Origin of the sequence: Geobacillus zalihae, from assembly GCF_030414215.1 — a bacterium.
Lineage (GTDB): Bacteria > Bacillota > Bacilli > Bacillales > Anoxybacillaceae > Geobacillus > Geobacillus zalihae.
This window is the reverse complement of the sequence record NZ_CP129217.1, coordinates 3,320,444-3,434,818: the sequence shown is the minus strand read 5'-3', so window position 1 is coordinate 3,434,818 and position 114,375 is coordinate 3,320,444. Positions and strand designations below refer to the sequence as shown.

Annotated in this window: 113 protein-coding genes and 9 pseudogenes (2 of these 122 only partly in view); 106 read left to right on the top strand and 16 right to left on the bottom strand. The window is 53.4% G+C overall.

Annotated elements, in window-relative coordinates; translation table 11 throughout:
* On the bottom strand, positions 1–481 hold the start of the coding sequence (locus QWV57_RS17300) for a transglycosylase domain-containing protein (protein ID WP_301100159.1). It extends 1,565 nt beyond the left edge of the window; 481 of the gene's 2,046 nt are visible here — the first part of the coding sequence; its start codon is at positions 479–481; its stop codon lies off the left edge, out of view.
* Positions 482–707: 226 nt separating this feature from the next.
* Here QWV57_RS17300 and speE point away from each other — a divergent pair, with 226 nt between their 5' ends.
* The 5 genes from speE (at position 708) to QWV57_RS17275 (ending at position 5,020) form a co-directional block, all read left to right on the top strand.
* Entirely contained in the window at positions 708–1,535 is an 828-nt protein-coding gene (speE, locus tag QWV57_RS17295; protein WP_033006446.1) for a polyamine aminopropyltransferase, read from the top strand.
* 13 nt (positions 1,536–1,548) lie between these two features.
* Positions 1,549–2,424, top strand: coding sequence for an agmatinase (gene speB / locus QWV57_RS17290; protein ID WP_081132706.1), 876 nt, complete (start codon positions 1,549–1,551; stop codon positions 2,422–2,424).
* A 240-nt stretch (positions 2,425–2,664) separates the two neighbouring features.
* On the top strand, positions 2,665–3,096 hold the full coding sequence (locus tag QWV57_RS17285; RefSeq protein WP_011232869.1) for a YwiB family protein: 432 nt from the start codon (positions 2,665–2,667) through the stop codon (positions 3,094–3,096).
* Positions 3,097–3,099: 3 nt separating this feature from the next.
* Entirely contained in the window at positions 3,100–4,773 is a 1,674-nt protein-coding gene (gene argS, locus QWV57_RS17280) for an arginine--tRNA ligase (protein WP_301100158.1), read from the top strand.
* A 79-nt stretch (positions 4,774–4,852) separates the two neighbouring features.
* The gene (locus QWV57_RS17275) at positions 4,853–5,020 is read left to right on the top strand and encodes a XapX domain-containing protein (RefSeq protein ID WP_060788146.1); all 168 of its coding nucleotides are present in this window, start codon (positions 4,853–4,855) and stop codon (positions 5,018–5,020) included.
* A 128-nt stretch (positions 5,021–5,148) separates the two neighbouring features.
* Here the strand turns inward: QWV57_RS17275 and cls are convergent, their stop codons facing one another.
* Positions 5,149–6,339: a cardiolipin synthase gene (gene cls, locus QWV57_RS17270; protein WP_238980438.1), complete on the bottom strand. Its 1,191-nt coding sequence runs from the start codon at positions 6,337–6,339 to the stop codon at positions 5,149–5,151.
* A 335-nt stretch (positions 6,340–6,674) separates the two neighbouring features.
* On the opposite strand from cls, the gene QWV57_RS17265 reads away from it, so the two are divergent.
* From QWV57_RS17265 to pyrG, 9 genes are all read left to right on the top strand, one after another.
* A complete protein-coding gene (locus QWV57_RS17265; protein ID WP_301100157.1) occupies positions 6,675–8,771 on the top strand; it encodes a heterodisulfide reductase-related iron-sulfur binding cluster in 2,097 nt (698 codons plus the stop codon).
* Between the two features lie 157 nt (positions 8,772–8,928).
* Positions 8,929–10,107, top strand: a complete 1,179-nt coding sequence (locus tag QWV57_RS17260) for an acetyl-CoA C-acetyltransferase (protein ID WP_060788149.1) — start codon at positions 8,929–8,931, stop codon at positions 10,105–10,107.
* A 243-nt stretch (positions 10,108–10,350) separates the two neighbouring features.
* A complete protein-coding gene (locus QWV57_RS17255; protein ID WP_013146630.1) occupies positions 10,351–11,202 on the top strand; it encodes a 3-hydroxybutyryl-CoA dehydrogenase in 852 nt (283 codons plus the stop codon).
* Between the two features lie 233 nt (positions 11,203–11,435).
* The gene (locus QWV57_RS17250; protein ID WP_014196972.1) at positions 11,436–12,581 is read left to right on the top strand and encodes an acyl-CoA dehydrogenase; all 1,146 of its coding nucleotides are present in this window, start codon (positions 11,436–11,438) and stop codon (positions 12,579–12,581) included.
* Between the two features lie 427 nt (positions 12,582–13,008).
* Positions 13,009–14,151 (top strand): acyl-CoA dehydrogenase, encoded by a 1,143-nt coding sequence (locus QWV57_RS17245; protein WP_060788151.1) that lies wholly within the window; start codon positions 13,009–13,011, stop codon positions 14,149–14,151.
* Positions 14,152–14,319: 168 nt separating this feature from the next.
* Positions 14,320–14,952: a TetR/AcrR family transcriptional regulator gene (locus QWV57_RS17240; protein WP_013146628.1), complete on the top strand. Its 633-nt coding sequence runs from the start codon at positions 14,320–14,322 to the stop codon at positions 14,950–14,952.
* Positions 14,953–14,969: 17 nt separating this feature from the next.
* Complete coding sequence (gene icmF / locus QWV57_RS17235) at positions 14,970–18,230, top strand: fused isobutyryl-CoA mutase/GTPase IcmF (RefSeq protein WP_301100156.1); 3,261 nt, start codon at positions 14,970–14,972, stop codon at positions 18,228–18,230.
* A gap of 388 nt (positions 18,231–18,618) precedes the next feature.
* Positions 18,619–19,176, top strand: a complete 558-nt coding sequence (gene rpoE / locus QWV57_RS17230; protein WP_011232857.1) for a DNA-directed RNA polymerase subunit delta — start codon at positions 18,619–18,621, stop codon at positions 19,174–19,176.
* Between the two features lie 160 nt (positions 19,177–19,336).
* Complete coding sequence (pyrG, locus tag QWV57_RS17225; protein WP_301100155.1) at positions 19,337–20,932, top strand: CTP synthase; 1,596 nt, start codon at positions 19,337–19,339, stop codon at positions 20,930–20,932.
* Positions 20,933–21,112: 180 nt separating this feature from the next.
* Here the strand turns inward: pyrG and QWV57_RS17220 are convergent, their stop codons facing one another.
* A complete protein-coding gene (locus QWV57_RS17220; RefSeq protein ID WP_025949631.1) occupies positions 21,113–21,634 on the bottom strand; it encodes a DUF2529 domain-containing protein in 522 nt (173 codons plus the stop codon).
* Between the two features lie 123 nt (positions 21,635–21,757).
* Between QWV57_RS17220 and QWV57_RS17215 the strand changes: the two genes are divergently transcribed.
* From QWV57_RS17215 to QWV57_RS16940, 56 genes are all read left to right on the top strand, one after another.
* Positions 21,758–22,120, top strand: coding sequence for a response regulator (locus tag QWV57_RS17215; protein WP_013146624.1), 363 nt, complete (start codon positions 21,758–21,760; stop codon positions 22,118–22,120).
* Positions 22,121–22,328: 208 nt separating this feature from the next.
* Positions 22,329–23,192 (top strand): class II fructose-bisphosphate aldolase, encoded by an 864-nt coding sequence (locus QWV57_RS17210; RefSeq protein ID WP_011232853.1) that lies wholly within the window; start codon positions 22,329–22,331, stop codon positions 23,190–23,192.
* Between the two features lie 75 nt (positions 23,193–23,267).
* A complete protein-coding gene (gene fsa, locus QWV57_RS17205; RefSeq protein ID WP_011232852.1) occupies positions 23,268–23,909 on the top strand; it encodes a fructose-6-phosphate aldolase in 642 nt (213 codons plus the stop codon).
* A 132-nt stretch (positions 23,910–24,041) separates the two neighbouring features.
* Positions 24,042–25,328 carry a UDP-N-acetylglucosamine 1-carboxyvinyltransferase gene (gene murA, locus QWV57_RS17200; RefSeq protein WP_011232851.1) on the top strand — a complete coding sequence of 429 codons (1,287 nt, stop codon included), beginning with the start codon at positions 24,042–24,044 and terminating at the stop codon, positions 25,326–25,328.
* A 34-nt stretch (positions 25,329–25,362) separates the two neighbouring features.
* Positions 25,363–26,325, top strand: coding sequence for a class II fructose-bisphosphatase (gene glpX, locus QWV57_RS17195; RefSeq protein ID WP_011232850.1), 963 nt, complete (start codon positions 25,363–25,365; stop codon positions 26,323–26,325).
* A 252-nt stretch (positions 26,326–26,577) separates the two neighbouring features.
* Positions 26,578–27,852, top strand: coding sequence for a transcription termination factor Rho (gene rho, locus QWV57_RS17190; RefSeq protein ID WP_020754397.1), 1,275 nt, complete (start codon positions 26,578–26,580; stop codon positions 27,850–27,852).
* A 257-nt stretch (positions 27,853–28,109) separates the two neighbouring features.
* Positions 28,110–28,310: a 50S ribosomal protein L31 gene (gene rpmE, locus QWV57_RS17185; protein WP_011232848.1), complete on the top strand. Its 201-nt coding sequence runs from the start codon at positions 28,110–28,112 to the stop codon at positions 28,308–28,310.
* A 401-nt stretch (positions 28,311–28,711) separates the two neighbouring features.
* A complete protein-coding gene (locus tag QWV57_RS17180) occupies positions 28,712–29,335 on the top strand; it encodes a thymidine kinase (RefSeq protein ID WP_074042862.1) in 624 nt (207 codons plus the stop codon).
* Between the two features lie 17 nt (positions 29,336–29,352).
* Positions 29,353–29,535: a hypothetical protein gene (locus tag QWV57_RS17175; protein ID WP_014196961.1), complete on the top strand. Its 183-nt coding sequence runs from the start codon at positions 29,353–29,355 to the stop codon at positions 29,533–29,535.
* Between the two features lie 135 nt (positions 29,536–29,670).
* The gene (locus QWV57_RS17170; protein WP_301100154.1) at positions 29,671–30,111 is read left to right on the top strand and encodes a hypothetical protein; all 441 of its coding nucleotides are present in this window, start codon (positions 29,671–29,673) and stop codon (positions 30,109–30,111) included.
* Positions 30,112–30,206: 95 nt separating this feature from the next.
* A complete protein-coding gene (gene prfA / locus QWV57_RS17165; RefSeq protein WP_301102143.1) occupies positions 30,207–31,283 on the top strand; it encodes a peptide chain release factor 1 in 1,077 nt (358 codons plus the stop codon).
* Positions 31,273–32,154, top strand: coding sequence for a peptide chain release factor N(5)-glutamine methyltransferase (gene prmC / locus QWV57_RS17160; RefSeq protein ID WP_033005969.1), 882 nt, complete (start codon positions 31,273–31,275; stop codon positions 32,152–32,154). The genes prfA and prmC overlap by 11 nt, the downstream gene beginning before the upstream one ends.
* 59 nt (positions 32,155–32,213) lie before the next feature.
* Entirely contained in the window at positions 32,214–33,077 is an 864-nt protein-coding gene (gene spoIIR / locus QWV57_RS17155) for a stage II sporulation protein R (RefSeq protein ID WP_015376069.1), read from the top strand.
* 130 nt (positions 33,078–33,207) lie between these two features.
* Complete coding sequence (locus tag QWV57_RS17150) at positions 33,208–34,275, top strand: L-threonylcarbamoyladenylate synthase (protein WP_013146615.1); 1,068 nt, start codon at positions 33,208–33,210, stop codon at positions 34,273–34,275.
* 412 nt (positions 34,276–34,687) lie between these two features.
* Complete coding sequence (locus tag QWV57_RS17145) at positions 34,688–35,239, top strand: manganese efflux pump MntP (RefSeq protein WP_011232841.1); 552 nt, start codon at positions 34,688–34,690, stop codon at positions 35,237–35,239.
* A gap of 254 nt (positions 35,240–35,493) precedes the next feature.
* Positions 35,494–35,940 carry a low molecular weight protein arginine phosphatase gene (locus tag QWV57_RS17140; protein ID WP_011232840.1) on the top strand — a complete coding sequence of 149 codons (447 nt, stop codon included), beginning with the start codon at positions 35,494–35,496 and terminating at the stop codon, positions 35,938–35,940.
* Between the two features lie 25 nt (positions 35,941–35,965).
* Positions 35,966–37,255: a methyl-accepting chemotaxis protein gene (locus QWV57_RS17135; protein WP_015376068.1), complete on the top strand. Its 1,290-nt coding sequence runs from the start codon at positions 35,966–35,968 to the stop codon at positions 37,253–37,255.
* A 95-nt stretch (positions 37,256–37,350) separates the two neighbouring features.
* Entirely contained in the window at positions 37,351–37,797 is a 447-nt protein-coding gene (gene rpiB / locus QWV57_RS17130) for a ribose 5-phosphate isomerase B (RefSeq protein ID WP_023633289.1), read from the top strand.
* Positions 37,798–38,138: 341 nt separating this feature from the next.
* Positions 38,139–38,717, top strand: a complete 579-nt coding sequence (locus QWV57_RS17125) for a TIGR01440 family protein (protein ID WP_015376067.1) — start codon at positions 38,139–38,141, stop codon at positions 38,715–38,717.
* Between the two features lie 92 nt (positions 38,718–38,809).
* Positions 38,810–40,048, top strand: coding sequence for a serine hydroxymethyltransferase (glyA, locus tag QWV57_RS17120; protein WP_015376066.1), 1,239 nt, complete (start codon positions 38,810–38,812; stop codon positions 40,046–40,048).
* A gap of 151 nt (positions 40,049–40,199) precedes the next feature.
* A complete protein-coding gene (gene upp, locus QWV57_RS17115) occupies positions 40,200–40,829 on the top strand; it encodes a uracil phosphoribosyltransferase (protein ID WP_011232835.1) in 630 nt (209 codons plus the stop codon).
* 303 nt (positions 40,830–41,132) lie between these two features.
* Positions 41,133–41,357 carry an AtpZ/AtpI family protein gene (locus QWV57_RS17110; protein WP_015376065.1) on the top strand — a complete coding sequence of 75 codons (225 nt, stop codon included), beginning with the start codon at positions 41,133–41,135 and terminating at the stop codon, positions 41,355–41,357.
* A gap of 1 nt (position 41,358) precedes the next feature.
* Positions 41,359–41,742, top strand: coding sequence for an ATP synthase subunit I (locus QWV57_RS17105; RefSeq protein ID WP_015376064.1), 384 nt, complete (start codon positions 41,359–41,361; stop codon positions 41,740–41,742).
* A 17-nt stretch (positions 41,743–41,759) separates the two neighbouring features.
* Positions 41,760–42,473: a F0F1 ATP synthase subunit A gene (atpB, locus tag QWV57_RS17100; protein WP_015376063.1), complete on the top strand. Its 714-nt coding sequence runs from the start codon at positions 41,760–41,762 to the stop codon at positions 42,471–42,473.
* Between the two features lie 67 nt (positions 42,474–42,540).
* Positions 42,541–42,759: a F0F1 ATP synthase subunit C gene (gene atpE / locus QWV57_RS17095; RefSeq protein ID WP_011232830.1), complete on the top strand. Its 219-nt coding sequence runs from the start codon at positions 42,541–42,543 to the stop codon at positions 42,757–42,759.
* Positions 42,760–42,879: 120 nt separating this feature from the next.
* Positions 42,880–43,413: a F0F1 ATP synthase subunit B gene (locus tag QWV57_RS17090; protein ID WP_190300174.1), complete on the top strand. Its 534-nt coding sequence runs from the start codon at positions 42,880–42,882 to the stop codon at positions 43,411–43,413.
* Positions 43,410–43,946, top strand: a complete 537-nt coding sequence (locus tag QWV57_RS17085; protein WP_015376061.1) for a F0F1 ATP synthase subunit delta — start codon at positions 43,410–43,412, stop codon at positions 43,944–43,946. Before QWV57_RS17090 ends, QWV57_RS17085 begins: the two co-directional genes overlap by 4 nt.
* A gap of 24 nt (positions 43,947–43,970) precedes the next feature.
* The gene (gene atpA / locus QWV57_RS17080; protein ID WP_074042848.1) at positions 43,971–45,479 is read left to right on the top strand and encodes a F0F1 ATP synthase subunit alpha; all 1,509 of its coding nucleotides are present in this window, start codon (positions 43,971–43,973) and stop codon (positions 45,477–45,479) included.
* Positions 45,480–45,546: 67 nt separating this feature from the next.
* Positions 45,547–46,404 carry an ATP synthase F1 subunit gamma gene (atpG, locus tag QWV57_RS17075; RefSeq protein ID WP_011232826.1) on the top strand — a complete coding sequence of 286 codons (858 nt, stop codon included), beginning with the start codon at positions 45,547–45,549 and terminating at the stop codon, positions 46,402–46,404.
* Positions 46,405–46,431: 27 nt separating this feature from the next.
* The gene (gene atpD, locus QWV57_RS17070; RefSeq protein ID WP_011232825.1) at positions 46,432–47,853 is read left to right on the top strand and encodes a F0F1 ATP synthase subunit beta; all 1,422 of its coding nucleotides are present in this window, start codon (positions 46,432–46,434) and stop codon (positions 47,851–47,853) included.
* A 22-nt stretch (positions 47,854–47,875) separates the two neighbouring features.
* On the top strand, positions 47,876–48,277 hold the full coding sequence (locus tag QWV57_RS17065; protein ID WP_015376059.1) for a F0F1 ATP synthase subunit epsilon: 402 nt from the start codon (positions 47,876–47,878) through the stop codon (positions 48,275–48,277).
* Positions 48,278–48,551: 274 nt separating this feature from the next.
* Positions 48,552–48,920, top strand: a complete 369-nt coding sequence (locus QWV57_RS17060; protein ID WP_011232823.1) for an NADH-quinone oxidoreductase subunit A — start codon at positions 48,552–48,554, stop codon at positions 48,918–48,920.
* Positions 48,911–49,423 (top strand): NuoB/complex I 20 kDa subunit family protein, encoded by a 513-nt coding sequence (locus QWV57_RS17055; RefSeq protein ID WP_011232822.1) that lies wholly within the window; start codon positions 48,911–48,913, stop codon positions 49,421–49,423. The genes QWV57_RS17060 and QWV57_RS17055 overlap by 10 nt, the downstream gene beginning before the upstream one ends.
* 3 nt (positions 49,424–49,426) lie before the next feature.
* On the top strand, positions 49,427–50,926 hold the full coding sequence (locus QWV57_RS17050; protein ID WP_301100153.1) for an NADH-quinone oxidoreductase subunit C: 1,500 nt from the start codon (positions 49,427–49,429) through the stop codon (positions 50,924–50,926).
* A gap of 3 nt (positions 50,927–50,929) precedes the next feature.
* On the top strand, positions 50,930–52,030 hold the full coding sequence (locus QWV57_RS17045; protein WP_301102137.1) for an NADH-quinone oxidoreductase subunit D: 1,101 nt from the start codon (positions 50,930–50,932) through the stop codon (positions 52,028–52,030).
* Entirely contained in the window at positions 52,027–53,028 is a 1,002-nt protein-coding gene (nuoH, locus tag QWV57_RS17040; protein ID WP_015376055.1) for an NADH-quinone oxidoreductase subunit NuoH, read from the top strand. The genes QWV57_RS17045 and nuoH overlap by 4 nt, the downstream gene beginning before the upstream one ends.
* A 248-nt stretch (positions 53,029–53,276) precedes the next feature.
* Positions 53,277–53,696 carry an NADH-quinone oxidoreductase subunit NuoI gene (gene nuoI, locus QWV57_RS17035; RefSeq protein ID WP_013146600.1) on the top strand — a complete coding sequence of 140 codons (420 nt, stop codon included), beginning with the start codon at positions 53,277–53,279 and terminating at the stop codon, positions 53,694–53,696.
* Positions 53,693–54,214 (top strand): NADH-quinone oxidoreductase subunit J, encoded by a 522-nt coding sequence (locus QWV57_RS17030; RefSeq protein WP_013524804.1) that lies wholly within the window; start codon positions 53,693–53,695, stop codon positions 54,212–54,214. The genes nuoI and QWV57_RS17030 overlap by 4 nt, the downstream gene beginning before the upstream one ends.
* Positions 54,211–54,516: an NADH-quinone oxidoreductase subunit NuoK gene (gene nuoK, locus QWV57_RS17025; protein ID WP_011232815.1), complete on the top strand. Its 306-nt coding sequence runs from the start codon at positions 54,211–54,213 to the stop codon at positions 54,514–54,516. Before QWV57_RS17030 ends, nuoK begins: the two co-directional genes overlap by 4 nt.
* Positions 54,517–54,533: 17 nt before the next feature.
* On the top strand, positions 54,534–56,387 hold the full coding sequence (gene nuoL, locus QWV57_RS17020) for an NADH-quinone oxidoreductase subunit L (RefSeq protein WP_301100152.1): 1,854 nt from the start codon (positions 54,534–54,536) through the stop codon (positions 56,385–56,387).
* Positions 56,384–57,961: an NADH-quinone oxidoreductase subunit M gene (locus QWV57_RS17015; RefSeq protein ID WP_301100151.1), complete on the top strand. Its 1,578-nt coding sequence runs from the start codon at positions 56,384–56,386 to the stop codon at positions 57,959–57,961. Before nuoL ends, QWV57_RS17015 begins: the two co-directional genes overlap by 4 nt.
* Positions 57,962–57,965: 4 nt before the next feature.
* Positions 57,966–59,459: an NADH-quinone oxidoreductase subunit NuoN gene (gene nuoN, locus QWV57_RS17010; RefSeq protein ID WP_301100150.1), complete on the top strand. Its 1,494-nt coding sequence runs from the start codon at positions 57,966–57,968 to the stop codon at positions 59,457–59,459.
* Positions 59,460–59,837: 378 nt separating this feature from the next.
* Positions 59,838–60,077 (top strand): DUF1146 family protein, encoded by a 240-nt coding sequence (locus QWV57_RS17005; protein ID WP_011232810.1) that lies wholly within the window; start codon positions 59,838–59,840, stop codon positions 60,075–60,077.
* A 260-nt stretch (positions 60,078–60,337) separates the two neighbouring features.
* Positions 60,338–61,093, top strand: a complete 756-nt coding sequence (locus QWV57_RS17000) for a YwmB family TATA-box binding protein (protein ID WP_129447237.1) — start codon at positions 60,338–60,340, stop codon at positions 61,091–61,093.
* Between the two features lie 31 nt (positions 61,094–61,124).
* Positions 61,125–62,429, top strand: a complete 1,305-nt coding sequence (gene murA / locus QWV57_RS16995) for a UDP-N-acetylglucosamine 1-carboxyvinyltransferase (protein ID WP_014196941.1) — start codon at positions 61,125–61,127, stop codon at positions 62,427–62,429.
* Between the two features lie 567 nt (positions 62,430–62,996).
* A complete protein-coding gene (gene spoIID / locus QWV57_RS16990; RefSeq protein WP_011232807.1) occupies positions 62,997–64,028 on the top strand; it encodes a stage II sporulation protein D in 1,032 nt (343 codons plus the stop codon).
* 188 nt (positions 64,029–64,216) lie between these two features.
* Positions 64,217–65,104 (top strand): stage II sporulation protein SpoIIQ, encoded by an 888-nt coding sequence (gene spoIIQ, locus QWV57_RS16985; protein WP_119877743.1) that lies wholly within the window; start codon positions 64,217–64,219, stop codon positions 65,102–65,104.
* A 212-nt stretch (positions 65,105–65,316) separates the two neighbouring features.
* Complete coding sequence (locus QWV57_RS16980) at positions 65,317–65,766, top strand: Lrp/AsnC family transcriptional regulator (protein WP_015376050.1); 450 nt, start codon at positions 65,317–65,319, stop codon at positions 65,764–65,766.
* 376 nt (positions 65,767–66,142) lie between these two features.
* Positions 66,143–67,084, top strand: coding sequence for a nickel ABC transporter permease (gene nikB / locus QWV57_RS16975; RefSeq protein ID WP_129447238.1), 942 nt, complete (start codon positions 66,143–66,145; stop codon positions 67,082–67,084).
* 27 nt (positions 67,085–67,111) lie between these two features.
* Positions 67,112–68,014 (top strand): ABC transporter permease, encoded by a 903-nt coding sequence (locus QWV57_RS16970; RefSeq protein WP_015376048.1) that lies wholly within the window; start codon positions 67,112–67,114, stop codon positions 68,012–68,014.
* Positions 68,015–68,054: 40 nt separating this feature from the next.
* The gene (locus QWV57_RS16965; protein ID WP_015376047.1) at positions 68,055–69,614 is read left to right on the top strand and encodes a glutathione ABC transporter substrate-binding protein; all 1,560 of its coding nucleotides are present in this window, start codon (positions 68,055–68,057) and stop codon (positions 69,612–69,614) included.
* Positions 69,615–69,622: 8 nt separating this feature from the next.
* The gene (locus tag QWV57_RS16960) at positions 69,623–70,627 is read left to right on the top strand and encodes an ABC transporter ATP-binding protein (RefSeq protein WP_301100149.1); all 1,005 of its coding nucleotides are present in this window, start codon (positions 69,623–69,625) and stop codon (positions 70,625–70,627) included.
* A complete protein-coding gene (locus tag QWV57_RS16955) occupies positions 70,599–71,576 on the top strand; it encodes an ABC transporter ATP-binding protein (RefSeq protein WP_015376045.1) in 978 nt (325 codons plus the stop codon). The genes QWV57_RS16960 and QWV57_RS16955 overlap by 29 nt, the downstream gene beginning before the upstream one ends.
* A gap of 12 nt (positions 71,577–71,588) precedes the next feature.
* Positions 71,589–73,193 carry a gamma-glutamyltransferase family protein gene (locus QWV57_RS16950; protein WP_301100148.1) on the top strand — a complete coding sequence of 535 codons (1,605 nt, stop codon included), beginning with the start codon at positions 71,589–71,591 and terminating at the stop codon, positions 73,191–73,193.
* 24 nt (positions 73,194–73,217) lie between these two features.
* Complete coding sequence (locus tag QWV57_RS16945) at positions 73,218–73,799, top strand: chromate transporter (protein WP_060788591.1); 582 nt, start codon at positions 73,218–73,220, stop codon at positions 73,797–73,799.
* A complete protein-coding gene (locus tag QWV57_RS16940) occupies positions 73,796–74,332 on the top strand; it encodes a chromate transporter (RefSeq protein ID WP_301100147.1) in 537 nt (178 codons plus the stop codon). Before QWV57_RS16945 ends, QWV57_RS16940 begins: the two co-directional genes overlap by 4 nt.
* Positions 74,333–74,516: 184 nt before the next feature.
* On the opposite strand, the gene QWV57_RS16935 is transcribed toward QWV57_RS16940, so the two are convergent.
* On the bottom strand, positions 74,517–75,026 hold the full coding sequence (locus QWV57_RS16935; RefSeq protein WP_301100146.1) for a BsuPI-related putative proteinase inhibitor: 510 nt from the start codon (positions 75,024–75,026) through the stop codon (positions 74,517–74,519).
* 307 nt (positions 75,027–75,333) lie between these two features.
* Between QWV57_RS16935 and spoIIID the strand changes: the two genes are divergently transcribed.
* The 7 genes from spoIIID to QWV57_RS16900 all read left to right on the top strand — a co-directional run bounded on the left by spoIIID (position 75,334) and on the right by QWV57_RS16900 (position 80,223).
* Positions 75,334–75,597: a sporulation transcriptional regulator SpoIIID gene (gene spoIIID / locus QWV57_RS16930; protein ID WP_011232801.1), complete on the top strand. Its 264-nt coding sequence runs from the start codon at positions 75,334–75,336 to the stop codon at positions 75,595–75,597.
* A 106-nt stretch (positions 75,598–75,703) separates the two neighbouring features.
* Positions 75,704–76,705: a rod shape-determining protein gene (locus QWV57_RS16925; protein ID WP_301100145.1), complete on the top strand. Its 1,002-nt coding sequence runs from the start codon at positions 75,704–75,706 to the stop codon at positions 76,703–76,705.
* Between the two features lie 508 nt (positions 76,706–77,213).
* The gene (locus tag QWV57_RS16920) at positions 77,214–78,044 is read left to right on the top strand and encodes a flagellar hook-basal body protein (protein WP_301100144.1); all 831 of its coding nucleotides are present in this window, start codon (positions 77,214–77,216) and stop codon (positions 78,042–78,044) included.
* Positions 78,045–78,065: 21 nt separating this feature from the next.
* Entirely contained in the window at positions 78,066–78,887 is an 822-nt protein-coding gene (locus QWV57_RS16915; RefSeq protein ID WP_301100143.1) for a flagellar hook-basal body protein, read from the top strand.
* A gap of 11 nt (positions 78,888–78,898) precedes the next feature.
* Positions 78,899–79,240 (top strand): DNA-directed RNA polymerase subunit beta, encoded by a 342-nt coding sequence (locus QWV57_RS16910; protein WP_301100142.1) that lies wholly within the window; start codon positions 78,899–78,901, stop codon positions 79,238–79,240.
* A gap of 33 nt (positions 79,241–79,273) precedes the next feature.
* Positions 79,274–79,711 carry a 3-hydroxyacyl-ACP dehydratase FabZ gene (fabZ, locus tag QWV57_RS16905; RefSeq protein ID WP_033006707.1) on the top strand — a complete coding sequence of 146 codons (438 nt, stop codon included), beginning with the start codon at positions 79,274–79,276 and terminating at the stop codon, positions 79,709–79,711.
* 140 nt (positions 79,712–79,851) lie between these two features.
* Entirely contained in the window at positions 79,852–80,223 is a 372-nt protein-coding gene (locus tag QWV57_RS16900) for a hypothetical protein (protein ID WP_301100141.1), read from the top strand.
* Positions 80,224–80,288: 65 nt separating this feature from the next.
* On the opposite strand, the gene tagU is transcribed toward QWV57_RS16900, so the two are convergent.
* Positions 80,289–81,230: a polyisoprenyl-teichoic acid--peptidoglycan teichoic acid transferase TagU gene (gene tagU / locus QWV57_RS16895; RefSeq protein ID WP_301100140.1), complete on the bottom strand. Its 942-nt coding sequence runs from the start codon at positions 81,228–81,230 to the stop codon at positions 80,289–80,291.
* A 138-nt stretch (positions 81,231–81,368) separates the two neighbouring features.
* Here tagU and QWV57_RS16890 point away from each other — a divergent pair.
* Positions 81,369–81,787: pseudogene (locus tag QWV57_RS16890) on the top strand (phosphomannose isomerase type II C-terminal cupin domain); the annotation flags it as partial.
* A gap of 351 nt (positions 81,788–82,138) precedes the next feature.
* Here QWV57_RS16890 and QWV57_RS16885 read toward each other — a convergent pair.
* Together QWV57_RS16885 and QWV57_RS16880 are read right to left on the bottom strand one after the other, a co-directional pair.
* Positions 82,139–82,918: a hypothetical protein gene (locus QWV57_RS16885; protein ID WP_301100139.1), complete on the bottom strand. Its 780-nt coding sequence runs from the start codon at positions 82,916–82,918 to the stop codon at positions 82,139–82,141.
* Between the two features lie 360 nt (positions 82,919–83,278).
* Positions 83,279–83,731, bottom strand: coding sequence for an N-acetyltransferase (locus QWV57_RS16880; RefSeq protein WP_301100138.1), 453 nt, complete (start codon positions 83,729–83,731; stop codon positions 83,279–83,281).
* A 259-nt stretch (positions 83,732–83,990) separates the two neighbouring features.
* On the opposite strand from QWV57_RS16880, the gene QWV57_RS16875 reads away from it, so the two are divergent.
* From QWV57_RS16875 to QWV57_RS16865, 3 genes are all read left to right on the top strand, one after another.
* On the top strand, positions 83,991–85,757 hold the full coding sequence (locus QWV57_RS16875; protein WP_301100137.1) for a GmrSD restriction endonuclease domain-containing protein: 1,767 nt from the start codon (positions 83,991–83,993) through the stop codon (positions 85,755–85,757).
* 127 nt (positions 85,758–85,884) lie between these two features.
* Positions 85,885–86,193 (top strand): hypothetical protein, encoded by a 309-nt coding sequence (locus QWV57_RS16870; RefSeq protein ID WP_301100136.1) that lies wholly within the window; start codon positions 85,885–85,887, stop codon positions 86,191–86,193.
* Positions 86,194–86,246: 53 nt separating this feature from the next.
* Positions 86,247–86,414, top strand: coding sequence for a hypothetical protein (locus QWV57_RS16865; RefSeq protein ID WP_301100135.1), 168 nt, complete (start codon positions 86,247–86,249; stop codon positions 86,412–86,414).
* Between the two features lie 112 nt (positions 86,415–86,526).
* On the opposite strand, the gene QWV57_RS16855 is transcribed toward QWV57_RS16865, so the two are convergent.
* Together QWV57_RS16855 and pdxA are read right to left on the bottom strand one after the other, a co-directional pair.
* Entirely contained in the window at positions 86,527–87,798 is a 1,272-nt protein-coding gene (locus QWV57_RS16855; RefSeq protein WP_301100134.1) for an MFS transporter, read from the bottom strand.
* 112 nt (positions 87,799–87,910) lie between these two features.
* Positions 87,911–88,726: pseudogene (gene pdxA / locus QWV57_RS16850) on the bottom strand (4-hydroxythreonine-4-phosphate dehydrogenase PdxA); the annotation flags it as partial.
* Between the two features lie 231 nt (positions 88,727–88,957).
* On the opposite strand from pdxA, the gene QWV57_RS16845 reads away from it, so the two are divergent.
* From QWV57_RS16845 to QWV57_RS16825, 5 genes and pseudogenes are all read left to right on the top strand, one after another.
* Positions 88,958–89,239 carry a hypothetical protein gene (locus tag QWV57_RS16845; protein WP_035018965.1) on the top strand — a complete coding sequence of 94 codons (282 nt, stop codon included), beginning with the start codon at positions 88,958–88,960 and terminating at the stop codon, positions 89,237–89,239.
* A gap of 125 nt (positions 89,240–89,364) precedes the next feature.
* Positions 89,365–90,489, top strand: a pseudogene (tnpC, locus tag QWV57_RS16840) (IS66 family transposase); the annotation flags it as partial.
* 506 nt (positions 90,490–90,995) lie between these two features.
* Positions 90,996–91,334 carry a hypothetical protein gene (locus tag QWV57_RS16835; protein ID WP_044743696.1) on the top strand — a complete coding sequence of 113 codons (339 nt, stop codon included), beginning with the start codon at positions 90,996–90,998 and terminating at the stop codon, positions 91,332–91,334.
* Positions 91,335–91,675: 341 nt separating this feature from the next.
* Positions 91,676–92,005 (top strand): hypothetical protein, encoded by a 330-nt coding sequence (locus QWV57_RS16830; RefSeq protein ID WP_301100133.1) that lies wholly within the window; start codon positions 91,676–91,678, stop codon positions 92,003–92,005.
* 403 nt (positions 92,006–92,408) lie between these two features.
* Positions 92,409–92,681 carry a hypothetical protein gene (locus QWV57_RS16825; RefSeq protein ID WP_035018403.1) on the top strand — a complete coding sequence of 91 codons (273 nt, stop codon included), beginning with the start codon at positions 92,409–92,411 and terminating at the stop codon, positions 92,679–92,681.
* Between the two features lie 173 nt (positions 92,682–92,854).
* Here QWV57_RS16825 and QWV57_RS16820 read toward each other — a convergent pair.
* Positions 92,855–94,216, bottom strand: a pseudogene (locus QWV57_RS16820) (IS4 family transposase).
* A 537-nt stretch (positions 94,217–94,753) separates the two neighbouring features.
* Between QWV57_RS16820 and QWV57_RS16815 the strand changes: the two are divergent.
* The 3 genes from QWV57_RS16815 to QWV57_RS16805 all read left to right on the top strand — a co-directional run bounded on the left by QWV57_RS16815 (position 94,754) and on the right by QWV57_RS16805 (position 96,909).
* A complete protein-coding gene (locus QWV57_RS16815; RefSeq protein ID WP_301100132.1) occupies positions 94,754–95,500 on the top strand; it encodes a hypothetical protein in 747 nt (248 codons plus the stop codon).
* Between the two features lie 95 nt (positions 95,501–95,595).
* Positions 95,596–96,516, top strand: a complete 921-nt coding sequence (locus tag QWV57_RS16810) for an ADP-ribosylglycohydrolase family protein (protein WP_301100131.1) — start codon at positions 95,596–95,598, stop codon at positions 96,514–96,516.
* Positions 96,517–96,528: 12 nt separating this feature from the next.
* Entirely contained in the window at positions 96,529–96,909 is a 381-nt protein-coding gene (locus QWV57_RS16805) for a hypothetical protein (protein WP_301100130.1), read from the top strand.
* A 143-nt stretch (positions 96,910–97,052) separates the two neighbouring features.
* Here QWV57_RS16805 and QWV57_RS16800 read toward each other — a convergent pair.
* Positions 97,053–97,508 (bottom strand): annotated as a pseudogene (locus tag QWV57_RS16800) (RpnC/YadD family protein); the annotation flags it as partial.
* Positions 97,509–97,653: 145 nt separating this feature from the next.
* Here QWV57_RS16800 and QWV57_RS16795 point away from each other — a divergent pair.
* A complete protein-coding gene (locus tag QWV57_RS16795; RefSeq protein WP_041470774.1) occupies positions 97,654–98,772 on the top strand; it encodes an RNA-guided endonuclease InsQ/TnpB family protein in 1,119 nt (372 codons plus the stop codon).
* Between the two features lie 129 nt (positions 98,773–98,901).
* On the opposite strand, the pseudogene QWV57_RS16790 reads toward QWV57_RS16795, so the two are convergent.
* Positions 98,902–99,403: pseudogene (locus QWV57_RS16790) on the bottom strand (transcriptional regulator); the annotation flags it as partial.
* A gap of 151 nt (positions 99,404–99,554) precedes the next feature.
* Positions 99,555–100,052 carry a L,D-transpeptidase family protein gene (locus QWV57_RS16785; RefSeq protein WP_081133263.1) on the bottom strand — a complete coding sequence of 166 codons (498 nt, stop codon included), beginning with the start codon at positions 100,050–100,052 and terminating at the stop codon, positions 99,555–99,557.
* A gap of 238 nt (positions 100,053–100,290) precedes the next feature.
* Here QWV57_RS16785 and QWV57_RS16780 point away from each other — a divergent pair, with 238 nt between their 5' ends.
* Positions 100,291–100,428 carry a hypothetical protein gene (locus tag QWV57_RS16780; RefSeq protein WP_233434091.1) on the top strand — a complete coding sequence of 46 codons (138 nt, stop codon included), beginning with the start codon at positions 100,291–100,293 and terminating at the stop codon, positions 100,426–100,428.
* A gap of 110 nt (positions 100,429–100,538) precedes the next feature.
* Here QWV57_RS16780 and QWV57_RS16775 read toward each other — a convergent pair whose 3' ends face one another.
* Entirely contained in the window at positions 100,539–101,012 is a 474-nt protein-coding gene (locus tag QWV57_RS16775) for a hypothetical protein (protein ID WP_129447621.1), read from the bottom strand.
* 261 nt (positions 101,013–101,273) lie between these two features.
* Between QWV57_RS16775 and QWV57_RS16770 the strand changes: the two genes are divergently transcribed.
* Together QWV57_RS16770 and QWV57_RS16765 are read left to right on the top strand one after the other, a co-directional pair.
* Positions 101,274–102,206: a DMT family transporter gene (locus QWV57_RS16770; protein WP_129447622.1), complete on the top strand. Its 933-nt coding sequence runs from the start codon at positions 101,274–101,276 to the stop codon at positions 102,204–102,206.
* Positions 102,207–102,407: 201 nt separating this feature from the next.
* The gene (locus QWV57_RS16765; protein WP_013524772.1) at positions 102,408–103,301 is read left to right on the top strand and encodes an Rpn family recombination-promoting nuclease/putative transposase; all 894 of its coding nucleotides are present in this window, start codon (positions 102,408–102,410) and stop codon (positions 103,299–103,301) included.
* A gap of 39 nt (positions 103,302–103,340) precedes the next feature.
* Here the strand turns inward: QWV57_RS16765 and QWV57_RS16760 are convergent.
* Positions 103,341–103,757: pseudogene (locus tag QWV57_RS16760) on the bottom strand (substrate-binding domain-containing protein); the annotation flags it as partial.
* Positions 103,758–103,910: 153 nt separating this feature from the next.
* Between QWV57_RS16760 and QWV57_RS16755 the strand changes: the two are divergent.
* On the top strand, positions 103,911–105,191 hold the full coding sequence (locus QWV57_RS16755) for an RNA-guided endonuclease InsQ/TnpB family protein (protein WP_301100129.1): 1,281 nt from the start codon (positions 103,911–103,913) through the stop codon (positions 105,189–105,191).
* Here the strand turns inward: QWV57_RS16755 and QWV57_RS16750 are convergent.
* A pseudogene (locus QWV57_RS16750) lies at positions 105,163–105,294 on the bottom strand (LacI family transcriptional regulator); the annotation flags it as partial. The gene QWV57_RS16755 and the pseudogene QWV57_RS16750 overlap by 29 nt on opposite strands.
* Here QWV57_RS16750 and QWV57_RS16745 point away from each other — a divergent pair.
* The 12 genes and pseudogenes from QWV57_RS16745 to QWV57_RS16695 all read left to right on the top strand — a co-directional run.
* Positions 105,283–105,741 (top strand): annotated as a pseudogene (locus tag QWV57_RS16745) (carbohydrate ABC transporter permease); the annotation flags it as partial. The pseudogenes QWV57_RS16750 and QWV57_RS16745 sit on opposite strands and share 12 nt — an antisense overlap.
* A complete protein-coding gene (locus QWV57_RS16740) occupies positions 105,728–106,558 on the top strand; it encodes a carbohydrate ABC transporter permease (protein ID WP_129447600.1) in 831 nt (276 codons plus the stop codon). The pseudogene QWV57_RS16745 and the gene QWV57_RS16740, both read left to right, overlap by 14 nt.
* A gap of 41 nt (positions 106,559–106,599) precedes the next feature.
* The gene (locus QWV57_RS16735) at positions 106,600–107,547 is read left to right on the top strand and encodes an MTP-1 family protein (protein ID WP_129447601.1); all 948 of its coding nucleotides are present in this window, start codon (positions 106,600–106,602) and stop codon (positions 107,545–107,547) included.
* Positions 107,548–107,549: 2 nt separating this feature from the next.
* A complete protein-coding gene (locus tag QWV57_RS16730; protein ID WP_129447602.1) occupies positions 107,550–108,608 on the top strand; it encodes a BtaManbiosPhlase in 1,059 nt (352 codons plus the stop codon).
* 219 nt (positions 108,609–108,827) lie between these two features.
* Positions 108,828–110,180: a TrkH family potassium uptake protein gene (locus tag QWV57_RS16725; RefSeq protein WP_015375963.1), complete on the top strand. Its 1,353-nt coding sequence runs from the start codon at positions 108,828–108,830 to the stop codon at positions 110,178–110,180.
* A 17-nt stretch (positions 110,181–110,197) separates the two neighbouring features.
* Entirely contained in the window at positions 110,198–111,085 is an 888-nt protein-coding gene (gene galU, locus QWV57_RS16720; RefSeq protein WP_129447603.1) for a UTP--glucose-1-phosphate uridylyltransferase GalU, read from the top strand.
* A 42-nt stretch (positions 111,086–111,127) separates the two neighbouring features.
* The gene (locus QWV57_RS16715; RefSeq protein WP_129447604.1) at positions 111,128–112,441 is read left to right on the top strand and encodes an AAA family ATPase; all 1,314 of its coding nucleotides are present in this window, start codon (positions 111,128–111,130) and stop codon (positions 112,439–112,441) included.
* Between the two features lie 2 nt (positions 112,442–112,443).
* Positions 112,444–112,875, top strand: a complete 432-nt coding sequence (locus QWV57_RS16710; RefSeq protein WP_129447605.1) for a hypothetical protein — start codon at positions 112,444–112,446, stop codon at positions 112,873–112,875.
* A 22-nt stretch (positions 112,876–112,897) separates the two neighbouring features.
* Positions 112,898–113,083: a DUF488 family protein, N3 subclade gene (locus QWV57_RS17975; RefSeq protein ID WP_331436735.1), complete on the top strand. Its 186-nt coding sequence runs from the start codon at positions 112,898–112,900 to the stop codon at positions 113,081–113,083.
* On the top strand, positions 113,068–113,241 hold the full coding sequence (locus QWV57_RS16705; protein ID WP_235048625.1) for a DUF488 family protein, N3 subclade: 174 nt from the start codon (positions 113,068–113,070) through the stop codon (positions 113,239–113,241). Before QWV57_RS17975 ends, QWV57_RS16705 begins: the two co-directional genes overlap by 16 nt.
* Entirely contained in the window at positions 113,238–113,726 is a 489-nt protein-coding gene (locus QWV57_RS16700) for a macro domain-containing protein (protein WP_020755180.1), read from the top strand. Before QWV57_RS16705 ends, QWV57_RS16700 begins: the two co-directional genes overlap by 4 nt.
* A gap of 274 nt (positions 113,727–114,000) precedes the next feature.
* A protein-coding gene (locus QWV57_RS16695; RefSeq protein WP_129447606.1) for an MTP-1 family protein crosses the window boundary here: on the top strand, positions 114,001–114,375 show its beginning. 597 nt of this gene lie beyond the right edge of the window; 375 of the gene's 972 nt are visible here — the first part of the coding sequence; it begins with the start codon at positions 114,001–114,003; the stop codon falls past the right edge of the window.

Genomic DNA, 114,375 nt, shown 5'->3' with positions numbered 1-114,375 from the left:
TGGCTTCAAGCCGGATGGTGTACAACGCTTCCTGGATTTTCCGCGACCACGTTTTTTCATGCGTCAAAAACAAGTTGCGTGCATATTGCTGGGTGATCGTGCTCGCTCCTTGCACTTTGTCCATGGCCTCGAGATTGGCGAGCACCGCGCCAGCGATCCGTTTCAAGTCAAACCCGTGATGTTCGTAAAACTTCCGGTCTTCAACGGCGATCGTCGCTTCGATGACGTGCGGGGACATGTCTTTGAGCCGAACCCAATAGCGTTTTTGCCCATGGTCGCTTTCCCCGATTTTGCGGCCGTCGTCCGCATAAAAAATCGTCGTCTGCGGCACGGCGACCGGCGGGGCGCCTTCGATTTTCGCGAACAACACAAAGCTCCCGAGAGCGGCGAAGGCAAAGATGGCGAGAAAAAAGCCGATAAAGACGGCGGCGCGCACATATTTCCACGTGCCGCGAAAACGGCTGCCCGGGATCGGTTCCATTGCGCATCACCTCGGCGATGTTGGCGGAAAAGCGCATCGTTTGGCCCTCTGGCAAAATGCGGTTGGCGCTTTCCGCTTTTCTTACCAGTATGAAAAAAAATTTTTTATTTTAAACTTGTTCCTCTTGCATTTTTGCTAGATTGCTCTATACTTTTTCATGTTTAGTTTTTCGTTGGCTAAGGAAAACTTGTATAGTAAGCAACGCTCGGAGAAAGGATGTTACCGAATGGAACTTTGGTTTACCGAAAAGCAAACGGAGCATTTTGGCATCACCGCACGCATCATCCGCACTTTACATACAGAACAGACGCCGTTCCAAAAACTTGATATGGTCGAAACGGCGGAGTTTGGCAACATGCTCATTCTAGACGGCATGGTCATGACAACGCAAAAAGACGAATTCGTCTACCATGAAATGGTCGCCCACGTGCCGTTGTTCACCCACCCCAATCCGGAAAACGTGCTTGTCGTCGGCGGCGGCGACGGCGGCGTCATTCGTGAAGTGCTGAAGCACCCAAGCGTCAAAAAAGCGACGCTTGTGGAAATTGACGGCAAAGTGATCGAGTGCTCGAAAAAATACTTGCCGGAAATCGCTGGCCAACTTGACGATCCGCGCGTCGAAGTGAAAGTCGATGACGGGTTTATGCATATCGCCAAAAGCGAAAACGAGTATGACGTCATTATGGTTGACTCAACCGAACCGGTCGGCCCAGCGGTCAACTTGTTCACAAAAGGGTTTTACGCCGGCATCGCCAACGCGTTGAAGGAAGACGGCATTTTCGTCGCCCAAACGGACAATCCGTGGTTTAAGGCCGATTTGATTCGCAACGTATACCGCGATGTGAAAGAAATTTTCCCGATCACCCGTTTGTATACGGCGAACATTCCGACGTATCCGAGCGGGCTCTGGACGTTTACGCTCGGCTCGAAACAATACGACCCGCTCGCTGTGAGCGACGACCGGTTCCATGACATTGAGACGAAATATTACACGAAAGAATTGCACAAAGCGTGTTTCGTCTTGCCGAAATTTGTCGCGGATTTAACGAAGTAAGGGGGCGCAGGCAATGCGATTTGATGAAGCCTATTCGGGCAACGTGTTTATCGGCAGCCATCCGAATTTTGAAGAAAGCGAAGCGGTCATTTACGGGATGCCGATGGACTGGACGGTCAGCTACCGGCCTGGCTCGCGGTTTGGCCCGGCCCGCATCCGCGAAGTGTCAATCGGGCTTGAGGAGTACAGCCCATATTTGGACCGCGAACTCAAAGACATCCGCTACTTTGACGCTGGGGACATTCCGCTCCCGTTTGGCAACGCGTCCCGCAGTTTGGAGCTGATTGAACAGTTCGTGAAAAAGGTGCTTGACGCCGGCAAATTTCCGCTCGGCCTTGGCGGAGAGCATCTTGTCTCCTGGCCGGTCATGAAAGCGGTGTATGAATACTACCCGGATTTGGCCGTCATTCATATGGATGCGCACACGGACTTGCGCGAACATTACGAAGGCGAGCCGCTGTCGCATGCGACGCCGATCCGCAAAGTCGCTGACTTGATCGGCCCGACGAATGTCTTTTCGTTCGGCATCCGCTCCGGCATGAAGGAAGAGTTCGAATGGGCGAAAGAAAACGGCATGTACATCGCCAAGTTTGAAGTGCTTGAACCGCTCCGCTCCGTGTTGCCGAAGCTCGCTGGCCGTCCGGTGTATGTGACGATTGACATCGATGTGCTTGATCCCGCTCATGCCCCAGGCACTGGGACGGTCGATGCCGGCGGCATTACGTCAAAAGAGCTGCTTTCGGCCATTCACGAGATCGCCCGCTCCGACGTGCGAGTCGTTGGCGCCGATCTGGTGGAAGTTGCACCGATTTATGACCATTCCGAACAAACGGCCAATACGGCGAGCAAGCTTGTGAGAGAAATGCTGCTTGGCTGGGTGGCGAAGTGAAAAATGAGAAAAAGCGCCTAAATCGCAAGTTTGCGAGGGCGCTTTTTTCTTTGGTGGGACAAAAGATGCAGGAATATGAGCGTACGTTTTATTTAAGGAAAAACAACCTTTTGGGTCAGTCCCTTTTTTTGCCCACTGGAGCGGAAATCTGCCATCGGGTTTGTCCCCTCTTGAATGGAGCGAAACAGTTCATTATACTATGAATTATGACTGTTTGTTCGCAAAGGTGTGTTCATCGATATGAAGGAAACAAACGGCATCCCGGCGCGCCTCCGCCAAGTGGCTGTCATTCGCGACGGTCCGCGCCAAGAGACGGTTGTGCTTGAGGCGGATGGCACGTATTACATAAAAGGGGAAACCGTTTATTTGCAGTTTGCCGAAGAAAACGAACTCGGGCGGGTGAACAACATTGTGAAAATCGCGCCTGACGAGGTGACCGTCCTTCGTTCCGGAGCGGTCGAGATGCGGCAAACGTTCCGCCGCCGCCAAGAAACATCGGGCCATTATGGGACAGCGTTTGGACGATGGGCGCTGGCGGCCAAAACGAGCTCCATGGAGTTTCACTATGATGAGCAGCGGAAAAAGGGGCGGCTCTTTCTTTCCTATGAACTGATGCTAGGCGATGAGCGAAGCGGGCGCCATACGTTGACGTTGACATTTAAGGGGGTATAAGCGGTGAACATTGTCGGACAAATCAAGGAAAAGATGAAAGAAGAAATCCGCCAGGCGGCGGTAAGAGCAGGGCTGGCTTCGGCCGACGAGCTGCCGGATGTGCTGCTTGAGGTGCCGCGCGACAAGGCGCATGGCGACTACTCGACGAACATCGCCATGCAGCTCGCCCGCATCGCGAAAAAACCGCCGCGGGCGATCGCCGAAGCCATCGTCGGGCAGCTTGACCGCGAACGCATGTCGGTCGCCCGCATCGAGATCGCCGGGCCAGGGTTTATTAACTTTTACATGGACAACCGCTATTTGACGGCGGTCGTGCCGGCGATTTTGCAGGCGGGACAAGCGTATGGCGAATCGAACGTCGGCAACGGGGAAAAAGTGCAAGTCGAGTTCGTCTCGGCCAATCCAACCGGAGACCTGCATTTAGGTCATGCCCGCGGCGCGGCGGTCGGCGATTCGCTTTGCAACATTTTGGCGAAAGCCGGGTTTGACGTGACGCGTGAATACTATATTAATGACGCCGGCAAGCAAATTTACAATTTAGCGAAATCGGTCGAAGCCCGTTATTTTCAGGCGCTCGGTGTCGATATGCCGTTGCCGGAGGACGGCTATTACGGCGACGATATCGTCGAAATCGGCAAAAAGCTTGCCGAAGAGTACGGCGACCGGTTTGTCGAAATGGAGGAAGAAGAAAGGCTTGCCTTTTTCCGCGACTATGGGCTCCGCTATGAGCTTGAAAAAATCAAAAAAGACTTGGCCGACTTCCGTGTGCCGTTTGACGTCTGGTATTCGGAAACATCGCTCTATGAAAGCGGAAAAATCGACGAAGCGCTTTCCACTTTGCGCGAGCGCGGCTATATTTACGAGCAGGACGGGGCGACATGGTTCCGTTCGACGGCGTTTGGGGACGACAAAGACCGCGTCTTAATTAAGCAGGACGGCACATATACGTACTTGCTTCCGGACATCGCCTACCATCAAGACAAGCTGCGGCGCGGGTTCAAAAAGCTCATCAACATTTGGGGGGCGGACCACCACGGCTACATTCCGCGCATGAAGGCGGCGATCGCTGCGCTCGGTTATGATCCGGAGGCGCTTGAAGTGGAAATCATTCAAATGGTGAACCTATACCAAAACGGTGAGCGCGTCAAAATGAGCAAGCGCACCGGCAAGGCGGTGACGATGCGCGAGCTCATGGAAGAAGTCGGCGTCGATGCCGTCCGCTATTTCTTTGCGATGCGCTCGGGCGATACGCATTTGGATTTTGACATGGACTTGGCCGTGTCGCAGTCGAATGAAAACCCGGTTTACTACGTCCAATACGCGCACGCCCGCGTCTCAAGCATTCTCCGCCAGGCGGAAGAGCAAAATGTGTCGTACGAAGGCGACCTCGCTTTGCATCATTTAGCGGAGACGGAAAAAGAAATCGAGCTGCTCAAAGTGCTCGGCGATTTCCCTGACGTCGTCGCCGAGGCGGCGCTCAAGCGGATGCCGCATCGCGTCACCGCCTATGCATTCGATTTGGCTTCCGCGCTCCATAGCTTTTATAACGCGGAAAAAGTGCTTGATCTGGACAACATCGAAAAAACAAAAGCCCGCCTCGCGCTTGTCAAGGCGGTGCAAATTACGCTGCAAAATGCGTTAGCGCTCATTGGCGTTTCAGCGCCGGAACAAATGTAAAGGAATGAGGGGGAGAGCGGAGAGCGCCCCCTCTTTTTTGGGCATTCTAAAGAAAAACAAACAGTGGAGGACGAATCTCATGAAAGAAATCGTGCTGTCGCTTCTGACAGGCATGATCGTCGGCTTTTTGTTTACGCTGCTTCGCTTGCCGATTCCCGCTCCCCCGGCGTTGGCCGGCATCGCCGGCATCGTCGGGGTGTATCTCGGCATGCGGTTGTTTCAATGGTTCACGGTGTTTTGGAAGTAAGCACTTGCATGATCAAACGGGGAACAAAACCCGGTTGGCGCCATTTTGGCAGCATCAAGCCGCCGGAAGCGCTGGCCGGGTTTTTTGCTTCTTCTGTTGTTTGCGAGGGAAATGGAACTTCGGACCGGTCAAAGCCAGGCGGAGATGAGCTGGGAAATCGACTGTTTGCCGCGGTCAAGAAGCGAACGTTTTTGCCAAAAGTCGACCGTCAGCGGCTCGGCGCGCAACAAATCACGCTCGATCGCCCGTTTGACGAGACGGGTAAACGCTCGGTCAAACACATAGCAGTTGATTTCGCCGTTCAAAAACAAGCTGCGCCGATCGAAATTGGCTGTGCCGACGTTGCACCACTCCTCATCGATGACGAGCGTTTTGGCATGGTAAAATCCTTGGTAAAAGCGGTAAATGCGCGCGCCGGCTTTCAAGAGTCGATAAAAGTACGGATAGGCAGCCTCTTTGACAAATAAATGGTCCGCCTTCAGCGGCACAAGGACGGTCACACGCACCCCGCGCCGAAGCGCTTGCATCAGCTCGTTAAACAGCGGCCGGCTTGGGATGAAGTATGGGCTGCCGATCATAATTTCTTTTTTCGCCTGGCGGATGACCTCGATAAACTGTTCTTCAAGGGCAGTGCCGTTGGTGGCGACGAGCTGATGGCGAATGGCGCCGGCCGGAAGCGGCGGGAAGTAGCGATGTTTGTCAGGCACCGTCCGGTCCGTTGCTTCTTCCCAGTCGTGCAAAAACTGTTCTTGCAAGTCGTGAACCCCTTCGCCGTTCACTTTTAAGTGGTAATCACGCCATTCGCCGAAGTTGGCGTCTTTTCCGTTGTATTCGCGGCCGATGTTAAAGCCGCCGATGTAGCCGACCCGCCCGTCGATGACCGTAATTTTCCGATGGTTGCGGCGGTTGAGGCGGTAAATGAAAAACGGAAAGCGCGGCTTTCGGGCATAGGCGAACTCCACCCCGCTTTCCTCGAGCGAACGGATGAGCGCTTTCGGCAGTCCAAAGCTGCCGACCCAATCGGTCAACACTCGCACTTTCACGCCGGCAGCTGCTTTTTCCTTTAAAATCTGGAAAAATGGCGCGCTCGTTTCGTCATTTTTTATAATGTAAAACAAGACGTGAATATGATCGCGGGCGCGGCCTAGTTCAGCGAAGTAATCAGAAAATAAATGCCTGCCGTTGATATAGAGGGAAATATCGCTTCTCCGCTCCGGGTAGACGACTTTTTTGCGCCCATTGCGGAAGATGAACTGTCCAAGCTTGTCATCAAGATAAACGAGCAACAATACGATGGCAATGACGGAAATGACGACCATATCTTCTCCTCCTATGTCGATTCGGTATTTATTAATGTGCCCGAGAACGCGCAAAACGTTTCAAATTGCATCTACCGTGAACATACCCAAACTCCAAATGAATCAAATTTCCATATTGATGAATGTTTTTCGTCATGGGAGTCTATAGAGGGCTGAACAAATCGATGATTCCCCCGCGATCGCTCCGTTGCCAAGGGAAAGTTTTCACGGTTGGGATGAAAAAAGGTTATTGACTGAATGCTCATTCATTTGTACAATAGACATAAAGCGAATTCTGAAAATTTCTTTTGTTATGGCAACACATTCGCTCGAAAAACGGGGGAAGGGGAGAGAAGATGAATGCCTTGTTGGTGGTGAACTGGCTCGCGTTTTTGCTTGTAACCGCTTACGCAATTCACTTGTTTGCATATGTCGTCAAAACGCGGGCGATGTACATCAAACTCGGCAAAAAAGTCGAGTTTGACCGCAAAGTAAAAGAGCGGCTGCGAAACATCTGGGTCAACGTGTTCGGCCAGAAAAAGCTGCTCAAGGACAAAAAAAGCGGACTGATCCACGTCGTCTTTTTCTATGGCTTTATTCTCGTCCAATTTGGCGCGATTGATTTCATCATCAAAGGGCTTGCGCCGGGGGCGCATTTGCCGCTTGGGCCGCTGTATGCGGGATTTACGTTTTTCCAAGAAATCGTCACTTTGCTTATTTTGATCGCGGTGCTCGCCGCCTTTTACCGCCGTTACATTGAAAAGCTCGTCCGTTTAAAGCGCGACTTGAAAGCTGGGCTTGTCCTCATCTTCATCGCCGGGCTCATGCTGTCGGTGTTGTTCGGCAACGGGATGAGCATCATTTGGCACGGCGAAGAAGCGACGTGGAGCGAGCCGGTCGCTTCGCTCATTGCTGCCGCGTTTTCCTGGGTCGGCGAAACGGGGGCTGCGGTGCTCTTCTTTATTGCCTGGTGGGTGCATCTGTTGATTTTGCTCACGTTCCTCGTGTACGTGCCGCAATCAAAGCACGCCCATTTGATCGCGGCGCCGATCAATGTCTTTTTTAGCCGGCTGACGCGACCGAAGCTGGCGCCAATCAACTTTGAAGACGAAAGCCAAGAGTCGTTTGGCGTCGGCAAAATTGAGGATTTCACGCAAAAGCAATTGATCGACTTGTACGCCTGTGTCGAATGCGGCCGCTGCACAAGCATGTGTCCAGCGACCGGCACGGGGAAAATGTTGTCGCCGATGGATTTGATTTTAAAATTGCGCGACCATTTGACGGAAAAAGGGGCGGTCGTCACGTCGCGCACGCCGTGGGTGCCCGCGTTCGCTTTCAAACATACAAGGGGCAATCAGCTCGCGTTCGCCGCGGCGTCCGAGCAGGCGGCGACGATCGAAATGCCGAGCCTCATCGGCGATGTCATCACCGAAGAAGAGATTTGGGCCTGTACGACGTGCCGCAACTGTGAGGACCAATGCCCGGTCATGAATGAGCATGTCGATAAAATCATCGACTTGCGCCGCTATCTTGTCCTGACGGAAGGACGGATGAACCCGGACGCGCAGCGGGCGATGACGAACATCGAACGCCAAGGCAATCCGTGGGGCTTGAACCGAAAAGAGCGGGAGAACTGGCGCGAGCTGCGCGATGATGTGCATGTGCCGACCGTCAAAGAGGCGACGAAAGCGGGAGAGGAAATCGAGTACTTGTTCTGGGTCGGCTCGATGGGGTCGTATGACAGCCGGAGCCAAAAAATCGCCCTTGCTTTTGCCAAGCTGTTGAACGAAGCAGGCGTCAAGTTCGCGATTTTAGGCAACAAGGAGAAAAACTCGGGCGATACGCCGCGCCGGTTAGGAAATGAGTTTTTGTTCCAAGAATTAGCGACGAACAACATCGCAGAATTTGAAAAAGCGGGCGTCAAGAAAATCGTCACGATCGACCCGCACGCTTACAATACGTTCAAAAATGAGTACCCGGATTTTGGGTTCGAGGCCGAAGTGTATCATCATACCGAGCTGCTCGCCAAGCTCATCGAAGAAGGGCGCTTGGTGCCAAAATATCCGGTAAATGAACGCATTACGTTCCATGACTCGTGCTATTTAGGACGCTACAATGACGTCTATGACGCACCGCGGAAAATTTTGCGCGCCATCCCGGGCGTCGAGCTTGTTGAAATGGAGCGCAACCGCGAGCGAGGAATGTGCTGCGGCGCCGGCGGCGGCCTCATGTGGATGGAGGAGACGACCGGCAACCGGATCAACGTCGCCCGCACTGAGCAAGCGCTCGCTGTCAATCCGACGGTCATCAGCTCCGGCTGTCCGTACTGTTTGACGATGCTGTCGGACGGCACGAAGGCCAAGGAAGTGGAAGACCGCGTTGCGACGTACGATGTCGCTGAATTGTTGGCGAAATCGGTGTTTGGCGAGGAAAAAGAGGAAGCAGCATCGTAAAAATAGTTGCATAGACAATTTTTATTTTTTAAAATAGTGAATAAGGGTAGAGGAGAGGGTGTACCGTTGTACACCTTCTCTTTCGCACCACGACCGAGCGAGCGTTCAGTCTGTGTTTTGTAATCGCTTTCTTATCCGATGAAAAGGGGAGAGGAATATGGGAAAAACAGTGATTGTCAGCGGGGCGCGCACCCCGTTCGGAAAACTCGGCGGTTCTTTGCAAGCGCTGTCAGCGTCAGAACTCGGCGGCATTGCCGTGAAAGAAGCGCTTGCCCGCGCGGATGTGAGCGCGGAACAAGTCGATCATGTCATTTTAGGCACCGTCTTGCAAGGCGGACAAGGACAGCTCCCATCGCGGCAGGCGATGCGCCATGCCGGCATTCCGTGGCATGTTCGCACCGAGACGGTCAATAAAGTATGCGCATCGGGCATGCGCGCCGTGACGCTCGCGGATCAGCTCATCCGCTTAGGCGACGCCGATGTCGTTGTCGCGGGCGGGATGGAATCGATGAGCAACGCCCCGTACGTGCTGCCGAAAGCGCGCTGGGGGTTGCGAATGGGCGACAGCACGGTGAAGGATTTAATGGTGTATGATGGCTTGACATGCAGTTTTACCGGCGTCCATATGGGCGTTTATGGCGGGAATACAGCGCGTGAACTTGGCATTACACGCGAGGCGCAGGATGAGTGGGCGTACCGCAGCCATATGCGAGCCATTGCTGCCATCGAAGCCGGTCGGCTCGCGGAAGAGATCGTTCCGGTGACGATTCCGCAGCGCAAAGGAGAGCCGCTTGTCGTCGAACACGACGAGGCGCCGCGCAAAGACACGTCGCTTGAAGCGTTGGCGAAACTGCCGCCGGTGTTTGACCCGGAAGGAACGATCACGGCCGGCAACGCCCCGGGCGTCAACGACGGCGCCGCGGCGCTCGTCTTGATGAGCGAGGAGCGCGCCGCCCGCGAGGGGCTTGAGCCGCTCGCGACTGTTGTCGCCCACACCGCCATCGCCGTTGAGGCGAAAGATTTCCCAAAAACGCCGGGACTTGTCATCAACGAGTTGCTCCGCAAAACGGGAAAAACGGTCGACGACATTGCCTTGTTCGAAATAAACGAAGCGTTTGCCGCTGTTGCTCTTGCTGCTATCCAAATCGCTGGCCTTGACCCGGAAAAAGTGAACGTCAACGGCGGCGCTGTCGCCCTCGGCCACCCGATCGGCGCGAGCGGCGCACGCATCATCCTCACGCTCATTTATGAGCTGAAACGCCGCGGCGGCGGCCTCGGCATCGCCGCCATCTGCAGCGGCGGCGGCCAAGGCGACGCCATCTTAATCGAAGTATAAGGAATGGCCTGCCACGTCATCGCGGCCGCCGCCGTCGAGGCGTGACGCGTCATGCCGCCCGACGGCGTTGTCGCCATACAGGAGGCGGTTCGCCTGGCGGTGGGGCGGCCGCGGTTTGGGGATATGGATGGCCCGCCGCGCCCTTGGGCGCTGCGGCCGCTGGCTTGCGATCTGCGTTGTCCCAGGATGGAGCCAATAAACGAACAAGAGCGTTTGCGAATTTTGCTATAGGGGGATGGAACGATGGACGTCAAAACGATTATGGTCGTCGGCGCCGGACAGATGGGGTCAGGCATCGCCCAAGTATGCGCTGTCGCCGGCTATCAAGTGTTTTTGTACGACATTAGCGAGGCGCAGTTAGACAAAGGAATCGCCAACATCGAAAAAGGGCTCGCCCGCCAAGTGGAAAAAGGGAAAATGACAGCGGCGGACAAAGACGCAGCGCTCGCGCGGCTTGCCCGCTCGACCGACTTGCATGCCGCCGCCAAAGCGGATCTTGTCATTGAAGCGGTCGTCGAAAACATGGACGTGAAAACAAAGCTGTTCGCCGAGCTCGATGCGCTCGCCCGCCCGGAGACGATTTTAGCGTCGAACACGTCGTCGCTGCCGATTACGGAAATTGCCGCCGCGACGAAACGGCCAGAGAAAGTGATCGGCATGCACTTTATGAACCCGGTGCCGGTGATGAAGCTCGTCGAAATTATCCGCGGATTGGCGACGGCTGATGACGTGTATGAAACGATCGAAGCCGTTGCCCGCAAGCTCGGCAAAGTGCCGGTCGAAGTGAACGACTTTCCGGGCTTTATTTCGAACCGCGTCCTCATGCCGATGATCAACGAAGCGATTTACGCCTTGTACGAAGGGGTGGCGACCAAAGAAGCCATCGATGAAGTGATGAAGCTCGGCATGAACCATCCGATGGGTCCGCTGACGCTCGCTGATTTTATCGGGCTCGATACGTGCTTATACATTATGGAAACGCTTCATGAGGGGTTCGGCGATGACAAATACCGCCCATGCCCGCTCTTGCGCAAATATGTGAAAGCCGGCTGGCTCGGCCGCAAGACGGGCCGCGGATTTTACACGTATGAATAAACCGCTTGGCGTCGCTCTAGGACAACGCCGAAGCGTGCCGCAATGTGCGTGGGGCGGCGCCCGCTATGCTGTCTGCCGACCGTAACGCCGCACGTTAGGTGCATGCGGGAACGCTGTTTTACAGCCTATAAGGCAAATCTATAGAATCGTTCAGCTGCCTGCTGGCTACCCCATGGAGCGGAGGAGCGCCTGAAAACACCATTGTGTCAGCGACATCGGAAGGAGGCCATTTCATGGAATTTCGCTTCACCGAAGAGCAGGAAATGATGCGGCAAATGGTGCGCGAGTTCGCCGCGGCGGAGATCGCCCCATTTGTCGAGCGCATGGAACAAGGGGAGTTTCCGCGCCCGATTTTAGCGAAAATGGCCGAACTCGGCCTAATGGGCATCACTGTCCCGGAGCAATATGGCGGCGCGGGTATGGACTTTGTGTCGTACATCATCGCCATTCATGAAATTTCGAAAGTGAGCCCGACCGTCGGTGTCATCTTATCCGTGCACACGTCGGTCGGCACGAATCCGATCTTGTATTTCGGCACCGAAGAGCAGAAACAAAAATACGTGACAAAGCTCGCCCGAGGTGAGTACTTGGGGGCGTTTTGCCTTACTGAACCGAGCGCCGGCTCGGATGCGAAAAGCTTGAAGACGAAAGCGGTGCGCCGTGGAGATCGTTATGTGCTAAACGGCTCAAAAATATTCATCACCAACGGCGGGGAGGCAGATACGTACATCGTCTTCGCCCGCACGAATCCGGAAGAAGCCGGAAGCCGCGGCATTTCCGCGTTCATTGTGGAAAAAGGGACGCCAGGGATGTCGATTGGTAAAGATGAGAAGAAGATGGGGCTGCACGGGTCGCGGACGGTGACCATTACGTTTGAAGACGCCGAAGTGCCGGCGGAAAACTTGCTCGGTCAGGAAGGGGAAGGATTTAAAATCGCGATGGCCAACCTTGACGTCGGTCGGATCGGCATCGCCGCCCAAGCGCTCGGCATCGCGGAGGCGGCAGTCGAACATGCCGTCGCCTACGCGAAAGAGCGGGTGCAGTTTGGCAAACCGATCATCGAGCAGCAAGGCGTCGCTTTCAAGCTTGCCGATATGGCGACGGCGGCGGAAGCGGCGAAATGGCTCGTCTATCGCGCCGCTTGGCTGCGCGCGCAAGGGCTGCCGTGCGGAAAAGAGGCGTCGATGGCGAAGCTCTTCGCTTCACAAACAGCGATGGACAATGCCATCGAGGCGGTGCAAATTTTCGGCGGCAACGGCTACACGAAAGACTACCCGGTCGAGCGGCTGTTCCGTGACGCGAAAATTACGCAAATTTACGAAGGAACGAGCGAAATTCAGCGCATCGTCATCAGCAAACATTTGTGCCAGGCATGCTGATGAACCAATCCGAACCAGATGAGAAGGCTCTGTTCCTAGCTTTTCTGCCGTAGTCGGCAAGCCGTTCGCTTGCCGACTGGGCATGCGACAGCATGCCCTCCTCGAACAATGGACGTTTTGCGGGCAAATGGCATTTGCCCTCTGGCGTTCTTGTTCGAGGAAAGAGGCAGAAAAGCTTGTGTTCAGCCAGCTCATGATTGGCAACCGAATGAAATGGTGGAATGAGCCGCAAACCGTCGGGTCTTCGGAAGGCTGAACAACGCCGCTTTCAGGGATCGAGGCATAAACATGGGGCTCTGTCTTTTGCGGCGTTTTGTGGTGCAACGGGAACTCACCAACAAGTTTATGTCTGTATCTGGAAGATGGTGATCACGCTGGCACGGGGGACGAGGATTTCGGATATATAGGAAAACGGGGGAATGAAACGATGAACTTTCGATTGAGCGAAGAACATGAAATGCTGCGAAAAATGGTGCGCGAATTTGCCGAAAACGAAGTGGCGCCGACTGCCGCTGAGCGAGACGAAGAAGAGCGGTTTGACCGCGGCATTTTCAACAAAATGGCGGAACTCGGTTTAACAGGCATTCCGTGGCCGGAAGAATACGGCGGCATTGGCAGCGATTATTTGGCCTATGTCATTGCCGTTGAGGAGCTGTCGCGCGTCTGCGCCTCGACCGGGGTGACGCTTTCCGCGCATATATCGCTTGCCAGCTGGCCGATTTACAAGTTCGGCAACGAAGAACAAAAGCAGAAGTATTTGCGCGCCTTAGCGACTGGGGAAAAACTAGGGGCATATGCTCTGTCCGAGCCGGGGGCGGGGTCGGATGTCGCCTCGATGAAAACGCGTGCGGTAAAAGATGGGGACCACTACATTTTAAACGGCTCGAAAGTATGGATCACCAACGGCGGCGAAGCGGAAATTTACGTCGTATTTGCCGTCACCGATCCGGAAAAGCGGCATAAAGGGATCAGCGCCTTTATCGTAGAAAAAGGAACGCCGGGCTTTTCGTTCGGCAAAAAGGAAAAGAAACTCGGCATTCGTTCGTCGCCGACGACGGAGCTCATTTTTGAAGACTGCCGCATTCCGAAAGAAAACTTGCTCGGTCAAGAAGGAGAAGGGTTTAAAATCGCCATGATGACGCTCGATGGCGGCCGCAACGGCATCGCCGCCCAAGCGGTCGGCATTGCCCAGGGCGCGCTGGATGCGGCGGTGGACTATGCGAAACAGCGCGTCCAGTTCGGCAAACCGATCATCGAGCAGCAAGGGATCGCTTTCAAGCTCGCTGACATGGCGACGGCCATTGAAGCGGCGCGGCTCTTGACCTATCAAGCGGCATGGTTGGAGTCGAATGGCTTGCCGTACGGCAAAGCATCCGCCATGGCGAAACTGTTTGCCGGCGACACGGCGATGAAAGTGACGGTCGAGGCGGTGCAAATTTTCGGCGGCAACGGCTACACGAAGGACTACCCGGTCGAGCGGTTTATGCGCGACGCGAAGATTACGCAAATTTACGAAGGAACGCAAGAAATCCAACGCCTTGTCATTTCGCGCATGTTGACACGCAATTAAACATTGCGTGTCCACTCATTCGTGTTAGCGCGCGATTGAAACATTGTGCGTCATTTCAATGGTTTTGGATCTGAACGGCGGCTTGGCGCTTTGGGGAAGGGCGCACGGATCGGCATGGGGCGGGGCGGCGCCCCGCCGTCAAATGGGAATGGGGGAGAGATAACGAACATGAAAAAACGGGAAGTGATTGCATCGGTCAAAGACGAAAAGCTCGTGAAAAAACGGCGCAATGAGATGATCAAAGGCGCGATTTCCTTGTTTAAACAAAAAGGTTTCCACCAAACGACGACAAGGGAGATCGCCAAAGCGTCCGGCTTCAGCATCGGCACGTTGTACGAGTACATCCGCAAGAAAGAAGACGTCCTCTATCTCGTGTGCGACCGCATTTACGACGAAGTGCGGGAGCGGACGGAACAAGACCTCGGTGCCCACCATGGCACGATCGAAGGGCTGAGGCGCGCCATTGCCCACTATTTCCGCGTTGTTGATGAACTCGATGATGAAGTGCTTGTCATGTATCAAGAAGTGAAAGCGCTAAGCAAAGAATCGCTGCCGTATGTGTTGAATAAAGAACTCGATATGGCGGCGATTTTCGAACATATTTTGCGCGCATGCGTTGAGAACGGGGCGTTGCAGCTTTCTGAAAGCGAAATCCGCCTGTTTGCCCACAACATCGTCGTTCTTGGGCAAATGTGGGCGTTCCGCCGTTGGGTGCTGCGGAAAATGTATACACTCGATGAATATATCGAACTGCAAACCGAGTTTTTATTAAAGGGGATTATGGAGAAACAGCGAGTCTAAAAGGGGGAGAAGAAACGATGGCGCACATTTACCGTCCGAAGCATCACGTCCGCTTTGTGACTGCATCGAGCTTGTTTGACGGCCATGACGCCTCAATCAACATTATGCGCCGCATTTTGCAGGCGAGCGGCGCCGAGGTCATCCATTTAGGCCATAACCGCTCGGTGGAGGAAATCGTCAATGCCGCCATTCAGGAAGATGTGCAAGGCATTGCCGTCTCCTCGTATCAAGGCGGGCATATGGAATTTTTTAAATATATGTACGATCTTCTAAAAGAGCGGGGGGCGTCCCATATCCGCATTTACGGCGGCGGGGGCGGCGTCATCATCCCGCGGGAAATCAAAGAGCTGCACGAATATGGCATCGCCCGCATTTTCTCGCCGGAAGACGGCCGACGCCTCGGCTTGCAAGGGATGATCAACGTCATGCTTGAAGAGTGCGATTTTCCGACCGTGACGACGGTGACCGATGAACTGGAGCGGCTTCCGTCCGGCGATGTGCAGGCGATCGCCCGGCTCATCACGCTGTGCGAATACCGCGCTGAGGCGGACAACAAAGAGGCGGCCGCGGCGGCGGAAGCCGCCATTGAACAAGTGAAGGCGCTCGAGAAGCGCGTGCCGGTGCTCGGCATCACCGGCACAGGCGGGGCTGGGAAAAGCTCGCTCACCGATGAGCTCGTCCGCCGCTTTTTAAACGAAATTCCGGATATCAAAATCGCGATCTTGTCCGTCGACCCGACGAAGCAAAAAACGGGCGGGGCGCTGTTGGGCGACCGCATCCGGATGAATGCGATCAACTCGCCGCGCGTTTACATGAGAAGCTTGGCGACGCGCCATTCCCGCTCCGAGTTGTCGCCCGCGATTCGCGACGCCATTTCGGTTGTCAAGGCGGCCGGATTTGATCTTGTCATCATTGAAACGAGCGGAATCGGCCAAGGCGACGCCGCCATTACCGAAGTGTGCGACGTGTCGATGTACGTCATGACAAGCGAGTTCGGCGCGCCGACGCAGCTTGAGAAAATCGACATGATCGATTATGCCGATTTGATTGTCATTAATAAATTCGAGCGCAAAGGGTCAGAAGACGCAAAACGACAAGTGCAAAAACAATATCAGCGCAGCCATCAGCTGTTTGACCGCGATGTTTCGGAAATGCCGGTGTACGGCACGATCGCCAGCCAGTTTAACGACCCGGGCACGAATACGCTTTTTGTCGCGCTTGTGGATACGATCAATCAAAAAGCAGGAACGAATTGGAAAACAAGCTTGAAAACGGTCGCCAATGTCGAAAAGCATAATGTCATCATTCCGAACGAGCGCCGCTACTATTTGCGCGAAATCGCGGAAACGGTCCGTTCGTACCACCGCCGCGCCGAGCAGCAAGTCGGGGTGGCCCGACGCCTCTTCCAAATCGAAGGGGCCATCGAAGCGGCGAAGGAACGGGGCGAAGCTGAAGACGTGATCCGCGCGCTCGAGACGCTCAAAGCGGATTATGAGGCGAAATTGACGCCGGAATCGAAGCGCATTTTGGCGACATGGGAAGAAACGAAAGCGAAATATGCGGCAAAACAACTGGTCACGAAAGTGCGCGATAAAGAAATCGTGACCGAACTGACGACGAAAACGTTGTCCGGTTTGGACATTCCGAAAGTCGTCTTGCCGAAATTCAAAGACTACGGAGAGATTTTGCGCTGGGTGTATAAAGAAAACGTCCCTGGCTCGTTCCCGTATACGGCCGGCGTCTTCCCGTTCAAGCGCCAAGGCGAAGACCCGAAACGGCAGTTTGCCGGCGAAGGGACGCCGGAGCGCACGAACCGCCGCTTCCATTACTTGTGCAAAGAAGACAAGGCGAAGCGGCTCAGCACCGCGTTCGACTCCGTGACGCTCTATGGCGAAGACCCGGACTACCGGCCGGACATTTTCGGCAAAGTCGGGGAAAGCGGTGTCAGCGTCTGTACACTTGATGATATGAAAAAGCTGTACAAAGGGTTTGACTTGTGCGACCCGCTCACATCCGTGTCGATGACGATCAACGGTCCGGCTCCGATTTTGCTGGCGATGTTTATGAATACGGCGATTGACCAGCAAGTCGAGAAAAAGGAAGCCGAGCTTGGCCGCCCGCTCACGCCGGAAGAGTACGAACAAGTGAAGGAATGGACGCTGCAAACGGTGCGCGGCACGGTTCAAGCCGATATTTTGAAGGAAGACCAAGGGCAAAACACGTGCATTTTCTCGACCGATTTCGCCTTAAAAATGATGGGCGACATTCAAGAGTATTTCATCAAGCACCGCGTCCGCAACTACTACTCGGTGTCGATCTCCGGCTACCATATCGCCGAGGCGGGGGCGAACCCGATCACGCAGCTGGCGTTTACGCTTGCGAACGGCTTTACGTATGTCGAGTATTACTTGAGCCGCGGCATGCACATTGACGATTTTGCGCCGAACTTGTCGTTTTTCTTCAGCAACGGCCTCGATCCGGAGTATTCGGTCATCGGCCGCGTCGCCCGCCGCATTTGGGCGATCGTCATGCGCGAAAAATACGGCGCCAACGAACGGAGCCAGAAACTGAAATACCATATCCAAACGTCCGGCCGTTCATTGCACGCGCAGGAGATCGATTTCAACGACATCCGCACGACGCTGCAGGCGCTTCTGGCGATTTATGACAACTGCAACTCGCTGCATACGAATGCCTATGACGAAGCGATCACGACACCGACCGAAGAGTCGGTCCGTCGGGCGATGGCGATCCAACTCATTATCACGAAAGAGTTTGGCCTGACCAAAAACGAAAACCCGCTCCAAGGGTCGTTCATCATTGAAGAGCTGACCGATTTGGTTGAAGAAGCGGTGTTGCAAGAGTTTGAACGGCTCAACGACCGCGGCGGCGTGCTCGGGGCGATGGAGATGCAATACCAGCGCGGCAAAATTCAAGACGAATCACTTTACTATGAAACGAAAAAACATACCGGCGAACTGCCGATCATCGGCGTCAACACGTTCTTGAACCCGAATCCGCCGTCAGAGGACGAACTGAACAACATCCAGCTCGCCCGGGCGACGTATGAAGAAAAAGAGACGCAAATCCGCAACTTGCGCGAATTCCAAGAGCGGAACAAAGACAAAGCCGGCCCGGCGCTCGAACGGCTGAAGCAAGTGGCGACAAGCGGCGGCAACATTTTCGAAGAATTGATGGAAACGGTGAAAGTCGCCAGCCTTGGACAAATCACCCGCGCCTTGTACGAAGTCGGCGGACAATACCGGCGGAATATGTAATTCGAGGGAGTTTCGTTGTTTTCTGCTTTCGATGGGCGCCCTTGATCACAATGGACAACGGCCCGTTGAACTTTAGCAGATCGGTAGAATGATGGGCAGCGGCTGTTGGCGTACTGGCCCGCCGGAGGCGAAACGAACGGAACGCGGATTGGGCCAAAAGATCAAGACGAATGGGCTTCGTAAGGAAAAAGTGGAGCGGTGTGAACAAAGGTGATTGTGACAACGGATATGTCGGAATCGGAAGGAGGGCCGCCCTCGCCGCAGGGCTGCCCTCCTTTGCTTTTTTCGGCAAATGGGTAGCATAAACCCCGACAATTTGTTTATAATGAATGGTATGTATTCCACTTGCATTCATTTGTTTCATTAATATAGAAGGGGAGTGCTGAACTTGAGCCTGCAGCAGCAATACTCGCCGGAGGAATTGCAGGAGATGTCGTTCGTCGAGCTGGCGAACCTCATTTTGCTTGACAAGCGGGAGGCGCTGCCGTTTGATCAACTCGTTCGTGAAGCAGCAGCGCTGGCCGGCATATCGGAAGAAGAGATGGAGGCGCGGCTGGCCCAATATTACACCGATTTAAACATCGACGGCCGGTTTATTTGCGTTGGGGAAAACGTCTGGGGATTGCGCGCATGGTATCCGTTTGACCAGACAGAAGACGAAACGGTGACGATCGTCAAGCCGAAGAAGAAGAAAAAAGCGCTTGACGATGAATACGATGAATACGATGAGTTGCTTGAAGATGAAGATCTCGATTACGACGATTTGGATGAATATGATGGGGAAGAGCTCGAGCTTGATGAAGACGAGCTCTTGGAAGATGAAGAATTCGATCTGGACGAAGACGTCGCGTTTGACGATGACATTCTCGGCGATGAAGAGTTTGAGCTGGACGATGCGCCGCTTGATGAAGAGCTTGATCTCGAAGAGCCGGACGAAGACGAATAACCGCTTGACTTTGCCAGGGGAACCCGGTACAATGTGTGTTGGGCTCTTGAAAACGAACAAATCGATCGCTCCCTTACGTACGGTAAGCGGAGCGTTTTTTATTTGCGCCTTTCGCAAACACTGAAACTGTTACCGCAATTTCGGCAAGGGGGAAGACAAAATGACGAAATACATTTTTGTGACGGGCGGCGTTGTTTCCTCACTCGGGAAAGGGATTACGGCGGCTTCGCTTGGACGTTTGTTGAAAAACCGCGGGTTGAACGTGACGATCCAAAAGTTTGACCCGTACATTAACGTCGACCCAGGGACGATGAGCCCGTATCAGCACGGCGAGGTGTTCGTCACGGACGACGGTGCAGAGACGGATTTGGATTTAGGGCATTATGAACGGTTCATCGATATTAATTTAAACAAATACAGCAACGTGACGACAGGAAAAATTTATTCCGCCGTCATCCGCAAAGAGCGCCGCGGCGATTACCTAGGCGGCACGGTGCAAGTCATTCCGCACATTACCAACGAAATTAAAGAGCGCGTCTTCCGGGCCGGAAGAGAGACGAACGCCGATGTCGTCATTACGGAGATCGGCGGCACGGTCGGCGATATTGAATCGCTTCCGTTTTTAGAAGCGATCCGCCAAATCAAAAGCGATGTTGGACGCGAAAACGTCATGTACATCCACTGCACGCTCGTACCGTACATCAAGGCGGCTGGGGAAATGAAAACGAAGCCGACGCAGCACAGCGTGAAAGAATTGCGCAGCCTCGGCATTCAGCCAAACGTCATCGTCGTGCGCACGGAAATGCCGATGCCGCAGGAAATGAAAGAGAAAATCGCCCTCTTTTGCGACATCGATCCGAAAGCGGTCATCGAGGCGCGCGATGCCGACACGCTGTATGCGGTCCCGCTTATGCTTCAAGAACAAAAACTGGACCAAATCGTGTGCGAACATTTGCGCCTCAACTGCCGCGAAGCGGATATGACCGAATGGAAGGCGCTCGTCGAGAAAGTGCGCAACTTATCGAAAACGACGAAAATCGCTTTGGTTGGCAAATACGTCGAGCTTCCGGACGCCTATATTTCTGTTGTTGAGGCGCTCCGTCATGCGGGGTATGCGTTTGACACCGACATTGATATTCAGTGGATCAATGCGGAGCATGTGACTCGTGACAATGTAGCCGACCTGTTGAAAGATGCGGACGGCATTTTGGTTCCGGGCGGGTTCGGCGACCGCGGGGTCGAAGGGAAGATTGAGGCGATCCGCTACGCCCGCGAGCAGCGCGTGCCGTTTTTGGGCATTTGCTTAGGAATGCAGCTCGCCTCGATTGAATTTGCTCGCCATGTTGTCGGGTTGTCCGGCGCCCATTCGTCCGAGTTTGACCCGAACACGCCGCATCCGATCATCGACTTGCTTCCGGAGCAGAAGGATGTCGAAGATTTAGGCGGCACGCTCCGCCTCGGCTTGTATCCGTGCAAGCTGCAGGAAGGGACGCTCGCCTACGCTGCGTACGGCGATGAAGTCATTTACGAACGCCATCGCCATCGGTATGAATTCAACAATCAATACCGCCATCTATTAGAAGAGCATGGCTTCGTCTTCTCCGGCACGAGCCCGGATGGACGGCTTGTGGAAATCATCGAGCTGAAAGACCATCCGTGGTTCGTCGCCGCGCAATTCCATCCGGAATTCACCTCGCGCCCGACGCGGCCGCAGCCGCTGTTCCGCGAGTTTGTCAGAGCGTCGCTGAAAGAGTGACGAAAAAGGGGCTGTCCCAAAAAAGCCGTAGAACGGCCTTTTGGGTCCAGCCCCCTTTCTTTTTTGGATATTTTTCATCTTGTCAAGCACGATGCCCATTGATCAGGCGCCGTTTTTTGGGCGGTTTCTATACCTCTTTGCCTTCAGCCGGCGGGAGAGCGCTCGTTTTCATGGCGGCTGTTATTCATATTCCGCCAAAATTTCATCGAGCAAAACGCGCAGTCCGTAGTAGATGAATGAAGCGGTGATGATCGTCGGCATGCCGATGCGGCGGCCGTCTTCGGTCGGCACGAGCGGGCGGGAAAGTTTGCTGTCGATAAAGACGGTGGCCATATCGGCCAGTCCGGGTTCATCCTTGACGAGCGCCGCGACGGCCACTGCATCGACGCCGTGCGCCTGCAGCTGTTCGGCGAGGCGAATGGCCTCAGCATCATTGGAAAAGCGGGCAAATAGAAGCGCTCGGTCCGTTTCCTGCCAGTCATCGGTTGCTGTCGGCTCAAGCCGTTTGGCTTTCGGCAGCGGATCGGGGCCAAGAAGCGCGGCGGTGACGACCGCATCGAGTTCACCTATGCCATACAGCCAAATGCGTCCATCACCGATGGCGGCCTGAGCGAGCAGACGCGCACCGTCTTCGAGCGCCAGCTCTTCATCCGCGGCGATTTTTTGCAACAATCCGATCGTTTGCGTCGTTAAAATTTTCACGGTTCGGCCTCCCTTCGCCGCTATTATACAAAATCGGCAAACAACAAGAAAAGCAAGCAGGAAAAGGGTTTGCCAAATGCGAAACATTAATAGGGAGAAAACAGGGAATAGAGGTGCATAACTGTGGGAAACAAAATTTTGATTGTCGACGACCAGTATGGCATCCGCATTTTGCTCAACGAAGTGTTTCAGCGGGAGGGGTATGTAACGTATCAGGCCGCCAACGGCATGCAGGCGCTCGAAATCGCCCGCAAACATCACCCCGATCTTGTGCTTCTTGATATGAAAATTCCTGGCATGGACGGCATTGAAATTTTAAAACGGTTGAAAGAGATTGATCCGGATATTAAGGTGATCATCATGACCGCCTACGGGGAGCTCGATATGATTCAAGAAACGAAAGAGCTCGGGGCGCTGATGCATTTTGCCAAGCCGTTTGATATTGACGATTTGCGCGTTGCCGTCAAAAAATACATTACCGCCTAGACAGCGCCATCGACGAGCGGCTTTCCTTTGGCAAAGAAAGCGCATCGGTGGACATTGATGACGCTGTCGTCTTTAGGAGAATAAAGGGTGGAAATGTTGCCGTTTTGCCGGCAAGTTGGTATGCTTATAACGTAGATGGATTTTGCGCCTGTGGACCCAGTCACCGCCAGGGCGACAAAGACGACGATCAGCTAAGGAGGATGGAACCATGCCGTTAGTATCGATGAAAGAGATGCTCAACGAGGCGCTGCGCGGCAAATACGCGGTCGGTCAATTTAACATTAACAACTTGGAATGGACACAAGCCATTTTAGCGGCGGCCGAAGAGGAAAAATCGCCGGTCATTCTCGGCGTCTCCGAAGGGGCGGCCCGCTATATGAGCGGATTCAAAACGGTCGTCAATATGGTCAAAGGGTTAATGGAAGACATGAACATCACCGTTCCGGTCGCCATCCATCTCGACCATGGATCGAGCTTTGAAAAATGCAAAGCGGCGATTGACGCCGGGTTCACCTCGGTTATGATTGACGCCTCCCACCATCCATTTGAAGAAAACGTCCGCATCACCTCGCAAGTCGTTGAATATGCTCATGCGCGCGGCGTTTCGGTCGAAGCGGAGCTCGGCATCGTCGGCGGGCAGGAAGACGACGTCGTCGGAGAAGGGATCATTTACGCCGACCCGAAAGAGTGCGAAGAGCTTGTCAAACGGACAGGCGTCGACTGTCTCGCCCCGGCGCTCGGTTCTGTGCACGGCCCGTACAAAGGAGAGCCGAAGCTCGGATTTGCCGAAATGGAGCAAATCCGCGATTTAACCGGCGTTCCGCTTGTGCTCCACGGCGGCACCGGCATTCCGACCGAACAAATTCAACGCGCGATCTCCCTTGGCACATCGAAAATCAACGTCAATACCGAAAACCAAATGGCGTTTACCAAAGTCGTCCGCGAACTGCTCGCGAAAGACCCGAACGTCTATGATCCGCGCAAAATCATCGGCCCGGGCCGCGACGCCATCAAAGCGACGGTCATCGGCAAAATGCGCGAGTTTGGCTCGTCCGGAAAAGCGGCGCGATGAATCGGCTTCGCGGGCGGCGTTTGGCCGCCGCGCGGCTGCCTTTGCATGTGCAACGAATAACAAGGAGGGTTCAGCATGAAATTTTTTATCGACACTGCCAACTTGGAAGAAATCAAACACGCCCATGAACTCGGCATTTTGGCCGGCGTCACGACCAACCCAAGCCTCGTGGCGAAGGAGAACGTATCGTTCCATGATCGGTTGCGCGAAATTACATCGATCGTTTCTGGTTCGGTGAGCGCTGAAGTCATTTCGACCGACGCCGCTGGCATGATCGCGGAAGGCGAAGAGCTGGCGAAAATCGCCCCGAACATTACGATCAAAGTGCCGATGACGCCGGAAGGCTTAAAAGCAGTCAAGGCGTTCAGCGAAAAAGGGATTCAAACGAATGTGACGCTTGTGTTCACCGCCAACCAGGCGCTCTTGGCCGCACGCGCCGGCGCGACGTACGTCTCTCCGTTCCTCGGCCGCCTCGATGACATCGGCCATAACGGTTTAGAGCTCATTTCCACCATCGCTGAGATTTTCAACATTCATGGCATTGAAACGGAAATCATCGCCGCTTCGATCCGCCATCCGCACCATGTGACAGAAGCGGCGTTGCGCGGGGCGCATATTGCCACGGTTCCGTACAAGGTGCTTATGCAATTGTTCAACCATCCGCTGACTGATCAAGGAATTGAGAAGTTTCTCGCCGACTGGAATCGGCAAAAATGAAAGTAAGCCGTTTGCCTCTTGGGTGAAGCGGGCTCGCTCTGCCGCGTTCAGGCCGGACGTGATGAGCCCGCCCGGCTTTGCTTTTTCGTCCCAGGGGTGAAGCCAACTTCCGAGCAAAGAAGGGAGACGACGATGGATAAAATGAAAATTATCGGCGGAGATCGGCTGCGGGGAACGATCAAAGTGAGCGGTGCGAAAAACAGCGCGGTCGCTTTGATTCCTGCAGCGATTTTGGCCGATTCGCCGGTGACGATCGAGGGGTTGCCGGACATTTCCGACGTGCACATTTTAGGAAGCTTGATCGAAGAAATCGGCGGCTCGTTTTCGTTTGACGGCAAAGAGGCGGTCATCGACCCAACGAATATGGTGTCCATGCCGCTTCCAAATGGGAAGGTGAAAAAGCTGCGCGCCTCCTACTATTTGATGGGGGCGATGCTTGGCCGCTTCAAAAGAGCGGTTGTCGGCTTGCCGGGCGGATGTCATCTCGGTCCGCGCCCGATTGACCAGCATATCAAAGGGTTTGAGGCGCTAGGAGCCACCGTAACGAACGAGCAGGGCGCCATTTACTTGCGCGCGGAGGAACTGCGCGGAGCCCGCATTTTTTTGGACGTCGTCAGCGTCGGCGCGACGATCAACATCATGCTGGCGGCGGTGCGCGCCAAAGGGCGGACGATTATCGAAAATGCGGCGAAAGAGCCGGAAATCATCGATGTCGCGACATTGCTTTCGAATATGGGCGCGAAAATCAAAGGAGCCGGCACCGATGTGATCCGCATTGACGGCGTCGAAAAATTATCGGGCTGCCGCCATGCCATCATCCCGGATCGGATCGAAGCCGGGACGTACATGATCGCCGCCGCGGCCACCAATGGCGAAGTCGTCGTCGACAACGTCATCCCGCAGCACGTTGAATCGCTGACGGCCAAATTGCGCGAAATGGGGGTGCGCGTGGAGACGGGGGAAGATCAAATTCTCGTCTGCGGCACCGACGTTTTGAAAGCGGTTGACGTCAAGACGCTCGTCTATCCGGGCTTCCCAACTGATCTGCAGCAGCCGTTTACCGCGCTGCTGACAAAAGCCAACGGCACAAGCGTCGTCACCGACACGATTTACAGCGCCCGCTTCAAGCATGTCGATGAATTGCGGCGCATGAACGCCAATGTAAAAGTCGAAGGCCGCTCAGCCATCGTCACCGGCCCCGTCAAACTGCAAGGGGCGAAAGTGAAGGCGAGCGATTTGCGCGCCGGGGCGGCGCTTGTCATTGCCGGGCTGATGGCTGAAGGAGTGACGGAGATCACCGGCGTCGAGCATATCGACCGCGGCTACAGCAACCTCGTCGAAAAACTGTCTGACATCGGCGCCACCATTTGGCGCGAAAAAATGACCGATGAAGAAATCGAGCAAGTGAAAAACGCGTAACGTCCAGTCGACAAAGGGGAAGGGGAGAACGACGATGGAACGAAGCTTATCGATGGAACTCGTGCGCGTCACCGAAGCGGCGGCGCTTGCCGCCGCCCGCTGGATGGGGCGCGGGAAAAAGAATGAGGCTGATGACGCCGCGACGTCGGCGATGCGCGACGTGTTTGACACCGTGCCGATGAAAGGCACCGTCGTCATCGGCGAAGGGGAAATGGACGAAGCGCCGATGCTGTATATCGGGGAAAAGCTCGGCAACGGCTATGGCCCGCGCGTCGATGTCGCTGTCGACCCGCTTGAAGGGACGAACATCGTCGCTTCCGGGGGATGGAACGCCTTGGCTGTCGTCGCTGTCGCTGACCACGGCCATCTGCTTCACGCGCCGGACATGTACATGGAGAAAATCGCCGTCGGGCCGGAAGCGGTCGGGATGATTGACATTGAGGCGCCGATCATCGACAATTTAAAGGCGGTGGCGAAGGCGAAAAACAAAGATATTGAAGACGTCGTCGCGGTTGTTCTCAACCGTCCGCGCCATGAGCGTCTCATTCATGAGCTGCGTGAAGCCGGCGCCCGCATTAAGCTCATCAATGACGGCGATGTCGCCGCCGCCATTAACACGGCGTTTGACCATACCGGCGTTGACATTTTGTTCGGCTCGGGCGGCGCGCCGGAAGGAGTGCTCGCGGCGGTCGCGTTGAAATGCCTTGGCGGCGAACTGCAAGGGAAGCTGCTGCCGCAAAACGACGATGAAGTCGAGCGGTGCAAACAAATGGGCATTGACGTCAACAAAGTGCTGCGCATGGACGATTTGGTGAAAGGAGACGACGCGATTTTTGCCGCCACCGGCGTCACCGACGGCGAGCTGTTGCGCGGCGTGCGGCTGAAAGGGGCGTACGGCCTCACCCACTCCGTCGTCATGCGGGCCAAGTCCGGCACGGTCCGCTTCATCGAAGGGCGGCACAGTTTGAAGAAAAAACCGAACTTAGTCATCAAATGATATCCTACCATTCGGCCGGGCGCCGGAGCCGCGCCTGGCTCGGAAAAACAAAAAAATATTGATTAAAAAGAAGAAAAAAGGGTAAAATAGTCGTGTTGCTTATGCAAAAATAAGCTCTGCCATTCTACTTCTTTATTTCATTTCAGCCTTCATCATCTTCGAAATGAATCCCTTCGCCTGTCGAATTGATGACCAATACGTCCGAACACGAACGATGGGAGAATAGGAAAATTTGCAAAGTGTGGTGTCAAGATGGAATTAACGTTAGCAGCACTAGAAAACATGAAATTGAAGGAGCTGTATGAGCTCGCCAAGCAATACAAAATTTCATACTACAGCAAGTTGACGAAAAAGGAGCTTATTTTTGCGATTTTGAAAGCGCGTGCCGAACAAGACGGCCTCTTTTTCATGGAAGGCATCCTCGAAATCATTCCGTCGGAAGGATTCGGCTTTTTGCGCCCGATCAACTATTCCCCGAGCTCGGAAGACATTTACATTTCCGCTTCCCAAATCCGCCGTTTTGATTTGCGCAACGGGGATAAAGTATCCGGCAAAGTGCGGCCGCCGAAAGAAAATGAACGCTACTTCGGCTTGCTTCATGTCGAAGCGGTCAACGGCGAAGACCCGGAAGTCGCCAAGGAGCGCGTTCACTTTCCAGCGTTAACGCCGCTTTACCCGAATCGGCAAATGAAGCTGGAGACAACGCCGGACAAGCTGTCGACCCGCATCATCGACTTGATCGCTCCCGTCGGCTTTGGCCAGCGCGGGTTGATCGTCGCGCCGCCGAAAGCTGGCAAGACGATGCTGCTGAAGGAAATTGCCAACAGCATCACCACAAACCACCCGGATGTCGAGTTGATCGTCTTGCTCATTGACGAACGGCCGGAAGAAGTGACCGACATCGAGCGGTCGGTGCAAGGCGATGTCGTCAGCTCGACGTTTGATGAGGTGCCGGAAAACCATATTAAAGTGGCCGAGCTTGTCTTAGAACGGGCGATGCGATTAGTTGAGCATAAGCGTGACGTCGTCATTTTAATGGACAGCATCACCCGCCTCGCCCGGGCGTACAACTTGGTCATTCCGCCGAGCGGACGCACGCTCTCAGGCGGGATCGACCCAGCGGCGTTTCATCGCCCGAAGCGGTTTTTCGGCGCGGCGCGCAACATCGAAGAAGGCGGCAGCTTGACGATTTTGGCGACCGCCCTCATTGACACCGGGTCGCGCATGGATGACGTCATTTACGAGGAATTTAAAGGCACCGGCAACATGGAGCTCCATCTTGACCGCTCGCTCGCCGAGCGCCGCATTTTTCCAGCTATTGACATTCGCCGTTCGGGAACGCGCAAAGAGGAGCTGCTCATCCCAAAAGAACATTTGGAAAAGCTGTGGGCGATCCGCAAAACGATGGCCGATTCGCCCGACTTTATCGAGCGGTTTTTGAACAAATTGCGCCGGACGAAGTCAAACGAAGAGTTTTTCGCCTTGCTCGATCAGGAGTGGAAACAGGGCGGCCCGCTCCGTCTGTAGGCCGTTGGCGGAATTTGCCGCGAATCGCCCGTTGCAAACTGACAGAAAAGCTGTTATAATCTTAACATGTGTGTTTTGGCTATCGCCTTTTGGTTTGTGCGATCCGTGATTTGCACCGGCCGGGTTCGCTTCGGTGGAGTCCCGGCTGTTCCATGCGCTGCGCCTTGCCAAACGGGCGGGCGCGCATAAGCATGAAGCGTTCCATGCTACGAATCACTCTGTTTCGATAAGATACAGGGCGGAAGGAGATGAAAACGATGAAACAAGGCATCCATCCAGAGTACAAAAAAGTCATCGTCCGTTGCGCATGCGGCAACGAATTCGAAAGCGGTTCGGTCAAAGACGAGCTGCGCGTGGAGATTTGCTCGGAATGCCATCCGTTCTTCACGGGCAAACAAAAATTTGTTACGGCAGCGGGCCGCGTGGATAAATTCAATAAAAAATACGGCCTTAAGTAACAAGGACGTGACGAAAGCAGGCAAGCGAAACTTGCCTGCTTTTTCGTGAGAGCATATAGATGCAACGGAGAAGTTTACCATATCTTTGACGGAAAAGCGGTTTGCCCCTTTTCGACTGTCGGAGGAAAGCCACAGGCTTCTCCGTCACGACTTGGCGTGACGGAGGACCGAACAACCGCCTGCTTCACAGACCCATATATGGGTCTTTAAGCGGCGTTGTTCGGTCGCCCGACAGTCGATCAAATACTCGGTAAAAGTTGCAAATCGTAAAGCTTCAAATTGCATCTATACAGATGGAAGGCCGGTTGCTTACAAGGCTGATCCCGCTGATCGTCGCGATGGCAGACGGCAAGGAGCGGCCGATGGTTTGAGGACAGTGTTGTGTGAAAGGAGAGGCCCCAATGTACGTGATGACGCAGTCCGGCTGGCTTGAGGTCATTTGTGGATGCATGTTTTCCGGCAAATCAGAAGAATTGATTCGCCGCGTCCGCCGCGCTCAGTTTGCCAAGCAGGAAGTGAAAGTGTTCAAACCGACGATCGACAATCGTTATAGCGAAGACGCAGTCGTGTCGCACAACGGCAATTCGGTGATCGCCATTCCGGTCGCGACGCCGGCGGAAATGTTCCGCTACATTTCCGCCGCCACCGACGTCGTCGCCATCGATGAAGTACAGTTTTTTTCCGACGACATCATCGATGTGGTGCAAACGCTCGCTGATTGCGGCTACCGCGTCATCGCCGCGGGGCTCGACCAAGATTTTCGCGGTGAACCGTTTGGCCCCGTGCCGGCGCTGATGGCGATCGCGGAGTCGGTGACGAAGCTGCAGGCGGTTTGCACGGTATGCGGTTCCCCGGCCAGCCGGACGCAGCGGCTCATTAACGGTGCGCCCGCCTCTTATGACGATCCGGTGATTCTCGTCGGCGCCAGCGAGGCGTACGAGCCTCGCTGCCGCCATCACCATGAAGTGCCTGGCAAACCGAAAAAGCGATACAACCGCCCGCTTGCTGGACATACGGGTGAGTGATGGTGAGGCGGTCACTGATGTTGTTTGGCCGCTTTCATCGGCCAAGTGGCGAAGCGCAGCCATCGTTGATGGAAACGGTGCATATTCGTATGTTTCGCCGACCGAGAAGGGCGGAAGCGGCGCCATCATTCTCGCCCGTCTCGTGCGTCCATTCGCTATGGGAGGAAAAAGCGTTTGGCATGCGGCTCGTTCATCATTGATCGTTCGCTTGACTAGGCTGCCCCTTTTGTTCGTTCGCCGCAAAATAGACGAATGATGGCAGAAAGATTTATGGCTTGCCGTGTATCATTGACGGGCGATCATGGACATCCTAACAGCTAAGGAGGCGAAAAAGGATGAGACGCATCTGGCTGTTAGGAATGATCTTCCTGCTTTCGGCCTGTTCGCTCGCTCCGGATCATCCGTCCTACCGCCAGCAAAGCGAGGACAAAAACGGCGCGCGGCTGATGACGGACGGACGGCCGAAAATCGATGCCGACCGCGACTTGTACAACAACTTTGACGATCCGGAAAAAACGCGGCAAAATCCGAACTTCATCAGTTTGACCGAAGGAAGCGAAAATCAGCGCGCCGATACGCGCAAAGCAATGCAGCTGATCGAGCGGCACACCGACTATCGCCCCGTTTCCGTTTGGTTTCACGGCGGCAATATGTATGTGACCGTTGATGCACCGGAAGAGCTGTCTGACGAGGAGCGGCAGCGCGAGGCGCAACGCATTGACAAGTTGCTGACAAAAGCGATCCCCACATACGAGATCATCGTGCGCGTCAACTGAGAGCTCCCGCTTGCCAAAAGCGGGGGTTTTTGTTTGGCTTCATTTCATGCTATAATCTAAAAATAGACTGTGTGGGAAAAACAGAGGTGAATGATGTGTTTGATCGGTTGGAAGCTGTGGAGCAACGGTATGAAAAGCTCAATGAACTGTTGATGGACCCCGACGTCATCAACGATCCGAAAAAGCTGCGCGATTATTCGAAAGAGCAGGCGGATTTGGAAGAAACGGTGCAAACGTACCGCGAATACAAATCGGTTCGCGAGCAACTCGCGGAAGCGAAGGCGATGCTTGAGGAAAAGCTCGATCCGGAGCTGCGGGAGATGGTGAAAGAGGAAATCGGCGAACTGGAAGAACGGGAAGAGGCGCTCGTTGAAAAGCTGAAAGTGTTGCTTTTGCCGAAAGATCCGAACGATGAGAAAAACGTCATTATGGAAATCCGCGCGGCCGCCGGCGGCGAAGAGGCGGCGCTGTTTGCCGGCGACTTGTACCGGATGTATACGCGCTATGCGGAATCGCAAGGGTGGAAGACGGAAGTGATCGAAGCGAGCCCGACCGGCCTCGGCGGCTATAAAGAAATCATTTTTATGATCAACGGCAAAGGGGCGTATTCAAAGCTGAAGTTTGAAAACGGCGCGCACCGCGTCCAGCGCGTCCCAGAAACGGAGTCAGGCGGGCGCATCCATACGTCGACGGCGACGGTCGCCTGCCTGCCGGAGATGGAAGAAATCGAAGTCGAAATCAATGAAAAAGACATTCGCGTCGACACGTTCGCCTCAAGCGGACCGGGTGGGCAAAGCGTCAACACGACAATGTCGGCCGTGCGCCTCACCCATATTCCGACCGGCATTGTCGTCACGTGCCAAGACGAAAAATCGCAAATCAAAAACAAAGAAAAAGCGATGAAAGTATTGCGCGCCCGCATTTATGACAAGTACCAGCAAGAAGCGCGCGCCGAATATGACCAAACGCGCAAGCAGGCAGTCGGCACCGGCGACCGTTCCGAGCGCATCCGGACGTACAACTTCCCGCAAAACCGCGTCACGGACCACCGCATCGGATTGACGATCCAAAAGCTCGATCAAGTGCTCGATGGCCACCTCGACGAAATTATCGAGGCGCTCATTTTGGACGACCAAGCGAAAAAATTGGAGCAAGCGAACGATGCGTCGTAACGTCCACGAAGTCCTCGCCTGGGCTTCTTCTTTTTTGCGCGCCCACGGAAAAGAGGAGCGGGCGGCAGAGTGGCTATTGTGCCACCATTTAGGCGTGGACCGGGCCGGGCTGTTCGCCCGTTGGCGCGAGCCGGTCGACGAAGCGGTATATGAACGGTTTGCGGCCGATGTGCGCCGCCATGCGGTGGATCATGTGCCGATTCAATATTTGATCGGCTATGAATCGTTTTACGGCCGGCCGTTTCTTGTCAACCGCCATGTGTTGATCCCGCGCCCGGAAACGGAAGAACTGGTGCTTGGCGTCCTAAAACGGGTGCCGCGCCTATTTGCTGGTCGGAAGCGGATCGATGTCGTTGACGTCGGCACTGGCAGCGGGGCGATCGCCGTGACATTGGCGCTGGAGAACAAAGCGTTGTCGGTGACCGCAACCGATATTTCCGAAGCGGCGCTCGCGGTCGCCCGTGAAAACGCCCGGCGGCTCGGGGCGAATGTTTCATTTTTGTGCGGCGACTTGCTGCAGCCGATCATGGCCATGGGGTGGACGGTCGATGTCGTCGTTTCCAATCCACCGTACATTCCAGAGACGGACGCCGCTATGCTTTCCCCGGTCGTCAAAAACTATGAGCCGCACACGGCGCTCTTTGGCGGCCGCGATGGGCTCGATTTTTACCGCCGCTTCGCCCGCGAGTTGCCGCTTGTGCTCGGCGCGCCGGCGCTTGCCGCTTTTGAAGTCGGCGCCGGGCAAGGGGAAGCAGTGGCGGCGCTCTTGGCCGCAGCGTTTCCAGAAGCCGAAGTGGAAGTCGATTTTGACCTCAACGGCAAAGACCGGATGGTGTACATGACGCGGCCGAAAAACGGGAAAACGTGTTAGATTGATAGGTTTAAAAACGAGCGGCGCCGTCCACAATGAAAGGTGAAAGGACGGTGCCGATGATGACCATCAAAGGAAATGCCATTGCCATATGTTTATATATCATTCTATTAACGACAGGCGTACTCGTCGAGCTGTACGGCCACAAGACGGACGCCGGGGCGAACGCGGCGGTCGCCATCCCTGATGAGGCAATCCGCCTGCGCATTTTAGCCAACAGCGACGCCGATGAAGACCAACAATTGAAGCGAAAAGTGCGTGATGCGGTCAATGCGCAAATCAACGGCTGGGTGGCCGAACTCACTTCGTTTGAGGAAGCAAAGCGCGTCATCCGCTCTCACCTGCCGGACATCGAGCGGACGGTCGCCCGCGTGTTGCGCGATGAACAAAGCGATCAAACGTACAAAGTGGAGTTTGGCCCGGTTCATTTTCCGACGAAAGTGTACGGCAACTACGTATATCCGGCTGGCATCTATGATGCCGTGCTGATCACGCTTGGGGAAGGAAAAGGAGCAAACTGGTGGTGCGTTCTGTTCCCGCCGCTTTGTTTTCTCGATTTTTCCAACAGCGATGCCGTCATGATGGCGGCGAACCGATCGCCTGCCGGAACGAATGAACCGGTGTCGGCTGGGAGCGTCCGGTCAATGGAAGCCGGGTCGAAGCAGAACAGCGAGTCGGCCGAAGCGGAAGCTGAGGCGATGCGAAGCGGCGAGCAGGCCATCGAGCGGGACGAACCGAAAGAGGAGAGGGGTGCGATGGCGGAAACCGAAGATCGCGCCGCTTCGTCCATCCATGCGGATGGCGAGAAGGACAAAGGGCACACTGATGATCAAGAATCGTCCTTCGTCGTCATGGCCGAGCCGGAACAGCCGGTGGAAGTCAAATTTTTCTTCAAAGAGTGGCTCAGCCATCTCATTCCATAAGCATCTATCCACAAAGTTATCCACAAAAATAACAAGTTTATTCACAATTTGTGTATAACTGTGGAAAGGCATCGGGCGGCGATCTGACGCTTGTAAAAAAAAGCCGCCATTTTCAAGGCGAATCACGGCGATGGAGAAGGTGAAACGATTGAAAACGCGTGTTTGGGTTGTGGATAATATTGTTGATAAACAGCAAGTTTATCCACAAATACGAGAGGCGGTTGAATGGCTGCGGGCCGGGGAAGTTATCGCATTCCCGACGGAAACGGTGTACGGGTTGGGGGCTGATGCGGCCAATACAGCCGCGGTGGAAAAAATTTTCGCCGCCAAAGGGCGGCCGAGCGACAATCCGCTCATCGTTCATGTCGCCAGCATGGCCCAAGCGGAGGCGGTAGCCGCCTCGATCCCACCGATGGCGAAAACGTTGATGGAGCGGTTTTGGCCGGGGCCGCTCACGTTAGTATTGCCAAAACGGGCCAAAGCGGTGTCTGAACGGGTGACGGCCGGGCTGCCGACGGTGGCGGTGCGCATGCCGGATCACCCGCTGGCGCTGGCGTTGATCGAGGCGAGCGGCTTGGCGTTGGCCGCCCCGAGCGCGAATCGGTCAGGAAGGCCGAGTCCGACGACGGCGGCGCACGTGCTTGCCGATTTAGACGGGCGGATCGCCGGGGTGATCGACGGCGGGCCGACCGGCGTGGGCGTTGAATCGACGGTGCTCGATTGCAGTGGGGGCGTGCCGACGATTTTGCGCCCGGGAGGAGTGACGAAAGAGGCGCTTATTGAAGCGATCGGCCGCGTTGAAGAGGCCGCTGCTGTGGATGACGAGGCGGCGCCGAAAGCGCCGGGGATGAAATATACGCATTATGCGCCGAAAGCGCCGCTTTGGATCGTCGCCGGCCCGCCCGCGTTTTTGCAGCGGCTTGTCGATGAAAGCCGGGCGGAAGGGAAAACGGTCGGCGTGTTGACGACCGAGGAGAACCGGGATCAGTATGCGGCCGATGTCGTGCTGCCGTGCGGAACGCGCCAGGCGCTTGAGACGGTCGCGAGCCGGCTGTACGACACGCTGCGCCGATTTGATGAAACGAACGTCGATCTCATTTACAGCGAGGCGTTTCCGGAAGAAGGAATCGGCGCGGCGATCATGAACCGGCTCCGCAAAGCAGCCGGCGGACGCGCCATCAGCGAACAGCGGAAATGAAAGGACGGCCGTCTGTATAGATGCAGTGAACAAGTTTCACGTATCCTGGTCGAAAAAGCAGCTTGTCTATTTTTTGACGGTCGGAGGCAAGCCGCAGGCTTCTTCGTCGCGCCTTGGCGTGACGGAAGACCGAACGGAAACGCGCTTCACAGATCCATGTATGGGTTTGGAAGCGGCGTTGTTCGGTCGTGCGATAGTCGAGAAAACGGCTCTGCAAACGGTAAGGTTCAAATGGCAACTAGAGGATTTGGGGGATGCCGTTTCCAAGCGCGAAACCGGTCTGTTGTGGACCGGTTTTTTCTTTTCCGTCCGCCCGTCAATCAGGCGGCGCCCATTGGCTGCCCGCTCTGCTTCTAAACTGCCCTGGACGTGCATATGTTTAGCAATAAGGCCGGTCCGGGAGGGAAGAAACATGGGCGCATTCATCGGCGAAATCATCGCGCTGTCAATGATGGCGCTGGCGCTGGGCATGGACGCGTTTTCAGTCGCTTTAGGAATGGGGCTGTTGCGCCTCCGGCTGCGGCAAATGTTTTATATCGGGTTGACGATCGGCTTGTTTCATATTCTCATGCCGCTTGCTGGCATGGCGGTCGGCCGCCTGCTGTCGCGCGAGTTCGGAAGTGTCGCGACATACGCGGGCGGGGCGCTGCTGTTATGGCTTGGCGGGCAAATGATCATCGCCTCGTTCCGGAGGGACGATGGCTCACCGCTGTTTCCGCGTGGGGTGGGGTTGCTTTTTTTTGCGTTCAGCGTCAGCCTAGACAGCTTTTCCGTCGGGCTGAGCCTCGGCATTTTCGGAGCGCGGACGATGGTGACGATTTTGCTGTTTGGTCTGTTCAGCATGGTGCTGACATGGGTTGGGCTTTTTGTCGGCCGCCATTTTCAGCAATGGCTCGGTTCTTACAGCGAAGCGCTCGGCGGCAGCATTTTGCTGGCGTTCGGGCTCAAGCTGCTTTTTCTATAAACGGCGGCAGGCGGTTTTCCTTCAGTGGAAAAAAGCGGACTGCCTGCTTTTTTTGCGGCTCTTCACCAAAAGTTGTACTTGATTTTTTCTGAACATACCCTATTTACGCTTGTGAGGGAAAATCAGCACTTTTTGCCTATCCTTACGCAGGAAACCGCATTGCTTGTCAAGTACATGTTGTGGTGAAGAGCCTTTTTTTGCTCTTTTCCCTATGGTATATTGATGGTAAGTCATTGATGTGAAGAGGTGGTTGTATGCCATACCGCATTTTGTTCGTCTGCACGGGCAATACGTGCCGAAGCCCGATGGCCGCTGCATTGTTGGAGAATAAGCAGCTGCCAGGCGTCGAGGTGAAATCGGCCGGCGTGTTTGCGGCGGAAGGGAGCGAGGCGTCGGTTCACGCCAAGACGGTGTTGAAGGAAAAAGGAATCGAAGCGGCCCACCGCTCCTCGCAGCTGAAAAAAGAGCATATCGACTGGGCGACGCACGTGCTGGCGATGACATCCGGCCATAAAGAAATGATCGTCGAGCGTTTCCCAGAAGCGAAGGACAAAACGTTTACGTTGAAGCAGTTCGTCTCGGGAACAGACGGCGACATCGCCGATCCGTTCGGCGGGCCGATTGAAGTGTACCGGGCGGCGCGCGATGAGCTGGAGACGCTCATTGACCGCTTGGCGGAAAAGTTGCAAACAGAACAATGAGGTAAAGAAGTGAGGGGGAACACAAATGGGGGGGACAAGTCATCGGTTCGGTTTGCGCCTGAAGCTCGTCGTCTTTACGACAGCGTTGGCGCTGATCACGTATTCAACGAGCGCCTTTTTCTTGTACGTTTTGTATGATCAGTGGTTCGCCTCATGGAACAAAAGCGTGTTCACGATGATCGTGTTGCTCCTTGGCATCTTTTGGTCCGGAGTGCTTGCCTATTTGGCCGCTGGCTGGATTACAAGGCCGCTGCAACGGCTCGAGGAAGCGGCGGCAAAGGCGACGGAAGGGCATATCGATGAGGATGTTCCGCTGCCCTCTTCCCATGACGAAATTCGCTCGCTGGCTGTCGCGTTCAACCGGATGCTCGGCCATTTGCGCGCAGTCGTCGCCAATGTGGAAGAGAGCGCAGCGCGCACGACTGAAAAGACGGCGGAAATGAGGCAGGCGTCCGAAACAGCGTCAAACCGTGCACGCGATATTGCAGCGACCATTGACGACATTTCCAAAGGGGCGGCGTCTTCGGCCGAGGCGATTCAAGAGGCGGCTGCGGCGGCCGAGGATGTGCTCGCCATCGCAGTACAAGTAAAAGAAACAGCCGAGCGTGCGGAACAGTCGGTATATGGGATGGCCGAAACGCTGAAGGCAAGCCGCGATATCATCCATTCGCTTGTCAGCGGCATCGATCAGCTGGCTGACGATCAAGAACGGTCGCGGGCGGCTGTCAAGCAGCTCGAAGCACACGCCAATCAAATCGGCAACATTACGTTGCTTGTCGCGGACATCGCTGAACAGACGAACTTGCTTGCGCTCAATGCTTCCATTGAGGCAGCCCGCGCCGGCGAGCACGGCCGGGGGTTTGCCGTCGTCGCTGAGGAAGTGCGCAAGCTGGCTGATGAGAGCGCCAAGGCGGTCAAGAAAATCGCGGAACTGGTCGGCAACATTCAAAATGAAGTCGCCCGTGTGGTGGCGCAAATGGACAAGCAGGTGGCTGCTGCCAACGCTGAGGCGGCGAAAGGGGAGCGCACGAATGAGGCCATTGCGGCCATGGCGGCCTCAGCTGATGAAGTGATCCGCGCCGTCCATGACATCGCTGAGCTGGCGAAGCGTCAAATGGGGCATATGGAGCGGGCCGCGGCGCAGACGCAAGAAGTGGCGGCGATTGCTGAGCAGACGTCCGCCGGCGCGCTCGAAGTTGCGGCGGCGACCGAGGAGCAGGCCGCATCGATCAACGATGTGCATAAACTGGCTGGCGAGTTGGTTGAACAGGCCGAACAATTGCAGGCGGCTGTCGCCCGGTTCCGCACCCGTTGATGCACATGCAAATATGATTCATCGAAAGGAGGAAGGGCGATTCCTCCCTGGCTTTCGCTATCACTGCGAAGCCTAGGGCTCCCCGCCCGAACGTGATGAAAGTCGCTATTGCTTCTGACCATGGTGGAATTCGCATTCGTGAGGAAATTAAAGCACTGTTGGATGAAATGGGAATCGAGTACACCGATTTTGGCTGCGATTGTGAAACATCGGTCGATTACCCGGATTACGCGCTTCCCGTCGCTGAAAAAGTGGCGCGCGGCGAATTTGATCGCGGCATTTTGATCTGCGGCACCGGCATCGGCATGACGATCGCCGCCAACAAAGTGAAAGGGGTGCGCTGCGCCCTTTGCCACGACGTCTACAGCGCCAAGCTGACGCGCATGCATAACGACAGCAACATTCTCGCGATGGGGGAGCGCGTCATCGGCCCCGGCCTGGCGCGCGAAATCGCCAAGGCATGGCTTGAGACCGAATTTGAAGGCGGACGCCATGCGCGGCGAATCGGCAAAATCGCCGACTATGAAAACAAGCATTTGTAGGCGGAACCAGGGCCGCATCGGAGCGGATGCGGCCTGTGGGCCATAAGCGAAAGGTGTGGGCGTCTAGCTTCATGAGGGCAGCAGCGCAAAGGCTGGGAATTCGGCGATGTTCACAACAAACGCTGTTCATCTTTCGCGAATCATTGGTGAAAATACTAGAAGGCCATTGAAAAACAGCCGTTTTTTTGAAATGGATGATTCTCAAGTGAAGGAAGAGCAGCATGTATAAGGTTTCTCCATTTGAAAAGCAACGTGATGGAGCCGCATTTTTCGTTACATCACCAGACTTCTAGTGTTCGTCAAGGATCGTGTGGGGCACACCGTGCGAAGGAGGGAAGGGAATGGACGCACGATTGACCGAATGGCGGCAGCAATGGCAAGCCATCTTGCATGAGTTTCGCCAACAGGCGCCGCTTGGCCGCGGCGATGTCGTTGTGATCGGCTGCAGTACGAGCGAGGTGCTTGGCGAGCGGATCGGCACGGCTGGATCGATGGACGTTGCCGCCATGCTGTTTGCCGAGCTTGACGCGTGGCGGCGCGAAACCGGCATTGCGCTCGCGTTTCAATGTTGTGAACATTTAAACCGGGCGCTTGTTGTCGAACGGGAAACCGCCAAAACTCACGGGCTGGAGATCGTTTCGGTCGTTCCGGTGCCGAAAGCGGGTGGGGCGATGGCCGCCTACGCCTATCGAACGTTCGCTGACCCGGTCGTTGTCGAGGCGATTCGCGCCGATGCCGGCATTGACATCGGCCATACGCTCATCGGCATGCATTTGAAGCCGGTTGCCGTTCCCGTGCGCGTTTCGGTGAAGCACATTGGATCGGCGTGCGTGACGCTGGCGAAAACGCGGCCGAAGCTGATCGGCGGCGCCCGAGCGGTCTACTCGTTGGAAAATCCGAATGATTCCTGTTCTTTCTAGCGGTTTCATTCATTTTTTCTTTGAATTTGCCTAGCTGAAGCTGATAAAATAAAAACGAATATTCACTGATTTCGCATAAGGGGGAGCTATTGATGAATTACTTGCCACAACAAGATCCGCAAGTGTTCGCCGCTATTGAGCAAGAGCGGAAGCGGCAGCATGCGAAAATTGAACTGATCGCCTCGGAAAACTTTGTCAGCCGCGCGGTCATGGAAGCGCAAGGGTCGGTTTTGACGAACAAATATGCGGAAGGCTATCCGGGACGCCGCTACTACGGCGGTTGTGAATATGTCGACATCGTCGAAGAGTTGGCGCGCGAGCGGGCAAAGCAATTGTTCGGAGCGGAACATGCGAATGTCCAGCCGCACTCGGGGGCGCAGGCGAACATGGCCGTTTATTTCACTGTTTTGGAGCACGGCGACACGGTGCTTGGCATGAACTTGTCGCACGGCGGCCATTTGACGCACGGCAGCCCGGTCAATTTCAGCGGCATTCAGTACCATTTTGTCGAATACGGCGTCGATCCAAAAACGCATGTCATTGACTATGACGACGTGCGCGAAAAAGCGCGCCTTCACCGGCCGAAGTTGATCGTCGCCGGCGCGAGCGCTTATCCCCGCATCATCGACTTCGCCAAGTTCCGCGAGATTGCCGATGAAGTCGGCGCCTATTTAATGGTTGACATGGCCCATATTGCCGGTCTTGTTGCGGCAGGTGTTCATCCGAACCCGGTTCCGTACGCCCATTTCGTTACGACGACGACGCACAAAACGCTGCGCGGTCCGCGCGGCGGGATGATTTTATGCCAAGAGCAGTTCGCCAAACAGATCGACAAAGCGATTTTCCCTGGCATTCAAGGCGGCCCGCTCATGCATGTTATTGCCGCGAAAGCCGTCGCGCTCGGTGAAGCGCTGCAAGACGACTTTAAAGTCTACGCGAAGCGCGTCGTGGAGAATGCCAAACGGCTCGCAGCCGCCTTGCAAAACGAAGGATTCACCCTCATTTCCGGCGGCACGGACAACCATTTGCTGCTTGTCGATTTGCGCCCGCAGCAACTGACCGGGAAAACGGCGGAGAAAGTGCTCGATGAGGTCGGGATTACGGTCAACAAAAACACGATTCCGTACGATCCGGAAAGCCCGTTTGTCACAAGCGGCATCCGCATCGGCACGGCCGCGGTCACGACGCGCGGCTTCGGATTGGAAGAGATGGACGAAATCGCCGCCATCATCGGCCTTGTGCTGAAAAACGTCGGCAGCGAACAAGCGCTTGAGGAAGCGCGCCAACGCGTCGCCGCTTTGACAGAAAAGTTTCCGCTCTATCAAGACTAAGCGCCGCCGCTTCGTCCGAAACCGTACGGTGCACCGCCTCCGGATTTGGCGGTGCGCCTTTTTCCGTTCGTTCGGCAGTTGAATAGGCGCTCGTTTTCCAGTAGAATGTATAGAAGTGCAGCGCATACATACGGAAGAGGAGAGTTGACCCATGGGAAAAGTGTACGTCTTTGATCATCCGCTCATCCAGCATAAATTGACCTACATTCGCGACAAGAATACGGGCACGAAAGAATTTCGCGAGCTTGTCGACGAAGTGGCGACGTTGATGGCGTTTGAAATTACACGTGATCTGCCGCTTGAGGAAGTCGAGATCGAAACCCCCGTCAGTAAAGCCAGAGCGAAAGTGATCGCCGGCAAAAAACTGGGCGTCATTCCGATTTTGCGCGCCGGCATCGGCATGGTTGACGGCATCCTGAAGCTCATCCCGGCGGCGAAAGTCGGCCATATCGGCTTGTACCGCGATCCCCAAACATTAAAGCCGGTCGAATATTACGTCAAGCTGCCGAGCGATGTCGAAGAGCGCGATTTTATCATCGTCGACCCGATGCTCGCAACCGGCGGATCAGCGGTGGCGGCGATCGATGCGCTGAAAAAGCGGGGTGCGAAAAGCATTAAATTTATGTGCCTGATCGCGGCGCCGGAAGGAGTCAAAGCGGTGGAAACGGCCCACCCGGATGTGGACATTTACATCGCTGCCCTTGATGAGCGGTTGAACGACCACGGCTATATTGTCCCTGGTCTTGGCGACGCCGGCGATCGGCTGTTTGGCACAAAATAACAGCTGCAAGGCGCCCCGCGCCGCGCGGGGTTCGCATTCCATCGAGCGGTGGAGAGGGTGCCTTGCCCATGCGTCAGTTAAGCGCTTGCATCGAATCATGAAAAGGAAAATAGGCTAAAAATAAAATATATCATTATACATCATCATTGTGAGAAGAAAATGAGAAATTGTCACAAATTATTAATATTTGCCCTATGTGAATGAGGTTTTACGTGGAAACACATTGACATTGACCAGGCCGTATTGTATCCTTTACAAGGGGTAGATTGAGAAGGTTTTCATTATGTTAAAGGGTGTGTTGGCATGTCCCCAAAACAGCGCCACCCGTTTCAAGCCATGGCGTTGATGTCCGCCATCGTCTCCCAACTTGTTGGTTCGATTTTGGTCGGCGTTTTCGGCGGGAGATGGATCGATGATCGATTTGGCACCGAGCCGATCTTTTTGATCGTCGGCCTTTTGCTTGGACTGGCGGCCGGCGTGTATGCGATGTTGCGCTTGATCCGCCAATATTTCTCTGGGGAGCAATAAAATGGGAAATCTTCAAGCGATGTTTTGGCGGCAAGTTCGATACATATTGTATTTGCTCGCCATCTATACGCTCGGCTTTGGATTTACGCCGTATAAAACCGTTTTTCTCAGCTTGATTCTCGGCACATCGATCAGCCTCCTCATGGTTTGGAACTTAACCTGGAAAATCGAAAAATTCGGACAAGCGGTGGCGGCGCGCAAAAAAGTGCGCACATTAGGCACCTTATCGCGTTTGGCGCTTGCCGCATTGGCTGCTGTCATTGTTCTGACGTATCCGCAATATTTTCATATCGTGCCAACCGTTTTGGGATTAATGACATCCTACATTGTCATTATAATAGATTTCTTCTTTCACAAATGGAAAAACGACAAGCTGCAGGCATGAAAGCGAGGTGAGAGAGGATGGAGCATAAAGCGCCGCTTGTCGAATTTTTAGGCCTTACGTTTAATTTATCTGATATGTTGATGATTACGATCACCTGTTTGATCGTTTTCATCATTGCTGTTGCGGCTACTCGCTCGCTTCAGCTGCGCCCGACGGGGATGCAAAACTTTATGGAGTGGGTCTTTGACTTTGTTAGAGGCATCATTAACAGCACGATGGATTGGCAAACGGGCGGCCGCTTTTTGACGCTGGGGGTCACGCTCATCATGTATGTGTTTGTGGCCAATATGCTTGGACTGCCGTTTTCCGTCCATGTCAACGGCGAACTTTGGTGGAAATCGCCGACCGCGGATGCGACCGTTACGTTGACGCTGGCGGTGATGGTCGTCGCCCTCACCCACTACTATGGGGTGAAAATGAAAGGGGCATCCGACTATTTGCGCGATTACACCCGTCCAGTCGCCTGGTTGTTCCCGCTTAAAATCATCGAAGAGTTTGCCAACACGCTGACGCTCGGTTTGCGTCTTTTCGGGAACATTTACGCCGGGGAAATTTTGCTTGGCTTGCTCGCCAGCCTTGGCACGCATTACGGTGTGCTTGGCGCTGTTGGCGCAGCCATTCCGATGATGGTGTGGCAAGCGTTCAGTATTTTTGTCGGAACGATTCAGGCGTTCATTTTTACGATGTTAACCATGGTTTATATGGCTCATAAGGTCAGTCATGACCATTGAGCATTCCTTATCATTTCATTAAGGACTTGAAACATTACTTTAACATGGTGAAGGAGGATCTATCAACATGAGTTTGGGTGTACTTGCAGCTGCGATTGCGGTAGGTTTGGGGGCGTTAGGCGCCGGCATCGGCAACGGGTTGATCGTCAGCCGTACCATTGAAGGGATTGCTCGTCAACCAGAATTGCGTCCGGTTTTGCAAACGACGATGTTCATCGGGGTTGCGTTGGTTGAGGCGCTTCCGATCATCGGTGTCGTCTTCTCGTTCATTTACTTAGGTCGATAAGAAATCGATATGGAAAGTGATGGCGAAGTTCGTGTCAACGACCACCTTCGCCATTCCTTTATGTGCGGTTTTGCGAGACCGCATCGGTGCGATAGCTGTCGAAAGGAGTGAAACGCGGTGTTGTGGAAGGCAAACGTATGGGTGCTCGGCGAAGCGGCGCATGGCATCAGCGGCGGCACGATTATTTACCAATTGCTGATGTTCATTATTTTGCTGGCCTTGCTGCGCAAATTCGCTTGGCAGCCGTTAATGAATATCATGAAACAACGTGAAGAACATATCGCGAACGAAATCGACCAGGCGGAAAAACGCCGTCAAGAAGCAGAAAAACTTCTTGAAGAACAGCGCGAACTGATGAAGCAGTCGCGCCAAGAAGCGCAAGCGCTCATTGAAAACGCGCGCAAGCTGGCTGAAGAGCAGAAAGAACAAATTGTCGCCTCGGCCCGTGCGGAAGCGGAACGGGTGAAAGAAGCGGCGAAAAAAGAAATCGAGCGTGAAAAAGAACAGGCGATGGCCGCGCTCCGTGAACAAGTGGCCTCGTTGTCTGTCTTGATCGCCTCAAAAGTGATTGAAAAAGAGCTGACCGAGCAAGATCAACGCAAGCTGATCGAAGCGTACATCAAAGACGTTCAAGAGGTAGGAGGAGCGCGATGAACCAAGAAGTGATCGCCAAACGGTACGCGTCCGCTTTGTTCCAAATCGCGCTCGAACAAGGACAGCTTGATCGAATCGAAGAAGATGTTCGCGCCGTGCGCCAGGCGTTGGCGGAAAACGGCGAGTTTTTATCGCTTCTTTCGTATCCGAAACTTTCCTTGGATCAGAAAAAAGCGCTCATCCGCGAAGCGTTCGCCGGTGTGTCCACTCCGGTGCAAAACACGCTTCTCCTTCTTCTGGAGCGCCATCGCTTCGGCCTTGTGCCCGAGCTGGCGGAACAGTTTCTCGCCCTCGTCGACGATGCGCGCGGCATCGCCAAGGCGGTCGCCTATTCGGCGCGGCCGTTGACGGACGAAGAACTGCGGGCGCTTTCCGACGTCTTTGCCCAAAAAGTCGGCAAACAGACGCTTGAGATTGAAAACATCATTGATCCGGAACTCATCGGCGGCGTGAGGCTGCGCATCGGCAACCGCATTTACGACGGCAGCGTCAGCGGGCAGCTTGAACGGATTCGGCGGCAGCTGATCGGCTAACATTTGAAGACAGGGGTGAAAGGCATGAGCATTCGAGCGGAAGAAATCAGCGCGCTCATTAAGCAGCAGATTGAAAACTATGAATCGCAAATCCAAGTGAGCGATGTCGGAACCGTCATCCAAGTCGGCGACGGGATCGCGCGCGCTCATGGGCTCGATAACGTCATGTCCGGCGAGCTTGTTGAATTTGCCAACGGCGTGATGGGCATGGCGTTGAACTTGGAAGAAAACAACGTCGGTATCGTTATTTTAGGACCGTACACCGGCATTAAAGAAGGGGACGAAGTGCGCCGTACGGGCCGGATCATGGAAGTGCCCGTTGGGGAAGCGCTCATCGGCCGCGTCGTCAACCCACTCGGTCAGCCTGTTGACGGATTAGGGCCGGTGGAAACGACGGAAACGCGCCCGATTGAAAGCCGTGCGCCGGGCGTTATGGACCGGAGATCGGTGCATGAGCCGCTGCAAACCGGGATTAAAGCGATCGACGCGCTCGTGCCGATCGGCCGCGGCCAGCGCGAGCTCATCATCGGCGACCGGCAAACGGGGAAAACGTCCGTCGCCATTGACACGATCATCAACCAAAAAGACCAAAACATGATTTGTATTTATGTCGCCATCGGGCAAAAAGAATCGACGGTCCGCACCGTTGTCGAAACGCTCCGCAAACACGGCGCGCTCGACTATACGATCGTCGTCACCGCCTCGGCGTCGCAGCCGGCTCCGCTTTTGTTCTTGGCGCCGTATGCCGGTGTGGCGATGGGCGAGTATTTCATGTATAAAGGCCAACACGTGTTAGTGGTCTATGACGATTTATCGAAACAAGCCGCGGCATACCGCGAATTGTCGCTCTTGCTTCGCCGTCCGCCGGGCCGTGAAGCGTATCCGGGGGATATTTTCTACTTGCACTCCCGCCTGCTTGAGCGCGCAGCGAAATTGAGCGATGCCAAAGGCGGCGGTTCCTTGACCGCGCTTCCGTTCGTCGAAACGCAAGCGGGCGATATTTCCGCGTACATTCCGACGAACGTCATCTCGATTACGGACGGGCAAATTTTCTTGCAATCGGACTTGTTCTTCTCCGGCGTCCGCCCAGCGATCAACGCAGGGTTGTCCGTTTCGCGCGTCGGTGGGGCAGCGCAAATCAAAGCGATGAAAAAAGTAGCCGGGACGCTCCGTTTGGACTTGGCCGCTTACCGTGAGCTGGAGGCGTTCGCCCAATTCGGCTCCGACCTCGACAAGGCGACGCAAGCGAAGCTCGCCCGCGGGGCGCGCACGGTCGAAGTGCTGAAGCAAGATTTGCATCAGCCGATTCCGGTCGAAAAACAAGTGTTGATCATCTATGCATTGACGCGCGGCTTTTTGGACGACATTCCGGTTGAAGATGTGCGCCGTTTCGAGAAAGAGTTTTACTTGTGGCTCGACCAAAACGGCCAACACTTGCTTGAGCACATCCGCACGACGAAAGATCTTCCGAACGAAGACGATCTCAATAAAGCGATCGAAGCGTTCAAGAAAACGTTTGTCGTTTCACAATAAGGCCGGCGGGGGCATATCGCCCCCTCACGCCTGTTAGAACCCGTGCAGCAAAAAGGTGGTGAAACCTTTGGCATCGTTACGCGATATTAAAACGCGCATCAATGCGACGAAGAAGACAAGCCAAATTACAAAAGCGATGGAAATGGTCTCGACGTCGAAGCTGAACCGAGCGGAGCAAAACGCGAAATCGTTCGTTCCATATATGGAGAAAATTCAAGAAGTCGTGGCCAATGTGGCGCTTGGCGCCGGGGGGGCTTCGCATCCGATGCTCGTTTCGCGCCCGGTGAAAAAAACCGGGTATCTCGTGATCACGTCGGATCGCGGTCTGGCTGGCGCGTACAACAGCAACGTGCTGCGCCTCGTGTACCAAACGATCCAAAAACGCCATGCTTCTCCGGACGAATATGCGATCATCGTCATCGGCCGCGTCGGGTTGAGCTTTTTCCGCAAGCGGAACATGCCGGTCATTCTCGACATCACCCGCTTGCCGGACCAGCCGTCGTTTGCCGATATTAAAGAAATCGCCCGCAAAACGGTTGGGTTATTCGCCGACGGTACGTTTGACGAGCTGTATATGTATTACAACCATTACGTGAGCGCGATCCAGCAAGAGGTGACGGAACGGAAGCTTCTGCCGCTCACTGACTTGGCGGAGAATAAGCAGCGCACGGTGTACGAATTTGAACCGTCGCAAGAAGAAATTTTGGACGTCTTATTGCCGCAGTATGCGGAAAGCCTCATTTACGGCGCATTGCTCGATGCAAAAGCAAGCGAACACGCCGCCCGCATGACGGCGATGAAGAACGCAACGGACAATGCGAACGAGCTCATTCGCACATTGACGCTTTCCTACAACCGCGCTCGGCAAGCGGCGATTACGCAAGAAATTACGGAAATTGTCGCCGGAGCAAACGCCTTGCAATAGGGGACTAGCAAGTTAGGAGGGAAAACGATGACAAGAGGACGCGTTATCCAAGTCATGGGTCCGGTTGTAGACGTCAAGTTTGAGAACGGCCACTTGCCGGCGATCTACAACGCCCTGAAAATTCAACATAAAGCGCGCAACGAAAACGAAGTCGACATCGACTTGACATTGGAAGTCGCCTTGCACCTTGGCGATGATACAGTACGGACGATCGCGATGGCGTCCACAGACGGCCTCATCCGCGGCATGGAAGTCATCGATACCGGTGCACCGATTTCGGTGCCGGTCGGCGAAGTCACGCTTGGCCGCGTGTTCAACGTCTTGGGCGAGCCGATCGACTTGGAAGGCGACATTCCGGCTGACGCCCGCCGCGACCCGATTCACCGTCCGGCGCCAAAATTCGAGGAATTGGCGACGGAAGTCGAAATTTTGGAAACGGGGATTAAAGTCGTTGACTTGCTTGCCCCGTATATTAAAGGCGGAAAAATCGGTTTGTTCGGCGGCGCTGGCGTAGGAAAAACGGTCTTGATTCAAGAGCTGATCCACAACATCGCCCAAGAGCACGGCGGGATTTCCGTCTTTGCTGGCGTCGGCGAACGGACACGCGAAGGAAACGACTTGTACCATGAGATGAAAGATTCCGGCGTCATCAGCAAAACGGCCATGGTGTTCGGACAAATGAATGAGCCGCCGGGGGCGCGGATGCGCGTCGCCTTGACCGGCTTGACGATGGCCGAATACTTCCGTGATGAACAAGGCCAAGACGTGTTGCTCTTTATCGATAACATCTTCCGTTTCACGCAGGCCGGTTCGGAAGTGTCGGCGCTGTTAGGCCGCATGCCGTCGGCCGTTGGTTACCAACCGACATTGGCGACGGAGATGGGTCAATTGCAAGAGCGGATCACGTCGACGGCGAAAGGCTCGATCACCTCGATTCAAGCGATTTACGTCCCGGCCGACGACTATACGGACCCGGCTCCGGCCACGACGTTCTCGCACTTGGATGCGACGACGAACCTGGAGCGGAAGCTCGCGGAAATGGGGATTTATCCGGCCGTTGACCCGCTCGCTTCGACATCGCGTGCGCTGGCGCCGGAAATCGTCGGCGAGGAGCACTACCAAGTCGCCCGCAAAGTGCAGCAAACGCTGCAACGTTATAAAGAATTGCAAGACATCATCGCCATCTTGGGGATGGATGAACTGTCGGATGAAGACAAACTCGTCGTTCATCGCGCCCGCCGCATCCAGTTCTTCTTGTCGCAAAACTTCCACGTGGCGGAGCAGTTCACGGGCCAACCGGGCTCCTACGTGCCGGTGAAAGAAACAGTGCGCGGCTTTAAAGAAATTTTGGAAGGCAAATACGACCATCTTCCGGAAGATGCGTTCCGCTTAGTCGGCCGCATTGAAGAAGTCGTTGAAAAAGCGAAAGCGATGGGTGTCGAAGTGTGACCCGGGATAGGGGGATTGGACAATGAAAACGATCCACGTGAGCGTCGTTACTCCTGATGGCCCGGTGTACGAAGACGATGTTGAGATGGTCAGCGTCAAAGCGAAAAGCGGCGAGCTCGGCATTTTGCCGGGGCACATCCCGCTTGTCGCCCCGCTCGAGATCAGCGCGGCCCGGTTGAAAAAAGGCGGCAAAACGCAATACATTGCCGTCAGCGGCGGCTTTTTGGAAGTCCGCCCGGACAACGTGACGATTTTGGCTCAAGCTGCTGAACGGGCGGAGGACATTGACGTCCTCCGCGCCAAAGCGGCGAAAGAGCGGGCGGAGCGCCGCCTGCAAAGCCAGCAGGATGACATCGACTTCAAACGGGCCGAACTGGCGTTAAAACGCGCCATGAACCGTTTGAGCGTTGCGGAAATGAAGTAAAAAGCAGGGGAGTTTTTCCCCTGCTTTTTTTGATGAAAACGGAAGAATCGTCCGTCAAGGAGAGAGGCAAACGCTCTCTCTTTTTTCGTTCCTCGCATTCCGTCGCTTCAACAAAGATGAAGCGCTTACATGAATGGATACCGTGTTGACAGTGTTAACTTGAAGTTTTGCTGACACGGCTGGATATAAATGTTATAATGAAATCGAAGGAATTATTGAAAAATTTCATCATTAACACCATACGTATGTAGTAAACCGGAAGGGGGCGAGCTGGTTGAGCAACATCTATGCAAACAGTTATTTGATCATCTTCGTCTTCCTTTGCCTCGGTGTGTTGCTGCCGATCGGGGCGCTCACGGCCGGGCGGTGGCTGCGGCCGCACGTGCCGAGTGATGCAAAGGCGACAACGTATGAAAGCGGTAACAATCCCTTTCACGACTCGCGCGTTCAGTTCCAAGTTCGGTACTACCTATTTGCCTTGCTGTTTGTCATTTTCGATATCGAGACGGTGTTTTTGTACCCGTGGGCTGTTGTCTATGACCAACTCGGCTTGTTCGCGTTGGTGGAAATGATCATTTTCATCGTTTTGCTTGCCATTGGCCTTATCTATGCTTGGAAAAAGAAGGTGTTACGATGGATGTGAAATGGGAGGGTTTTTCTGGCGTCGAAATGGAAGAAGTGAAGCGAAACGTCTTTTTGACGACGTTGGAACAGTTGAAAGGATGGGCCCGAAGCAGTTCGCTTTGGCCGTTGACGTTCGGCCTTGCCTGTTGCGCTATCGAGATGATGGCGGTCGGCGGCGCCCATTACGACCTCGACCGGTTCGGTTCGTTTTTCCGCGCCTCGCCGCGGCAGGCGGACGTCATGATTGTCTCGGGCACGGTGACGAAAAAAATGGCGCCGCTCTTGCGCCGGTTGTATGACCAAATGCCCGAACCGAAATGGGTCATCGCCATGGGTTCGTGTGCGACAGCCGGCGGCCCGTACGTCAAATCGTACAGCGTCGTCAAAGGCGTCGACCAAATTGTCCCGGTGGACGTGTACATACCAGGCTGTCCGCCGAACCCGGCAGCGCTCATCTACGGCATTCATAAATTAAAAGAAAAAATCCGACTGGAAGCCAAAACGGGGAAGAAGGTGCTGTAACCGATGGATGAAGAAAAAGATTTGGCCCAGCGAAAAAAAGAAGCAGCCGAGCGGGCAAAACAGCTGGCGCGCGAACGGCTTGCGGCCAAGCAAGCAGCAGAACAGGCGAAGCAAGCCGCTGAAACCGGTGACGCCCGAAGCGATGATTTGAATCCTTCTTCAGATGTATCCGACGGCCCGGCAAATGAAGCGCCGGGCGGCGCGGCGCAGCCGCCATCGGCTGAAGACATCGCGTCAGCGAAAAAACGAGTTGCCGAAGAGGTGCGAGCCAAGGCCGCCGAGTTGCGGCGACAGCGCGAGGCGGCGGCGTCCGGGGACGACCTCGAGGCGGCGAAGCGGAAGGCGGCGGAGGAAGCGCGGGCGAAAGCGGCCGAACTGCGGCGACAACGCGAGGCGGCGGCGTCCGGGGACGACCTCGAGGCGGCGAAGCGGAAGGCGGCGGAGGAAGCGCGGGCGAAAGCGGCCGAACTGCGGCGACAACGCGAGGCGGCGGCGTCGGGAGCGGGGTCCGGGGACGACCTTGAGGCGGCGAAGAAGAAAGCGGCGGAAGAAGCGCGGGCGAAAGCGGCCGAACTGCGTCGTCAGCGCGAGGCGGCGTCGGGAGCGGGGGCTGGGGACGACCTCGAGGCGGCGAAGAAGAAAGCGGCGGAAGAAGCGCGGGCGAAGGCGGCCGAACTACGTCGTCAGCGCGAGGCGGCCGCGTCCGCAGGTGCGTCGGAAGAGGACCTCGAGTTAGCGAAGAAAAAGGCTGCCGCGGCGGCTAAGGCGAAGGCGGCGGCGCTGGCCAAACAGAAGGCCGCTGAAGCGGCGGGAAGCGATGACGAGCTGGCGAAGCAAAAAGCGAAAGCCGCCGCTGCAGCGAAAGCGCGGGCTGCTGCTATGGCGAAGCAGCAAGGCGATGCTGCCGACGATGAGGCGAAACAAAAGGCGATCGCGGCGGCGAAAGCGAAAGCGGCCGCGGCTGCCCGGGCGAAGGCCGCAGCCGCTGGGGAGGATGGCGGGGCGGCGAAGCCATCTGCTTCATCGCCGAACGATCCGCTGCTTGAGAAATATGTCCGCATCATTCATGAGCATCTCGGTTCGGACGTGCTCGAGGATGCATACATCAACCGGCTGGCGAAAGATGTGCCGACGCTTGTCGTGAAAAAAGAGGCGTACTACAAAGTCGCCGAGTTGTTGAAAGGCCATGAACAGCTTCGGTTTGATTATTTATCCGAGCTGCACGGCACCGATTTTCAGACGCATATGGAAGTGTACGTCCATTTGTATTCCTATCCAAACCGGCAGCCGGTGGCGCTGAAAGTCAAAATCGAGCGCGACAACCCGGAAGTCGATTCGCTCGTCCCGCTTTGGCCGGGGGCGAACTGGCCGGAGTGCGAGGCGTACGATTTGCTTGGCATCCGTTTCCGCGGCCACCCGAACTTAATCCGCATCTTTCTTGGGGAGCACTGGGTTGGGCATCCGCTGCGCAAAGATTATGAGCCGTATGATGCGGAGGTGTAGATGATGCTGCGCACAGAAGAAATGATTTTAAACGTCGGCCCTCAACACCCGAGCACGCACGGGGTGTTCCGCCTCATTTTAAAAATTGACGGCGAGATCATTCAAGAGGCGACGCCGGTCATCGGCTATTTGCATCGCGGAACGGAAAAGATCGCCGAAGGGCTGCAATATACGCAAATCATCCCGTACACCGACCGGATGGACTACTTGTCGGCGATGACGAACAACTATGTGCTTTGCCATGCGGTCGAAACGATGATGGGCATTGAAGTGCCGGAGCGGGCCGAATATTTGCGCGTTCTCGCCATGGAGCTCGGGCGGATCGCCAGCCACCTCGTCTGGTGGGGGACGTACTTGCTTGACCTTGGCGCGACGAGCCCGTTTTTGTACGCGTTCCGCGAACGCGAAATGATTATTAATCTATTAAATGAGCTGTCTGGAGCGCGGCTGACGTTCAACTATATGCGCATCGGCGGCGTCAAATGGGATGCGCCGGACGGTTGGATTGACAAAGTGAAGCAGTTCGTTCCGTACATGCGGGAGAAACTTCACGGCTATCATGAGCTTGTCACTGGCAATGAAATTTTCCGCCAGCGCGTCACCGGCGTCGGGCGGTATACGAAAGAAGAGGCGATCAGCTATTCGCTCAGCGGCGTCAACTTGCGGTCGACCGGCGTCAAATGGGATTTGCGCAAAGATGAACCGTATTCGATCTATGACCGCTTTGATTTTGACGTGCCGGTGCGCGATGGCGGCGACTGCCTTGCCCGCTATGAATGCCGGATGGCGGAAATCGAACAGTCGCTTTGCATCATCGAGCAGGCGTGCGAGCAATTTCCGCCTGAGGGGCCGATCATGGGAAAAGTGCCCCGCATCATTAAAGCGCCGCCCGGCGAGACGTTCGTCCGCATCGAGGCGCCGCGCGGCGAGATCGGCTGCTATATTGCGAGCGACGGCAAAAAGGAGCCGTACCGCCTCAAATTCCGGCGCCCGTCGTTTTACAATCTGCAAATACTCCCGAAGCTGCTCAAAGGGGAAAACTTGGCCAATGTCATCGCCATTCTTGGGTCGATTGACATTGTGCTTGGGGAGGTCGACGGATGATGGAACAATGGCTTGAATCCACGCCAAGCTGGTCGAACATCGCCCTGTTTTTCGGGCTTGGGGCGCTGCTTTTGGCGGTCGTGCTCGCCTTTGTCACATACGGCATTTTGGCTGAGCGGAAAGTGATGGGGTTTATGCAAGGGCGCATCGGGCCGAACCAAGTCGGCGGCCGCTTCGGGCTTTTGCAAACGGTCGCGGACGTATTAAAGCTGCTGCTAAAGGAAGATACGATTCCGAAAGCCGCTGACCGCCCGCTGTACGTGCTGGCGCCGATCATCGCCTTTGTGCCGTCGTTTATGGTGCTGGCGGTATTGCCGTTTACCGATTCGTTTCGGTTTGCCGATATCGGCGTCGGCCTTTTGTATTACATCGCCGTTTCCGGCTTGACAACCATCGGCGTTGTCGCCGGCGGCTGGGCGTCAAACAACAAATACGCTCTGCTTGGCGGCATGCGGGCAGCCGCGCAAATGATTTCCTATGAGATTCCGCTCGTCATGTCGGCGCTTGGCGTCGTGCTTTTGGCTGGAAGCATGAATTTAGTCGACATCGTTGCGGCGCAAAAAGACGTCTGGTTCATTTTCGCCCAGCCGTTGGCGTTTTTGATTTTCCTCATTGCCGCGGTGGCCGAGTTGAACCGGACGCCGTTTGACTTGCCGGAGGCGGAGTCCGAGCTCGTCGCCGGCTTCCATGTCGAATATTCCGGGTTCCGTTGGGCGTTCTTTATGCTCGCCGAGTATGTGTATTTGTTCGCCATGGCGGCGCTTGTGACGATTTTGTTTCTCGGCGGTTGGCATCCGGTCGCCTTTCTCGGCTGGATTCCTGGCGCGGTCTGGTTTGCGCTGAAGTTTTGTGCGGTCGTTTTCGTCCTCATTTGGTTTCGCGCCACATTTCCGCGCGTGCGCGCCGACCAGCTGATGGAGTTCGCCTGGAAAGTGCTGCTTCCGCTTTCGCTCGTCAACATTGTGCTGACGGCGGTCGTGAAAGCGTGGTTTTTCTAAAAGGCCGGTGATTTAGTGAAAAGTCGCGAAAAACGGACTCTTTTCAAATTGAGAAGTCCTGTAAAATCAACGCCTCTCTTTCACCCAAAAGCAACGGATTCGGCGAAATCGGTCGTTTTTCACCAGTCCTCTAAAGGAACAAAGCAACTTGTCTTGCCAAGAAGGGGGCAGCCGCCCATGAGCATGGCCTCCTCCTTCGGGCAGAGGTCGTGTCGGAACGCCACTTTTCCCATGAGAGGGGTAGACGGATGATTGGGTTGATGAAAGGATTGGCGTATACGTTAAAAGAGTTGACGCGCGAAAAAGTGACGTACGATTACCCGCACGAACCGCTCCCGCTCCCGGATCGGTTTCGCGGCATCCAGAAATTTTATCCCGAAAAATGCATCGTGTGCAACCAGTGTGTCAACATTTGCCCGACCGAATGCATCCAGCTGACCGGGAAAAAACATCCCGATCCGACGAAAAAAGGGAAAGTGATTGAGACGTACAACATCAACTTTGAAATTTGCATTTTATGTGATTTGTGCACGGAAGTATGCCCAACGGAAGCGATTGTCATGACGAACAACTTTGAGCTCGCGGAATACAGCCGCGACGCTCTGTATAAAGATTTGGCCTGGCTCGATGAAAACGATACGAACATCAGAAGGGAGAATAAGCCGTGAGCGGAACGGACATCGCCTTTTTCTTGCTCGCCCTCGCGGCGATTGCCGGGGGAGTGACGATGCTCCAGCTGACGAACGTCGTCCATATGGTCATCGCCCTCGTCATGACATTTGTAGGCATTGCCGGGCTGTACGTGCTGTTGTCCGCTGAATTTGTCGCTGTTGTGCAAGTGCTCATCTATTCCGGAGCCATCACGATCATCATGCTGTTTGCGATCATGCTGACGCGCCATCACACAGACGAAAGGGAGCGCCAAACCACCGGCGGCGTCTGGCATAAAGCGGTTGCCGCCCTCTCCGTCATCGCCTTCGGCCTTGCCGTCTACTTCGGCATCCGCCAGCTCGACTTCGGCGCTGACGGCAGCGCGCTTTCGGGCGACAACGCGAAGGCGATCGGCAAGTCGCTTTACTCGTATTATACGATTCCGTTTGAAATCGTGTCCGTCATTTTGCTTGTCGCCTTAATTGGCGCGATCGTGTTGGCGAAAAAAGACGGCAAGGGGGCGGAAGACGAATGACATTATCGGCCTATTTAGCGTTGGCGCTGATCTTGTTTTGCATTGGGCTGTACGGGGCGCTCACGAAGAGGAATACGGTCATTGTGCTCATCTGCATTGAGCTGATGTTAAATGCGGTCAACATCAATTTCGTCGCTTTTGCCAAATACGGCGCCCATCCCAGCGTTCACGGGCACGTGTTCGCGCTGTTTGCGATCGCCGTGGCGGCGGCGGAAGCAGCCGTCGGCTTAGCTGCGCTCATCGCTTTTTACCGCAGCCGGAAGACGGTTCAAGTCGATGAAGCCAATTCGTTGAAACATTAGAGAAGGGGATGGGAACGATGATGAACCTAGCTTGGGTCGTGCCGCTGTTCCCGCTTGGTTCGTTCATTCTGTTGCTGCTGTTCGGACGGAGATGGAAACAGCGAAGCGCCTATGTCGGCATCGCCGCGGCGTTCTTGTCGCTGCTTTTGGCGCTCGCGGTGCTTGTGGACCGCCTCGGCGGGTCGACGTATGAGGCAAACTGGACATGGATGACGATAGGCGGCGTGACGTTGACGGTCGGGATTTCCGCCACCGCCCTAAACGCTTGGATGCTCGTCGTCGTCGCACTCGTCAGCTGGCTCGTCCATGTGTATTCGCAAGGGTACATGGCTGGCGATGAACGGTTTTCCACCTTTTACGCGTATTTGGGCCTGTTTACGTTTGCGATGCTCGGTCTTGTGCTGTCGCCGAATTTGCTGCAGGCGTACATCTTTTGGGAGCTCGTCGGGCTTGGATCGTTTTTGCTGATCGGTTTTTACTTCTATAAGGAAGAAGCAAAAGCGGCGGCGAAAAAAGCGTTCATCATGACGCGCATCGGCGACGTTGGCTTTTTCATCGGCATGATGTTGCTCTTTTGGCAAACGCACAGCTTTGATTACGACGACATTTTCCGCGCCGTCGGCGACGGGACGCTGTCGCCGGGGATGACGACGCTCGCGGCGATCTTGATTTTCATCGGCGCCATCGGCAAATCGGGGCAATTTCCGCTCCATACATGGCTTCCAGACGCGATGGAAGGCCCGACGCCGGTGTCGGCGCTCATCCACGCTGCGACGATGGTGGCGGCCGGTGTGTACCTTGTGGCGGCATTGTTTCCGCTGTATGAGGCAAGCCATGCAGCCATGATGACTGTGGCGACGATCGGCGGGGTGACGGCGATTTTCGCCGCGACGATCGGCTTGGTGCAGACGGACATTAAGCGCGTCCTCGCGTATTCGACGATCAGCCAGCTCGGTTATATGATGTTGGCGCTTGGCGCCGGCAGCTATGTCGCGGCCATCTTCCATTTGACGACGCATGCGTTCTTTAAAGCGCTCCTCTTTTTGGCCGCCGGGAGCGTCATTCATGCCGTCCGTACGCAAAACATCGAGGAAATGGGCGGGCTTTGGCGGCGGCTGCCATGGACCGCGCCGCTATTCCTCATTGGGGCGCTGTCGATCAGCGGGGTTCCGCTATTCGCCGGCTTTTTCAGCAAGGACGAAATTTTGGCCGCCGCCTGGACGAACGGGCCGCGCCTCCTCTTTTGGCTCGCGGTCGCTGCCGCGCTGTTGACGTCGTTTTATATGTTCCGGCTCTTTTTCCTCGTCTTTGCCGGCAAAGCGCGGCATCATGAGGATGCTCATGAAGCGCCAGCCTCGATGGTGGCGCCAATGCTTGTGCTCGGCGTGCTGTCGATTGCATCCGGATACATGCAAACGCCATGGTTTGGCTCGTTCCTTGGCGAATGGTTGACGGATGGAGCGTATCGTCATGAAGCGGCGCCGGGATGGATCGCTGTTTTGGCGACGATCGTGTCGTTTGCAGGGATTTTTCTCGCTTGGCTGATGTACGGGGCGCAGAAAATGCCGCGCGATTGGCTGTCCGCGCGTGTTCCGTATGTTGATGAGCTGCTGCGCCGTCATTACTACATCGATGACATTTACCGTTTGACGGTCGTGTCGCTTGTGTCATGGATCAGCCGCCTGTTGACGTATGTCGACCGCTTCCTTGTTGAAGGGCTCGCCCGGCTTGCCGCCGGCATTGTCGGCGCGGCCGCCTCGGCTGGGTCGCGCGGGCAAAACGGGCAGGCGCAGACGTATGGGGCGGTGACGGTGGCCGGATTGGCGATTTTGGTCGTCATTTTCGCCTTAACAGGGGGGTACTGGCTATGATGTTTTTATCGCTGCTCGTCTTTTCGCCGCTGTTAGGCATCGTGTTGCTGATGTTTGTGCGCAAAACGGATGAACGAATGATTCAATGGCTCGGAACGGCTGCCACCGTACCGCCGCTCATTTTGGCGTTGTTTGCTTTCGTTCAGTCCGGGCGCGGGTTTCGCCTCGAGCGGCTCGACGAAGCACGGGACTGGGTGCGGCTTACGGACCTGCCATTTTTGACGGACGCGGCGTATGTGATCCGCTATGAGCTCGGCATCGATGGGCTGTCGCTTGTCTTTATCGTTCTGACCGCGGTATTGGCGACGTTGGCCGCTTTGGCGTCGATGCTTGTCACAACGGAGAAAAAAGGGTATTTTCTCTGGCTGCTGGCGCTTGAGATTGGCATGCTCGGCGTATTTTCCGCCGCCAATTTCGTTTGGTTTTTCCTCTTCTTAGAAGTGACGTTGGTCGCCATGTTTTTGCTTGTCGGCAAGTGGGGCGGGTTTGAGCGCGAGCGGGCGGCGTACAGCTACTTGTTGTACAACGGGCTCGGCTCGGCTTTGCTGCTTGTCGTGATCGCGGTGCTGCTTGCCCGAACGGGAACAGCGAACTTTGCCTTGCTTCATGAAATGTTACATAATCCAGCGGCGGAAGGGCAACTGATTGCGCCGCTGACGGAGGAAGGGCGTCGCTGGCTGCTCGGCGGGCTGCTGTTGGCATTTGCTGTCAAGCTGCCGGCTGTTCCGTTCCACCGCTGGCTCATCCGCGTCCACGTCGAAGCGCCGCCGCCGGTGGTGATGCTTCATGCCGGGGTGTTGTTGAAAATCGCAGCGTATGGGATGATTCGCTTCGGGGTCGGCTTGTTTCCGGATGAGTTCCGCTCGTTTGCCGGCGTTCTCGCTCTATTTGGCGTCATCAACGTGCTGTACGGCGCGCTGTTGGCGCTTCGCCAGCGCGAATTGAAACATGTGCTCGCCTATTCGAGCGTATCGCACATGGGAGTCGTGCTCATCGGACTCGGCGCGTTGAATGAGGCCGGCATTCAAGGAGCGGTCTTGCAATCGGTGGCTCACGGACTCATCTCGGCCTTGTCGTTTTTGCTTGTCGGCGTGCTCGCTCATCGAATGGGAACAACGGACATCAACCGGCTTGGTGGACTGACGAAAGCGATGCCGCTCTTTTCCGGGTATTTGCTCACAGCGGCGCTCGCCTTGCTCGGTCTGCCGGGGCTGGCGGGATTTGTCGGTGAATTCACGTCGTTCCTCGGGCTGTTTCAAACGAAGCCGGCCCTTGCCGCCGTGGGGGCGCTTGGCTTGATCTTCGCTGCTGTCTACTCGCTGAAAGCCGTCCTTGATATCACATTCGGCCGCCCCCGCGACCGGCGGGAAGCGGTCGTGAGTTCGCGTGAGCCGCAAGCATCTGCGGCAAGCCTCGGTGAACCGCAAGGGGGCGTCGTTGACTTGCAAGGAAAAGAAGCTGTGCCGGCGTTCATCCTCGTCGCGTTGATCGTGGCCGTCGGCGTCTATCCGCAGCTATTGGCCGCGCCGCTTACGGCCGTCGTCAAGACGATGATGAACGGGCTAGGGGGTTGATCACATGAACGATGTATGGCAATCCGATTGGAGCATGATGGCGCCCGAATGGATCGTCCTCGCGGCCGCCATAACGCTGTTGGTGATGGACTTGGCGCTGCCAAGTAGCCGAAGCCGCCGGCCGCTTGCTTGGGGCGCCGCGGCGGCGGCGGCGCTCGCCATGATCGCGACAGCGGCGATGATCCCGGTCGGGTCGGCATCGATTTTGCATGATACGTTCCGGCTCGATGCGTTCGCCAAAGCGTTCAAGCTCATTTTGCTGGCTGGCGGAGCGCTCGCTCTACTTTTAGTGGCCGAATGGGCGCCGAAAGAAGGCAGTCCGCACCGCGGCGAATTTGTCTATATGATGTTGTTTGCGCTGCTTGGGGCGATGATGATGGCGTCTAGCGGCGATTTGCTTACATTATTTGTCAGCCTTGAGCTGCTTTCGGTGTCGTCCTACATTTTGGCCGGTTTGCGCAAAACGGCGCCGGCATCGAACGAGGCGGCGCTCAAATACGTCATTAACGGCGGCATCGCCACCGCCATCATGCTGTTTGGCATGAGTTATGTGTTCGGCTTGACCGGAACGACGAATCTCGGCGGCATCGCGCGCCGCTTGCAGGAGACGAACGAGCCGTACATGCTTGCTTTGGCGTTTCTGCTTTTGCTCATCGGCGTTTCGTTTAAGCTGGCGACTGTTCCGTTTCATATGTGGGCGCCGGACGTGTACGAAGGAGCGCCCGTTCCAGCGACCGCGTTTTTTGCCGTCGTGTCGAAAACGGCCGGCTTTGCCCTTCTTCTCCGTTTGCTGGTGACGATCTTTGCCGCGGCGCCGTCTGAAGGGCGTGACCCATCATCGCTTCTTTTGTCGATGCAGCCGATCATCACCGTGTTAGCTGGATTGACGATGATCATCGGCAGCGTCGTGGCGCTTCGGCAGCGGAGTTTAAAGCGGCTGCTCGCCTACTCAGGCATCGCCCACGCCGGCTACTTGCTCGCGGGGTTTGCCGCGATGTCATGGGCGATGATCGATTCGCTCTGGATGTATTTGCTCGTCTATACGTTGATGAACATCGGGGCGTTTGCCATTATTGCCCATATTGTCAATGAAACCGGATCCGATGATTTGGATGGGCTCGCCGGCTTATATCGGCACCGCCCATTTCTGGCTGCGGCGCTCGGGCTGTTTTTGCTCTCGCTCGCCGGCATCCCAGGAACAGCTGGCTTTATCGCCAAGCTGCATATTTTCATCGGCCTTGTCGTCACAGAGCCGGGCCATTATGTGCTCGCCGCCGTGATGGCGATCACGACCGTCATCTCGTACGTGTACTATTTCAATTTGATCGTCCAGCTCTTTTTCCGCCCGACGTTCACCGCGCCGCTTGGCCGGCTGCCGGCCGGGCTGTCGACCGCCGTCGTTCTTTGCGCGCTTGGAACGTTGGCGATCGGCTGGGCGCCGGGGCTTGCTTACGATATGCTCGCCCAGTTTGGGCATTTTGGCGATTTTTTGCCGTAACGGTAGAATAAAGGGAGAGGGAGAATGCCTCTCCTCTTTTTTTGCGCCGCCGGCTTCGTTTGGAAAGGAGGGGATGCGCTGCGTGCTTTGCGCAGGAAAGCTCCATCGAGCCATGTTTGCTTTCCACCTAGCATGAAAGTTTCAAGGCCTGCGCATTTTCATCGAAAGAGGGGAATGCTCATCCCGCTGGCTTTGTTTCGGGACGAGGAGCACCTTGGATGTGCGGCCGGCTCTGTTTCGGGGGAGAAGAGCTTATCATGCGCCGCTTAATCTGTTTTCGAAACGCATGAAGTGCTTTGGCTGCTCGCCGCGTTCCGAAAAAGAGGAAATGCTTCGTATGCTTCGTTTCACATATGCTTGAGAAAGAGGTGAAATTTGATGATGCCGGTCATCGGCCAACAAGCGTTGATTTCGATTATCGTTCATTTGGCGTTTCTAGCGGTGACGTGGTGGACGCTGCAGGCGGTGCGGCTCGAGGTGCTGCTTCGGCCGAACCGCGTCGTCCAAGGGCGGCTGCTGTACATTTTATTGACGATTGCCATCGGCTCGACGGTGGCGAACTTTTTCCTTGACTATTGGGCTTGGTCAACCGATTTGCCGTATTTGTTCCGCGAATAGGGAGGCCCGGGGCGCCGTGGTGCTTCGGCTCCCCCTCCAATTGCCCGCTTGCCCCGCCCTCTGTCCGGCTGATCCGTTCTTGCCCCCGCCTCTTTGCTCCCCGTCCCGTCCCCTTCTTCCATGGATTCTCGGCTGTTTGCCCTCCGCTTTGATGTTTATTTATGAAATCGATTTCAAAAATCGCCGGTTGTCGATTTTTTTGACGTATGTTCCCTTGCCCGGTGGCAACAATAACAAGTAAGGAGAGGAAGGGAACGAAGATGAGAAAAAATCCAATCTGTTGGCTGATGGCGCTCGTCGCCGCGGTCTTGTTGTTGGCCGCAGGGCAATACCGGACGGAAGGCGCGCGGGGGAACGAATGGTCCGAACCATTGGAAATGATGGCGCACACATTGGCGCAGCACGGTGCCTCGCTCGGCCGCTGGGTCGTGTACACAAGAGAGTATGCCCACGATATTCAAAATGATGCGGACTTTTTCAAAAAAATGGCGGAGTTCAAACAAACATACCGCTCCTTTCACTGGACGTTCCACCAAACGAGCCATTGGCAAAAAGCGATCGGCACGAATGAACATTCCTTGTTTCGTGAACAAATCCAGTTCGTGATGACCGTCACAAATGGAACGCCGCAAACGTATATCCTCTATGAAGCGACCGGCCCAACGTGGAGCCAAGCTGGGTGGAAAGAAGCAGCACAGCACATTCAAAAAACGACGAACGGACTATTTGTGAATCACCCTACATTTTTTGCTTGTATTGAAGGCGAGTTCAGTGGTAATATGGAAGGTGGTTTGTTCGACCAAGCCTCTCAATTGCTTCGCGATTTTCAAGCGACGCCTGTCGAGTGGCTGCGGGAAGAGTCACTCGTTTCCCTGTCTGCATATACTGGGCAGTGGAAGAACGTTCTCCCGGCCGCCAATCATCAGCCGATCAACCTGCAACTCGCCTTGAGAGAAAGATTGGGCGGCAAGACGCGCGTCGTTGCTGGAACCCCAATCATTACCATTGAATACTAATATAGAGAAATTGGACGCGGAGGGGAATACCTTGGAAAAGATCATCGTCCGTGGCGGAAACCGGTTGAGCGGCACCGTCAAAGTGGAAGGCGCAAAAAATGCCGTTTTGCCTGTCATCGCTGCCACTTTATTGGCTACGAAAGGAACAAGTACGATTCATGATGTGCCTGCTCTTTCCGATGTATATACAATCAGTGAAGTGCTCCGCTATTTAGGCGCCGATGTGCACATTGCCGACGAGACGGTTACCGTCGATGCCACCGGTCCGTTGACGGTGGAAGCGCCGTTTGAATATGTGCGAAAAATGCGCGCGTCGGTGCTTGTCATGGGGCCGCTGTTGGCGCGCAACGGCCGAGCCCGCGTGGCGCTGCCGGGCGGCTGTGCCATTGGCTCGCGCCCGATCGATCAACATTTAAAAGGATTTGAAGCGATGGGCGCGTCTGTGAAAGTCGGCAATGGCTTTATCGATGCGGAAGTGAACGGACGGCTCCGCGGCGCCAAAATTTATTTGGACTTTCCAAGCGTCGGGGCGACGGAAAACATTATGATGGCCGCCGTGCTCGCGGAGGGCACGACTGTGATCGAAAACTGTGCGAAAGAGCCGGAAATCGTCGATTTGGCGAACTTTTTGAACGCGATGGGCGCCAAAGTGCGCGGCGCCGGCACCGGAACGATTCGAATCGAGGGAGTTGACGAGCTCGTCGGCACAACGCATACGGTCATTCCGGACCGCATCGAAGCCGGCACGTTTATGGTGGCGGCGGCAATCACCGGCGGCAATGTCCTCGTGCAAGGAGCCGTTCCGGAACATTTAGGCTCGCTGATCGCCAAACTCGAAGAAATGGGCGTGACCGTCATTGAAGAGGAAAGCGGCTTGCGTGTCATCGGTCCGGAAAAGCTGAAAGCCGTCGACATTAAAACGATGCCATATCCGGGCTTTCCGACCGACATGCAGTCGCAAATGATGGCTCTCTTGTTGAAAGCGGAAGGCACGAGCATGATCACCGAGACGGTGTTTGAAAATCGCTTTATGCATGTGGAGGAATTCCGGCGCATGAACGCCGATATTAAAATTGAAGGGCGTTCCGTCATTATCAATGGCCCGTGCCAGCTGCAAGGCGCCGAAGTGGCGGCCACCGATTTGCGCGCAGCGGCGGCGTTGATTTTGGCTGGACTCGCGGCGGACGGCTACACGCGCGTGACCGAGCTTCGTCATCTCGACCGCGGGTATGTCCGCTTCCACGAAAAGTTGGCTGCGCTTGGGGCCGACATTGAACGCGTCCGCGAAGAAACAGAACAATTCGACCAAATTCAAACGATCCAATGGAACGGATAAAGAGCGAAAAACGACCGTTCCTTGCCTTTTGGCAGGGAATGGTCGTTTTTTCTTGGAACACGGGCGACCGTCGAAGGACGGTAGAAAACAACTGTTCGTTCCTAACGGTCTGTTTTGAAGCTCAGAGAAAGACCGTCTGTATGAAGTTTCTCCATAAGCTTGATCGCATCGCGCGCGGCAAGTTGCGGCGGTGGTGAAACATGTGCTTTCGAAAACCCCCTTGTTCCATCGCCCCCTATTCCGTCACCGACTTTTTTCAACGGCTTCATGTTTAGAAGGCTGGCGATTTAAGGGGAAATGCTGTTCTCCAACAGTGTTTCTCAAATGGAAAAACCTTGCAACACCATAGCGTCATTCCTTGCGATTTCTCACAAACTGAGCGAATCCGTTGTTTTTCACCAGCCTTTTAGGCGGAGTGCGAAACGCGCTCATGAAGGTTTTGGCTGGAAAGAAAACTGTCATATATACTTGTCCGAGCCCATAACTATAGTAACGAACCGAAGCCAACGCAGGCATTCATTCGCGATGTCCGCTTGTGCTTGGAAAATGCATATTGGGGGCTCGGCTATGGTGAAACGACTGAAACCGGTGATGGCGCTCGCTCTCTCGCTGTTTGTCGCCATCCTCGTCATTCCGACGGCGCTCGTTCTTCCATTTTATGACGGGAAGGTGGCCAAATTGGCCGAACAACTGCACAAGCAAGAACAAGTCCAACGGTCGCAGGCAGCCGAAGGGCCGTCCATCGACGTGGCGGTCTATCGAAGCAAAGAACAACGCGTCGAACATATTCCCCTCGAGCAATACGTCATCGGCGTCGTTGCGGCGGAAATGCCGGCCGAATTTGAACTCGAGGCATTAAAGGCGCAAGCGTTGACGGCAAGAACGTACATCGTGAAGCAATTGCTCGCCAACCAGCCGTTTCGCCTGCCAAAAGGAGCGAATGTGACCGACACGGTGGCTCATCAAGTCTATTACAGCGATGACGAACTGCGAAAACTATGGGGCAGCGACTACGATTGGAAAATGAAAAAAGTGACAAAAGCGGTGATGGACACGCAAGGGCAAATTTTGACATACAACAATGAGCCGATCGAGGCGCTGTTTTTTTCGACAAGCAACGGCTATACGGAAAATTCGGAAGCCTATTGGCAAAGCGATTTTCCGTATTTAAAAAGTGTCGCCAGCCCATGGGACAAACAATCCCCGAAGTTTTACCAGCGAAAAACGATGCCAGTGGCGGAATTCGAGCGAAGACTGGGGGTCGAACTGCCCGCTGACGGCTCAGTCGGCGTCATTGTATCGCGCACTCCCGGCCGCCGCGTCGGCGAAGTGAAGATTGGCGGCAAGACGTTTACGGGCCGCGATGTGCGCGAACGGCTCGGATTGCCGTCGAGTGATTTCACCTGGGTGCGCAACGGAGATGACATCATCATTACGACAAAAGGCTACGGCCATGGCGTCGGCATGAGCCAATACGGCGCCAACTTTATGGCCAAAGAAGGGAAAACGTACGCCGACATCGTTAAATATTATTACCGCGGCGTCCATATTTCGTCGGCGACGGCGTTTTTAAACAAATTGACCGCGAAAAATGGATGAACCGGGGTTCTGCCGCCCCGGTTTTCTGTCAAATGTTCGGGGCAAACGGCAGGGAGACGCCCCTCGCCATGCGCCCCTCATTTTTTTGCATAAAATCTAGTCGAATGTCAAAAAATAAGTGAAAAAATTATTTTCTATGTGTATATCTTTTCCTCTTTCTGTTCAAAATGGTTGCTGAGGTGATGAACATGAGAGAGGAACAAAAACAATCGTCGCTGAAGCGTCTGTTCCGCAAACGTTGGGTATTTCCGGCGATCTATTTATCGTCTGCCGCATTAATCGTCGCTGGTGCGCTTTGGTTCCAATTGGGCAAAGAGGAGAATACGGGCAGAGACAACGTGGCGAAAAACGGCACCGCCCAGCAAGAAAATCCGGCTGTTCCGGTCAATGAAACGGTCGAAACGATTGCGATGCCGGTGCTTGATCCAAATGCGGTGCAAGTGAAAACGCCATTCTACGATGACAAAGCATCGGAAGCAGAACAGGAAGCAGCCCTCGTCTTTTATGATCATACGTACCACCCGAACCAAGGCATCGATCTTGTGCGCCAAGACGGCAAAACGTTTGATGTCACCGCTTCCTTAAGCGGCACGGTGACGAAAGCGGAAAAAGACCCGATTTTGGGCTATGTTGTCGAAATCAATCATGAACAAGGGGTCACGACCGTCTATCAATCGCTCGCTGATGTGAAAGTCGAAGCCGGCGACACGGTGAAACAAGGTGAAGTGATCGGCAAGGCAGGGCAAAGCGAATTCAACAAAGAAGCCGGCATCCACGTCCACTTTGAAATTCGCAAAGACGGCCGGGCGGTCAACCCGATCGATTATGTCGACAAACCGTTGACGGCTTTGACTGACAAAGCGGAAGACAAAACGGGAACCGATCGCGCCGCCACGAGCAAAGAAAAAGAATTGATGCCAAGTGACGAAACAGCGCCGACAGACGAAAACCCAGCGAATGAACAACCATCGGCTGACGACCATTCGACGACGCCAAGCGACAACCATCAAGACGAAAACAACGACGCTTCATCCTACAAAACGCCAGACGCCTCGATCGGCATGGCAAGAGCGTAATCGACAAGGCGTCGAGCAAGAGGAAACGAAAAACGCGACGAAAAGGCCTGTCCGTTTGCCAAGACAAGACAAGCGGGCGGGTCTTTTTTCATCGTCGTTTCACGAGACTTTTGCACCGCAGGGGGTGCGGACGGGGATTGAAAAAGCTTTTAACCTCATGCTAGAGCCGTTATAATGATAGAAAAATGGATGCTAGGCGGGGTGACAAGGCGATGAAACTAGATGACATCGATCGCAAAATTCTTGAACTGTTGATTGAAGATGGCCGCATGTCGTACGTCGACATCGGCAAAAAGCTGAACCTTTCGCGCGTCGCCGTCCGCGAGCGGGTCAATCAGCTCGTCAAGCACGGTGTGATTGAAAAGTTCACCGTTGTCATCAATTCAGAGAAATTCGGCAAGCAAGTTTCAGCGTTTTTCGAGGTCGACTGTGAACCAGCGTATTTGGTCGAAGTGGCGCAAAAGCTGGCCGAAAACCCAAACGTGGCGAGCTGCTACCAAATGACCGGTCCGAGCACGCTCCATATGCACGTTCTCGTTGAAGATTTTGCCGCCCTCGAAAAATTCATCAACAATGAGCTGTATGCGTTAGAAGGCATCACGAGAGTCGAAAGCCATATTTTGCTTCGCCGCTTCAAGAGCCGGACGGGGTTGAAGTTGTAGCGGCCGCCTCTGGCAGGGCCGTGAAACCCGGTAAAAAGCGTCCCGTAAAGGGGCGTTTTTTTATTCATAATAAAAAATTGGCTCTTCACCACAACATGTACTTGACAACGGTTTCCTGACAAGGATAGGCAAAAAGTGCTGATGTTCCCTCACAAGCGTAAATAGGGGATGTTCAGAAAAAATCAAGTACAACTTTTGGTGAAGAGCCAAAAAATTCAATTTTTTTTTTAGAGAATTATGTAGAAAAATGATTCGAATTCCTATATAATCATAAAAAACGAAATAAAAATTAACTTTGTTAAATATCAATTTGGTTTTAATTAACAAATGAATATAAAATTCTCTTTTATATAAACAACGGAAAGGAGTGAGTATGATGGCAGGGATGATTGTCAGAAGATTTTTTCAGCTTATCCTCCTATTGGTCGGCATCTCGTTCCTCGTCTTTACGAGCATGTATATCGCTCCGGGGGACCCAGCAACGATCATTGCTGGCCCGACCGCATCACAGTCAGACATCGAGGCCATCCGCGAAGATTTAGGGCTTAACGACCCATTCCTTGTCCAGTATGGCCGCTACATGAACGGGCTGTTTCATGGCGATCTCGGCTATTCGTACCAAACGAAGCAGCCGGTGTGGGACGCGATCATGACGCGGTTTCCGAACACGCTTAAGCTAGCCATCGCCAGCATTATCGTCGCGGTGATCATCGGTGTTGTCGCCGGCATTATTTCTGCCATCCGGCAAAATTCATGGTTTGACGTCTCCAGCACCGCGTTTGCTTTGGCAGGCATTTCGATCCCGAACTTTTGGCTTGGCACCGTACTCATTTTAATTTTCGCGGTCAACTTGCAGTTGCTTCCAGTCGGCGGGCTGGATCAGCCATTTTATACGGCAGAAGGGTTGAAGCAGCTGGTGCTGCCGGCCATTACGCTTGGGACCGGGTCAGCAGCAATGATTGCGAGAATGAGCCGTTCGTCGATGCTCGAGGTCATCCGAGCCGACTTTATTCGGACAGCACGGGCCAAAGGCTTAAGAGAGCGGACGGTCATTTGGGTGCATGCCTTGCGCAACGCCATGATTCCAGTCATTACTGTTATTGGTCTAAACTTTGGCTTTTTGCTCGGCGGGACGATCATCACCGAACAGGTTTTTGCCATTAACGGCGTCGGCCGCCTGATGGTGCAAGCCATTGCCGCCCGGGACTTCCCGATGGTGCAAGGCTCCGTCTTGCTTGTTGCTACGTTGTTTGTCTTAGTCAACCTGATTGTTGACATTATTTATACGTTTATCGACCCGCGTATTAGTTACGATTAAAAGAACGATAGAAAGGGGGGAAAATCGATGGAAACCGGTGCAGCGGTGAATACAGGCCATGCCACAGCCGGCCTTGGACGCAAGAAAGAAAAAATGTACATCACCACGATCAAGCGGTTGTTGAAAAACAAGTTAGCAGTTGTGGGGCTTGTCATCATCGCTATTCAAGTACTCATGGCCATCTTCGCCCCGTGGCTCGCCACCCATGATCCGATAAAGCAAAATTTGTCAGCGGCTGAGCTTCCGGTTTTTTCTGATGGACATTGGCTTGGAACCGATAACTACGGGCGGGATATTTGGAGTCGCATCGTCTATGGCGCCCGCATTTCCCTCGTTGTCGGCATCGTTTCCGTCAGCTTAGGGCTGATCGGTGGGGTGGCGCTCGGCCTGTTGGCAGGGTATTATAAAAAACTCGACGGACTGATCATGCGGATTGTCGACTTGCTGTTTGCGTTTCCGGGCATTTTGCTTGCCATGCTCATCATCGCCATTTTAGGCACTGGCTTGATGAATGTGGCGATCGCCATCAGTATTTGGTCGATCCCAACATGCGCCCGCATCGTCCGTGGCAGTGTCTTGTCAGTAAAAAATCGCGAATATATTTTAGCGATGAAAGCGCTCGGGGCAAGCAACGCCCGCATTATCATCAAGCATATTTTGCCAAACTGTTTGGCGCCGATCATTGTGTTTGCGACGATGCGCATGGCAACGGCCATTTTATCTGCTGCCTCGCTCAGCTATTTGGGGCTCGGCGCTCAGCCGCCGACGCCGGAGTGGGGCGCCATGATTGCCGCCGGACAAGCGTTTATGTGGACGTCGCCGCATATGACGATCGTCCCGGGCATCGCGATTATGCTCGTCGTTTTCGCTTTTAACGTCGTTGGCGACGGATTGCGCGATGCGCTGGATCCGAACATGGATATCAATTAATCAAACATAAATAAATAAACCGTTTTGGAGGGAAGGAACAGTGAAAAAGAAGTATTGGTCTTACGTCTTGCTTGTTCTCATGCTTGCCATTTCTGGAGCACTGGCTGGATGCGGAGGCAAATCCGCTTCTAACAACGCCTCGTCCAGTTCGCAAGGGAAAGGAACCGTCGCCCAGGAATTGACGTATGCGACGACATCTGACGTCGTTGGCCTTTCGCCGATTCTAACGAACGATTCCGTCTCGTCTGCCGTTATCGAGCAAGTGTATGAAACGTTGTTCGTCCGTGATCCGGAGACGATGGAAATCAAGCCGCATTTGGCGGAATCGTATGAAACTCCGGATGATAAGACGTGGGTCATCAAATTGAAAAAAGGAATTAAATTCCATGACGGCACCGACTTTAATGCGGAAGCGGTCAAGTATACGTTTGATAAACTAAGAGACCCGAAGACAGCGGCGCCAAGGGCATCGCTTCTTGAACCGGTCGAATCGGTGGAAGTGAAAGATGATTACACGGTAGTGATCAAAACGAAATACCCGTATGGTCCGATGTTGGCGGCCTTGTCGCATACGAACGCTTCCATTGTCAGTCCGACGGCTGATCAAAAACAAGATTTAATGAAACAGCCGGTCGGCACTGGCCCGTTTAAATTTGTTGAATGGGTGCCGGGCGACCATGTGACATTAGAGAAAAACGATGACTATTGGCAAGGGGCGCCGAAGTTGGAAAAAGTGACGTTCAAAGTTGTTCCGGAAGTGACGACGGCGATTTCGATGCTGCAAACGGGCGATGTGCAATTTATCGACAATATCCCGGCTGAACAGTTGTCCCGCGTCGAATCGATGAAAAATGTTCAGCTGATCAAAAAGGAAGGCACACCAGTCTACTATTTAGGCTTTAATATGAAAAAGAAACCGATGAACGAGCTTGCCTTCCGTCAAGCGGTTTCCTATGCGATCAACAAAGATGAGTATATCCAGCAGCTGAAAGGGCTTGGGGTGAAATCAAACAGCGTCATCGGTCCGAAAGTGTTCGGCTATGATGAAGCGTCGGAAAACGTCGCTTACAGCTACGATCCGGAAAAAGCAAAACAATTAATCGAGAAACACGGATATAAAGGCACAAAAATTACAATTCTCGTCGCCAACACAGCAAGCTATATGAAAATGGCTGAGATCGTCCAAGCGCAATTGAAAGAAGTCGGCATTAACGCTGAAATTGAATCGATGGAATGGGGAACCTTCCTTGACGCGACAAAGCAAGGAAAATACGATATCACATTCCTTGGGTGGACCAATAGTACGGCAGATGGCAGCGAGCTGTTCTATCCAAACTTCCATTCAAAAAACGCAGGTGTATCGAACCGTACATTCTACAGCAACCCAACCTTTGACAAACTTGTCGAAGAATCACGTACGACGATCGATCCAGAAGTGCGGAAACAAAAGTTGAAAAAAGCGAATGAATTCTTGTTGAAAGATGCTGCCGTTGTTGTCATGAACCATGGCGTCGTGACGGCGGCTGTTGATCAATCGGTGAAAGGATTGGAGATCGATCCGACAGGACAATGGTCGCTCTATCACGTTCATAGAGAGTAGGGGATAGCATGGCTGAAACATTGTTGCGTGTCGAGAACCTTGTCACGACCTTCAGCACGGCGGAGGGAAAAATCTCCGCCGTGCGGGGGGTTTCTTTTTCCGTCCGCAAAGGAGAAACACTCTGCATTGTCGGCGAATCAGGGTGCGGGAAAAGCATCACCTCGCTGTCGATTATGGGGTTGCTTCCCAACAACGGGAAGATTGAGAGCGGATCGATTGAGTTTGCAGGACGCGACTTGGTGAAATTGTCGAAAGAAGAGATGCGCCGCATCCGCGGCAATGAAATCTCAATGATTTTCCAAGAACCAATGACGGCGCTCAACCCTGTGTTTACAGTTGGTTATCAACTTCGTGAGCCATTGATGCTTCATCAAAAACTGTCGAAACGGGAAGCGCACGAACGAAGCATTGAACTGCTCAAGCAAGTCGGCATCCCGTTTCCGGAAAAGCGAATGAAACAATACCCGCATGAGTTGAGCGGCGGGATGAGGCAACGTGTCATGATCGCCATGGCGCTTGCCTGTCATCCGAGCTTGCTCATTGCGGATGAACCGACAACTGCTTTGGATGTGACCATTCAGGCACAAATTTTGGATTTGATCAATGAGTTGAAACAAAAATTGAATATGGCCGTCATTTTGATCACTCATGACATGGGCGTAGTCGCGGAAATGGCGGATCGAGTGATGGTCATGTATGCTGGTGAGAAAGTGGAAGAAGGCGATGTCGAAAGTATTTTCGCCAACCCGCGCCATCCGTACACAAAAGGGTTGTTGAAATCCGTGCCAAGCGTGGATGATGAGGAGTATTCGCTTGAACCGATTCCGGGGACGCTACCGAGCTTGCACGAACGAATTGACGGTTGCCGCTTCCACCCGCGCTGTCCGTTTGCGACCGACCAATGCCGCACGGCGCCGCCGCCAGAGAAAACGATCAGCGCCAGCCATTCTGTCCGTTGCTGGCTAGAGGAGGGAGCCCACAGCCATGAGCCAGTCCAAGCAGCCACTTCTTAAACTGGAAAACGTCAAAAAATATTACCCAATCAGAGGGGGACTGCTGCGGCGTATCCAAGGCTATGTCAAAGCGGTCGAAAACGTCTCTCTCGATGTGTTTGCTGGGGAAAGCGTCGGCATCGTCGGTGAATCGGGATGCGGAAAATCGACGCTCGGTCGGACGATTCTCGGCCTTGAAGAGGCGACGGGTGGCGCCATCTTCTTTCGGGGTGAGGAGATCAGCCGCTTGCCGGAACGGCAACGCAAAAAATGGAAAAAAGAGATGCAGATGGTGTTTCAAGATCCGTACGCGTCGCTCAACCCTCGCCAACGCATCGGACATGCCTTGGAGGAAGCGTTTATCATCCATACGAACATGACAAAGGCCGAACGCGAAGAGCGGGTATTGCATTTGCTTCAAGAAGTCGGGCTTCGCCCAGAACATTACGACCGATACCCGCATGAATTCAGCGGCGGGCAGCGACAGCGGATCGGCATCGCCCGAGCGATCGCCTTAAACCCGTCGCTCGTTATTTGCGATGAGGCGGTCTCTGCGTTGGACGTATCGGTTCAAGCGCAAATCATTAAACTGTTAAAAGACATCCAAGAAAAACATGAACTGACGTATTTGTTTATTTCCCACGATTTAGGGGTCGTTCGTCATTTTTGCAACCGGGTGCTTGTCATGTATTTAGGCCATGCAGTGGAGCTGGCTCCGTCGCGGGAGCTGTACGCCAATCCGCTGCACCCATATACGAAAGCGTTATTGTCTGCCATTCCGCGGCCGAAGCCGGGCGCTAGGCGGGAGCGCATTCGTCTTGAAGGGGATTTGCCGAACCCGGCCAACCCGCCAAAAGGATGCCCGTTCCATACGCGCTGCCCGGTGGCGACCGAACGATGCAAACAAGAGCGACCGGAGTGGAAAGAAGCGGCTCCAGGCCATTTCGTCGCTTGCCATGAAGTGAAGTGAGGAGGGGTTGCCATGGACTACCTATACCACCCATACCCATCGCAGCGGACGACGGTGTTTGCGAAAAACGGCGTCGTCGCAACGTCGCAGCCGCTCGCGGCGCAGGCGGGGCTTGATGTGTTGAAAAAAGGCGGCAATGCCATCGATGCCGCCATTGCCGCCGCCGCCTGTCTGACAGTCGTGGAGCCGACATCGAACGGCATCGGCGGCGATGCGTTCGCTCTCGTCTGGACGAATGGGAAACTGTACGGCCTGAATGCGAGCGGTTATGCGCCAAAAGCGATTTCGATCGAAGCGTTGAAAGAACGCGGCTATACCGAGATGCCGAAATACGGATTCGCCCCGGTGACGGTGCCGGGCGCGCCGGCGGCGTGGGCGGCGCTGTCCAAGCGCTTTGGCCGCCTGCCGCTTGCCGAAACGCTCGCTCCGGCGATCGCCTATGCGGAAAACGGCTACCCAGTATCGCCGGTGCTGGGCAAATACTGGGCGAACGCTTATCGGGTGTACAAAGAAGCGCTGAACGGGCCGGAGTTCGCCTCGTGGTTTGCGACGTTTGCGCCGGGCGGCCGCGCGCCGAAGATCGGCGAAGTGTGGGCCTCGCCGGACCATGCGGCGACGCTGCGCTCCATTGCCGAAACGGAAGCGGAAAGCTTTTACCGCGGCGAGCTGGCGGAAAAAATCGCGGCCTTCTCGAAGCAATACGGCGGCTTTTTGGCGGCGGACGACCTCGCCGAGTACGAACCGGAATGGGTCGAGCCGATCTCCGTCTCCTACCGCGGCTATGAGGTGTGGGAAATTCCGCCGAACGGTCAAGGGCTTGTGGCTTTAATGGCGTTAAACATCATGAACGGGTTTGACGTGCCGAGCGTCCCGGATGTCGAGACGCACCACCGGCAAATCGAGGCGATGAAGCTGGCCTTTGCCGATGGGAAAGCGTACATCGCCGACTGCCGCTATATGAGCTGCAGCCCAGACGAGCTGTTGTCGGAGTCGTTTGCCGCCGCGCGCCGGGCGCAAATCGGCGAGGAGGCGCTGACGCCGGAGCCGGGGACGCCGCCAAAAGGCGGAACGGTCTATTTGGCCGCCGCCGACGGCGAAGGGAATATGGTGTCCTATATTCAAAGCAACTACATGGGCTTTGGCTCGGGCCTCGTCGTCCCAGGCACCGGCATCGCCCTGCACAACCGCGGCCATAACTTTGTCTTCGATGAACGCCATCCGAACGGGCTGGCGCCGCGGAAAAAGCCGTATCATACGATCATCCCTGGCTTTTTGACCAAAGGGGGTGCGCCGGTCGGTCCGTTCGGCGTCATGGGGGGATTTATGCAGCCGCAAGGGCATCTGCAAGTGATCATGAACACGGTCGATTTTGACTTGAACCCGCAAGCGGCGCTCGATGCGCCACGTTGGCAGTGGGTGGAAGGAAAAACGGTGTTGGTGGAGCCCCACTTCCCGCGCCATATCGCCGAAGCGCTCGCCCGCAAAGGGCATGACATCCGCGTCGCACTTGATGGCGGTCCGTTCGGCCGCGGGCAAATCATTTGGCGCGATCCGCACACCGGCGTGCTCGCCGCCGGGACGGAGCCGCGCACGGACGGCGCGGTCGCCGCTTGGTAAACCAACGGTAAGGGAATGACATACATGAACCAATGGCATTTGTTTCTCGCGTTTTTCCGCGTCGGCATGCTCGGGTACGGGGGCGGGCCGTCCTCGATCCCGCTCGTGCGCGCCGAAGTGGTGACAAAATACCGGTGGATGACCGATGAAGAGTTTGCGGAAATTCTCGCCATTGCCAACGCCTTGCCCGGCCCGATCGCGACGAAGCTCGCTGGCTATATCGGCTACCGTGTCGGCGGCGCGCTCGGTTTAGTGAACGCCGTGTTGGCGACGACGGCCCCGACGGTCGTGTTGATGATCGTGCTGTTGGCCGCCTTATCCTCGTTTAAAGACACACCATGGGTCGCTGGGATGACCAAAGCGGTCGTGCCGGTCGTGGCCGTCATGCTTGCCGAGATGACGTGGCAGTTCGCCAAACAGGCGCGCGCCGCCCTCGGCTGGCGGCCGGCCGCCCTGCTCCTTCTTGCCTGCTTTTTGGCCTTGCAGTGGCTCGGCCTTCATCCGGCGCTTGTGGTCGCAGTGTTGCTTGCGGCCGCGTTTGTCGGCCGAAGCAAGCCGAAGGCGGTGGATAGAGACAAAGGCGGAGAAAGGAGGGCGTCGTCATGATCTACTGGCAGCTGTTTCTCGCCTTTTTTTGGCCCGGCATTCTCGGCTACGGCGGCGGCCCGGCTTCCATCCCACTCATCGAGCACGAGGTCGTTGACCGCTACGGCTGGATGACGGTCAACGAATTCAGCGAGGTGCTGGCGCTTGGCAACTCTCTTCCCGGCCCCATTGCGACGAAAATGGCAGGTTATATCGGATACGAACAAGCCGGCGTCCTTGGCGCTGCCATCGGAGTGTTTGCCAGCGTCGCTCCGTCGCTCGTTTTGCTGTTGGCGCTGCTTGGGCTCTTGTACAAATGGAAAGACGCGCCGCAAGTGAAGCGGCTCACCGCCTACATCCGCCCAGCGATCGCCGTGATGCTCGGGATTATGGCGATCGACCTTTTCCGCGAATCGTACGAAGGGGCCGGGCTCGGCCAAACGGCGTTTCTCACCGCCGCGAGCGCTTTTTTGCTGCTGGGCAAATGGCGCATCCACCCAGCGTACGTCATCGTCTTGGCGCTTGTGTATGGGGCGGTGTTTCTATCGCCATGAATGGTCTCTATGGCTAAAAAAGAAAGAAGGGATGCTTCCTCACAGTGACGGAAGCATCCCTCTTTTCGCCATTGTTTCCGTTGACAGGCGAATGGGCGCCCTTTCCCGACCGGGCTGTTGGCTGATGCGGCACGAGCGGCGTTTTGGCATACCCACATGCGGCGGCTCCTGTTCGCCCGAAGCCTCATTGCACCGTAAACGTCACCTTCGCCCGCGCGTTCGGCCAGTTTGGATCAGCGAGCCACCACTCAAGCGTATACGTCCCCGGCTCTAGACCGCGGAACGTTTCCTGAAACGACAGCTCTTCTCCTTGTTTTAACGTCCGTTCCTCATAAATTTGCGCAAACATCTTCCCTTCGCTGAACTGCTTCACCTTTTGTCCATCGCGGTATAAAACGTAGTCATACTTTTTCGAGCTCGTAAACGTCACTGTTTGCACGCGTTCGGTTTGGTTTTTGACCGTAAAGGTAAACACGTAAGCATCGTTTTGCCTTTCGTACGTGAGCGACGGCTCCAGCGTCCCGGCGATGATGCCTTTTCCGCCCGCGGGCGCTGGTTTGCCGGCCGGAGCGGGGCCAAGCAAATCGTCTTTCGCCTGCGGTTGATCACTGCTGTTTGTGTACATGAACAACGCACTCGCCGCTGCTGCTCCCACGAGCGCCGCAATGATGCCGATCGTCTTTCCGTTTCCCATTCTCGCTCCTCCTTTGACTTTTCTATTATAGTCGTTTCCCATTTTCTCTCCGTTACAAACCGCAAAAAAATTGTGAAAAAACCGTTGTCCGCCTTGATATTTCTGGTATATATGCCCGATTTGTCTAATAAAATGTTACAAATTGAACAGCAATGAGAGTGGTTGAGGTGGGGATCGTTCACAACCGGCAAGCGACGCGATGAAGACGCTTCTAAGACATCCAACGAAAGCGGCGCTCATCAGTGGCAAGACGAGTCTCATTTCACACTTCTCACTTCTCACATCCAACTTAGGGAGGGCGAGTGGTGTGCACGATTACATCAAAGAGCGTACGATCAAGATTGGCAAGTATATCGTGGAGACGAGGAAAACCGTTCGCGTCATTGCGAAAGAATTTGGCGTATCCAAAAGCACCGTGCATAAAGACTTGACCGAGCGGCTGCCGGAAATCAACCCGGAGCTGGCCCAAGAAGTCAAACAAATTCTCGATTACCATAAATCGATCCGCCATTTGCGCGGCGGGGAAGCAACGAAGAAAAAGTATAAAAAGCAGACGGTGAAAAACAACTGACTTTTTCCTTGCCATCTGCCGTTTGCAGTATCATTCCGGGAGGCAAATATGGTAGAATAAACAATTAGGAATGATTTTAGGGCAGAGGCAAGGAGGAGCAAGTCATATGTTTTCACGAGACATCGGCATTGACCTAGGCACGGCGAACGTCCTCATTTTCGTCAAAGGCAAAGGCATCGTGCTCAATGAGCCGTCCGTCGTGGCGATCGATAAACACACGAACAAAGTGCTGGCAGTCGGCGAAGAAGCACGACGAATGGTCGGACGTACTCCTGGGAATATTGTTGCCATTCGGCCGCTCAAAGACGGCGTCATCGCGGATTTTGACATTACCGAAGCCATGCTGAAGCATTTCTTAAGCAAGCTCGACCTAAAAGGCTTTTTCGCCAAACCGCGCATTTTGATTTGTTGCCCGACGAACACAACATCCGTGGAACGGAAAGCGATCAAAGAGGCAGCGGAAAAAAGCGGCGGCAAAAAAGTGTACTTGGAGGAAGAGCCGAAAGTCGCAGCCATTGGCGCCGGAATGGACATTTTTCAGCCGTGCGGAAACATGGTCGTTGATATTGGCGGTGGCACGACTGACGTCGCGGTTCTCTCGATGGGAGACATCGTCACCGCCTCTTCCATTAAAATGGCCGGGGACAAGTTTGATATGGAGATTTTAAACTACATCAAGCGCGAATATAAGCTGCTCATTGGGGAGCGAACGGCCGAGGAAATCAAGATTAAGGTCGCAACGGTATTCCCAGGCGCACGGTCCGAAGAAATCGACGTCCGCGGCCGCGATCTCGTCACCGGACTGCCGCGCACGATCACCGTTCGATCGGAGGAGATCGAACGGGCGCTTCGCGAGCCGGTGTCGTTGATTGTACAAGCTGCCAAAAGCGTGCTCGAGCGCACCCCGCCGGAATTGTCGGCGGATATTATCGACCGCGGCGTCATTTTAACGGGCGGCGGCGCATTGCTTCATGGCATCGATTTATTGCTGTCAGAAGAGCTGAAGCTTCCGGTGTTCGTCGCGGAGAATCCGATGGACTGCGTCGCCCTTGGCACCGGGCTGATGCTTGAGAACATCGACCGCGCGCCGAAATCGCAATTGATTTAACATCTTTCCGAAAGAAGTCTCCCACTTCTAAACGAAGTGAAAGTCGAAAGTGAATTTTAGTAAAACCGTGGGACACACGGGGATCGCTCGGTCAACTTCCCATCATGAGATGGGATTACCCGAGAAGCCCCCACCTCTAAGCGAAGCGTAGGTGGTGGGAGTATGTCACAAAGCCGTCATGCCCTTTGGCCAAGAGATGGTTCATCTGGATCAACCTTATAGAGTCAACCTTTTGCGTCATTCAGGCGCAGACCGCTTTGGAAGGACGTTTTTCTCATGGCGTGAAAAATGGATACAACCGCCGCCGGGACAAGCGAGGCGGGCAAAAAAGGAATGGCGGGGGATGCCGCGGCTGCCTTTGCCCGCTTATAATGAAAGTATGGAATGGAAAGGAGCGGAGCGGCAGGGCAACGCGCCGCCCGCTTGACCATAGGGAACACCCCATCTGCCGCTGCCCAAAGAGCGGCCGCGGCTTTTTCTGATCGATCGGACAAGCGAGGTGCTAGTCATGTTGAGAGGGTTGTACACCGCCGCGAGCGGCATGTTGGCGCAAGAGCGGCGCGTGGATTGGTTGACGAACAATTTGGCGAACGCCGAAACGCCGGGATACAAAGCCGATGCGGCCGCGATGAGAGCGTTTCCGGAACTGTTGATGAGCCGCCTCGAGGATCAACCGATCCCGACCGCCTCAAGGCGCGCCATCCCGACGCAAACCGTCATTGGGCCGCTCGTTACGGGCGTCTATATGCAAGAACTCATCCCGAACTTCCGCCAAGGGGATATTAAAGAAACCGGTCTCTCCACTGATGTAGCCTTAGTCGATGGACAAGTCCCGGTCGACCCGGCAAGCGGGCAGCGCGGGGCGCTCTTGTTTGCCGTCGAAAACGGCCAAGGCGACATCCGGTACACGCGCAACGGCCATTTCACCGTGAGCCCGGACGGCTACTTGACGACGCAAGAGGGTTGGTATGTGCTTAATGCCAATGGCGAGCGCATTCCGCTCTCAAGCGAGCGGTTCTCGGTCCGCGACGATGGAACGATCATCGATGAGAATGGGACGGCCACCCGTCTCGGCGTTGCATTCGCCGCCAATCCGCAAACGTTGGTGAAGGAAGGAAACGGCTTATTCCGCAGCACGACAGGGTCGTTGCCGCAGGCGCCCGGCAATGTGACGTATACGGTGAAACAGCGTTTTCTCGAGCGGTCGAACGTGGACGTTGAGCGGACGATGACCGATTTGCTCGCGGCTTACCGAACGTTTGAAGCAAACCAAAAAATCATCCAAGCGTACGACCGCAGCTTGGACAAGGCCGTCAATGAAGTCGGCCGCCTGAAATGATGACAAAAGGAGGACAAGCCCGTGCTTCGTTCGATGCTCACCGCCGCCAACACGATGAACGCTTTGCAAGAGCGGCTCGATACGATCAGCCATAACATCGCCAACAGCAACACCGTCGGCTTTAAACGGCGCGAAGCGAGCTTTGCCGAGCTCTTGACCCAACAAATCGACCGCCTGCCGAACGACGAAGCGCCGCGCCAAACGCCGCCTGGCGTGCGTTACGGCAACGGGGCGCGTCTCGCTTCGACGATGCTCATCACCAAGCAAGGCGCGCTGGTGGAAACCGGCCGCCGCTTGGATTTTGCCTTGACGGCCGAAAACCAATGGTTCCGCGTCCGTCTGGCCGATCAAAACGGCGCGGAAACGATCGGCTACACCCGCGCCGGCAACTTTTCGCTTGCGCCCATGAACGGCGAGCTTGCTTTGACAACAAGCGACGGCCTGTTTGTGCTTGATGAAAGGAACGCGCCGATTGTGCTTCCCGCCGATGCGCATGACGTGCAGATGTCCCCGACTGGGACGTTGACGGCAACCAATGCCGACGGCCGCGTCGTCGCCCGCGTCAATTTGGGCGTCACCGTGATCCGCCGTCCGCAGCTTCTGGAAGCCCGCGGCGGCAATGTCTATGCGCTTCCCAACGTCCCAGGCGCGGCCGAAGAACTGAACGGCAACTTGCGCGGCCAAATCGGCGTCAAGCAAGGCGTCTTGGAACAGTCGAACGTCGACCTTGGCGAAGAAATGGTCGGCCTAATGGCGACAAGCCGAGCGTATCAGCTGAACGCCCGCGCCATTTCCATCTCCGAACAAATGCTCGGGCTGATTAACGGCATGCGCTCCTCATAAGGAGGATCGCGATGAGTGACGAGAGGCATCAAGAACCTATGAGCTCGCCGTCTTCCCGGATGGCAAGGCGGAAAGGACGAGTAAGAAAGAGCCCGCCGGCTTCCGCCGAACCGGAAGCCCAAGCTCTTTCGGCTGAAGGGGAAGCGGCTGCGCCGCGCCGGTTCGCGCGCACCCGGCTCATCCCGATTTGGCTTCGGCTCATCATCGTCGCCGCGTTGATGGCCATAAGCCTCGCCGCCGGCGCGGTCGTTGGCTACAGCGCCATCGGCGATGGGAAGCCGCTCGATGTATTCCGCCCGTCCACGTGGAAGCACATCGTCGATATCGTCGAGAAAGGAACGGATCGCGGCTGATGAAGCCGCCCAAGAAGAGAAAGGAGTTTGCCCATGCTTGACATCCAGCAAATCCAGTCCATCATCCCGCACCGCTATCCGTTTTTGCTTGTTGACCGCATTCTGGAAATCGAAGAAGGCAAGCGCGCCGTCGGCATCAAAAACGTCAGCGCCAACGAATCGTTTTTCGCCGGCCACTTCCCCGAATACCCGGTCATGCCCGGCGTGTTGATCGTCGAAGCGCTCGCCCAAGTCGGCGCCGTCGTCCTCCTGCAAAGTGAGGAAAACCGCGGCCGCCTCGCCTTTTTCGCCGGCATCGACAACTGCCGTTTTAAAAAGCAAGTCAAGCCGGGCGACCAGCTCCGCTTGGAAGTCGAAATCCTCCGCGCCCGCGGCGCCATCGGCAAAGGCAAAGGCATCGCCACCGTCGCCGGCGAGCTTGTCTGCGAAACGGAGTTGATGTTCGCTCTTGGCGACAAACGAGCCGACTGAACAAAACGCGTTCCTTCGGGGAGCGCGTTTTTTTGTCGGCTGCGCTATATAGCGAACGAATGAAAAGTTTCTTTCTGGGAAAGATAAACAAGGACCGGCCTTACATAAGGTCACCACAATAACAGAAAGGAGCAGATAGGATGAAGAAAAAAGCGTTGCTGATCCGGCTGTTCAGCGCTCTTGTCGCCCTCTTTTTAGCGGCGGGATGCAATATGAACCGCGACAACAACAATCCGCCGCCGCCGAACAACAATCAAAACGATGTCAACGACCAAGACATGAACCCGGCCGATGACATCAACCAAAACGATGACGTCGACAACGACAAAGACAATGACGGCATCCCAGACAACCGCGATACCGATTTGAACGACAACCAAAACAATCAACTCCCGCCGGGAGACGACACGAACAACGGACCGGGCGACGATGAGCGCGATACGGTTCCGGACCGCGAAGACCCGATCGAAGATCCGAAAGATGCGAATGACAAAGATAATAAGGATGAATAGTGCAAAACGAGGATTCCCAAAGGGTTGGTGCAAAAAAACGCCCTTTGGGGCATCCTCGTTATTGTTTACTTCGCTGCCGTCGCCTTCAGCTCGAGATGCTCTTTCAACTCATTCGAAATCGCCAGCCGTTCGTCCTCAGGCACGATCAAGTAGTAAATGCCATTGATTTTCGTCCCTTGTCCCGTAATATGCAGTTGCTTAATGTGCTTGCGGGCGTCTTTGTAATTCGCCTGAATGTCTTTCATTTCCTCAAATGTCAAGTTTGTTTTCACGTTTTTCCCGATCGCCGTGAGCACGTCGCTGTAATTCGCAAGCGACGAGAAGCTGGCGCCTTTCTCAATAATCGCTTGAATGATCTGCTTTTGCCGGTCCTGACGCCCGAAATCGCCGCGCGGGTCCTCTTTCCGCATGCGCGAATATTTCAACGCTTCATCGCCGTTTAACGTAATCTCGCCTTTCGGAAAGTGCGTCCCTTCATACGTAAACGCGAATGGGTTGTTCACCGTCACCCCGCCGACCGCATCGACGATGTCGCGGAAGCTTTCCATGTTGACTTTAATGTAATAGTCAATTGGAATATCCAAGAAATGCTCGACCGTCGCCATTGTCATCTCCACTCCGCCAAAGGCGTACGAGTGGTTGATTTTATCTTCCGTCCCTTTTCCAACGATTTCGGTCCTTGTGTCGCGCGGCACGCTGACCATCTCGATCGACTGCTTATTCGGATTCACCGTCATCACAATCAGCGTATCCGCGCGCCCGCGATCCCCTTTGCGTTCATCGACACCGATCAACAAAATCGAAATCGGCGTCTTCCGTTCAAACGAAACGTCTTCTTTCCGCTTCTCCGACTTCCAGTTGACGTCCTCATGCATTTGGTTTGCCGTCTGTTTCACATGATGATAAATGGAGTAGGCGAATATTCCTGCTCCAGCGAATAACACGACGAGCAATCCCGTCACCCAGCGGAGCCATGTTTTCTTCTTTTTCCGACGTTTTGCTCTCATGGGCACTCTTCCTTTTTCATTTAGAAATTTTCGTGTACATCATTTAGATTATAGATCGTTTTCCAAGAGAAGACAACAGGGCCCGTTCCGTCTGCAGGCAACGTACAACGTCATCTGCAAGGAATACGAAAAGTCCAAAAATTAAAGAGGTTAGTAAATGATTTTGAGCAACATCCAATGTAATGAAGAACGCCGCTGGGGTTAGTATCGGGTATTAGATTATACAAGGTTTGAAGATGGACCAGAAGTATTAACAAAACGGATCGGCGTTGCCGCAGGGAAAAAACTTAAGCTATCAAATGCATTATCACCGAAGTGAAGTGTGGACCATTATTAAAGGGGAATTTGCCTTAAATGGGGAAATCCGCCGCGTTAAGCCAGGTGATGTGCTTGAAATCCCTGTTGGCGCAAAATATGGGATTAAAGCGATTACGGATTTAGAATTTATTGAGGAGCAAACAGGAACACAGTTAATTGAGGATGATATTGTTCGTATTTATATGACGCGGGAAGAAGTAGAAGCAAATTGCTTCTCTGTGGTAAATAGCGGATTTTGATTGCTGGGGGAATGTATTTCTTCTAGCAGTGTCTTTTTTATGGTTTTAGTTGTCTACTTCGCTTCTTCTCTACTGTCTGCCTTTGGAGAAACATAGTCGGAGTGCCTCCTGCTTATTCCTGAGTTAATTTTTACCAATTTTTTGGCAGATGAAGTACTTTGCCTGGTTTTCATTGTAAGATAGACAAAATGCGGGACGTACGGAGATGGGGTGGTTACAAGCCTTGTGGATTGGCATGTTTGAACCTCTCCCACCTCACCTGCATCTTTGTGTAGGTGGGAGAGCATTTCAAAAGGGAACGCTGGAAAAATGCAATGTACATCGTGCAGGGCTAATTGCTTAAAGGATATCTTATAATCGAGAAAGGGTAAGGCGTTTGAGCGAGATCCCTTGGCTCTGTAAAAGCTCCTGAAGCCGTTTGTTCCAAAATTTAGGGAGAAGAGCTGGTGAATTGATCATGTATTTGAGAAGCTTTTTTTGGTTTTCTAAATGGAGATTCATAAATAGAGAAGAATAGTTGGTTAAAAATTGACTTATGGAGCGGATTTGTTGTTGAGATAACGCTTTGGCGAGGGCGGCTTTGTAAAGTTCGGCGATGACGTCTTGGTTTAGCCAATGATGGGTAATGGTGAGTCTCCCAATCATGTTGAGCGTTTCCCTGCTCGTTGGATTTCCTGAGGTTTCGTTCAAATATTGCACCAGGGAGGGGATGTCATTAGAGTATTGATATTTGTTTAACGAGCTTCGTTCAAAAATTGTCTTTCTTATTATTTCATCGTCAGTTATTCCTATTGCCTTGAGGAGATCTACCATTTCTCTTTTTACAATTGGGGGTGTATATTGATTTTCAAATCTACGGGCAATTTTCAGTAATTGTTCTTTTGGGCTGGTATACTCTTCAACGAGACAAGGAACAAGTTCGTTATCATGAAAAAGTGAATGAAATCTCGGATAAGCTCCTACAAGATAGTAGACATCTTGATAGGGGTCCTTTTCAACCGGGACTAAAAAATCGTAAATTTCCAAATATGCCTTTAATTTTTGCGCTCTCACCTGATAGGTATGGGTAATCTTCTCGTTGAATACTGTTTGAATCTTGCTTTTTGGTATATAAACAATATTTCCTCCCATCTGGAAATCACCTCAAGAAATTATATGGGGAGAATCATTTGTCCTATGCTAGTTGAACTAGGTGAAAAAAACACATATGTATTAAAATGGAATCTGTTTGTTGTAATCATGATAATAATTCTAACTTTATAAACTATACCTTTCGATAGGATTGACCATTTCCTTTGTGGCAAACCGCTTAGTCAGCGAGTCTGTGAAGCATGCGGTGAAGGATGATTGAGCTTGCGTTTCGCCTCTGCACGGTGTTTGTTAGAGGGAGAAAGGTGAATTAGAAAAAAAGGACGATTAGCTGGGGATGGGAAGCAAAAAAGATTCTCCCAAAGAAAATCCCCCTTCCCCGCCATGCGGGTGGGAGGAGGGTCAAAGGTATTTCACCATCGCTGTTTCATCGCAACAGTCCAGTTTCGGGCAGTTGACGCAATCAATCCACACTTTTTCCGGCAGTGTTGATTTATCTACGATCTCAAACCCGCATTTTCGAAAAAACTCCACTTGGTACGTGAAGGAGATTAACCGCTTCACCCCGAGTCTGGCCGCTTCGTTCGAAATATGGTCGACGAGCAGGCGGCCGATTCCTTTCCCCATATGGTCGGGAGATACGACTAACGAACGGACTTCCCCGAGATCTTGCCCTAGGATATGCAGTCCAGCGGTGCCGACGATTTGGCCGTTCTCCCTGGCGACATACATGCATTGCAAGTGCTGGTAGATGGACAGCAGCGAGCGAGGCAGCACCAATCCTTTTTCCGCATAGTGTTGAATGAGTGCGTGCATGTCTTTGACATCGCTCGTGACGGCATGGTCGATTTGCATTTGGATCCCTCGCGATCAATCGTCATTGTATGTTTATAAATATACAGTATTTTGTTTTTATATTCAACTACAGATTTTCGTTGGCTAGGGGATGTTTCTGCCAAACGCTGCGCGGCGGTAGGAGGGAAAAAGAATGCCATTGTCGAAGAAATAAAGTGGCTTTTTGAAAGCAGAGGGAATATGCATTGGATGATGGAATATTGGTCGATTGAATCGTATGGAAGTGAGGGGTTTTCATGAAACGGGGGGGGGGAAGGACATGAGCACGATCACGACATTTGATAGTACGGTAGAGAGTTTGCTTGATTTGCTTGAGAGCATTCAAGAATGCCGAACACAGCTTCCTGATTTTCAGAGAGGCTGGGTTTGGGATGACGAGCGGATTCGAAATCTGTTGATCAGTGTTTCTCTCTCTTATCCGATCGGTGCGGTGATGATGCTGCAGACGGGAAATCCGAATGTCCGTTTTGCCTCAAGGCCGATCGAAGGGGTCGATAACGTGAACCAAGTTGAGCCGGAACGGCTGATTCTTGACGGTCAACAGCGGCTGACGGCGTTGTTTCAATCATTGAAATTGAAAGCGCCTGTAGCGACGAGAGACAAGAGGGACAAGGCAATCAAACGGTTCTACTATATTGACATTGACAAAATGTTAGATCCGAGCGTCGACCGGGAAGAAACGATTGTCAGCGTCCCGGAAGATCGAATCATTCGCGGGCCGGGAGGGAGAGTCGTTCTTGATTGTTCTGATTTGGATAAAGAATGCGAGGCGGGAATGCTTCCCGTGAATTTGCTTTTCGATCCTGCGGGGTTGTTGGCGTGGCAGACGCGCTATTTTTCGGATCCAGCGAGGCTTGCGGAACGGTCGTTGAAATGGCAAAAGCTCATGATGGATGTATTTCCTCGTTTTCAGCAATATCAAGTGCCTGTTATTATGCTTCGGAAGCCGACTCCGAAAGAGGCGGTTTGCCAAGTTTTTGAGAATGTAAACACGGGGGGCGTCTCTCTGACCGTCTTCGAGCTTCTTACCGCCACATTTGCGGCGGAAGATTTCAAGCTGAGGGATGATTGGGAAGAGAAGGAAGCAAAATTAAAGAGATCTGGAGAAATTTACAACAAAGTGTTGGCCGATATCAGCAGCACCGACTTCCTGCAGGCAGTTGCGTTGTTGGCCACGTACAATCGACGAAAAGCGGGGGACGGCGTGGCGGTCAGCTGCAAGCGGCGCGACATCTTGCAGTTGACGTTGGCGGATTACCAAAGATGGGCGGATCGGGTGACGGAAGGGTTTATTCAGGCGGCTCAATTTTTGCATGAGCAGCATGTGTTTTCTGCGCGAGATTTGCCGTACGGAACCCAGTTGATCCCGCTGGCAGCCATTTTTGTCGAGCTGGGAAAAGAGGCGCACAATGTTCGTGTCCGTGACCGAATCGCCCGTTGGTATTGGTGCGGGGTGTTGGGCGAGTTGTATGGAGGTGCGACGGAGACGCGGATTGCCCGTGACGTGGTGGAGGTCGTCGAATGGATTCGCGGTGGTGCGGAGCCGACGACGGTGCGGGATGCCCATTTCGCCGCTGACCGTCTCTTCACGCTGCGCACGCGGAACAGCGCCGCTTATAAAGGGTTGCACGCCTTGCTCATGAGGGAAGGGGCGCGGGATTTCTTATCTGGGGTGCCGATCGATATTCAGACGTATTACGGCGAATCGATTGATATTCACCATATTTTCCCTCGTGATTATTGTGAAAAACGAGGGATTGAGAAAGCGAAGTACGATTGCATTATAAATAAAACCCCATTGTCCTATAAAACGAATCGGATGATTGGCCGTGATGCTCCAAGTGTATATTTGAAGAAATTGGAGGAGAGGAAAGGCGTTTCGGCAACGGTGTTGGATGACATCCTGCAAACGCATGTCATTGATGTGACATCCATAAGAGCGGATGATTTTGACCAGTTTTTTGAAAAAAGAAGGCTGGCTCTGCTTGCGATGATCGAGCGGGTGATGGGCAAGAAAGTGGAGTGAGTGGGATGGGCGGATGTTGCAGGGGAGAGGTTTTGGTTTATATTTCAAGGAAAAGGACCTTTAGGCCCTTTTTTGGCAAATGCCTTGGAACGACGTATCCGCGGGGAGATCAAAGGGGGAAAGCTTGATGGAAAAACAGGAACAGATACATTGGCTGCTGGACAGCAGACAAATGGAAATAGAATATTTAAAAGAAATCATAAGAAGTTTAGGCAATACGAAGGAGAGGCTTTTAGACATCATTACTAACCCTGGGAATTATGATGAACAAACGGTTCAACGAGCATGGGATCATTTGAAAATGATCGACCTAAGATTGTTGGGGGAAAGAGACTGGGTAAAAATACATAATGAGATGATCAACGTCAAGTGGGAATTGAAAAGGATCCGGAAATGGTGCCGCCAGCGGAAACGGGATCATGGTGATGGGAAATGAGGGCACCTGTTTGTCAAATATGTATGGACAAAAGAGGGGGAAACTGTTTATGGGTGAAGGAGAAACATCCTTCTTCGACGTCTGATCGTTATGCATCTTTTGTTTTTCAAAAAGACGGCAGCCCCAAGGATAGGCTGCCGATTTTCGTGTTTACGCATTGCTTCTGGAGACAGTTCAACAGCGACGCGGATGGCCTCGAGCATGCTTTGCTCGCCGGCTAAGTTTTTTCGGCAATGTCCAAGGCAGTGCCGTGGTCGACCGAGATGCGGATGATACCGTCCTTGAGGACGACGGTGAAGTTCTTGCTCGCTAAAAATGGCAGGCGAGCGTATGTCAGTTCGAATGTACTGTTTTTTGATTGCTTGCTGAGGTAGCCGAAGCTTGCCTCTGCGGTATGGTTTTTCCTAAAAAGAAGGTGACAATGCCTGCCAAGGCGAGAGACAAGGCTAAGAAATAAAAGCCTGCATGGTAGTTCCCTGTTAGGTCTTTGAGTACACCAAAGAATTTTGGTCCGTTGTAACCACCAAGGTTGCCGATGGCGTTTTGCAAGCCCATGGCTACACCGGCTACTTCAGCAGGAATAATGGCCGTCGGGATCGCCCAGAGCGGCCCGTATGGTGCATATACGCCGATTGCTGTGATGGATAAGAGAATCATTTTTAACAGAGGTGTTTCTACAAACTGTCCCATTATCATAGCGCAAGCTGCTACAAACAACGGGATGACGACGTGTTGTGTGCGGTTCATGCGCCGATCCGACCAAGATGAGTTCACAATCATGCCAACGAGCGCGCATGTGAACGGAATGGCGGTCAACCACCCCATGACAGATGAATCGTCGGTGAACTCACTGACAACGCTAGGCACCCACATCGTATAACCGTAAAATCCAGTCATCCAGAGGAAGTACATGATGACAAGTCCCCAAACGGCTTTGTTTTTAAATGCAGCCGCATATCCTTGAGATTTGGCGGATTGGCTTTGTGCAGCAGTCAAGGCGTGCAATAATTGCTGTTTTTCGTTCTCATCCATCCATTTAGCTTCAGTTGGACGGTCTTTAATCATCGCATACCATACAAACGCCCAAACAATGGGTGGGATGCCTTCCAAAATGAGCACTGTCTTCCAGCTGAAATGCTTCAATAAAATGCCTGTGATTGGCGCCATGAGGATGGCGGAAACAGGCAAGCAAGCCATCCAAAATGCGTTAGCCCGCGCTCGTTCTTGAAGGGTAAACCAGTTGGCGAGCAATACGAGAACCGCTGGCCAAACCCCTCCTTCAGCTACGCCTAGCAAGAATCGAACGAGTTTTAGCTGTCCCTCGGTTTGAACAAAACCAGAGGCCATAGCGGCCAATCCCCAAAGGATCATCAAGATAAAAATAAACTTTTTGGCTGACCATTTTGTGGCTAAGATGCCCCCAGGGATTTGCAATAATAAATATCCAATGAAGAAGATTCCAGCGATATCTCCAGCTGCAGAAGAAGAAATATTTAAATCTTCCTGTATATAAGGCATCAACACACCTATGTTAATACGATCCATATACGCAAGCATGTACATGATAAAGGCGACAGGAATGATTCTTGCCCATTTTGATTTCATCGTACTCCCCCATTTTACATGAAGATTTTTTCGCAACCGCTTTCAAATAGCGTGTGATGGAAAGCAATACGGACAAAACTACTGCCCGATTGCTTTCGGTCAGCTGGACGGTTTATGCTGTTTGTAAGGAGCGAAACCGTCCAGCGTATTTAGCGGCCACTTTAATGCATTCTTCCATACTTATGCTGCTTGCAATGCCTTTTCCTGCGATGTCGAACGCGGTTCCGTGGTCAACGGATGTGCGTAAAAATGGAAGTCCATTGGTAATCGAAATGGTTCTTTCAAAATCGGCCATCTTTGCGGCGATATGACCTTGGTCATGATAAAGGGAAAGAACGGCATCATAGCGTCCATTTAAAGCATGATGGAATACTGAATCGGCAGGAACAGGGCCAATCGCGTTGATTCCCTTTTCTTGCGCCATTTGAATGCCTGGGAGAATCTCATCGATTTCTTCCCTTCCAAACAGCCCATTTTCTCCACCATGTGGGTTTAATGCGGCAACGGCGATTTTCCGATTTTCTACTCCCAAGCGTTGTAGGGCTTGATCACAACGAATGAGATAGTCGCAAACTCTTTTTTTTGTCATGGCAGCGATGGCATCTTTCAAGGACAGATGTCTCGTTAAGAAGAAAATGCGCATATTTCTTACTTCAAACATCGTCAGCGGATCATCGGTGTTGGTCAAAGCAGCTAAAATCTCTGTATGGCCGATAAAAGGAACATTGGCAGCTTTCAGCGACTCTTTATTGATCGGTGTGGTTGCTAAAGCTGATACGCTTCCATTCAATGCCAAACGAACAGCCGTTTCAATATATTCATAGGCTGCCTTGCCACATTGTGCTTGGACTTTTCCCATTTCAAGGGTGTCCACATTTACATTGTTCAGTGAAATAACATCAATCGTTCCGTGTTCATACTTCCCTTCGATCTTCTGTGTCGAAGGAAGCGAAGATCGACGGAGATGGGAAACATTGACCAATCGATTGCACGAACATTGAAATGGGCAAGAAAATTAGTGATTGATATATTGCTGAAAAGAGAAAATGCCATTGCGTTTGACCCACCTTAATAAAGAGAAATGTTTAAGCAGCAATTTGCTAAATCAGGCTGCTGTTTTTTGTGATAATATTCTAAATAAAGAAGGGAGGAGTGTAGAATGAGAGAAGAAGAGTTTCGAAGATTCTTAATGAACGACAGCAATATAAAAAGCAAAGTGAAAGCAGTTCATTCAAGAGTAGCAAAGGCTTTAAGGGTCGAACGAGAGCTGAACGTCAATTTAGATGATATTGTGAAAAATGATGAAGCCATGTATCATTTGTTGCTGCAAATTCAAGAAAGGCTTAATGATAAGCTATATCATAATGCTTATCAAAATGCGGTGCGAAAATATTATTTGTTTGTGAACGGAAAGGAGTTTCCGAGATTAAGGCGATATTAACAAGATGCAGTCAGAGTTTGCGGGTAACTATTCAGCCCGTACATAGAAAAAATTTACGAGAGCCGGTTTGTTCGTACCTTCCTTGTCTATACGAATTACCATCATAGACATGGGAGGTGAACACAATGGCAAATGTTGCTTTTGGCTTCCAAGAAGCGGTCTTCACACTCGAAAGCATGGTGGCAAACATCGAACGTCAAGCCCAGACCATCGAAAAACTCATCAACGAAAATAAACAGTTAAGACAAGAAAACCAGCAATGGAAAGCACGTATTGCAGAATTAGAAGCCCGTACGAAAAAAAACAGTACGAATAGTCATTTTCCGCCGTCCTCTGACCGGTTTGGGGCGAAATCTCCTTCTCGCCCACCGTCGGAGAAACGGCCGGGAGGACAGCCAGGGCACCAAGGAACGACGCTTCGCCCATCACCGAATCCTGACCATCGAGTCCTTCACCGTGTGACCCAATGCAAAGGATGTGGTCACTCGTTAGAACATATCGATCCACTTCAAGTAGACATTCGCCAAGTGTTCGACTTCCCAGTGGTTCGCATGGAAGTCACTCAACACGAGCGGGAAATCAAGCGTTGTCCTGAATGCCGACTTGTCCAGCAGGCGGAGTTCCCTTTTTATGTCACGAATCATGTCCAGTACGGTCCAGCTATCACTTCCCTTATTTTATACTGGAATCACGCGCAGTTGATCCCGTGCGAGCGTGTCACGGAGATGGTCAAAGCGCTCACTGGCCATTCGATGAGTGCAGGCAGTGAACATGACGAGACGGTGGCAGCCTGTGGCAGAAGCCGCGATTGAAGAAATCGAAGCCGCGCTGCTCACCCCGAGCACGCTGCACGTCGATGAAACGAGCCTGCGTGTGAAAGGAACGAAACAATGGGTGCACGTCGCTTCCACTTCCAAGGAAACCCGATACGGGATTCATCGCTTGCGTGGCAAACAAGCGGCGGATGACATCGGGATTTTGCCGCGGTACAAAGGAACGATGGTGCATGATGCGTATGCCGTATACCCGATGTATACGCAGGCGAGCCATGCCCTTTGCCACGCCCATCATCTCCGGGAGCTTCGGGAGTATACCGAACTTTACCATCACTCTTGGAAGTCCGGTATTGGGAAGCGGTGTACGACGAGCTTCTTTCGAATGGGCGCCAGGAACTCGATGAACGTTGCCGACAAGGCAATCATCTCGGTGTCCGCAAAGCGGAACATTTCATCCGGCGCCTAGAAGGCCGGTGAATCATGTTTGGTGCCTGTCACCGCCCGAAATTTTGCCGTTTCCATTGTCATAGGTTTTGATGAATTCGTGGAATAAAAAGGATTTTTTGAGGGTATATAGAATCGGTTATAAATGGCATGAATTTCTTTTCACTTTTCATGGCCGATTGCGCTGCGGTGCACTGGAAAAGGCCGACGTTTGGGGTGAAATGAACAGAGAGTCTTCAGCGGGGAAGGAGGGCATAAGGTTGATGATGGGGGAAGCAATATCAGCTGGAAATGATTTTGCATGGGCGAGGCAATCCCGTTAACTGGACGCAGAAGCAAGTCAATGTTTACCTGAAAAACGCCGCTGGCAAGAGGGGATGCCCACGATAAACGACTGTAACGAAACGGGTAATGAGTACATACCCGAACCCATCAATCAAGGCCAAAGGTCCGAGACAGGTGCGGTCGTCTTATGACTGGACATGTTTCTTCAGCGCACAGCGGTGTGTATCAACGGACAAAGGGAGGAGAAGGACGTGAAGGAAGAAATAGTGCTGGTAAAAATCCATCATACATTGGCAGAGGGAAAAGACTACTATGAAGCGATACGTGGAAACTGGCTGATAAGCGAACGGAGGTTCCCGTATATCCAGTATGTAGTAGGGATCAATCATGGAAAAATCGTTTGTGCTTTTCGTCCTGAAAAGTGGGAAACTATCGAGGAAAAAGGTCAGAAAAAAAGGCGGTTTGAGGGCGTAGAGGCTCCAGTAGAAATTCTGCAGAAGTTGCGACGGAAGGAAAGTGAAATAGCGAGAAGATTCAAGGGACAAAATCCCGTCAGGTATCTTTCTTTGGACGAACTGGAGAAAATGTAAACCGCACTTCAACAGCGGGCATCTTTGTTTATGGCTGAATATTTTTGCATGGGTGATCCTAGGCATAACGGCGGTGTGGCGAAATAAGATGTACATGGTGAGGGTGATTTTGGTTAACAAGGGACAGAGTCGGGCGCCAAGGTGATGCATAAGGAACGAAAGCGCTAGGGGCGGTGGGGTTTGGCTGACGGGCATACAGACTAGTGGAATTAGGCCGGGGTGAGGAGAGGGCGCAACACGGTGCAGGGATGGAAGGTAGCGCTGGCCTATCGAGGAGGGAAGTCGGCTGTTAGGAACATGCCTCAGAGTGACAACGCGCGGAAAGGTGAAGGGAAGGCTCGATGGAACAAGGGGAACAGATGCCCTGGCTGCTAGACAGCAGACACGTCGAGATGGAATGTTTGAAAGAGATTGTGAAAAGCCTTAGCTATACAAAAGAGAAGTTGTTGGAGATCATCACCAACCCCGGAAATTACGACGAAGAGACGGTTCAAGGAGCGTGGGATCATTTGAACATGATCGATGAAGGACTATTGGCGAGGAAAGATGTGCTTCTTTCGGCGAAGATCCACCATTCGCTCATGGAGGTCAAGAAGGAATTGAAAAGGATGAGGAAGCTGCGTGGTGAACGGGAACGTCCGCTGTCGCAAGACCGTGGCGACGGGGAATGAAGATGTCATCTCACTTGGCGCTTCTTTTTGAAAAGCTTGGTGGAGCGAATGGTTAGAAGGGAGAGGGCGAGTCTACATAACCGTTGTCATCTTGCCCGATGGTGGCGAAGGGGAGTGATTGTTCTGAGAGGATGTATATAGATGCAACGAAAAAGTTTAACATATCCTTGATGGAAAAGTCGCTTGTCCATTTTTCGACTGTCGAAGGCAAGCCACAGGCTTGCCTCCGTCACGCCAAGGCGTGACGGAAGACCGAACAACCACCCGCTTCACAGACCCATAACCCATACATGGGTCTGAAAGCGGCGTTGTTCGGTCGCCCGACAGTCGATCAAACGCCCGCTAAAAGCTGCAAATGGTAAAGCTTCAAATTGCATCTATATAGAAAAAGGTGAAAATGTAAATGAAGAAAATAATTCTTCCTGTAATTTTATTCGTCAATCTTGTTTTTATAGTGGGTTACCTCATAGATACTGGGTTCCCCTTCGGTTCTTTATGGCTAGTATGGCTACCCTTTTTCGTTGCTGGTATCATCCTGTCCATTATGTTTCTGGTTCGTTATAGAAAGGAATCCAATGCTAGCCTATTTTTATCGCTTGCTGTCTTGTTAAGTAGCCTTAGTTCTTTAGGTCTTTGGAGTTTTTATTATTATTTAGCTCGTGTTATGGGAGGATAAGAGCGCGAAAAGAGGCTGTCCCCATAGCCATCAAGTGAAGCCTTGGAGCGAGTAGCTCCAAGGCTTCACTTTTCATCTTTGGAGGCTGTGACCGTGAGAATATATAAAGATAGGCATGCCAAATACACCTTCCCTAATAGAAGGTTTTTTTCATGGTATGAGGCGGGAATTTCTTACGACACCGGCATGATGACCAAACTCTCGATAATGTCTAAAGCGCTCTTTTTTGTATAACGCCTTGATTTTTTCCGTGTTGAGCGATGATGTCACACAGTTTTAAAAGGAGTTGGACAACTAACGCCTCAGAACACCATAAGGCTTGAAAGAAATCCATGCCGAACTCCTTGATCATACTCATCGCCTTATATTCACTCAATTCCTTTTTCTGTTTTCGATAGAGCCATTCCCGCATTTTAAACATGACAGTGGAGCTGATCAATAAGGCAATCAACGTTCCATACAGGTGGCACTGAAAGCGAGCCCCTTTCATCGGTTTGAATCGATGAATGTGAAACAGGGATTTCCATGTCTTAAATACCACTTCAATTTGCCAGCGAAGAGAATACAGCGTATGAATTTCGTGCAAAGAGGTATAAATCGCTGGAATATTGGTGATATATACATATATTGGGTGGGGGGCGTCGCGTCACGTACGCGGCCCCTTTTCGTTTCGCCTTCTGTTTCCATTGTCCTTCCTTCTGTCGCTCCTGTTCTTCTGTCAGCCGATACACAATGAGCCGCGGTTGATGAACTTTCTTTCCACTGACATACGCATGTTCCAGTTCCATGGTTTCTCCGGGTTGCAGCACCGCAAGGAAATCCTCTGGTTCCCATTTTCGAAATCGGTCCCCTTCTTTTTGGTAAATCCCTACATTGTGTTTGAGCCGTGAAATAGAAAAGGCTCCGGCGTCATGAATGGCTTGCAATCCCTCAAGCGAAAAATAGCCTAAGTCTTTCAAACAAAGGTCTCCCTCTTGGATGGTCGATAAAAGGGACGCTCCGTAGGCGGCGTCGTGATGACGGGCATCTTCGACGTCCACATGGAGAAACTTCCCTTCTAGCCATTCATATTCTAGCTGAATTTTCACCCCAGGCTCCGTACATCCCTCGTAAATCCCCCGGATTTCAGGAGGCAGTTGAAACGACGTGGAATCGAGAATGCGAATCCGGCGAAACAGCGAATGTCTTTGACATAAGTGACGGGCTTCCTGAGTCTGATGAATGAGCAGTTTTTCAAACACCGCTTTGAGGAAACTCACCGCTTTTTCATTAAACCGTTGATGGAGCCCTTCCGCACTCAGAGAGGTGTTTTGCTTGAGAGCTAGAGCACTGCAAAGCTGCACCAATGATTTTTGACCGCCTCCTTCCTGGAGAAATGTGCAAAGTGCCACGAAATCATGGGCGCGTAATTTCCCCTTTCGTTGAATAAATTGATGATCTCGGGCCATATGTTCGAGTTCTTCGCACGATAACACGCTTCTTAATCCGTCTAAAAAACCATGCCATTCTTCTTGGAGAGATAAGGACGTCTTCAAAAAAACCACCCTTTCTAAGACATTATGAGGTCTTCAAAAGGATGGTCAAATCAGGCATATATTTATTCCTGTTTTCTTAACTTGATGGCTATGGGGGGAGAGGCCCAAGCATGCGTTGCTGATTGTCGTTTGCCGCGTATCTGCGGAGGGGTCTTGCCTAACTTGTATGTTGGGAGGCATAGGAATGCAAAGTCCTGTCTGGGGATTTTGGATCAGATGGGGAGCAGTCGGGCAGTCAAACGGCAAAGGCGGGCGAAGCGGGCTGTTGTGCGGATCGATGGCGCATAAATGTTAGGGATTGGCGAATCTATGGAAACGAACATCTAACGAACCATATGCGAACGGGAAATCCGTCCTGATGACAGGGCGGTTTATTTATGGGAAAAAATCTGTGAACTAGTCAACACCGGAATGCTGGGAAGTCCCTATGTCCTGGGCCTTCGTTCTTAAAAATTTTATGGAAGGAAAAGGGTTCTGAGGAAAAAGGTCGAAATTAAACAACGGACATCTACATAAAAGGACATGGAGGGAATTCCATTGAGTGTGTTTCGGGAACTTGGCAGATTAGCAGGGAAAGCAGCAGGGGCATTGATCGGAGGAATGGTAAACGCAGTCGGCGAGCTGGCGGACAGCCGCTTTCTCAAAGAGGTCGGAGACGGGGTGAAAAAGGCGTCCGAATTCGCTGGCGACACGCTCGGCCAGGCAGTTGACGGCGCATGGAACACGGCTTCCGGCCTTATCCAGAAGGACGAGGCGAAGATCGAGAGAGGGCTGGAAAACATCGGCCAGTCGATTTCACGCACGGCAAAAGGCGTATATGAGACCGCTAAACATACATACCAAAGCGGCAAGGAAGTGTATGAGGGGATGTGCGATGATGACGTCCAAAAGGTGAAAAACGGGCTGGCCAGCATCGCCAAAACGGCGGCGATAGGAACGTTGGCCGTCGGAATTGTCGACATGATCGATGGGGCAGACTACGGCGATGGGGTCGAGGGCAGTGAAGATGTGAACTTGGAAACCCATGGTGCAGATGATCCGAATCAAGCGGTCAGTTCCGCGTCCCTTGAAGCAGCTGCGGATATCGAATCAGACGAAAGCCCGGGAACGCACCATATCCGCCCACACTGGGTGGACGGGCATTGGCGTGACGGACAGTGGATTGAAGGATATTGGCGCGACGGCGACGGGAACATAGACGTGAACTTGACCGAGGAACAGGGCGGCGGCTATGAGCGGACGAATCCGGACGGGAATTCGGAGAACAACTTCACGTCGGCCTGAAGGCCTTTGGGGAGTGCGGTGCGCAGCCGCGATGAATCGCAATCGATGGTTTTGACGATTGGAGCCGTTCATATATGGGGAAGGGGGGCTGCAGGGTGCTGGATCGGATCAAAGGCGGACTGTTTGGGGTGGCGATCGGGGATGCGCTTGGGGCGACGACGGAGTTTATGAGCGCTGATGACGTCCGCCGCAAGTATGGAAAGGTGACGGACATCATTGGCGGCGGTTTCCTTGACTTGAAGCCCGGGGAAGTAACGGACGATACGGCGATGACGATCGCGGTGGCGCGGGGGATCATTCGCGATCCGACATGCCCGATTCATGACATTGGCGAAGAGTTTTTGCGGTGGTACGAGACTGACCCGCCCGATGTCGGCATCATCATCCGCACGGTGTTGAGGCGGTATCAGGGCGACTGGTTTGCGGCCGCGGTGCAGGCTTGCGAGGAGTTGGGGGGAAGATGTGCAGGCAATGGATCGCTGATGCGCTGTTTGCCGATCGCGCTGGCGTATGCGGACCAAGAGAAGATGGAAGAAATAACGGCTTTGCATTCCCGCATGACGCATGCGGACGAACGGGCGACAGAGGCGTGCCTGATTTACAACCGCGTCGCCTTTCGGGTGCTTCAAGGAGAGCCGCTCGCCAAGGCGATTCGGAAAGAAGTGGAGCATACCCGTTATGAGCCGCTGCTTATGGTGACGCCTGCCTACCCTCCTGACGGGTATGTCGTCCATACGATGGGGTGGGTGCTGCATTGGCTGCTCCGTTGTGACTCGTTCGAAGATGTCGTCATTTCGGCGGCGAATATGGGTGGAGACAGCGATACGATTGCAGCCATTGCGGGAGGACTGAAAGGGCTGGAAATCGGATACAGCCAGCTGCCGAAGCGGTTTGTGGAAGCGATCGTTTGCGCTGATGAATTGGAAAAACTGGCGTTGCAATTGGCGGATGTTCGGCGTTCGTTCAGTTCGAGCGGTGCGGATGGGGCGAATGGAATGAGGGACAAAGAAGGATAGGGGGTGAAACGGATGGATCGACAAACGTTTGCCGAGAACATGTGGAAATCGTTGTTGGTTGAACTGTACGAAGGAAAAATCGTATCGATGTTCAAAGGGAAGGAAGCGTTTCGCGTCGTCTCGTTTTCCGATGAGGGGATTACCGTGCGCTTGAGTTCGAAGGAAAAGGAAGTGTTTCTAAGCAAGAAGGCGATGCTCAACGTGATTGAAAAACTCATCGCCCATGAAGATGGCGTTCGGCAAAAAATGGTGGACCCGGAATCCCGTCTAAAGTTAGGGCTGTTTTTGCTTCACGCGTGGACGGAGAAAGTGGTGCGTCTGGAGGAGGGGAAGCGCCGTCCGTATTTGGTGTTAACGGATGAGGCACGCCGGCGATTGGCAAGTGGCGAGTAGAGGGATTGACACACTGGGACGTGCGCTCGCTTTGGCGGCCAAAGGCCAAGGGAAAAGTCCGGCTGTTGCTTGTTCCACACGCCAAGAGCCATAGGGAAAAGACCAGTGATAAGAGCCGCGCGGTTGCGGCTCTTTTGTGCTGCCTATTTGTCCATTTCCTTCGCGAGATCGGCGACTTCAGCGACGGTCAGGCCGGTTCGTTTGGCGATTTCGTGAATGGGGAGGACGTCAAGCAAATTTTTGGCGATTTCGATGGCCTTCCGTTTTTCCGTTTGCTTGATCGCCTGCTCCTTTTCTTGCAGAGCTTGTTGCACAGCTCGTTCTTTTTCCTGCATCACTTTCTTCAACATTTCTTCTCTTTCTTGTTCAAGTTCTTCGACTAACAGACGGAACACTTTGTTCATTTTGATCCACTCCTTTACTTTTTCGGCGTATGACCGGTCGATGAATTTGTCTGTGGCGGTCAGGACGCCGGCGATGATGTGCAGCTGTTTCGGTTCGTCGTCGATCGTTTTCGCCAGTTCGATCGTTTTTTCGATCATCGTTTGCCGGTCGAAGCGGGTGTGCATGAGCGGAACGAGGATGAGTTTCATCGTCTTTGGCGAGGAGACCCCCACTTCAACGACCAAAGGGAGTAAGTGGGGGAGGAATCGCTTTTTTTGTTTTTGTATCACTAAAAAAATATGATATAATATATGATATAATATATTATATAATATATTTAGTGAAAGAGAGGTGAGACAAATGGACATGACGTTAACAGCCAAAATAAAAATTTACCCAACAGCGGAACAAGCAGAAGTATTGAAAGCCACCCTTTCCGCTTATCGACAAGCGTGCAACGCTGTATCTGTTGTGATTTTCGACACAAAAGTGCTTGCACAAGCCAAGTTACACGACATGACCTATCGTCTACTTCGATCAAACTACGCTTTGCGTTCACAAATGGCGCAATCTGTGATTAAAACGGTGATCGCTAGATACCGTTCCCTAAAAAGCAATGGTCATGAATGGACATTGGTTCGCTTTAAAAAGCCTGAATATGATCTCGTTTGGAATCGAGATTACTCCATTGTTCAAGGGTTATTTTCTGTCAATACACTAGAAGGACGAATCAAAGTGCCATTCGAACCAAAAGGCATGGAACAATATTTTGATGGCTCATGGACGTTTGGCACAGCCAAACTCGTCTATAAGCATAACAAATTCTTTTTGCACATTCCCATGACTAAAACAATTCCGACCGTAGATGAACACAACATTCGCCAAGTGGTCGGTGTCGATGTAGGGGTTAACTTTCTTGCAGCAGCTTATGATTCGCAAGGGAAAACTACCTTTTTTAACGGACGAAAAATCAAGCATATGCGTGCCAAGTACAAACGAATGCGAAAAACCCTCCAGCAAAAAGGGACGGCTTCTGCGCGTCGGAAGTTGAAAACAATCGGACAACGAGAAAACCGTTGGATGACGGATGTGAACCATGCTGTCACGAAGGCACTCGTTCGTCAATATGGAGAACGTACCCTTTTTGTATTAGAAGATTTAACAGGCATTCGTGAAAAAACAGAACGTGTATGGATCCATGACCGATATGAAACCGTATCGTGGGCGTTCTATCAGTTCCGTCAAATGTTAGAGTATAAGGCACGTTTGCATGGGTCAAAAGTGATGGTGGTTGCTCCGCATTACACCTCTTTGACATGTCCAAAGTGTGGTCATACGGAAAAAGCCAATCGAAACAAGCGTACACACACCTTTTGTTGCCGAACATGCGGATACACCTCAAACGATGACCGCATTGGTGCTATGAACCTTCAACGAAAAGGAATAGAGTACATCGTTGAAGGAACGACACAGGCATGACCTGCGTCGTTGGGCAGTTGTCAACCTGCCCCTGATGCAACCCCAAGTCAAGGAAGGAGGACGAAGTCCGCTCGTACTTCTGGGGAGTTGCAAGCCCCCACTTCAAGTGTTAGCGAAGTGGGGGTAGTTGACCGTTTCTTCCGGAGTGAGCGGTTCGCCGTTGTGGACTTTTTCTTCAATGGCATGGAAAATGGCATCGCCGTTGAATTCGCCAAGTAGCACCGCTTTGGATGAAAGAAGCACGTCGCCGGCGTCAAGCTGTTCGCGGGCGCTCGTGACATCGCTTGTGTAGATCACAACGATGCGAATCGGGCGGATTCGTTTGTCCTGTTGATAGTATGTGTGAAGGATGCGGCAGGCATAATCAGAGATACTTCAAATGATTGTCGAGAAACCGTTCGTTGCTTTCGTACTCCAGAAGCAAAATGGAATCGTCTTCGAGAAGAAACACGGTGTCGGCGCGCCGTTCGTCCGCCCGTACAGACGGAAATTCGGTTGGCAGCACTGCTTTGATCCGCGGGAGTCCGTGAAGTCCGTACACATCGAGGGCTTGGTTTTGGTACAATGCGCTGAGCGATCTGAGCAATATGTCTTTGGCATGGTACCGAGATCCCGACCGCCATCGTCTCAACTTCTACCGCTTGCTTGATCGGTTGTCATCTGCTATCACGATTAGAGACACGGTGTCCGTTCGCTAGGGACGAATGGCGGCCTTATGAATATTGAAACTTCGTTTTAAAAGAAGACTTCCCGCGTAGGCGATCCGGTGTTTTCGGTTGCCCTCACGGACGGATGAACACCTCCGTTCCGTTCGGGACGATGGAGGCGAGCTCGAGCACGTCTTTGTTGTGCATGCGGATGCAGCCTTTGGATACGTATTTGCCGATCGAGGACGGGTCGTTCGTGCCGTGGATGCCGTAATGGAGTTTGGATAAGCTTAACCACATCGCGCCGAACGGCCCGCCTGGGTTTGGCTGGCGGTTGACGATGACAAAGTCGCCGACGGGGGTGGCGGTGACCATTTTGCCGACGCCGATGGGATACGTACGGATCGTCCGCCCTCGGTGTTTTAACGTTAGCTGGCGGCGGCCGATCGAAATGTGGATCGTGTACGGAATCGATCCTTTCGGCGGAAGGTGGGGGATGACGATCCCCTGGCCAGGGAAGATGACGGACGCGGCGGTCAACCCATTGGCGCGAAGGAGCGCCTCAACAGATGTGCGGTAGTCGCGGGCGATGGAAGCGATCGTTTCCCCACGTTTGACGATATGTGTGTACATGGCAGTTCGCTCCTTTTTTCGCTGGATGGAGAAACCAGCTCCGATTGATGATACATTAGTGTATGAGAAGATTCGGATGAGGTTGCTGCATAGGAAGAGAGTCTCATGTGCATGGCATGGGAATACGGTGCGGCTGCCAGGCGCATGAACGCGCTGTGCGTTAGTCTATACTTGACAGGGAGCGCTGCCTAACGGTGTTTCTTGTCAAAACGTGTAGGGGAAAAGGAGGATGGCGCGAATGAGAACGTTTGTCCTAAAACCAGAGGAAGGACAGAAGGTTGATGATGAGCTGTATGCCGAGCTTTCCCCTGTCCCGCTTGAGATCATGGACGGTGATCTCTTTTTTTGCAAAAGAGGAGCGGGAAAACTTGCTTAAGCTGTTGATATACAATGTCGGCATGAATCGGACGCTTGAGATCATCGAGGAATGGAAGGAGAGTTGAAAGCGGCGCCCAGTCGATATCGGGGCCGCATTGGTGTTGGGGGTTACGGACGGTAAGGGAACAAAATGCGCTTTCCCCCTTTTTCTGTGGCGACGAAGACGTCTTGGTGGATCTCGAACACGCCAAAGACGCTATGGAACGTCTGAATGACGCGGACGCGATACACATCGTGAAGCGGTTTGTCCTTATCAGACATCGACCATGACGACAGGTTTTCCACCTCATCGATGCGGTAGTCGAACGTCTCGACGCCGAAGTCTTGCATAAAGACGTGGGCGCGGCGCTGGATGTAGACGTCTTTTGGGAATTTCTTTTTCATGAGCGGGTGAAACAGCTCCCAAGAGCTGCCAAAATCCCCTGCCTGTTCATAGCGGTAAAACGTGTCCACGATTTCCTTCGCCTCATTTTGTTCGTTCGAAAGAAACAGGGACAAGATCGCCACCAGCACGGCGGCGGCGGTGAGAACCGCCACCCCAGTCCTGGCTCGGATCGTTTTTTGGCGGTAGCGTGGGAACATGGGGTCTCCTCTCCTCTCTGTTATACCATATGCACGATGGACGGCCGATATGGGCGGAGAAAGGAAGAGAGCTCGATCATGCCGGTGCTTTTTAGTCAAAAAATCGGCTGCGGTGTAGTAAAATAGATCGCAGAAGCCATTGCAGCGGAAGTGAATTCATTCGTTCTATGCGGAAACGGGTGGGAAAGCGGAGCGTCCATCGGCTCCGTTTTTCCTTTTCCATGTTGAGAAAAACCGAACGCGCAGGAGAGGGAGAGAGGGATGAAGAGATCATTCATTTATGTGTTGCTTGTCGGGATCATGGTCGCCTGGGGGCTGAATGTGACGGCGTTGAAAGTTTTGGTGGAGCATTTTTCGCCCGTCGCGTTGACAGCGCTGCGCATTCTAACGGCCGGGTTGGTCGTGCTTTTGTTTTTATGGGGGATCGGCAAGCTGGAACGAGTCAGTTGGAAGGAGGCGAAACAGATTGGCGTGGCCGCCTTGTTCAGCGTCGTGGCCCATCACTTCTTTTTAGCGTTGGGAATTGCGAGGACGACAGCGGTGAATGCGGGTCTTGTGCTAGGGCTTGTGCCGCTTGTGACGGCGCTGTTGGCGATCGTGTTTTTGGGGCAGCGGCCGACGTTGTTTCGGCTGCTTGGCATCGCGCTTGGGTTTTTTGGCGTCGTGTTTGTTGTGGCGAGCGGCGACGGGGGCCTTGGCCATTTGTCCATTGGGGATGTGTACGTCTTTTTGGCTGTTTTGGCGCAAGGGATCAGCTTTATTATGATCAAAAAAGCGACGGTCGAGGCGCGGTTGATGACTGGGTGGATGCTTGTCTTCGGGTCGCTTTGGCTGTTTGTCTTAAGCCTCGTGCTGGAACCAGGCGGCCTATCGAGTTTGAAAGAGGGCACGCTTCCGCTTTGGATGATTTTCCTTGCTTCGGCGGTCGTGGCCACAGCGCTCGGTCATATGTTTTACAACCAAGCTGTGCAGCACCTCGGGCCTGCGGAATCGGCGGTGTTCATTAATTTGAATCCGCTCTTTTCGTTGCTTGGGGCGCATTGGCTGCTGGGCGAGCCGATTTCGCCGATGCAGCTGGCTGGTTTTCTTTTCATCGTCGTGGGCGTGTTGTTCGGCAGCGGGGGGATGGATGATGTGGTCGCCCGTTTCCGCCGGGCGAAAGTGGCGGCTGGGGGAAGGAAGGCGGGGATGTAGCCGCCTTGGAATCCCCCACTTCTAGGCCTTGCGTGCAAGTGGCGGAACATTCATATCCAGGAATGGAGGGGGCTTCACATTGCGGTCGGCGTCTTGGCTGTCTCTTCTTGAAAAGGGACAGCCATTTTTGTGCCATCGGCAGGATTTTGCTTGATGATGTCGAAAAAGAGAATACGAAACGTATTCGTGTGAGGTGAATGTATGGCGATCGATCACGACCGGTTGTTCAAGGAGTTGTTGCAGACGTTTTTTGAGGAATTTGTGCTTCTCTTCTTTCCGGATATGCACGAGCATATTGATTTCAACCATTTGTCGTTTTTGTCCGAAGAGCTGTTTACGGACGTAACGGCTGGGGAGAAGTACCGCGTTGACCTGCTCGTCGAGACGAAGTTCAAAGGAAAAGACGGATTGATCATTGTTCACGTAGAAAACCAAGCGTACGTTCAATCGTCATTTCCAGAAAGAATGTTTCTTTACTTCAGCCGCTTGTTTGAAAAATACCGCACTCCGATCATTCCGATTGCTGTCTTCAGCTATGATGCCATCCGAGATGAACCCTCTTCGTTCACGCTCTCCTTTCCGTTTGGCGATGTGCTTGACTTTCGCTTTTTCCACGTGGAGTTGCGCAAGCAAAACTGGCGCCAATTCATCCGCACCGACAACCCGGTGGCGGCTGCGCTGCTTAGCAAAATGGGGTATACTGAAAGTGAACGAGTGGAACTGAAAAAGCAATTTTTGCGCATGTTGGTGCGTCTTGAGCTAGACGAGGCAAGACAGCGTTTGTTGATGGGCTTTTTTGAAACGTATGTGAAGCTGTCCGATGAAGAAGAACAACAGCTTCGAAGCGAGGTGGAACAAATGGAGACGAAAGAAAAAGAACGCGTGCTGGAATTGATCATTTCGTACGAGCAAAAGGGAAAAATTCAAGGCCGAAAGGAAGGACGGGAGGAAGGGCGCAAAGAGGGAGCGGAACAAGAAAAACGGCACATTGCGAAACGGATGTTGATGAAAGGGTTTGATGCGCAGACGATTCACGAACTGACCGGATTGCCTGTGACGGAGATTGAGGAAATGAAACAAAGCGGCTTCAAGTGAATGGAAATCAAACAGGCGAGGCAAAAGGCCAGCCCCGCCCTAGCGCGTTGGTTTTGCTGCTGTGGATTCCCGTTTGATCAGTTTCGTAGACAATAGCACTTCCTGAAAAGGTTCGTTCGGGTTGTCCCACCGCCATCGCAACAATTCCACCGCTCGTTTGCCGTAGCGCTTCAGGTCGATGTCGACGGTCGTGATTTTCGGCGTCGCGATTTGCGAAAGCTGTCCGTTGTCAAAGCTGCAGACGGAAACGTCATCGGGCACGTTGAGTCCGTATCGCTGCAGGCCGGTGCTGACGAAAAAGCCAAGCCCGTCATTGACGCAAAACCAGGCGGTCGGCTGCCGCTTCAGCTCGCGGATGTAGCCTGCGATGACCGTTTCGTCCTCTTGCGCCTGGCAGAACATCCACTCCTCGTTCGGTTTCACTCCATAGTCTTTCAGCGCCAATAAGTACCCTTCATCGTCTTTGGCGAGGAGACCCCCACTTCAACGACCAAAGGGAGTAAGTGGGGGAGGAATCGCTTTTTTTGTTTTTGTATCACTAAAAAAATATGATATAATATATGATATAATATATTATATAATATATTTAGTGAAAGAGAGGTGAGACAAATGGACATGACGTTAACAGCCAAAATAAAAATTTACCCAACAGCGGAACAAGCAGAAGTATTGAAAGCCACCCTTTCCGCTTATCGACAAGCGTGCAACGCTGTATCTGTTGTGATTTTTGACACAAAAGTGCTTGCACAAGCCAAGTTACACGACATGACCTATCGTCTACTTCGATCAAACTACGCTTTGCGTTCACAAATGGCGCAATCTGTGATTAAAACGGTGATCGCTAGATACCGTTCCCTAAAAAGCAATGGTCATGAATGGACATTGGTTCGCTTTAAAAAGCCTGAATATGATCTCGTTTGGAATCGAGATTACTCCATTGTTCAAGGGTTATTTTCTGTCAATACGCTAGAAGGACGAATCAAAGTGCCATTCGAACCAAAAGGCATGGAACAATATTTTGATGGCTCATGGACGTTTGGCACAGCCAAACTCGTCTATAAGCATAACAAATTCTTTTTGCACATTCCCATGACTAAAACAATTCCGACCGTAGATGAACACAACATTCGCCAAGTGGTCGGTGTCGATGTAGGGGTTAACTTTCTTGCAGCAGCTTATGATTCGCAAGGGAAAACTACCTTTTTTAACGGACGAAAAATCAAGCATATGCGGGCGAAGTACAAACGAATGCGAAAAACCCTCCAGCAAAAAGGGACGGCTTCTGCGCGTCGGAAGTTGAAAACAATCGGACAACGAGAAAACCGTTGGATGACGGATGTGAACCATGCTGTCACGAAGGCACTCGTTCGTCAATATGGAGAACGTACCCTTTTTGTATTAGAAGATTTAACAGGCATTCGTGAAAAAACAGAACGTGTACGTATCCATGACCGATATGAAACCGTATCGTGGGCGTTCTATCAGTTCCGTCAAATGTTAGAGTATAAGGCACGTTTGCATGGGTCAAAAGTGATGGTGGTTGCTCCGCATTACACCTCTTTGACATGTCCAAAGTGTGGTCATACGGAAAAAGCCAATCGAAACAAGCGTACACACACCTTTTGTTGCCGAACATGCGGATACACCTCAAACGATGACCGCATTGGTGCTATGAACCTTCAACGAAAAGGAATAGAGTACATCGTTGAAGGAACGACACAGGCATGGCCTGCGTCGTTGGGCAGTTGTCAACCTGCCCCTAATGCAACCCCAAGTCAAGGAAGGAGGACGAAGTCCGCTCGCACTTCTGGGGAGTTGCAAGCCCCCACTTCAAGCGTTAGCGAAGTGGGGGTAGTTGACACCGCTCTTGATAGCTCGGCGAATAGTTGACGTCGCCGACAAACGCGATGTCAGTATGGTTGAGCTCCAACAAATGCTGGACGGCCACATACGCCCCGAACCGATTGTTGGTCAGCACCGCATCGGTATTGACTGGCTCGGCTCGCCCATCTTAGCCCCGCTCGTCATTGCGCTCATGATGGCGTGGAAGTTTGTCGGATATTATGCGCTGCTGTTTTTGTCCGGCTTGGAAAGCATCCCGAAAGAAGTGTATGAAGCGGCGGAAATGGACGGGGCGGTCGGCTGGAAGCGGGTTTGGCACGTGACGATTCCGATGCTGTACCCTTCGTTTTATACCGTGACGATTTTGGCGGTCGGCTTGATGTTTGGCATTTTCACCGAACCGTATGTGTTGACGGGCGGCGGGCCAGAGTATGCGACCCATACGTGGCAGCTCGAGATTTACAACCAAGCGTTTGAAAAATTGAATGCGGGTTACGGAACCGCGGTCGCGATCATTAATTCGATCGTCACCTTTGCGTCGATTTTCGTCTTTCGCAAGGTGTTGGAAAAATGGGGTGGCAAACATGGCTGGGAGTAAAACATGGAAGGTCGGACTGCTTTATGTTTTGGCGTTTGCCGTTTTGTTCGTCATGGTTTTCCCGTATTTGTATATGGTGTTAGGCTCGCTTGCTCCATGGGATGAAGTCGATCGAAAGTTGATTCCGTCGTCATTGACGCTTCGCTCGTATGAATGGTTGTTTCAAGGCGGCGAAGATGTCGTGCCGCGGCCGTGGCTTCGGGCGTTTTTCAACAGTTTGCTCGTCACGTCGGCGTCAACGGTGCTTATGCTTGTGACGGCGGTGATGGTGGGCTACGCATTGTCGAAAGTGAAGTTTAAAGGGAGACAATGGGTCAACAACGCGATTTTGTTTCAAATGTTTTATCCGTCGATCATTTTGTTGATTCCGCTGTTTCTAATCGTCCGGTATTTCGGCTGGTACAACACGTATTGGGCGATGATCGTGCCCAAAGCGGTCAACTTGTGGGCCATTTTTATGTACACAAACTTTTTCCGCAGCATTCCCGATGAATTGATCGAAGCGGCCAAGATGGATGGAGCGGGCCATTTCACCATCATTCGCCGCATTGTCTGGCCGATGTCGCGGTCGATCACCACGATCATTTTCTTGTTCCTTTTCATGGAGCGATGGGTGGAACTGCTTTGGGATATGCTTGTCGTGAATAACGAAAAGATGTTGACGTTAAACGTGTTGTTGGCGCAAATGTTTGGACCGTACGGCGGATATCCGGGGCCGATGTACGCCGCCTCGGTGCTTCTCACGCTGCCGATTTTGATTTTGTTCCTTTTGTTTAGCAAGAATTTTAAGGAAGGGATGCAATTCATATTAAAATAATAAAAACATCATAATCGGAAGAGGGAGCAGGGAGAGACGTGATGCAGACAAGGACGCCGACCATGAAGACTTGCAAGACACTGCTTGAGGAATTTCAGCGTGCACCGCAGCCGCTTCGGGTGGAGAAGCTCGTGTTTGCCGGCGTTGGGGGGCGGGACGTGTACAACATTTCCGCGCCGTTTGAAGATGATGGCGAGTGGGTCATTGCCGGACGGGTGGAGGCACGAGACAGCGAGCAATCCGAAGTCTACTTTTTCGTCGAGCGTGAAGGGACATGGGTGCCGCGGGAAGGGGCGCCGGTGTTTGCTTTGCAGGATCCGTTTGTTTCGCGGGTGCACGGGCATCTCGTGTTTGGCGGCGTGGAGACGTTTCCGCATCCCGTGCTTCACGGGAAGCTGTATTGGCGGACGGTGTTGTACCGCGGAAACACGATCAAGGAATTGGCGCGTTTTTTCACCGGTCCCGACGGGATGAAAGACATTCGTCTTGTCGAGCTGCGGGATGGGTCGGTTGGGGTCTTCACCCGTCCGCAAGGGGCAAAAGGCGGACGCGGAAAAATCGGCTTCACCCGCATCGGTGCGCTCGATGAGTTGACGGTGGAGGCGATTGAGAAGGCTCCGCTCATTGACGGCCAATTTTCGGATGAAGAATGGGGCGGCGCCAATGAGGTGCATTTGCTTGGCAATGGGCTCGTCGGCGTCTTGGGCCATATCGCTTGTTTCGATCAGGAGCGGAACCGCCACTATTATCCGATGGTGTTTGCGTTCAATCCGGATACGGGGGAAGCGTCGGACATGGAGCTGATTGCCACGAGAGCCCATTTCCTCGATGGCCCGGCGAAGCGTCCGGATTTGGCGGATGTCGTGTTTAGCGGCGGACTGATTCGCAAAGGGGACGGCACGGCCGATTTTTACGCTGGAACAAGTGACGCAGAAGCGCAAAAACTCACGATCGTGGATCCATTTACGAAATACGAAAGGCAGGGGTGACGATGCACCTTTACCGCTATGAAGAGAACCCGCTCATTACGCCGGAAGATGTGCCGCCGCACCACGACGGGTTTGAAGTGATCGGGGCGTTTAACGCCGGGGTGGCGACGTTCCAAGGGGAGGTGTTGCTGCTGCTTCGGGTGGCGGAGCGTCCCGTGTCGGATGACCCGAATATCGTGAAAGCGCCGGTATGGAATCCAAAGACGGGGAAGGTCGATGTTTACGAATTTCGCCAAGACGATCCGCGCTACGATTTTTCCGACCCGCGGGTGATCAGAGAGGCGGGGGCGGAGCGGTTCGCCTATTTGACGTCGCTTTCGTATTTGCGCCTCGCCCGGAGTCAAGACGGGCGGCGGTTTACGATCGACGACCGCCCGTTCGTCTATCCATCGAATGAGCTCGAGACATTCGGCATTGAAGATCCGCGCATTACATGCATTGACGGCACGTATTACATTTATTTCAGCGCCGTGTCGCCGAAAGGAGTCGGCGAGGCGATGGTGTCGACGAAAGACTTTCAGACGGTGACGCACCACGGCATGATTTTCGCGCCGGAAAACAAAGATGTGCTCATTTTTCCGGAGAAGATCAACGGCAAGTATTACGCCCTTCATCGCCCGGTGCCGAGAAGCAACGGCCGCCCTGAGGTGTGGATTGCCGAGTCAGAGAATCTGCTTCATTGGGGGAATCATCGCTTTTTGTTCGGTCTGCGCGAAGGGAAGTGGGACAGCGCCCGCATCGGCGGCGGGGCGGTGCCGATCAAAACGGAGCGAGGCTGGCTTGAGTTGTACCACGGCGCGTCGGATGACCACCGCTATTGCATGGGGGCGGTGCTGCTTGATTTGAACGACCCATCCAAAGTTCTCGCCCGCTCGGAGCAGCCGCTTGTCGAGCCGGAAGCGGATTATGAGGTGAACGGCTTTTTCGGCCGCGTCGTGTTTTCATGCGGGGCGATTGTCGATGGCGATATCGTAAAAATGTATTACGGCGCCGCGGATACGTCGATGGCGTGCATCGAGCTGAAGCTTAGCGAGATTTTGGATTCGCTTGTCAAGGAATGAACTTGTAAACGGGAAACGCCTGATGCGTCGGGCGTTTCTTTTTTTGGCTTGTGGCTCCCTAGGCGCTTTTCTGTCGAAAGTTCTTCCTTTTGTTTCTTTCTTGGCAAAGGGATTTGATATAATGGAAAAAAACGTCGATTGATCGGGACAATCCATTACGATGTGAACTCGGCGTACGGAAGCTGCCCGCGCGCTGGTCGGGGCAATGGTGGTGACGGCATGACAATCAAACGTTCATTATGGTTGAAGTTGTCGACGATTCAGTTGATCATTCTGTTTTATTTGGCGGCCGTCGCGGTGTCGACGGTGCTGTTATGGCTGCCGATTGTGCATCAGCCGGGAGTGGAGCTTCACTGGATTGATGCGCTGTTTACGGCGGCGAGCGCCATTAGTGTGACCGGGTTGACGGTTGTGTCGATTCCGGAGACGTTTAATACGTTTGGGATTGTTTTGTTGATTGTGATGATGCAGGTGGGCGGCGTAGGGTTAATGATGCTTAGTACGTTCATTTGGCTGTTAGTTGGCAAAAAAATCGGGTTTCGTGAGCGGCAGCTGATCATGACCGATCAAAACCGTCTTGCGCTCTCAGGGCTCGTGAAGCTCACGCGGGACATCTTTTTCTTGATTCTGGCCATTGAAGCGGTCGGTGCGCTGATTTTGGGCGTGTATTTTTTGCGTTATTTTCCGACGTGGCCGGAGGCGCTTTTGCAGGCGGTGTTTGCGTCGGTCAGTGCCACGACGAACGCTGGATTTGATATTACCGGCCAGTCGCTGATTCCGTTCGCCGGTGATTATTTCGTGCAAGTCATCCATATCATTCTGATCATTCTAGGCGCGATTGGCTTTCCTGTGCTCATTGAGGTGAAGGAGTTTTTGTTTGCGCGCGACCGAGGGCGCTACCGGTTTTCGCTGTTTACGAAGTTGACGACGGTGACGTTTTTTGCCCTCGTCTTCTTTGGCACGGTGGCGATTTATGCGCTTGAATGGAGCCATTTTTTCGCTGGAAAGCCGTGGCACCGGTCGCTCTTTTACGCCTTGTTTCAGTCGGTGTCATCGCGCAGCGGCGGGCTGGCGACGATGGATATGAACGAGTTTTCCGACCCGACGTTATTGCTTTTGAGCGCGATGATGTTTATCGGTGCTTCCCCGAGCAGCGTTGGCGGGGGCATCCGGACGACGACGTTGGCGGTGATTTTGTTAACGGTTTGGCATTATGCGAAAGGGCGCTCAGCGGTCAAAGTGTTCGGGCGTGAAATTCATGAGGAAGATATTTTAAAATCGTTTGTTGTCTTTATCGGTGCGCTGTTCCTTTGTTTTGCGGCGGTTCTTGCGCTTTCCGTCTCGGAATCGTCGCTTCCTGTCGTTATGCTTTTGTTTGAAGTATGTTCAGCGTTTGGGACGACCGGGCTGTCGCTCGGCATTACCTCTGAGCTCAGCCCGTTTGGCAAGCTGGTGTTGGTGATCGTCATGTTCATCGGCCGGGTCGGCATCATTTCGTTTTTATGGCTCGTCCGCGGCCGAGCGGTGAAAGATAGCTACCATTACCCGAAAGAACGAGTCATTATCGGCTAGAAGAGGGGGACGGAATCATGAAAAAAGTGCGCAAAGCGATCATTCCGGCAGCGGGCCTTGGGACGCGGTTTTTGCCGGCGACAAAGGCCATGCCGAAGGAGATGCTTCCGATTGTCGATAAGCCGACGATTCAATATATTGTTGAAGAGGCGATGGCATCAGGCATTGAGGACATCATCATCGTCACCGGGAAAGGGAAGCGGGCGATTGAGGATCATTTTGACTATGCGTTTGAGCTCGAGCAGCTGCTGAAGCAAAAAGGAAAATTGGACTTGCTTGAGAAAGTAAAAGAGCCATCAAAAGTGGACATCCACTACATTCGCCAAAAAGAGCCAAAAGGGCTGGGGCATGCCGTTTGGTGCGCGCGCAATTTCATCGGAGACGAGCCGTTTGCGGTGTTGTTGGGCGATGATATCGTCCAAGCGGAAAAACCTTGTTTAAAACAGCTCATTGAGCAGTATGAACAAACGTTCAGCTCGGTGATCGGCGTCAAGCGCGTGCCGGAGGAAGAGACGCACCGTTACGGGATCATCGACCCGCTCGAGCAGAAGGGACGGCGCTACCAAGTGCGCCGCTTTGTCGAAAAACCCGCTCCGGGCACAGCGCCGTCGAACCTCGCGATCGTCGGGCGGTACGTGTTGACGCCGGAAATTTTCTTGTTTTTGGAGAAGCAGGAGGTCGGCGCAGGCGGGGAGATTCAGCTCACCGATGCGATCGGGCGGTTGAATGAAATTCAGCGCGTGTTTGCCTATGAATTTGAAGGAAAGCGGTACGATGTCGGCGAAAAGCTCGGCTTTATCGAAACGACGATTGAGTTTGCCTTGCAAAACGAGGAGCTGCGGGATGACTTGCTTTCGTTTTTGGAGCGGGTGGTGGCAGAGGCGAAGGGATCGAAGAACAACTAATCAAATTTTTCAGAAGATGAAGACAAAAAAGGAGGGTAGGATGTGGCGCGCATACGGATTGAACATTTTGGTCCTGTGAAGCTGTTTGATGAGGAGATCACGGATGTTACCGTTTTGATTGGCCCCCAAGCGAGCGGAAAAAGTACGATCAGCAAATTGATTTTTTTCTTTCAATCGATTCCTGATGAATGGGTAAACTATTTGCTTTCAGTACGTCAAACGGAAGAAAACAACCCATTTTTTGAGTTCAATAAACGTCTTCGGAGAAAATTTGTTGGGTACTTTGGCACAACCAAACATATGAAACCGTTTCATATTCGTTATGAGTATGATGTTGAAAAGTTTGTCCGTCTTGATTTAAAGGACGGTTATGTACAAATCCATTTCAGCGATCCGCTAAAACGGGAGATTCAGGAAAATTTTAAACATGTTGTGCAGATGAAAAAGGAAATGCAATATGAAGAACAACAGTTGGATGATTTTTGGAATGTCTCCTCCTGGAAAGTGCGGCAGCAAAATATATTGGAAACGGTCAAAGCCTCCATCGCTGAAGTATTCGGTGATTCCAAAACACCTATTTTTATCCCTGCGGGCAGAAGTCTAGTGGCGACCTTGTCGGATCAGCTTCAGGACATTAATCCGCAACAGCTCGATGTGTTGACAGAGCAGTTTATCGAGCGAATCAATTTGCTGAAGAAGATGTTTTCCCATTCATTTGAGGAAATCATCGAAGATCGCAAAAAATTCTCGACAGAAAAAATTGACTTTGAAGCCATTCGACTGGCCATCAAGATGATCGAAGGCGTGATGAAAGGAAAATACATGTTCTCTGATTATGGAGAGCGGATTTTTTTTAATGAAAGAGAGTATACAAAACTGAAGTTTTCCTCTTCTGGACAGCAGGAAGTGGTTTGGATTTTATTGCTCATTTTCACCGTCATTTTGGAACGGCAACGAGTGTTTATGGTGATTGAAGAACCGGAGGCGCACTTGTACCCCAACGCCCAACAAGAAATGGTGGCCTTATTTGCGTTGCTGCTCAACGTAACGAATAGTACACTCGTGATCACGACTCATAGCCCGTACATTTTGTCTGCTTTTAATATTTATTTGTACGCTGCCAAAATCGGAAGGAAATTGGATGGGCGTGCCAATCCGATTATAGACCGAAAGTTGCGGCTTTCTCCGCAAAGGGTAAAGGCCTATATTCTGAAGAATGAAGGAGGGAGATTCCGCTACCGAAGCATTATCGATGATGAATTACGGTTAATCCAGGCCGAAGCGATCGATGAAGCATCGTCTGCCATCAACCGTGTTCTGGATGAGCTTATGGAGGCGGAGGAAGCGGGGGAGTAAACATGTCGGTTGTAGAATGGGAAAGTTGTTTGCAATATTGCGACCGTCGAAAATTAGCGGTTGTTAAGGAAAAAGGGAGAGAGATTCGTTTTGTCAACAAAGGGGAAAAGAGGGTGGCTTTATACCGTGTAGACGGTTGTTTGATTCAAGAGGGGGTAAAATGCGACTTTTTATTTTTGGTGATCGAAGGGGAGCAGGCATTTTTCATCGAATTAAAAGGGTCTGATCTCGTGGAAGCGGTGCGGCAAATCATGCGGACAGTTGAACAATTAGGCAAGAAGTTGTCTGGATACCGGTTTGAAGGACGAATTATCATGACGCGAGTGAGAACACCTAATGTAAAATCGACCGATAGGATCAAGCTGGAAAAAATGTTGAGGAGAACGGGCGGTTCGTTAGCGGTGAAAGTGAACTGGGACGAGGTAGAGGTGTAAAGGAAAGTAGGGAAACGGACCTGTGTTCCAAACAAAGCAAATTGATATTCCAGCGGAACGGGATGACGGCATCCGCATTCTCGTCGACCGCCTTTGGCCGCGGTGTCAAAGGTCGAAGCGTGCCGTGACCGCTGGTGAAAGAGACTGCCCTCCAGCAATGGTTTGGCCATCGGCCGGAGCGGTTTGCCGAGTTTGCGAGAACGTATGAACAGGAGGACTGATACGACGAAGCAAGCGCTCGTTACGGAGCTGCTTTCGCTTTCCGGAACGGTGATGTTGCTTTATGCCGCCAAAGACGAGCAGCATAACCATGCCGTTGTTCTTAGGGAGTTTTTGCGCAACATCGCTAAGGAGGGGTTCGGATGATTCGCGCCATGGTCGGCGATCTGACCAAAGTGGAAGGAGTCGAGTACATTTGCAATGCCGCCAACGGCATCGGGCCGATGGGCGGCGGCGTGGCAGCGGCGATCCGTCGGGCGGGGGGACGTGTGATCGAAGAGGAAGCGATCCGCGTCTGTCAAGCGCAAGACCCTAAGCCCGGCGATTTGTACGTGACAGGAGCAGGCTCGCTGCCGTTTCGCGGGGTCCTTCACTTAGTGACGATGAAGCAGCCTGCAGGGGCGACGTCGTATGACATCGTTCGGGCGTGTCTCGAGCGGCTCGTCGCGCACTGTCGGGAGAACGGAATCAAGAAGGTGGCGTTGCCAGCGCTAGGGACAGGCGTCGGAAGGCTTGACAAAGAAAACGTGGCGCAGTTGTTTGTCGAGGTGTTGGGTCCGGTCGAGGATGTGGAGTTTGTGGTGGTGGATATTGATCAAGCATTCATCCGTTTTGTCCAACAGCGCCAATAAAGGGAGAAAAAGGGCCTTGACTTCGTCTTGGCCCTGCTTTTTTGGCAATGAATAACGTGTTTCCTTCTTTCTCATATCATATTATAATAAGAACACACGAATGAATGAGTTTCATTGACTTCCTGATCCGGCGACGGGGGGTGGCATCATCGTTGGTGTCCGAATGACGAAGCCGGTGTGAAAGGGAGTGGGGTTTCCTGTTCGAACCGCGATCAGGAAAAACAGCCAAAAATGCCAATGCGGGCGTTTTTGGCGCCATCCGGAGGGATGAATCATGTTATTCTCATTGCCAACATTAAAGACATGTCAAGTGTTAGTGGATGAATTTCGTTCGGCCCCACAGCCGTTTGAGCCGGAAAAGCTTCGCTTTGCGGGTGTCGGGGACCGGGACGTTTATAATATTTCCGCACCGTTTGTGGATGAAGGAGAATGGGTGATCGCTGGGCGCGTCGAAGCGCGCGACAGCGAGCAATCGGAAGTGTACTTTTTCGTCGAGCGCGACGGCGTCTGGGTTCCTCGTGAAGGGGCGCCGGTGTTCGCCTTGCAGGATCCGTTTGTGGCGCGCATTCACGGTCAGTTGGTGTTCGGCGGCGTGGAGACGTTTCCGCATCCGGTGTTTGTTGGCGAGCATAGCTGGCGGACGGTCTTT

Coding starts and splice junctions, on each gene's coding strand:
- QWV57_RS17085 (WP_015376061.1), top strand. CDS start 43,410: ATGAACCAAGAAGTGATCGCCAAACGGTACGCGTCCGCTTTGTTCCAA.
- QWV57_RS17180 (WP_074042862.1), top strand. CDS start 28,712: ATGTACGTGATGACGCAGTCCGGCTGGCTTGAGGTCATTTGTGGATGC.
- QWV57_RS16980 (WP_015376050.1), top strand. CDS start 65,317: ATGAAACTAGATGACATCGATCGCAAAATTCTTGAACTGTTGATTGAA.
- QWV57_RS16775 (WP_129447621.1), bottom strand. CDS start 101,012: ATGTTCCCACGCTACCGCCAAAAAACGATCCGAGCCAGGACTGGGGTG.
- spoIID (WP_011232807.1), top strand. CDS start 62,997: ATGGTGAAACGACTGAAACCGGTGATGGCGCTCGCTCTCTCGCTGTTT.
- speE (WP_033006446.1), top strand. CDS start 708: ATGGAACTTTGGTTTACCGAAAAGCAAACGGAGCATTTTGGCATCACC.
- nikB (WP_129447238.1), top strand. CDS start 66,143: ATGGCAGGGATGATTGTCAGAAGATTTTTTCAGCTTATCCTCCTATTG.
- cls (WP_238980438.1), bottom strand. CDS start 6,339: ATGGTCGTCATTTCCGTCATTGCCATCGTATTGTTGCTCGTTTATCTT.
- QWV57_RS16970 (WP_015376048.1), top strand. CDS start 67,112: ATGGAAACCGGTGCAGCGGTGAATACAGGCCATGCCACAGCCGGCCTT.
- nuoN (WP_301100150.1), top strand. CDS start 57,966: ATGAACGATGTATGGCAATCCGATTGGAGCATGATGGCGCCCGAATGG.
- nuoH (WP_015376055.1), top strand. CDS start 52,027: ATGATGGAACAATGGCTTGAATCCACGCCAAGCTGGTCGAACATCGCC.
- atpB (WP_015376063.1), top strand. CDS start 41,760: ATGGAGCATAAAGCGCCGCTTGTCGAATTTTTAGGCCTTACGTTTAAT.
- QWV57_RS17065 (WP_015376059.1), top strand. CDS start 47,876: ATGAAAACGATCCACGTGAGCGTCGTTACTCCTGATGGCCCGGTGTAC.
- QWV57_RS16955 (WP_015376045.1), top strand. CDS start 70,599: ATGAGCCAGTCCAAGCAGCCACTTCTTAAACTGGAAAACGTCAAAAAA.
- QWV57_RS17005 (WP_011232810.1), top strand. CDS start 59,838: ATGATGCCGGTCATCGGCCAACAAGCGTTGATTTCGATTATCGTTCAT.
- QWV57_RS16730 (WP_129447602.1), top strand. CDS start 107,550: ATGCACCTTTACCGCTATGAAGAGAACCCGCTCATTACGCCGGAAGAT.
- nuoK (WP_011232815.1), top strand. CDS start 54,211: ATGACATTATCGGCCTATTTAGCGTTGGCGCTGATCTTGTTTTGCATT.
- QWV57_RS16785 (WP_081133263.1), bottom strand. CDS start 100,052: ATGTACACACATATCGTCAAACGTGGGGAAACGATCGCTTCCATCGCC.
- spoIIQ (WP_119877743.1), top strand. CDS start 64,217: ATGAGAGAGGAACAAAAACAATCGTCGCTGAAGCGTCTGTTCCGCAAA.
- QWV57_RS17175 (WP_014196961.1), top strand. CDS start 29,353: ATGTTGTTTGGCCGCTTTCATCGGCCAAGTGGCGAAGCGCAGCCATCG.
- QWV57_RS17000 (WP_129447237.1), top strand. CDS start 60,338: ATGAGAAAAAATCCAATCTGTTGGCTGATGGCGCTCGTCGCCGCGGTC.
- QWV57_RS16945 (WP_060788591.1), top strand. CDS start 73,218: ATGAACCAATGGCATTTGTTTCTCGCGTTTTTCCGCGTCGGCATGCTC.
- upp (WP_011232835.1), top strand. CDS start 40,200: ATGGGAAAAGTGTACGTCTTTGATCATCCGCTCATCCAGCATAAATTG.
- QWV57_RS16710 (WP_129447605.1), top strand. CDS start 112,444: ATGTCGGTTGTAGAATGGGAAAGTTGTTTGCAATATTGCGACCGTCGA.
- QWV57_RS16740 (WP_129447600.1), top strand. CDS start 105,728: ATGGCTGGGAGTAAAACATGGAAGGTCGGACTGCTTTATGTTTTGGCG.
- icmF (WP_301100156.1), top strand. CDS start 14,970: ATGGCGCACATTTACCGTCCGAAGCATCACGTCCGCTTTGTGACTGCA.
- atpA (WP_074042848.1), top strand. CDS start 43,971: ATGAGCATTCGAGCGGAAGAAATCAGCGCGCTCATTAAGCAGCAGATT.
- QWV57_RS16910 (WP_301100142.1), top strand. CDS start 78,899: ATGAGTGACGAGAGGCATCAAGAACCTATGAGCTCGCCGTCTTCCCGG.
- QWV57_RS16765 (WP_013524772.1), top strand. CDS start 102,408: ATGGCGATCGATCACGACCGGTTGTTCAAGGAGTTGTTGCAGACGTTT.
- nuoL (WP_301100152.1), top strand. CDS start 54,534: ATGATGAACCTAGCTTGGGTCGTGCCGCTGTTCCCGCTTGGTTCGTTC.
- atpD (WP_011232825.1), top strand. CDS start 46,432: ATGACAAGAGGACGCGTTATCCAAGTCATGGGTCCGGTTGTAGACGTC.
- galU (WP_129447603.1), top strand. CDS start 110,198: ATGAAAAAAGTGCGCAAAGCGATCATTCCGGCAGCGGGCCTTGGGACG.
- speB (WP_081132706.1), top strand. CDS start 1,549: ATGCGATTTGATGAAGCCTATTCGGGCAACGTGTTTATCGGCAGCCAT.
- QWV57_RS17105 (WP_015376064.1), top strand. CDS start 41,359: ATGGGAAATCTTCAAGCGATGTTTTGGCGGCAAGTTCGATACATATTG.
- tagU (WP_301100140.1), bottom strand. CDS start 81,230: ATGAGAGCAAAACGTCGGAAAAAGAAGAAAACATGGCTCCGCTGGGTG.
- murA (WP_011232851.1), top strand. CDS start 24,042: ATGGATAAAATGAAAATTATCGGCGGAGATCGGCTGCGGGGAACGATC.
- atpE (WP_011232830.1), top strand. CDS start 42,541: ATGAGTTTGGGTGTACTTGCAGCTGCGATTGCGGTAGGTTTGGGGGCG.
- QWV57_RS16885 (WP_301100139.1), bottom strand. CDS start 82,918: ATGGGAGGAAATATTGTTTATATACCAAAAAGCAAGATTCAAACAGTA.
- QWV57_RS17255 (WP_013146630.1), top strand. CDS start 10,351: ATGGACGTCAAAACGATTATGGTCGTCGGCGCCGGACAGATGGGGTCA.
- QWV57_RS16900 (WP_301100141.1), top strand. CDS start 79,852: ATGAAGAAAAAAGCGTTGCTGATCCGGCTGTTCAGCGCTCTTGTCGCC.
- QWV57_RS16780 (WP_233434091.1), top strand. CDS start 100,291: ATGAGAACGTTTGTCCTAAAACCAGAGGAAGGACAGAAGGTTGATGAT.
- QWV57_RS16855 (WP_301100134.1), bottom strand. CDS start 87,798: ATGAAATCAAAATGGGCAAGAATCATTCCTGTCGCCTTTATCATGTAC.
- QWV57_RS17135 (WP_015376068.1), top strand. CDS start 35,966: ATGGGGGGGACAAGTCATCGGTTCGGTTTGCGCCTGAAGCTCGTCGTC.
- QWV57_RS17055 (WP_011232822.1), top strand. CDS start 48,911: ATGGATGTGAAATGGGAGGGTTTTTCTGGCGTCGAAATGGAAGAAGTG.
- QWV57_RS17015 (WP_301100151.1), top strand. CDS start 56,384: ATGATGTTTTTATCGCTGCTCGTCTTTTCGCCGCTGTTAGGCATCGTG.
- rpmE (WP_011232848.1), top strand. CDS start 28,110: ATGAAACAAGGCATCCATCCAGAGTACAAAAAAGTCATCGTCCGTTGC.
- QWV57_RS16755 (WP_301100129.1), top strand. CDS start 103,911: ATGGACATGACGTTAACAGCCAAAATAAAAATTTACCCAACAGCGGAA.
- fabZ (WP_033006707.1), top strand. CDS start 79,274: ATGCTTGACATCCAGCAAATCCAGTCCATCATCCCGCACCGCTATCCG.
- QWV57_RS16870 (WP_301100136.1), top strand. CDS start 85,885: ATGGAAAAACAGGAACAGATACATTGGCTGCTGGACAGCAGACAAATG.
- fsa (WP_011232852.1), top strand. CDS start 23,268: ATGAAATTTTTTATCGACACTGCCAACTTGGAAGAAATCAAACACGCC.
- QWV57_RS16875 (WP_301100137.1), top strand. CDS start 83,991: ATGAGCACGATCACGACATTTGATAGTACGGTAGAGAGTTTGCTTGAT.
- QWV57_RS16950 (WP_301100148.1), top strand. CDS start 71,589: ATGGACTACCTATACCACCCATACCCATCGCAGCGGACGACGGTGTTT.
- rpiB (WP_023633289.1), top strand. CDS start 37,351: ATGAAAGTCGCTATTGCTTCTGACCATGGTGGAATTCGCATTCGTGAG.
- QWV57_RS16845 (WP_035018965.1), top strand. CDS start 88,958: ATGAGAGAAGAAGAGTTTCGAAGATTCTTAATGAACGACAGCAATATA.
- QWV57_RS16700 (WP_020755180.1), top strand. CDS start 113,238: ATGATTCGCGCCATGGTCGGCGATCTGACCAAAGTGGAAGGAGTCGAG.
- prmC (WP_033005969.1), top strand. CDS start 31,273: ATGCGTCGTAACGTCCACGAAGTCCTCGCCTGGGCTTCTTCTTTTTTG.
- QWV57_RS17050 (WP_301100153.1), top strand. CDS start 49,427: ATGGATGAAGAAAAAGATTTGGCCCAGCGAAAAAAAGAAGCAGCCGAG.
- QWV57_RS16805 (WP_301100130.1), top strand. CDS start 96,529: ATGGATCGACAAACGTTTGCCGAGAACATGTGGAAATCGTTGTTGGTT.
- QWV57_RS17110 (WP_015376065.1), top strand. CDS start 41,133: ATGTCCCCAAAACAGCGCCACCCGTTTCAAGCCATGGCGTTGATGTCC.
- QWV57_RS17210 (WP_011232853.1), top strand. CDS start 22,329: ATGCCGTTAGTATCGATGAAAGAGATGCTCAACGAGGCGCTGCGCGGC.
- QWV57_RS17240 (WP_013146628.1), top strand. CDS start 14,320: ATGAAAAAACGGGAAGTGATTGCATCGGTCAAAGACGAAAAGCTCGTG.
- QWV57_RS16825 (WP_035018403.1), top strand. CDS start 92,409: ATGAAGAAAATAATTCTTCCTGTAATTTTATTCGTCAATCTTGTTTTT.
- QWV57_RS16935 (WP_301100146.1), bottom strand. CDS start 75,026: ATGGGAAACGGAAAGACGATCGGCATCATTGCGGCGCTCGTGGGAGCA.
- glpX (WP_011232850.1), top strand. CDS start 25,363: ATGGAACGAAGCTTATCGATGGAACTCGTGCGCGTCACCGAAGCGGCG.
- QWV57_RS17140 (WP_011232840.1), top strand. CDS start 35,494: ATGCCATACCGCATTTTGTTCGTCTGCACGGGCAATACGTGCCGAAGC.
- rho (WP_020754397.1), top strand. CDS start 26,578: ATGGAATTAACGTTAGCAGCACTAGAAAACATGAAATTGAAGGAGCTG.
- QWV57_RS17145 (WP_011232841.1), top strand. CDS start 34,688: ATGGGCGCATTCATCGGCGAAATCATCGCGCTGTCAATGATGGCGCTG.
- spoIIR (WP_015376069.1), top strand. CDS start 32,214: ATGATGACCATCAAAGGAAATGCCATTGCCATATGTTTATATATCATT.
- QWV57_RS16830 (WP_301100133.1), top strand. CDS start 91,676: ATGGAACAAGGGGAACAGATGCCCTGGCTGCTAGACAGCAGACACGTC.
- QWV57_RS17125 (WP_015376067.1), top strand. CDS start 38,139: ATGGACGCACGATTGACCGAATGGCGGCAGCAATGGCAAGCCATCTTG.
- QWV57_RS17245 (WP_060788151.1), top strand. CDS start 13,009: ATGAACTTTCGATTGAGCGAAGAACATGAAATGCTGCGAAAAATGGTG.
- QWV57_RS17170 (WP_301100154.1), top strand. CDS start 29,671: ATGAGACGCATCTGGCTGTTAGGAATGATCTTCCTGCTTTCGGCCTGT.
- QWV57_RS16770 (WP_129447622.1), top strand. CDS start 101,274: ATGAAGAGATCATTCATTTATGTGTTGCTTGTCGGGATCATGGTCGCC.
- nuoI (WP_013146600.1), top strand. CDS start 53,277: ATGATTGGGTTGATGAAAGGATTGGCGTATACGTTAAAAGAGTTGACG.
- QWV57_RS16925 (WP_301100145.1), top strand. CDS start 75,704: ATGTTTTCACGAGACATCGGCATTGACCTAGGCACGGCGAACGTCCTC.
- QWV57_RS17260 (WP_060788149.1), top strand. CDS start 8,929: ATGGGAAAAACAGTGATTGTCAGCGGGGCGCGCACCCCGTTCGGAAAA.
- QWV57_RS17250 (WP_014196972.1), top strand. CDS start 11,436: ATGGAATTTCGCTTCACCGAAGAGCAGGAAATGATGCGGCAAATGGTG.
- QWV57_RS17045 (WP_301102137.1), top strand. CDS start 50,930: ATGCTGCGCACAGAAGAAATGATTTTAAACGTCGGCCCTCAACACCCG.
- QWV57_RS16725 (WP_015375963.1), top strand. CDS start 108,828: ATGACAATCAAACGTTCATTATGGTTGAAGTTGTCGACGATTCAGTTG.
- pyrG (WP_301100155.1), top strand. CDS start 19,337: ATGACGAAATACATTTTTGTGACGGGCGGCGTTGTTTCCTCACTCGGG.
- QWV57_RS17265 (WP_301100157.1), top strand. CDS start 6,675: ATGAATGCCTTGTTGGTGGTGAACTGGCTCGCGTTTTTGCTTGTAACC.
- QWV57_RS17285 (WP_011232869.1), top strand. CDS start 2,665: ATGAAGGAAACAAACGGCATCCCGGCGCGCCTCCGCCAAGTGGCTGTC.
- QWV57_RS16880 (WP_301100138.1), bottom strand. CDS start 83,731: ATGCAAATCGACCATGCCGTCACGAGCGATGTCAAAGACATGCACGCA.
- QWV57_RS17275 (WP_060788146.1), top strand. CDS start 4,853: ATGAAAGAAATCGTGCTGTCGCTTCTGACAGGCATGATCGTCGGCTTT.
- glyA (WP_015376066.1), top strand. CDS start 38,810: ATGAATTACTTGCCACAACAAGATCCGCAAGTGTTCGCCGCTATTGAG.
- QWV57_RS16920 (WP_301100144.1), top strand. CDS start 77,214: ATGTTGAGAGGGTTGTACACCGCCGCGAGCGGCATGTTGGCGCAAGAG.
- QWV57_RS16940 (WP_301100147.1), top strand. CDS start 73,796: ATGATCTACTGGCAGCTGTTTCTCGCCTTTTTTTGGCCCGGCATTCTC.
- QWV57_RS16795 (WP_041470774.1), top strand. CDS start 97,654: ATGGACATGACGTTAACAGCCAAAATAAAAATTTACCCAACAGCGGAA.
- QWV57_RS16960 (WP_301100149.1), top strand. CDS start 69,623: ATGGCTGAAACATTGTTGCGTGTCGAGAACCTTGTCACGACCTTCAGC.
- QWV57_RS16735 (WP_129447601.1), top strand. CDS start 106,600: ATGCAGACAAGGACGCCGACCATGAAGACTTGCAAGACACTGCTTGAG.
- QWV57_RS17150 (WP_013146615.1), top strand. CDS start 33,208: ATGGAGAAGGTGAAACGATTGAAAACGCGTGTTTGGGTTGTGGATAAT.